The following is a 114,353-nucleotide window of genomic DNA, read 5'->3' as shown; positions in this document are numbered from 1 at the left end:
TCAGTGTGTCTTCAATTTGAAAAAAATTCGTAGAATCATGAAAAAATATAATATCGTTTGCCCAATTAGGAAAGCAAATCCTTACCGGAGAATGATGAAAGCTACTCAGGAACATCGAGTCGCTCCGAACTTACTAAATCGTCAATTCAAGCAGGAGACGCCTGGCAAAGTACTTCTTACAGACATCACTTACCTGAACTATCACGGTGGACAGAGAGCCTATTTGTCCGTCATTAAGGATGGGTCTACAGGTGAAGTTTTGGCACATTATATGTTAAGCCGTATCACCATGGAATTGGCTACCAACACTTTGACCAGGCTGAAGAAGAATAGAAACTTTAAGCAGGCTAAAGATGCCCTCATCCATTCCGATCAAGGTACTCATTACACACATCCTGATTTTCAAAAACTTGTTCGAAACCTAGGATTACGCCAATCCATGTCTAGAAGAGGGAACTGTTGGGATAACGCTCCTATCGAATCATTTTTTGGTCATCTTAAAGATGAAGTTGATATAAATACATGTAAAACAATTGAGGAGCTTCAACGGGAAATTGACCAATATATCCGTTATTATAACCAAACTAGATATCAATGGAACCTAAAAAAGATGACTCCTGTACAATACAGAAATCATCTTCTTCAAGTTGCCTAAGCCTTTTTTTTAAATGTCCTTTACAAAGGGTACATTTTAAATTTGAGCAGGCTGTTTTTTTTATTAATCTATATAGCGAGGGAATAAAATGTTATTTTCAAGATGTACGTGCATGAAGGTTAATCCTTCAAGATCCTCCAAACGCTTGTAAACTAATCGATAAGTTCCGCAGGCATCTAGTGGAAGTTCAAAATCAGCTGTTACCGCGCGAATTTGTCTTAAAATTTCCCCGGCATGGTCATGTTCTTTTTCAAGTTCGACAATCATTGCAATGGCCTTTTCACGATTTGGTGCTGTATTGTTTGCAAGCTGTCTAATTAATGGGAAAACAATTTCTTCTTCTTTTGCCATGTGTTCAATCATTTCTTTTTTAAATTCATAAAATAGTTCATTTACTTTTAACAGCTCTGGATGGTTGTCACCATGTACACGTGATACCTTTGTAACATATGGGCTAAGTTGTGTTAACTCATCTTCGGTAACACGGTGATACCCCGCTATAACATGGTCGATAATCGTATTGGAATCAGAATTAGTCCATACTTCTATATCTGTATCAGCAGGTTCACTTTTTTCATAGACCTCTTTTAATTCTTCGATTAAATTGTCCATATTTAGGTTGTTTTGTGCAGCAGCTTGAGATAGTGGGATATTACCGCCGCAGCAAAAATCAATCCGGTTCTTTTTAAACACATCACTTGTTTTAGGTAATTCGTTTACAATATCTTTAACTAATGTATCTGAAGTAAATGGAATGGACATTTTTGTTTCCTCCTAAAATTGAAAAGTATTTTTTATTTCTTACTATAAGCATAATCGAAATTGAAAAAAAAACAGGTGACATGAATCACACAATTCATATGAATTTTTTGTTTAAAATAAGAGTATGTCGTCACTGTGATAGTTGCGATGTTCATACCGTTTCGATAGTCTTATAATAAAATTATCTATATGACTTAAGAATTTGACTGATTAAAGGCAGGAGCTGATTGCTTTGTTAGAAAGAAGAAAACCGATACCAGTAGGGGATGCGGTAAAAAAAATAATGGAAAACCAACTAACTGGCGTGACTGAATATGTACCTATTGAAGTGAGTTATGGTCGTATATTAGCGGAAAATATTATTGCCACGAATGATGTCCCACACTTTGACAGGTCACCCTATGATGGCTTTGCAGTGCGTTCCATTGATACAAAGAATGCCTCGCTTGACCACTCTGTTGAGTTTGAAGTCATTGACCATATTGGAGCAGGCCATGTATCCGATCAAACCGTGAATGAATTTCAAGCAGTCAGGATTATGACCGGTGCAATGATGCCGAATGGGGCTGATACAGTTGTTATGCTTGAGTTGACAAATAGTTTCGAAAAGAATGGTAAACGCTTTATGTCGATTAAGCGCAAGCTTAATAAGGGGGATAATGTATCATTTCGAGGTGAAGATACAAAAGCTGGGGAAACTCTAGTAAAAAAAGGTACATATATTAATCCAGGTGTACAAGCCATCCTTGCAACATTTGGCTATAGTGAGGTTCCGGTCGCGAAAAAACCTGTTATTGGGTTATTTGCAACAGGAACGGAGCTTTTGGAGGTAAATGAACCGTTGGAGCCGGGGAAAATCCGCAACAGCAATTCCCATATGATTGTTGCACAAATTGAAAGAGCCGGAGGAATGGCTCATTATTATGGCAGGCTCCCTGATGATTTTGATACATGCTTTAATGCAGTGAAAAATGCTTTAGAAAAAGTTGATTTACTCATCACAACGGGTGGAGTGTCGGTTGGTGATTTTGATTATCTTCCGGAAATCTATCAAAAGTTGGGAGCCGAGGTTTTATTTAATAAGGTGGCAATGAGGCCTGGGAGTGTGACAACGGTTGCTAAATTTCAAGGTAAAATTCTTTTTGGTCTCTCGGGAAATCCTTCAGCTTGTTATGTAGGGTTTGAATTATTTACGAGGCCAATTATTCGCAGAATGTTGTTTTCAACTCAACCGCATCTAAGAAAAGAAAAGGCTGAACTCCTGGCAAATTTTCCAAAACCAAATCCATTTACCCGATTTGTTCGAAGCATTGTGCAAATTAATGAAGGCAAGCTGACAGTTTCGCCTAGCGGGACAGATAAGTCTAATATCGTGACAAGTCTTGCTGGTGCAAATTCTTTAATGGTGCTGCCTGGCGGTACAAGGGGTTTTGAGGCGGGAAATGTGGTCGATATCCTTTTATTAGAAGATCAAACCGGAAGTGAGTGGCCTTGGTAACGCCAGTTATATTTCAAATCGTTGGCTTTCAAAATAGCGGAAAAACGACTTTAATTTTACAGCTTATTGAAGCTTTAACATTACGAAACCGCAAAACCGTTACGATTAAACATCATGGCCATGGTGGAAAGCCGACTGTATTATCCGGAAAGGATTCTTCAAGGCATATTGATGCTGGAGCAGCTGCTTCCATTGTCGAAGGCGAGGGGAGATTGCTACTACATGTGGAAAACATAGTAACACCACTTGAAAAGCAAATTGAACTTTTAAGAAATTTACAGCCAGATGTCATATTAATTGAAGGGCATAAATATCAGCATTATCCAAAGCTTTTGATTATAAGGGATAAAGCGGGTCTCTCATTATTAGAAATAGTACAAAATGTAAAAATGGTGCTATATTGGGATGAAGCAATAAAACCAATTTTAGATCAACAAAATGATATAATTAGCTTTTCTATTCACGATAAGACGTCAGTAAGCAAAATTGCAGAAATACTAATAAAAAAGCTCTGGTAAACTTAGATTGTTGATTTCCGTTCCAGGCGCTTCGCTTTCCGTGGGCGGTTCGGAGAGCCTCCTCGTCGCTTCGCTCCTGCGGGGTCTCCCCTGCCCCGTACTCCCACAGGAGTCTTGGCGCCTTCCACTCCAATCAACAGTGTTCAAAAATCAAAATTTACCTTTAACCTATTAAAAAAGAGGCATAAGCCTTCTTTTTTTCTCTTTTATCAAAAAAAGGCGGTTTTCACAAGGCTTGTTGTTTGTAGAATAGATTAAAGGGCTGCTGATTCGGGCTCAATCTTCTTTGAAATCACCACCCCTGTCTGAATCAGGACTCCCATAGGTAAAGGTAAAAATTTCTTCACAATTTTCTCGGTAAAACTGTGATTTGTTTCACATATTTTCTGGTTTTTCTATCTTATATTTAGGATAAGCCAAGGGAATAGGAGTGAACGAAATGAAGCTTTTTTTACCAAAACAGCATGGTGCGTGGGCGATGGCCATCATTCCATTTTGGCTCGGAGTGATAAATGGGGGATTTTTATGGCAGGACATTCCCTTTTTTATTGGCTGGATTTTATTATATTTAGGGACCTATCCGATGCTGCTATTATTTAAAAAGAAGAAGCTCTCTTTTTATACAAAATGGACCCTTTTTTACATGATTCCTGCTATTTTATTCTTGCTGTTTCCACTTCTTAAACGACCTTCCATCTTTCATTTCGGTCTTTTGATGGTTCCGTTTTTTATCATTAATGCCATTTTTTCAACAAAGAATAAAGATCGGGCTTTAATGAATGATTTTAGCGCTATTTTTGCTTTTTCGATTGCCGGTTTAGCTTCCAGTTATCTTGGGCTGGGGATAATAACGGCTCATTCCATCTTGCTCTTTTTAGCCTGTGTATTATTTTTTATTGGTTGTACATTTTATGTAAAAACAATGATTCGGGAAAAACGAAATATGCATTTTAAATGGATATCATGGGTTTATCATATTCTAATACCTGCGGTTTGGGTCATATCCGGTTTTGGGATTTTGGCAATTGCCTATATACCGAGCCTTATTCGCTCAATTCTTTTTTATGGAAGACCATTGTCACCAAAACAAATTGGTATTTATGAAATCATCAATTCTGCAATCTTTTTTATGGTCATGACCATACAATTGGTCATCTAAAAATAAAAAATCGGTCTCCTCGACCGATTTTTTAGTCTATTTTACATATGTCTATTGGACAATCCTCACAATCAATTTCTGTCTTGATATAATTAAGGTCATGGACAGTAATTGAACCTTTATTCACCGAAATAATCCCACTTTTTCGCAGTTCGCTAAGTAAACGATTCACCACTTCACGGGATGTACCACAAAAATTGGCAAGGTCTTGATTTGTTAACGGTAATTCAATTAAAATTCCGTTATTCGTTTTTACTCCATAACTATTCGTAATCCTTATAAGGGTGGAATATAATGCACCTTTTTTTCCGTGAAGGACGAGATCGCGGAATTTAGTCTGCGTTTTCCGGTATTGCTTACTCATCCATTTCATAAATTCTAAGGAAAGCGGAAGATTTGTCGAAAGTTTTTCTTCCAGAACATCTTTCATAATTACTCCCACTTCTCCGCTCTCTATTACGCGGGAACTTAAAAGGTAGGACGGGGCTGGGGTAAATAAATCAAGTTCACCAACCAAATCTCCTTTCGAACACATTCTTAAGGTAAGTTCACGTCCATCAGGGATTATTTTCGTTAATTGTACTATTCCGCTTTGGATCATATATAGTTCATTGGCTGCAGAACCTTCTTGGAAAAGAAAAGAACCCTTTTCCATTTTACGAGTATGATGGAACAATTTTGAAAGTTCATCTAGCATAAAGGGAATTTCATTTAATGACTTCATATCCATAACCACCTTAAAGGGGGCGAAACGAATCGCAAGATTATACTATAATTATATTGATTACAAAGAAAATTTAGCAATAACTGTAGAATAAGTTCATACAATCGTCATAAACTAAAAAAAATGCCGAATATTACTTGGGAAATAATGTCGGAAAATGGTAAGTGCTTCAAAGAAATTCCTCTAATGGCTGCGTTATATTTGGAAACAATAATACTGTACTCGATAAGGAGGGATTTGGATGGGACAAAATCGCCATTTTAAATCAGGACAAAAGGCACCAAACAATGGGGTGTATATTGAGGTAGGCGAAACAGGAGATAATGTTGTAAATCCCAAAAAGATTAAGCTAAAAGCAGGAGATGCATTCCCTGAAACGTCAAATGATAACCGCCATTGGACCTATCAGCGGAAACCATAAACAGTGAAAAAGTCATCCAAAGAGGATGGCTTTTCTCTTGTGCAAAATTTGTAATTTATCAGGAATTGGATATAATATACTTAAAGGTCAAAAAAGGTCAAATGAGGTGGGAGTATGGACTTAAACCAAATGACAGAACGTTTGCAAACTGGAATACTCAATGCGCAAACAATTGCCATAAAACATCATCATCAAGAGGTTGATGAACCTCATTTATTTATAGCGCTATTGAGTCAGGAAGATAGTCTGGCAGTTTTGATAATGGAAAGAATTGGTTTGTCATCACAGCTGGTGGTAGAGAAATTTCAGGAAGAGCTTGAGAAAAAGCCTCAGGTTACTGGGGGAGGGGCAGAACAAGGAAAACTTTTCATTACGGGATTGCTCCAAAGGCTTTTTGCAGAAGCGGATGAATTTGCTGCCAAGTTTTCAGATGAATATTTATCAATAGAACATGTATTGCTCGCAGCTGCTTTTGTCAATGAAAGCTACTTCAAAAAAATAATAAAAACAATGGGGAAGACACCGGAAGAAATTATGCAGGCGATTAAAGAAATAAGGGGGAACCAAAGAGTGACTTCACAAAATCCTGAAGCAGGGTATGATGCCTTAAAGAAATATGGTAGAGACTTAGTAGCGGAAGTAAAAACAGGCAAAATGGACCCTGTAATTGGCAGAGATGCAGAAATACGTAATGTTATTCGGATTTTATCAAGAAAAACGAAAAATAATCCGGTTTTAATTGGTGAGCCCGGAGTAGGAAAAACGGCCATCGTTGAAGGGTTGGCACAAAGAATTGTAAGAAAGGATGTTCCGGAAGGTCTGAAAGATAAAACGATTTTCTCATTGGATATGAGTGCTTTAATTGCCGGTGCAAAATTCAGGGGAGAATTTGAGGAAAGACTAAAGGCAGTCTTAAATGAAGTAAAAAAAAGTGAAGGACAAATTCTCTTGTTTATTGATGAAATTCATACAATTGTCGGCGCAGGTAAAACGGAAGGAGCAATGGATGCCGGGAATATGTTAAAACCAATGCTAGCACGTGGGGAACTGCATTGTATTGGTGCGACTACACTTGATGAACATCGAAAGTATATTGAAAAAGACCCTGCACTTGAAAGAAGATTTCAACAGGTTCTTGTTCAGGAGCCAGATGTGGAAGATACCATCTCGATATTAAGAGGATTAAAAGAACGTTTTGAGGTTCATCATGGTGTAAAAATCCATGACCATGCACTTGTTGCAGCCGCAACCTTATCGGATCGCTATATAACGGACCGATTTTTACCTGATAAGGCGATTGATTTGGTAGATGAGGCGTGTGCACTGATTCGAACGGAAATCGACTCGATGCCAACGGAACTGGATGAGGTTACACGCAGGGTCATGCAGTTAGAAATTGAAGAGGCTGCTTTAAGAAAGGAACAGGATGAAGCAAGTAAACAAAGACTGGAAATTCTTTTAAAAGAGCTAGCGGAACTTAAGGAACAGGCAGATGCCATGAAAGCAAAATGGCTTCTTGAAAAGCAAAGCATCCAAAAGCTTCAAGAGAAGCGGGAGCAAATTGAAAAACTTCGCCGTGAACTCCAGCAGGCAGAGGACCGTTATGATTTAAACAGAGCTGCAGAACTTCGCCATGGGCTTATTCCATCAGCCGAAAAGGAACTAAAGGGGTTGGAAACTGCAGCTGAAAAGAGTGATAAGCTTTTAAGAGAAGAGGTAACAGGGGAAGAGATTTCAAATATTGTTTCGAGGTGGACTGGAATCCCGTTATCAAAGCTGGTAGAGGGAGAAAGGGAGAAGCTATTAAAGCTTGAATCTCTATTACATGAGCGAGTCATAGGTCAAGATGAGGCAGTACAATTGGTTTCAGATGCTGTACTTCGGGCTCGAGCAGGGATTAAAGACCCAAACCGTCCAATTGGTTCTTTCCTATTTTTAGGTCCAACCGGTGTCGGGAAAACGGAATTAGCTAAGGCCTTAGCTGAGGCTCTATTTGATAGTGAGGAGCAAATCATTCGAATTGATATGTCGGAATATATGGAGAAGTTTTCTGTTTCAAGGCTAATTGGCGCACCTCCTGGTTATGTAGGGTATGAAGAAGGCGGCCAGTTGACGGAAGCCGTTCGAAGAAGGCCTTATTCCGTCATCTTGCTTGATGAAATTGAAAAAGCACATCCGGAGGTTTTTAATATCTTATTACAAGCACTTGATGACGGGAGAATTACTGATTCGCAAGGACGGACTGTAGATTTTAAAAATACAGTCATGATTATGACATCCAATCTTGGATCACAGTATTTACTTGAGGGCAGTGAAAATGAGAGTGAAATTACTGAAACTACTAGAGAAAAAGTATTTAATCAACTAAGAATCCATTTTAGACCGGAGTTTTTGAATCGGATTGATGAAACCATTCTTTTTAAACCATTATCTTTAAGTGAAATCAAAATAATTGTAGTGAAAATGATGAATGAACTAGAAAATCGTTTAAAGGATCAACATATTGAAATTTTTGTAAGTGATGAGGCAAAAGAGTTTATTGCTGAAAATGGGTTTGATCCTGTTTTTGGAGCAAGACCGTTAAGGCGGTATATCCAGAGAAGTATTGAGACAAAGCTGGCTAGAGCGATCATTGCGGGAAAAGTACACGATCACTCGAAAGTAATTGTGGATTGTGATGATGGGGAATTAGACATATCCGTTCAATAAAACGTAAAGAGAAAAGGTCATCCTAAAAAAGGATGACCTTTTGCTACTGTTTAATGTTTTTGAGCAGGTTCGTTCGGAATCACTGCAGAAATAACATAAACTAAAATAGTTACAATTACTCCTAAGATTGCACCGAGTTGAAAATTAAATGTAGCTCCAGTCATCGAGCTGACAACGTATGTTAACATCTCAACTAATAAAAATGCCCAGAAAAAAGCCCAAAAATATCGCACAAAATTCACCTCTAAAAATTTTTCATCTCATTTAATATTACCATAGCATCTTAAATTAATAAACGCTATTTTCGCTTTTTCCGTAATGGGCTAAAAAATACGCTGAATACCTTGCTAATTGGGCAAACCCCCCTTTCAACTTATGTGAAGCAACATACAATATGGTGAGGGTTTATGTAAAAGGGGATATAACGATGGAGAACCGGAATTTTCAATTGGATACCGAGTGGAATATCATCCATTACCCTGAAAGGCCTACAGGTTTCGGGATTTTAGTAATCGGTGATGAAAGGCATTTTGTGGATGAAAGCAAAAGCTTCTGGGGTCAGAATGAAGGAAAGCTTACGATTATCAACCAATTAAAAGAATATGGGTACACCATTTTTTCCTCAAATCTGTATGGCCGAAATTGGGGCAGTGAAGAAGCGGTGGAACTAGCCGAAAGATTATATCAATATGTGATTCGCAATGAAATTTTGAATGACAAGATTCATATTTTAGCAGAAGGTATGGGGGCTCTTGTGGCAATAAAGTTAATGGAGAAAATGAAGGATCATCTCAGGTCAGTGGCTCTCCTAAATCCGATTCTTTCGTTAAAGCATCATCTTGAACAAGAGAAAGAACATAAATTTTTCTATAAAAAATTGATGAAAGAATTAGAGGCAGCTTATAAAAAGGATCATAAAATTCTTGAAGGTGAGCTTCTCCAATCGGATGGTGTGATTAAACTTGATTTTGGAATACCTATAAAAATCATCCATGTCATGTCTGGTGGAAAATCCTATCATCAATCGAAGCTTATTCAGCAAATTGTCAGCCAAACGGAAATTAGCCCCAGTTATGTTGTTCCTGAAAAAAAACAACAGCTGGGTAAAATGTTTATAAAGTTTTTCAAACGATATGAAATATTCCTTTAATTCACCTCCTCCCTAAATGAAATAATTCCTTATTATCTGCATAGGATTCAATAAGGTAATTTTAGGGAGGAAGATTTTATGGACAAGGCAGTTATTTTTAATGTATTCGATTTCGTAAGCTTTCATTTTTGCAAGGCATTACTGAATAATGGCGTAGAAGTGAATGGGGTGGTTTTGGATAAGAGTCAACAGGAACCCTATCTTGACGAGAAAAGACTGGAAGTTGGCAGAAATGCTAACTTTAATGAGTATTCATTATCAGACTGGACAGTACGAAATGACGAGCCTATATCAAAAACGAATGTTATTATTTCTCTTTATGACCTCTATATGCTTCATAAAGAGAATCTTTTGGAAAATAAATCCGTAACAAAGTCCATTCTTCAATATGTGAATGAAAGGGAAGGAAAAGATTTAATTGTAATACTTCTGCCGAGCCAATTGGCTGCAAGCTCTAAATTCTCAAATACGTTAAACATCTTTAATGACTTTCTTACGAAAATGAATATACCGGTGGACGAAACCCAATTCTTTTATTTACCTACTATTTATGGTCCTTGGCAGCCTGAAACCTTTCTCTTTCAAAGAAAAATTTTAACTAATCTGAATAGAAAAGTTCAGGGTCAAGGTGAGCGGGAAGATAGGACGGACGCATTGTTTATTGATGATGCTCTTGATGCTATGTTGGAAATCATTGAAAGCAAAAAGCCCGGCAGTTATTTCTTTGAAAGCGGTAAAAAGGCTTATTGGAAATTGTGTGCAGAATATTTACAAATCGACGGAAAACCATTAGATTCAGAATTCAGTGGAAATATTGTGGGAAATCGAAAGATTGTCAGGGTGCCTGTCAAAAGTGTTACAGCTATCGATGACTCCTTTTCAAAACAAATTGACCATATTCAACAGTTATATTCAAATATACTGTAAAACAAGGTAAACGATTATTGTTTACAGATAATGGGTCCAGAGGAAATTTATCTTTTCATTTTATTTCGTAGGGGTTAGAATATAATTGGTTAAAATGGTGTTGTGAAACGTGTTATGGGTCTGGCGCTGTAAGAAGGAGATGCATTTAATGCTAAACCGATTCGGGATCATTCTTTTATGCTTTTTTTTACTTAGTGCTTGTGGTGGAACAAAGTCCACCGGCAAATTGCAGAAAGTTGGACTGTTAGTTCCCGAAACAGTCAATGATCAAGTATGGGGGACAAAAGGCTTTAAAGGGATGCTCCGAATTCAATCCAAGTTTAATGCGGATGTTTATTATAAAGAAGGGATGAATTCAGAACCTGTTGTGAAACGAGCTGTTAAAGAATTTAGCCAAAAAGGGGTTAACTTAATTTTTGGACATGGTTCTGAATATGCCGAATACTTTAATGATATTTCCAAAGACTATCCCAAGATTCATTTTGTCAGCTTTAATGGTGATGCAAAAAACAAGAATACAACCAGCTTGAACTTTAAAGGGCATGCAATGGGTTTTTTTGGCGGGATGGTTGCTGCACATATGTCAAAAAGGCATAATGTAGGTATACTGGCAGCTTATGAATGGCAGCCTGAAGTAGAGGGCTTTTATCAGGGGGCTTTGGCTGAAAATAAAAATACAAATGTTGATATTGAATATGTCGGCAATTGGGATGACGAGAAAAAAGCGATCGAGTTGGTTGATCATATGATGAAAAAGGGAGTGGATGTTGTCTATCCGGCTGGAGATGGGTTTAATGTTCCAGTGATTGAAAATGTAAAGGAACACGGATTATATGTAATTGGGTATGTATCGGATCAATCGGATTTAGGCGAAAATACGGTACTAACCAGCACCATTCAACAAGTGGATAAATTATATGAATTAGTGGCAAAACAATACAATGAAAATCATTTAAAATCGGGTAATCTCTCATTTGACTTTAGAGATAATGTGATTACATTAGGTAAATACAGTAAGCTCGTAAACAAAAATTTTAGACAAAAAATGAACAAGGAAATTGAAAAATATAAACAAACAGGAAAATTACCACAAGAAGGAGATACATATGATTAATCAGGATAAATCTTTACAATTTATGCAAATTGCGATGAAATACTTACCAGAAGCAAAAGACCAATTAGATAAGGCAGGAGTAGAATTATCAATGGATCTGATTCAGCCTTTTATGAACCTATTTACGAAGGTAATGCATGAAGCCTATGAACTTGGCTGGGAAGAAGCTAAGAAGGAATTGGAACACGAATAAAAATTAGCTGCCAAACAAAAGGCAGCTTATTTCTTTTTCCAGAATTGTTCAATAAGAGGATAAATCTTTTGAAACAGTGGTTTTAAATTTCTGGCAGAGTCTACTAAGGTATCAAGATGGACGATTAATTCACCATAATCGATATAGTTTTGACTATAATTTGTTTCCGGTGGTTGAAGTTGTTCTTGTCTCCTTTGTTCAGGCCCAAACATGAATTGATCAAACATATTCCCAGGGTCCCTAACATCTTCCTGAAGGTTTTCATCCATTTGAAAAAACCCCCTTTAAAATTATTTATAATCTAGAATATGTTTAAATAAATAAAGGGTATGGACAATAGCGGATGATGAATGTGTAATTTCCAGTTGCTTAAATTGGGGTGTCTTTGATAAAATTAGTACCAAGTCATAATATTTGATATTAATTATTATTAAAAAGGGTTTACCTTATAAAAGGAGATGGCTGTGATGAAAGCCGGTATTATTGGAATGGGCAGATATTTGCCTGAAAAAATTGTGACAAATGCTGATCTAGAGAAGGTAATGGATACTTCAGATGAATGGATTCGGACGCGGACAGGTATTGAAGAGCGCCGAATTGCCGACGATAATACAGATACATCAGATATGGCTTTTGCTGCAGCACAAAATGCAATTAAAGATGCAGGAATTACACCGATGGACATTGATTTGATTTTAGTCGCAACGGTAACTCCTGACCATCCGTTTCCGTCAGTTGCCTGCGTGCTACAGGAACGATTAGGAGCAAAAAAGGCAGCGGCAATGGATGTAAGCGCAGCTTGCGCCGGCTTTATGTATGGAATCATAACTGGGTCGCAGTTTATTGAAACAGGGGTTTATAATAATATTCTAGTTGTCGGGGTAGAAAAACTTTCGAAGATTACCGATTGGAATGATCGAAATACGGCTGTTCTATTTGGTGATGGTGCAGGTGCTGCGATTATAGCGCCTGTATCAGATAACCGGGGGATCCTAGCATTTGAACTAGGTGCTGACGGTACTGGTGCAAAACATCTTTATCAGGATGAATATATCATTATGAACGGACGAGAAGTATTTAAATTTGCTGTACGCCAAATGGGCGAAAGTTGCGTAAATGTGCTTAATAAGGCTGGATTAACCAATGATGATGTGGATCTTCTAATTCCGCATCAAGCAAATATTCGCATCATGGAGGCTTCTAGACAGAGATTAGAGCTTCCGGTTGAAAAAATGTCGAAAACAGTCCAGAAATATGGAAATACTTCATCAGCATCGATTCCGATTTCCATTGTTGAGGAATTAGAAGCCGGAAAAATTAAAGATGATGATGTGATTGTAATGGTAGGGTTCGGCGGTGGCTTGACATGGGGAGCCATTGCGATCCGCTGGGGAAGATAACCTATAAGCAATCGGGCTAAGAATGAAATAGAACAACTTAGAATAAGTAGGGAAGAATAGTTGGAAAAGGAGCTGTAATTCATGGAAAAGCGTAGGGTTGTGGTTACAGGGGTTGGAGCGGTTACCCCTCTTGGCTTGGATGCTGAAACCACATGGAAAAATATTATTGATGGAAAATCAGGTGTTGGTCCATTAACGAGAGTAAATGCAGATGAATATCCGGCAAAAGTTGCAGCACAAATCAATGATTTTAATCCGGAAGTCTTTATGGAAAGAAAAGATGCCAGAAAAATGGATCGTTTTACTCAATATGCGGTGGCTTCGGCAATAATGGCTGCTAAGGATGCAAATTTGACCATCAATGAGGAGAATTCCCATCGAGTGGGTGTTTGGATCGGTTCAGGAATTGGTGGAATGGAAACGTTTGAAGATCAGTACGAAATTTTTCAAAAAAGAGGCTATCGAAGAGTAAGTCCATTCTTTGTGCCGATGTTGATTCCAGATATGGCTACAGGCCAAGTTTCAATCACTCTTGGTGCGAGAGGATTTAATAACTGTTCTGTCACCGCCTGTGCAACGGGTACTAACTCAATTGGAGATGCCTTTAAAGTAATCCAGCGCGGCGATGCCGATGTTATGATTTCTGGCGGTGCAGAGGCGCCAATTACGAAAATGTCTGTTGCCGGCTTCTGTGCCAATACTGCACTCTCTACAAATCCGGATCCTCAAACAGCAAGCAGACCTTTCGACAAAAATCGCGACGGTTTTGTTATTGGTGAAGGAGCAGGGATTGTTGTCCTTGAAGAATTAGAGCATGCCTTGGCCCGCGGTGCAAAAATCTATGCTGAAATTATTGGCTACGGTGCAACAGGGGACGCTTATCATATTACTGCTCCAGCTCCTGGCGGTGAAGGCGGAGCTCGCGCAATGAAAATGGCGATAAATGACAGTGGTCTTAAGCCGGAGGAAATTGATTACATTAACGCTCACGGAACGAGTACCGATTATAACGATAAATTTGAAACATTAGCGGTTAAAGAAGTGTTTGGCGACCATGCCTATAAACTGGCAATGAGTTCAACTAAATCGATGACAGGACATCTGCTTGGAGCAGCCGGAGGAGTGGAGGCAATTTTTTCTGTATTGGCGATAAGGGACAGTATTCTTCCGCCAACAATTAATTACGAAACTCCAGATCCGGAATGTGATTTGGATTATGTTGTAAATAAAGCACGTCAAAAAGAAGTAATAGCTGTAATGAGCAACTCTCTTGGTTTTGGTGGCCACAATGCAACGATTGTTTTCAAAAAGTATGAATAATGACGATTATGGGACTAGGCATTTGCTCAGTCCCTTTCTTATTTCTTTAGAACCTTTAACTTTACCCATTCATAAAATGTATTAGGGAGTTACCTGAAAAATGGAGTGAGGGAATGGGAATTGTACGAACAAATCAATGGCTCGAAGAGGAGTTTGACCGCCCAACGAAGATTTGCGAGAAACTGCTGCCCTATTTTAAGGGGTATACTGCAAATGAAATCTACCATCAATTAATCAGCTTTGGAATGTATAAGCCATCGAGAAGCTCAAAATATATTTTTGACATGATGATAAAAGAAAACATGTGGGACGAAGTGGAGAAACTTTTGCAACATTATCAAAAAAAGTGGTCGGGTCCGGACATTCCGATTTTTCTCTTTCCCATTGCCCAATCAGGAGGGTTTTTCTTTCGGGTGGAGAAAAATAAATCAGGTGTTTCTTATCCGGATAAAATGTTCCTATTTCTATCCCCTTTGGATGACTCGAAGGAATTAGAAGCGCTTTTTGTACATGAATATCACCATGTCTGCAGGCTCAGTAAACTAAACAAGAAAATGAACCAATATACCCTATTGGATTCTATCATTATTGAAGGACTTGCTGAATATGCTGTATTAAAAAATTGTGGGAGAAATTACACAGCAAGCTGGTGTCACATGTATACGGAACAAGAAATTAAGGGTTTTTGGAAAAAGTATTTAAACGATCAGCTTGATCGTAAAAAAAATGAGAGAACACACGACCAGCTATTATATGGGGGAGGAAGGATTCCTAAACTGCTGGGATATGCTGCCGGTTACCAAATAGTGAAGGAATATTACGAAAGTCATCACTATTCTACAAAACAATCTTTTACGATCCCTTCCTCCAAATTCATAGAATAGAATAAGAGAAAGAGCCTGATAAATCAGGTTTTTTTTATTTAGATTTGAGAGAAAAATAACAATTTTCCCAAAAGTATTGCAATTGAAATAATTCTGTAATAAAATTTTATTAACATACAAAATTAAACAGAATATGTTATTACTTGAAATTATGGTGATTTCAAGATAGGGATTTTTATAGAATGATATAGTTTAGGGGGTCTCAATTTTGGTCAATCATCCACTGTTACAGGTACAGAACCTTCGAACCTCGTTTCGGATTGAAAACGATTATTTCGCTGCTGTAGATAATGTCTCATTGACAGTAAATGAAAATGAAGTTTTGGCAATCGTGGGTGAATCGGGATGCGGAAAAAGCGCATTTGCTCTGTCCATCATGGGGTTACATCCAAAGGATAGAACGAAGCAAGAAGGGAATGTGAATTTTAAAGGAAAAAACCTGCTGCCCCTTCAAACTGCAGAAATAAATAAAATCCGGGGCAAAGAGATTGGAATGATCTTTCAAGATCCTCTGACAGCTCTTAATCCACTTATGACCTGCGGAAAACAAATAGAAGAAAGTATGACCTTTCACACAAATTTATCTGGCCCAGAAAGACAAAGAAAAGTTATTGAGCTCTTGAAAAAGGTAGGGATCCCTAATCCAGAGCGAACCTACAAACAATATCCTCATGAATTATCCGGCGGAATGCGGCAGCGTGTCGTAATCGCTATTGCCATTGCATGTGACCCGCAGCTAGTAATAGCGGATGAACCGACCACGGCATTAGATGTTACAATACAAGCCCAAATAATGGATTTACTAAAAGAGCTGCAAAAGCAGACGAAAGCTGGTATTATTCTCATCACCCATGACCTTGGAGTCGTTGCCGAAATGGCAGATCGTGTTGCCGTTATGTATGCAGGAGAAATTGTTGAAATCGCAGACGTAAATACATTATTTAGAAAGCCCTTACATCCCTACACAAGGTCATTATTTAATTCCATTCCATCCTCTACCACATTCAAGGGAAGATTACATGTTATTCAAGGTATTGTACCGTCCTTAAAAAATTTACCAAGAACCGGATGTCGGTTTAAAGACCGGATTGAGTGGGTTGATGTACATAATCATGAAGAGAATCCGGTGTTACGAGAAGTTGAACCAAATCATTTTGTGCGATGCACTTGCTATAAGGACTTTCACTTTCCAGAAAAAAACATGGGAGACGTGAACTATGTCATTTCTTAGGGTCAATAATCTTAAAGTATATTATCCAATTCGTGGCGGTTTTTTCAAAAGAGTGGTTGGTCATGTAAAGGCTGTGGATGATATTAGCTTTGAACTAAAACAGGGAGAAACTTATGGACTGGTGGGTGAATCAGGGTGCGGTAAAACTACAACCGGCAGAACCCTCATCGGACTCATAAAGGCCACTTCAGGGGAAATTCTTTTTGAAAATCAGGATTTAATGAGAATAAGCCGCCGTGATTTTCATCATTATCGACAAGATATTCAAATGATTTTTCAAGACCCTTATTCCTCCTTAAATCCAAGAAAACGGGTGTTGGATATCGTTGCCGAACCGCTGAGAAATTTTGAAAAGCTTTCGCCAACAGAGGAGAGACAAAAGGTACAGTTTTACATAGAAAAAGTTGGTTTAAATCCTGAATCTATCTACAAATATCCGCATGAGTTTTCAGGCGGGCAAAGACAGCGGATTGGGATTGCCCGTGCTTTAACATTAAAGCCAAAGTTAATCATTGCTGATGAGCCTGTCTCGGCTCTCGATGTTTCAGTTCAGGCACAGGTCTTAAATTTTATGCAGGATATTCAGAAGGAGTTTAATCTGACCTATTTATTTATTAGCCATGATTTAGGGATTATTCAACATATGTGTGATCGGATTGGTATTATGTATCGAGGTCAATTCGTTGAGGAAGGAACAAGTAAAGATATATATACAAATCCACAGCATATCTATACAAAGAGATTAATTTCAGCAATTCCAGAAATAAATCCGGAAAACAGAGAAAGGCAAATTAAGATTCGACAACAGATAAACAACGAATATAAAGATTCCTATAATAAATATTTTAATGCTGAGGGTAAAGTTTATACTCTTAAATCTATTTCTAAAACCCATTCAGTTGCACTACCATAGGGAGGGGTTTATATAAATGTTGAAATTTATTTTACGCAGAATCTTGGTAATGATCCCTCAATTAATTATTTTAAGTATACTTATATTTTTGTTGGCGAAAGCAATGCCCGGTGATGCATTAACGGGACAATTAGCAAGTAATCCTAAAATGGATGCCGTGACAATACATGAATTAAAACAGAAATTGGGGTTATTCGATCCCTTATATATTCAATATGGAAGATGGATTAAGGGATTGCTTCATGGGGATTTAGGCTTGTCAGTCATCCATCAAACATCGGTAACCCACCTGCTCGCAGGTAAAATGGGAAATACAATCCTGTTAGGTTTTGCCATAATGGTTTTAAGTTATCTTATTTCCATTCCTCTTGGAATTATCGGAGGCAGATGGACAGATTCTTTGGCGGATAAAATGATTGTTGGTTACAACTATTTAACATTCGCTACACCACTTTTCATTTTTGCGTTATTAGTATTATATATATTTGGTTTTGTGCTTGGATGGTTCCCTACAAGCGGAAGTGTTGATATCCGTGCGGAAGATGGGACATTTGCTTATTATATAAGTAAATTTAACCATCTCATCTTGCCAGCATTTTCAGGTGCGATTGTAAGTACGACTGTAACGATTCAATATTTGCGTAATGAAATCATTGATACAAAAATAAAGGACTTTGTTAAAACGGCGAGAGCAAAAGGGGTTAGTGAATCAAAAGTCTATACGCGTCATATTTTTAGAAATTCACTTCTTCCCATTGCGGCTTTTCTAGGCTATGAAATTGTTTATTTAATAGGCGGTTCAGTCTTTTTGGAATCTATCTATGGATATCCGGGGATTGGACAATTGTTCCTCACCTCCATCATGCAGCGAGATTTCAGTGTCGTCACCGCACTTGTTATGATATCAGGTCTAGCCACCCTAGTGGGTACTTTAGTTTCAGATATCATTTTAAGTGCTGTTGATCCACGAATCAGAATTGAATAAAGGGGAGGGAGCCAATATGAAAGCTGAAATCGTAAATCCTAAGCAGCCAAAGGCGATAAAAAGGCCGAAGAATGGAGTTTTCTTCATTTTATGGCGGGAAATTGTGAAAGATAAACTAGCACTTGGTTCTCTAATCCTATTAGGCCTGATCGTGGTAGGTGTTTATGGTGCATCTCTTTTATTAGACCAAGAAAAAATTGTAACGGTAGATTTGTTATCTATTTATTCACCTCCGTCTTCAGAGCATTGGTTAGGGACCGATTATGGTGGAAGGGATATATTTGGCCAATTAATCATTGGGGCTAAAAACTCCTTTACAATTGGCTTGTGCATTACATTATTAACAGGATGTATCGGTCTTTGTGTCGGATTATGCGCAGGTTATTTCGGAGGCAAAGTCGATAATATCCTCATGCGTATTATTGATTTTTTTCTTATCCTTCCAACCTTAATGCTAGTTATTGTTTTTGTTTCCATAGCGCCAAAATATAATGTTTTTACTTTTATCGTAATTATGAGTTTGTTTTTATGGACAGGTAAAGCTAGGTTAATAAGGTCAAAAACCCTTGCTGAAAGGGAGCTTGATTATGTAAGTGCCTCAAAAACGCTTGGGACGCCTGATTGGAAAATTATTTTCCGGGAAGTTCTGCCTAATTTAAGTTCTATTATTATCGTAAATTTAACTCTAAATCTTGCAGGAAATATTGGAATTGAATCAGGGTTAACGTATTTAGGATTTGGATTACCGGAAAGTACTCCGAGTTTGGGAACTCTTGTTAGTTATGCAACCAATCCGGATGTTCTTGAAAATAAATGGTGGATTTGGTTACCTGCGTCATTACTTATTTTAGTCATGATGTTGAGTATAAATTATATCGGTCAAGCGTTAAAACGTGCAGCCGATGCAAGGCAAAGATTAGGATAAAAAAGGGGGAAAAGAAGGATGATGAGAAAGCATTTTTTCAAGTTTTTTAGTTTACTAGTTGTCTTGGGTATGCTCCTATCAGCATGTTCCAATTCGACTGGAGGCAAAGACAGTGGAAGTAAAAAGCCAACGTCATCAAGTGACAAACCGAAAGAAGATATTAGTACATTCCCTTCAGTCATTAAAAGCGACAAGCCAGTGGTGAAGGACGGGTCACTAACATATGCATTAGTGTACGATACTCCATTCGAAGGTACATTAAACTATGCATATTATACTGGACAACCAGATGCCGAAGTTCTGCAATTCTTCGACATTCCACTATTCTCAACCAATGCAGACTATGAATTTACAAATGATGGTGCTGCTACCTATGAAATGTCCAATGACAATAAAACCATTACTGTAAAAATTAAGGACAATGTTAATTGGTCCGACGGAAAACCGGTAACATCCCAAGACTATGAATATTCATTCTTGGTAATTGGTAACAAGGATTACACAGGTGTGCGTTATGGTGATGCGATCATCCAAAGTATTGTTGGGATGAAAGAATACCACGCAGGCAAATCCAAAAATATTTCGGGGATCAAAATTATCGATGATAAAACCCTATCGATTACCTTTAAAGACGCAAATCCTTCTTTAATAACAGGTCTATGGCCATATGCGATGCCTAAGCATTATATTGGGGATATTCCAATAAAAGACCTTGCAAAGGCAGATAAAATCCATAAAACTCCAATTGGATTTGGTCCATACAAGATTAAAAAGATGGTTCCAGGTGAATCAGTAGAATTCGAGCGTAACGATGATTATTTTGGCGGAAAACCAAAATTAAAAACGATTATTGCAAAAGTTGTCAATCCAAAAGTTATTTTACAGTCACTTAAAAAAGGTGAAGTCGATGTTGCTGATTTTCCAGTAGATCAATACCCTGCAGCTAAGGGAGCTAAGAACTTCCAATTTATCGGTCAAATCGATCTAGCTTATAACTACATTGGCTTTAAATTAGGCCACTGGGATGCTAAAAAAGGCGTAAACGTTATGGATAACCCTAAATTCCAAGACAAACGCTTACGACAAGCGATGGCCTATGCTCTCGATCAGAAATCTGTGGGTGAGAAAATTTATAACGGTTTACGTTTCCCTGCTACATCCTTAATTCCGCCGTCCTTCCCAAGCTGGTATAACAAAGATGCAAATGCCATTGGATATGATCCGGAAAAAGCAAAACAACTATTAGATGAAGCAGGCTATAAAGATACTGATAATGACGGTCTTCGTGAAGATCCAAACGGTAAGAAATTCCACATTAATTTCTTATCGATGAGTGGCGGTGACACAGCTGAACCACTTGCAAAATTCTATATGCAAAGCTGGAAAAATGTTGGGCTAGATGTTTCCCTTGTAGATGGCCGCTTGGCAGAATTTAACTCTTTCTACAAAATGGTTGAAGAAGATAACAAGAAAGTTGACATTTATGCTGGTGCATGGGGAACAGGGACAGACGTTGACCCATATGGTTTATACGGTAAAGATGTTCCGTTTAACTACTCTCGCTTTGTAAGTGAGAAAAACGATCAATTATTAGCAGACGGTCATTCCGTAAAAGCATTTGACCATGACTATCGTAAAAAAGTTTACGATGAGTGGCAAGCATTTATGAATGATGAAATGCCTGTTATTCCAACACTATTCCGTTCTACAATTTCAGGAGTTAACAATCGTGTAACATCATTAACTGCCAATTATACAGCTGACCCATATGTTTGGGCTAAAGTTGGTGTTACAAGCGAAACCCCTGAAGTAGAATAATAAAGTAAAAAGAGGTAGTCACTTTGGTGATTATCTCTTTTTTTGTATTGAAATGAAAGCATCACCTGCTGCTTAAAGATTCATCAATATTAGTAATAAAAGTTAATTATGGAGCAAAACATATATAAAGGAATAATTTAACTAAGGTCTGCCCATACTGATTGACAAACAGTTTCTTGAAGTGAGGGGTTGTACAATGTTGTATCTTCATGATGTTTGGGTGAATTGGTTTGAAGGTGAAGAAAACGGGTATAATGTATGCCACTTTCATGAATGGCGCAAGGATGATGGAGTCGAACTTTTGGATCAAGTTCCACTCTTAAAGATTGAACCGATTTTATTTAACTATATTGAGAATGATTTAGCAGAATTACCTCAACAACTCCTAGATGATATTTATCAAAAAGCATATTTACGAAAAAACCATGAGCGAATTCAGCTTGATTATTGTTTTGTTGTAACGGATGGGGTAGGTATTTTAGCAATTGATACGATTGGCTATACCATTCCAATCCGAAAAAGCAGGTTAATTCCAAGGCAAGAACAGCTTGTATATGAGATGATTGAAACGAATGAGGCAAATGTTTATCACTTTTATCAGCCTAGCGAAATGAAAGATCATCATATTTTGTCGCCTGAGCCAGAATTAATGCGTGGCCTAACAAGAAAGGAACGCCAATTAAAGCAGTTATTATTTATGGCCCTTGACCAATTACACTCTTCAAATAATGAAGCAGAAGTTCGTTATTGGTATACCGAATGGTGTCCGGAACGATACGCCGCCATCCAGGAAATGAATGTTGAGGATGTATGGGAGCAATTATTTGAGGAAACAAAATACGGATGGGGCAAGAGGCATGTAACATTTTGTGAGAATATAATTAAAGGGCAGCCATTTTTTGAAAAGTTATGGGAAATGGAGCATGGTCCAAAGGTAAATTAAAAGCCTGACCCAAAAGGTAGTCACTACCTTTATGGGTCAGGCTCTTATTATTTGGGTTCTACCTTCTCTGACCTCTTCCAAGGCCCATTGCATTTTCCATTCTATTGAGTGTTTCCGAGGCAATTTTATTCGCTTTTTCTGCACCACGGTCTAAGATATCATCAAGTTCCTTTGATTCAATGAGTTGATTGTATCTTTCTTGAATCGGTTTAATAACATTGATTACTACCTGAGCTAAATCTCCTTTAAATTCACCGTACCCTTTGCCACTATACATTTCTTCAATTTCAGAAATCGATTTACCGTCTAGAATTGAGTAAATAGACAATAAATTAGATATTCCTGGTTTGTTTTCTTTATCAAATTTAACTATGCCCTCAGAATCTGTTACAGCGCTTTTAATTTTTTTCTCAATTTGCTTCAGGTCATCGAGAGGGGTGATAAAAGCTTTCTTATTCGGATCGGATTTACTCATTTTTTTGGTAGGTTCTTGAAGTGACATAATTCTCGCGCCGACTTTCGGAAGACTTATATCAGGAATAGTAAGAACCTCCCCGTATTTCTTATTAAATCTCTCTGCAAGATCACGGGTTAATTCCAGATGTTGTTTTTGATCTTCACCGACTGGGACAAGGTCTGTGTTATACAATAAAATGTCAGCAGCCATAAGTGGCGGATAGGTCAATAAACTTGCAGATACGGCTTCTTTTCCAGCAGACTTATCCTTAAATTGTGTCATTCTTTCCAATTCACCAATATAGGAAATACATTGCATCAACCACCCGGCTTGAGCATGCGCAGGAACTTCTGATTGAATAAAGAGCGTTGCTTTTTCTGGATCGATACCGACTGCGATGTACAGTGCAGCAAGACTTCTGATATTTTTTCTTAAAACTTGCGGGTCTTGAGGGACGGTTATGGCATGCTGATCAACGATACAAAAGAAGCAATTATATTCATTTTGCAGTTCTACAAATTGTTTCATTGCTCCAATATAGTTGCCAAGTGTAATAGTTCCGCTTGGTTGGATGCCAGAAAAAATGGTTTTCATGGTATTTTTTCCTCCTGCTAATAAGCATTTAAATAAAAAAACCATTCGTCACCTAATCCATATAGGGAAGAATGGTTCAACGCTTTTAGTGACTATTTATAATCATATTATAATGAAATGAATAATCGTAATCAAGTCCGTTAAACATAATAGAAGCCAAGGGCGATTAACATAAGAAAGCCGGTAATGATTCCATGGAAAACAAAAGGCTTTTGATTGATTGTCACCATTTCAGAAAGAGAGGGAATTTCGGCAAGACTTCTTTTTTCCTTTCCTCTTGTTGCAGCAAAGTTAAATGACTTAGCTATAGCGTCAAAAAAACCAGTTTTAACAGTAAATAATAATAAAGAAAACAGAAGTAAGGCAAATGAAATGTAAAAAGATATATTGATATAACTTAACAAAGAAATCTTTCGGTAAAAAATGAGTGATAGGAAAATAATTAACAACTGAAAACCCACTGAAATTATCAGAGTATTTTTAAAACGAAAGTTCATTTCTAATCCTCCAAAACCTTGATTTATAAGGAAAAGTATTTTAAATATTATACAAAAAATCAGTGCGAGAGTAAATGATAACATAGGTTCCAGTAACCCAAATGTTTAAAATGTTATGAAAATGTAAATTAATTTTCAAAAAGTAATGTACAATTAGTTGAAAAAATGTATAATAGGGAATGTAGTAATTTTTCAGAATAATAGAAAAGGGAGGTCTACTAGTGAAGAAATCAAAACTTTCACTACTTTTAGTTTTATCACTAGTTCTTAGCATGTTCTTAGCAGCTTGTTCTGGTGGAAAAGACACTGGAAAAGAAAAGGACAATGGTGGTACTTCTAATGGTAAAGCACCTGAACAAGTACTAAATGTTTTAGAGTCAGCAGAAGTTCCAACAATGGATAGTGTTATGGCTCAAGACGTTATGAGTTTCACCATGTTAAATGCAACAAACGAAGGATTATATCGTTTAGACCCAGATCAAAAGGTAATCGAGGGTGTTGCAGACGGTAAACCTGTTGCGAATGCTGATGGAACCGTTTACACGATTAAGTTGAAAAAGGATCAAAAATGGTCAAACGGTGATCCTGTAACTGCTAATGACTTTGTATTTGCATGGAGACGTGCAATTGATCCTAAAACTGCTTCTCCATATGGTCCATATTTCATGGAAGGCAAAATCAAAAATGCTAGCGATATCGTAGCTAAGAAAAAACCTGCAACTGATTTAGGAATTAAAGCTGTGGATGACTATACTCTAGAAATTTCCTTAGAGCAGCCAATTCCTTTCTTTGAGTCATATATTACGTTCCAATTATTCTATCCACAAAATGAAAAGTATGTTAAGTCTCAAGGTAAAGATTATGCGAAGGATGCTTCCCACATTCTTTATAATGGTCCATTCAAAATGACTAAATGGGATGGCCCACAGGCAACTGAATGGGTACTAGAGAAAAACGATACTTATTGGAATGCAAATACAGTTTCTTTAAAGAAAATCAACTTTAACGTACAAAAAGACGGGCAGGCATCGGCCAATGCTTTTGAAGCTGGCGAAGCAGACATTACACCAAAACTTGCACAACCAGCAATCATTCAACAATATGAAGGTTCAAAAAATCTTCTTCGTTACACTGAACCATCCATTTTCTGGTTGAAGTTTAATGAGAAAAACCCAGCATTAGCAAATGCTAATATCCGTAAAGCTATTGCTTTAGCAATTGACAAAAAAGCTTTAACTGATGATGTTTTAGCAAATGGTTCAATTCCTGCTAACTTTATCGTTGCGAAAGATTTCGCGTTCAATAATGGTAAAGACTTCCGTGCTGATACTGGCGAATATTTAAAATCAGATAAAGCAAAAGCAAAAGAATTATGGACAAAAGGTTTATCTGAAATCGGTAAGAAGGAAGTAACATTCAATTATGTTGGTCAAGATACTGCAGCTGCAAAGGATACTGATGCATTTATCAAAGACCAATTAGAGAAAACTTTACCAGGAATTAAAGTTGAACTTCACAACATTCCATTTGCTACAAAACTTGATAGAGAAGATAAACAACAATATGATATTCTTTTCAGTGGTTGGGGTCCTGACTATGCTGACCCAATGACTTACATGGATTTATGGCCATCAACTAGCGGCCAACAGCATATGAGCTATAAAAATCCAAAAGTTGATCAGTTAGTCAAAGATGCAGCAACTACTTTAGCTACTAAACCTGATGAGCGTTGGAAAGCATTACAAGAAGCTGAAAAAATTGTGTTAGAAGATGATGCTGCTCTAGCACCTCTATACCAACGTTCTGCTAACTTGTTAGTTGCTGATAAAGTTAAAGGTTTAGCACACCATGGATTTGGTCCTGATTATAGCTATCAATGGATTAAAATTGTTAAGTAGTAATTGGTAAGTAAACGTATATAAAAGAGAGTATATTAAGGTATACTCTCTTTTTACCTGTATAAGAATTGTCGAAAAATGATGAATCTTCAATCAAATAGGAGGTGGAGGCATGGCGAAGTACATTTTACAACGTGTAATATACATGATTCTTACATTGTTTATCGTTGTCTCAGTTACATTCTTCTTAATGAAGTTAGTTCCTGGTACTCCGTTTAGTAATGCTGGAAAACTCACACACGAACAATTAGCAATTATGCAAGAGAAATACCACTTAACTGACCCAGTACCTGTTCAATATGCTAATTACTTAAAGAACATGGTCCAAGGTGATTTAGGAATCTCCTTTCAATTCAATAATACCCCTGTTACCAAACTTCTAGCAATTCGTATCGGACCTTCAGCAACATTAGGTTTAGAGGCAATGGTATTTGGCTCTATTTTTGGGATTTTATTGGGAGTTATTGCCGCGTTAAAACAAAATACTTGGGTGGACTATAGTGCGACCTTTATTGCAGTTGCGGGGAAATCGATACCAAGCTTTATATTTGCCGGACTACTTCAGTATTATGTTGCGGTAAAATTAGAATGGTTTCCAGTAATGTTTTGGCGGGGAGCAGAGTATACCATTCTGCCAACCATTGCCTTGGCAATGTTTCCAATTTCGATTGCTGCCCGTTTCATGCGTACAGAGCTAATTGATGTATTAGGATCGGATTACATTACTTTAGCGAAGGCGAAGGGAGCAAGCTATTTTCAAATTAGCGTAAAGCACGCATTAAGAAATGCTTTAATCCCTGTTATCACTGTTTTAGGACCTTTGGCAGTTAGCTTAATGACAGGTTCACTTGTCATTGAGGAGATTTTTGCTATCCCAGGTCTAGGAGAACAATTTGTTAAGGCCATTACCGTAAATGATTATCCGGTTATTATGGGAACAACTATTCTTTTTGCTGCCGCATTCGTAGTGATTATTTTAGTGGTGGATATTCTGTATGGAATTATTGACCCAAGGATTCGAATTTCAGGGGGGCGATCTAAATGATTACCAATCATGAAAAAATTTCACAAGAGTTATTTGAGCCCGCCCATGTGGATGTATCTAAAAGCGAGAAAATTGCAAAGCCAAGTTTGACTTTTTGGCAGGATTCATGGTTAAGGGTCCGAAAAAATAAAGGTGCAGTGATTAGTTTAATTGTGACTGTATTATTAATTATCATGGCATTTGTTGGGCCATTAATCACACCGTATGCGTATGATTTCCAAAATACTAAACATGCTAATTTACCACCAAGGATTCAAGGTTTAGAAAATATTCACTGGCTTCCATTTGATGGTACATTGAAAAATAGACAGGGCGTAGAATTACATCCTTATGAAACAAGAAATGTTAAAGAATATTATTGGTTTGGTACGGATGGATTAGGACGAGATTTGTTTGCTAGGGTTTGGAAGGGCACTCAAATTTCTTTATTAATTGCTTTTTTTGCAGCTTTAATTGATATGCTAATCGGGGTTACCTATGGGGCGATTTCGGGTTACATCGGTGGAAAAACGGATAGTATTATGCAACGTATTGTCGAAATCATTATGGGAATTCCAAACCTTATCGTCGTTGTCCTGATGATTCTCGTTTTAAAAGCAGGGATTATCCCGATTATCTTAGCCTTAAGTATCACCGGTTGGGTAAGTATGTCGCGTGTTGTACGTGCGCAGGTTCTTAAATATAAAAATATGGAGTACGTATTGGCAGCTAAAACATTAGGGGCATCAGATTCAACTATTGTCTTTAAACATATGATTCCAAATATGTTTGGTGTCATCATCATAAATACAATGTTTTCGATTCCGAATGCGATTTTCTTTGAAGCATTTTTAAGCTTCATCGGATTAGGTTTGCAGGACCCTCACGCTTCATTAGGTACATTGATCAATGATGGATTTAGGGGAATGATAGCGTTTCCATATCAGATGATAATTCCAGCTATTATGATCTCCCTTATTATGATAGCATTTAACTTAATTGCAGACGGTCTTAGAGATGCTCTAGATCCAAAAATGCGTGATTAGAAGGCAGGTGAATGGTAGTGGAGAAAGTTTTAGAGGTAAAAGATTTAAATATATCCTTCCACACCTTTGCAGGGGAAGTTCAAGCAATACGAGGTGTGAGCTTTGATTTATATAAGGGAGAAACGCTGGCAATTGTTGGGGAATCGGGTTCCGGAAAATCTGTTACAACAAAATCAATTATGCGTCTCCTTCCTGAACATAATTCAGAAATTAAAAAAGGTGAGATCCTTTTTGGTGGTAAGGACTTAACCAAACTTAAAGATAAAGAGATGCAAAAAATCCGGGGTCATGATATTTCCATGATCTTTCAAGACCCAATGACTTCATTAAATCCGACAATGAAAATTGGCAATCAAATTATGGAACCTCTGATTAAGCATCAAAATATGAGCAAACATGATGCAAGAGCGAGAGCCATTGATTTACTAAAGCTAGTTGGGATTCCTAAGCCGGAAATCCGTATCAATCAATATCCTCACCAATTTTCCGGTGGGATGAGACAAAGGGTCGTAATTGCGATTGCCTTAGCATGTAATCCAAAAGTTTTAATTGCAGATGAACCTACAACTGCCTTGGATGTGACCATTCAAGCACAAATATTAGAATTGATGAAGGATTTGCAAAAGAAAATTGATACTTCGATCATTTTTATTACACATGACCTCGGTGTAGTTGCAAATGTAGCGGACCGTGTTGCGGTAATGTATGGTGGGAAGATTGTCGAAATTGGTACAGCAGATGAGATTTTCTATAATCCCAAACATCCTTATACATGGGGATTAATCAGTTCAATGCCGGATATGGATACGGATGATGAAGAATTGTATTCTATACCGGGAACACCACCTGATTTATTAGAGCCGCCAAAAGGGGATGCATTTGCACCGCGTAATCCTTATGCGATGAAAATCGATTTAGAGCAAGAGCCGCCATTCTTTAAGGTGTCTGACACTCATTATGCAGCAACTTGGCTATTACATCCAGATGCTCCTAAAGTTGAACCACCGGAAGCTGTAAAAAGACGTCAGCGTCAATTCCCTGAAATGAAGGAGGGAAAGTAAATGGCTCAAAATGAAAAATTACTTGAGATTAAAAACTTAAAACAATATTTTAATGTTGGAAAAGTAAATGAAGTTCGTGCAGTCGATAATGTTTCCTTTGATATTTATAAAGGGGAAGTATTAGGGTTAGTTGGGGAGTCTGGCTGTGGAAAATCTACAACCGGCCGGACCATTATCCGATTATATAATGCTACCGGCGGGGAAGTATTGTATGATGGTGAAAATGTCCATGGGAAAAAGTCGAAAAGTGAATTAAAAGCTTTTAACCGTAAAATGCAAATGATTTTCCAAGACCCACATGCATCATTAAATCCAAGATTAAAAGTTGCCGATATTATTGCCGAAGGAATTGACATCCATGGTCTTGCTAAATCAAAACAAGAGCGTATGGAACGTGTGTATCAGCTATTAGAAACAGTTGGGTTAAATAGAGAACATGCAAATAGATATCCTCATGAATTTAGCGGTGGTCAGCGTCAACGGATTGGAATAGCTCGTGCACTAGCGGTCGAGCCGGAATTCATTATTGCCGACGAACCAATTTCTGCCCTGGATGTATCCATTCAAGCACAGGTTGTAAATCTAATGAAGAAACTGCAACATGAAAAGGGCTTAACTTACCTTTTCATCGCGCATGATCTTTCCATGGTAAAATACATCAGTGATCGAATTGGAGTTATGTATTTTGGTAAAATGGTTGAGCTTGCTCCAGCTGATGAATTGTATAAAAACCCACTTCATCCTTATACTCAATCATTGTTATCAGCAATTCCTGCACCAGACCCAATTAGTGAGCGGATGAGAAAACGGAAATCCTATGATCCGGCAAGCCATCATTATAATGAAAATGATAAGATTGAATTCCGTGAAGTAACTCCAGGACATTTTGTCCTTTGCTCAGAAAAAGAGTTTGCTCAATTTAAAGCTTCAAAATAACCAATAAAAAACGATCTCATTTGAGATCGTTTTTTATTGGTTATTTATTTCCGCCAACTTGTTTCCAGTTTGTTTGATATTTTGAAACACGGTCGGTAAATTCAGTTCGTTTCTTTCCTCCGAAAACTCTTTCACCAACACCATTTGTTATGACACCCATTAATGCTGTAATGCCCACAACAAGAACGGCTACAATGGTTAAATCTGCTATGTAACCACCAATCATCGTTAACCCTCCATTTTTATTTCAAATGTCAGCATGATGAATGCTTTTGAATATCCCCTATTTATATTTTAAAAGAACTTAGGGGGAATTAAAAGACATTCTTCATTATTTCCTTAAGAATTGGGGGAATTTTTGTGACTATTTCACAGCTTGATGTATGCGTTTTCATTCTTCCTCATTTAATTGAGAATATAAATTTAATAAAAGGTTAAGAAATACTTAAGAATAATCTGCTAGAATAACAAGCAGTAAGAGAGGGAAATAATATTTTTTTAAACCTACAAAAACTGCAAAAAGTAAACGAATAATTTTACAGTAAATCTCAAAGTATTACAAAATTTTAACGAAAAAAATGGATAAACCATGAAACTTTTTACGTGAATATTCGTCTAATATATTGTAGTTTAAAAAAATTCTTTAAGTTTTGGCCCTATGAGAATTTTTGAAAAAAGGATACCTTTTTCAGAATCAGTGGTGTATAATTGGTGATATAAATTACTTGTTTATAATTATTTTAATTAGGGTATAAGTTATTAAACAGATTTTCGTTTTTCTTATAAACAGACAGTTAAATAAAGAGGAGTGTGAAGACGAATGGTAACACTATACACTTCACCAAGTTGCACATCATGCAGGAAAGCAAAATCATGGCTGGAAGAACATGAGATTCCTTACAAGGAAAGAAATATTTTCTCAGAGCCCTTATCTATTGAAGAGATTAAAGAAATACTTCGTATGACTGAAGATGGGACAGATGAAATTATTTCCACTCGCTCCAAGACATTTCAAAAATTGGATGTAAATTTAGATACCATGCCCCTTCAGAATTTATTCGAATTAATTAAGGAAAATCCAGGACTATTACGCCGTCCAATCATTATTGATGAGAAGCGTTTACAAGTCGGTTATAATGAAGATGAAATTCGCCGGTTCTTACCAAGAAGAGTGAGAACATTCCAATTGCGTGAAGCACAGCGAATGGTAAATTAAAAGTCAAGACCTTCTGAAAGCAGAAGGTCTTTTTCTTTGTTGCAAATAATATTTCTTTGAATTCGAGAATTGTCCAGCTCCAGCGCCTAGCCCCTCGTGGTTGCTTTGGTCCTGACAATGAAGTCAAAGAACGACTTCACCGTCAGGACCTCCAGCACTTGTCGGGGCTGACCACTAAGGAAAGCTCCTTTGAATAATCATCGCAGGAACAAGCTGTGCTTGTTCCGAAGGCGCTTCCGCTTTTCCGTTTCATTTGTGATTTTAAAGGCATTTTGGTACAATAAAATGAATATCTAATAATAAGTGAATCTTCCGTTTGTATATTTTAAGTGCCAACTAATGCTGGAAAATAGGCGTATTGATGGTTTTTGATTATTTGATTAATTTTATTTCCCTTATTGCTGCTTTTGTCATAAAATAAAAGTACAAGGATTTATGTCCTTTTTTTAACAAATCTCACTAATAATAGTCCTTTCTAAATTGGGTAAATGCTTTTGGCACTGTCTGCTTGGGGGTATTTAGTCCCTTCAATATGGAAAACGGAAGGGAGAGGTAAAAATGGAGATTGAAAGAATAAATGAGAATACTGTAAAGTTCTACATTTCATATGGTGATATAGAAGACAGAGGTTTTGACCGGGAGGAAATTTGGTACAATCGTGAGCGCAGTGAAGAACTTTTCTGGGAAATGATGGATGAGGTTCATCAGGAAGAAGAGTTTGTTGTGGAAGGTCCACTTTGGATCCAAGTTCAGGCATTGGAAAAAGGCTTAGAAATTCTTGTTACCAAAGCCCAGCTTTCTAAAGATGGCCAAAAATTTGAACTGCCAATTCCGGGTGATAAGGTAAAGGATATACCGGTTGATGAGAATATTGAAGATATTCTTGATCAACATTTCAATCCAAAGCATGAGGTCGAGGAAGACTATTTGCTTGATGAAGATCCCCTTGAATTTATGCTTGCCTTTAAGGATTTTGAGGATGTTATTATGTTATCGAAACGCGAGGGTCTCGATGAATTAAAAACGACTCTTTATCATTTTGAAGGAAGATATTATCTCTACACCGAATTTCTAGAGGATGTATTTGAGGAAGATGAAATAGATGATATCTTAAGTATTCTTTTGGAATACGGTACTGAAACACAAGTGACCATACATCGTGTTCAGGAATACGGAAAAGAAATAATTTCTGAAAATGTGTTTTCTGAAATTAGAAAGCATTTTCACTAAAATTAGAGCCGATTTCACTATTGAAATCGGTATTTTTTAGTATTAATTTACTTTAAAGTGCAGGTGAGGACACTGAAAAACACTGTTAGGGTCGTTCTATTTGTTATAATCATATCCGTACTTATGTTGATCTTTAAAGATCATATTAAGGGTGGTCTTTTCGGGGTATTTAGCCTATTTATTTCCTTGTCCGTTATTTTCATTGGATTTGTGATTTTCCTTGAGAATCGTCACCCCACGCAAACGATTACCTGGCTGGTTGTTTTAGGCGGGTTTCCGCTTGTTGGATTTATTTTTTATCTTCTTTTCGGGCGGAATTATCGAAAGGAGAAAATGTTCCGTAAAAAGTATTTTCTAGATAAACAAGCCTTTTTGAATGTGGAAGGTGAAAATGATCCACGAAGCAGGGAAAAGTTAAGTTTAATGAGAGAACATCAAGGGAAATTATTCAGTTTGGCGCAAAAGCTTGGGAACAGTCCCATATCTTTTGATACCTCGACCAAAATTTTAACCAATGGTGAAGAAACATTCCAACATATTTTAGAAGAACTAAAAAGAGCTAAACATCATATCCATCTTGAATATTATATTGTTCGTAATGATGCTATTGGACAAGAAATTAAAGAGATATTAGTAGAAAAAGCCATGCAGGGGGTCAAGGTTCGTTTCCTTTTTGATGCGGTCGGCTCCTGGCAATTGTCTAAGAAGTATATTGCAGATTTGAGAAATGCAGGAATTGAAACAGTTTCTTTTGGTCCGGTAAAACTTCCATTTTTAAATAATAAATTCAACTTTCGTAACCATCGAAAGATTATTGTAATAGACGGTACTATTGGGTTTGTAGGCGGCTTAAATATTGGCGATGAATATTTAGGAAGAGTGAAAAGTATCGGATTTTGGCGTGATACTCATTTAATGGTAAAGGGAGAAGCCGTAAGGACCCTTCAGTTAATTTTTTTACAGGATTGGTATTATATGACCAACCATAGTTTTTTAACTGCCGAATATTTATCCCCGCAACTTGATAATAAGAGCCACGGTGGGGTTCAACTAATTGCAGGAGGACCTGATAATGAATGGAGTGTGATTAAAAATATCTTTTTTTCAATGATTGCTTCAGCTGAAAAATCGGTTTGGATTGCATCCCCTTATTTTATTCCTGATGAAGACATTTTTTCGGCTATCAAGGTGGCTGCTTTAAGCGGGATTGATGTTCGGCTCTTGGTGCCGAACCGCCCGGATAAACGAATCGTTTTTCATGCTTCACGTTCCTATTTTCCAGAACTCTTGGAAGCAGGGGTGAAGGTGTATGAATATGAACGTGGTTTCATGCACAGCAAAATTATCATTGTAGATGAAGAACTCGCTTCGATTGGAACAGCCAATATGGATATGCGGAGTTTTCATTTGAATTTTGAAGTTAATGCCTTTTTGTTTCGAACGAAAAGTGCACAAAAGCTGGTGGATGAATATGAAAATGATTTAAAATTTGCCAAGCAGCTTGAACTTAAAACGTTCCAAAAAAGACATTTGGGCCTGCGGTTATTGGAATCAACAGCAAGGCTGATGTCCCCATTACTATAACAAAGCAATCGGCAATTGGCTGATTGCTTTTTTCTGCAAAAAAAGGACTTTTAAATAATCAATCGAATTATTATAGGTGGAGGTGAATGGCATGCTAACAGCAAGCACAAAAAATGGTCAAAAAATATGTCTGGGCTATAACTACAAAAAAGAAACGCTATTATACTTTAGAAGGAGGGAAGAATTCTTCTGTCCAGTTTGTGGTGAAAGAGTTTTACTAAAGCTGGGCGATCAGAGAATGTATCATTTCTCTCATATAAAGGGGGGAGAATGCAGGAACTCCTATGAAAATGAGTCGGTTTATCATATGGAAGGAAAACTTCAGCTCTATCATTGGCTGTTACGTCAAAAAATCCCTGCGGTCCTTGAATATTATGATAAGAAAATCCAGCAGCGGCCCGATATAAAGTTTACTTACGAAAATCAAAAATATGCTTTAGAGTTTCAATGCTCCCCAATCTCTGAAGAAATCTTTTTGAAAAGAACAAGAAGCTATGTTGATGCAGGATATGTTCCACTCTGGATTTTGGGGAACGAACAAATCCATCAAAAGAAGAAAAGTATTCTCTCACTTTCAAATTTCCACTATTTATTTATACAACAGACAGTAGAAGGTAGTTATTACTTGCCCTCCTATTGCCCCGAAAAAAAGCACTTTCACCTACTTGATTCAATTGTCTCTTATTCCATAAAAAATGCCTTTATACAAAACCGCTTTTATCCCATTAGTAATGTAGAAATTAATTGTCTTTTGAATCCGGAATGTCTGGGTCAAATTAATCTTTCAAATTGGAATTTTGAATTAGAGAAAGCCAATATGAATTGGGCGCTTCACCCAAATTCGAGGCAAAACTCCTTCCTTCATGAGATATATCAGCATAATCTTAATCTTTTTCTATTACCTCCTGAAATTGGTCTCCCAGTTCACTCTTCATTATTGATTCAAACTTCACCAATCATTTGGCAAACCTATGTGTATCTTGATATCTTGACTCAAAAACATCCAATGGACATATTTACGGTTCAAGAAGTAGAAAGGAGTTTTTATAAGAGAATAGGGAGAAAGGAAATTATCATCCGTGACCTCCCGTTAATCAAGCACATTCATCCTTTTAGTGCAGTGATGGAATATCTTTTCATGCTAGAAAAATTTGGGATTATGACTCAAAAGGGAAAAGCTGCTTTTCAACTAAACAGGAATATCCCCTTTCCACAATCAAATCGTGAAAGGGAAGATCGAAAGAAGGTATTTTTTCAAAAATATCAGCGAATGATTTCAAAACGATAAATGAAATATTAATGAAGGGCATAATAATAGAGAATGAAGGAATTTGGAAGGAAAAGGAGAAATATTATAGTGGGTTCTTTTGGTAATTTGGAAATTAGAATGGAGGATGAAAGATGGCAAATGAAACTGCAGTTAAAACGCTGCCGGCTAGAAGTGAAATCCCTGTTGAAGAAACCTGGAAATTAGAAGATATATTTGCAAATGATGAGGCATGGGAAAAGGAATTCCAGGAGGTAAAAAGCCAAGTCCCTGGGGCAAAACAATTTGAAGGAAAGCTTGGAGAGAGTGCGGAAACTCTATTTAAAGCCCTTCAGTATCAGGATCAACTTCTTGAAAGACTCGGAAAGCTCTATGCCTATTCCCATATGAGATATGATCAAGATACAACGAATTCATTTTATCAAGGCTTAGATGATCGGATGAAAAACCTTTACGCTCAAGCGGGTAGTTCACTTGCTTTTATTGTTCCAGAACTATTATTGATTGATGAAAGTAAACTTAAAGGTTTTTTAACGGAGAAGCCTGAGTTAAAGCTTTACGAGCATGCAATTGAGGAAATTAATCTGCAAAGGCCGCATGTTCTTTCAGCTGAACAAGAGGCATTGTTAGCCGAAGCGGGCGAGGTGATGGATGCTTCGAGCAATACATTTGGGATGCTAAACAATGCTGATTTGGCGTTTTCATCCATTAAAGATGAAAATGGGGAAGAGGTAGAAATTACCCATGGCCGCTACATACGATTCTTAGAGAGCACTGACCAACGCGTCCGCCGGGATGCTTTTAAAGCGGTGTATGAAACCTATGGTAATTTCCGTAATACATTCGCAAGCACTCTTAGTGGTAATGTGAAGAAGGATAATTTTAATGCAAGAATTAGAAAGTATGAATCAGCAAGGCAGGCAGCATTAGCAGCCAATAATATCCCCGAAAGTGTGTATGATAATTTGGTTAAAGCAGTAAACGAAAACTTGCATTTATTACAGCGATATATAAAGCTGCGCAAGAAGGTTCTAGGACTTAATGAACTGCATATGTACGATTTATATACACCTCTTGTAAAAGATGTAAAAATGGAGATTAAATATGAGGAAGCAAAGGATATTGTTCTAAAAGGATTAGCACCATTAGGGGAAGAATATGCTAAAGTTTTAAAAGAAGGCTTTGAAAACCGCTGGGTAGATGTTCACGAAAATAAAGGGAAACGAAGCGGCGCGTACTCTTCTGGCTCCTATGGCACCAATCCCTATATCCTCTTGAACTGGCAGGATAATGTGAACAATCTGTTCACACTTGCGCATGAGTTAGGACATTCCGTGCATAGTTACTATACACGTAAATCACAGGCCTATCCTTATGGGAACTATTCAATATTTGTTGCCGAAGTGGCATCGACCTGTAATGAAGCATTGTTAAACGATTATTTATTAAAGACCATTGATGATGAACAGAAACGGATTTACTTATTAAACCATTACTTAGAAGGATTTAGAGGAACTGTGTTCCGGCAAACCATGTTTGCAGAATTTGAACACCTTATCCATCAAAAACTTCAAAATAACGAGGCGTTAACGGCTGAATTATTGACAAAAGAATACTATGAGCTAAACAAAAAGTATTTTGGAGAAGAGGATATTGTCATTGATGAAGAAATAGGCTTAGAATGGTCAAGAATCCCTCATTTCTATTACAATTATTATGTTTATCAATATGCCACTGGATTTAGTGCGGCAACCGCATTAAGTAAGCAAATTCTAGAAGAAGGGGAGCCTGCCGTGAAGCGCTATATAGGGTTCCTTAGTGCAGGAAGCTCTGATTACCCAATTGAAGTCCTTAAAAAGGCAGGAGTAGACATGACCAGCTCCCAGCCAATTAAAGATGCCTGCAAGGTATTTGAAGAAAAGCTAAACGAGCTTGAACAGCTGTTATCATGAGAAAAGGGATGGCGCTTAAAAATGCGTCATCCCTTTTTAAAACCCGCGAAATCGTTTCCTTTCATTTACGAAGAATAAAATGGTGAAAATGGATAGGAACAACAGGGGGATGCTGATCCATAATGGGAAAATTTTAAGCAGTGCAAGCAAATGAAGAAAAAAGGCAAGGATAAAAAAAAGAATCAGGAAGAAAATAGGGAGCTTCTTCAACGGAAATTCCACCTACTTTTGCTTTATCTCACTATTAGTCTATTGTCCAATTCGAAAAAATATGACTTTTTGACAATATTGTGAAATAAAGCACAAAGTCATTGTTTAAGGTACAACACCATGATATAGTTAACTCGTGAAGTTGATCACAACAAACATAAACCCCTTTGTTTGACCGTGAAAGATTTCTCCCATCCCCTTTTGTTCGTATTAGTAAAAGACCTTGCAGAACCGGAGCTGCAAGGTCTTTTCGTTAGGTTGTTTTCGGATTGATTGTGTTTTTCGAACAAAATTAATGTTAAACGTTTCTCCCTACGGCTTCCAGTTTGGACTTGATTGCCCCATGTCTTCGCTAAAGCTGTCCGGAAATTCTCTAAATGGAACATTTTTTAGACCAAGAGCAACAAAGTTTACGAAAAGAGCTTTTCGTTAAGAAGATATCCACAAAAAAAGGGTGGATTCCTTCACCCTTTTATTCTTCAATATATCGCCAAAATGTCCCGTATTTAGCTGGTATTTGTTCAACTACCTGTTTTAAAAGTAATTTTTTCATTTCTTTTTCCACCTGGGAAATCGTCATATTGTAGACGACTGCAATTTCCTTTGAAGCGACAAATCGAAAAAACTTTAGAAACGTCTCAAGATGCGGCGGCGGTGATTGAACGGGCCGTTCTGAGAGCATTTCCTCCAAGATTTGTACATAAATCTCATATGGATAGGTTCCGGTTATTTTAATCCCTTCGTCTTCAACATTTTCATTAAAGAAAACAAGCGTTGGAATTTCATGAACATCCATTTCAGAGGTTATTTTTAAATCGCATTGAAATGCTTTGGCCGCACTCTCGGAATGGAGGTCCGTACTAAACTCCTCAATATCTAATCCTACATCCCCGGCACAATCATTTAATACTTCTAAATCAGAAATATTTTTTTTATCCAAAAATAAAACTTCCTGCAGTTTACGGAGGAAACGGATTCCTGCTCGTCTTCCTTGGAGCTCGGCTGCTTTAATGGCAATAGAGACTATATGCGGGGAGTCAACCGGGTTTTCATACCAAAGACTTGAATCGCAGGACATTCCCGATCTGCTTGCTGTCTTTTCCCATAGCTCCACGATATTTTCATAATTCTTTTTTTTACTTAAATTTAAATTGGCCAGCCTGCCGCTTAGGACATGTTTAATGGAAAAATAGCGGCCATATTCAATATGAAGCTTTTTAAGTATCGGTTCAAGCGCCCAGCAAGAGGGACATAAAGGGTCAATAAACATGTAAATTTCAACAGGCTTTTTTTCACTTTTTCCACATTGCTTTTTTGAACTTGTATGTCCAATTCTGCTCACTGTAATTCACCAGTTTCCTGCGTATCTGGTGTGTTTATCATATGTTGTGCAGTAAGATGAAGCCTAGCGTAAAATTCATCACGTAATGGTCCTTCCAAACCAACTTTATTCATCGCCTGTCTCATACAGGACAACCATGCTTCCGCCCGCGTCGGGGTTACTGGAAAGGGTAAATGGCGAGCGCGCATCATAGGATGTCCGTGTTCATCTGTATATAATGGTGGTCCACCTAAATATTGTGTAAGAAACTGCTTTTGTTTTCGAGCAATTTCAGTAAAAGAATTAGGGAAGATTGGTGCAAGGTCAGGATGTTGTGCAACCAGCCCATAAAAAGTGTCCACAAGACGGTGTAGGTTTTTTTCGCCGATGGCCTCATATGGTGTAGGCTTACTCTCAATCATGTTGACAACTCCTTTAGAATGTTTGTATGAGTTTATTTTAGCAATGGCTTTTTCATATCTCAAATAAATCGCTCAAAAGCTTAAATTAATCCTTAACTTCCTTAGTAATGTTTACAATGAAACCTTCTTTTAATTGAAAAAAAAGGATGAAAAAATATCCTTTTAATATTGGCTTTGTTACCGCTCCAGGCACAAGCGGTTCGTGGGCGGTCTGGGGAGCCTCCTCGTCGCTTTGCTCCTGCGGGGTCTCCCCTAACCCGTACTCCCACAGGACACTGAATTGCTTCCTGAATCCGCCCACGCACGAAGAAAATGCGTTAGCATTTTCGAGGAGTCTTCGTGCCTTCCGCTCCAATCACCTTGTTTAAAAAATCAACATTGTTCTTTAAAATGCGCTATTTTTTAATAAGTTTTTCTGATTGTAAAAGCGCTGGATTTTGTTTTCGGTTTTTCGGTGGGGGATGTTGTATTGATTCAATAATTCCTCGAAAATCTTTTGTCCAAGTTGTTCGTTTTCCACTTCGTATTCTAATTCATAGTCTTCTTTGTTTAAATAAAGACTGTGATCGAGAACGAGAATGCCACTTTTATAGTTCATTTCTGCTCTATTTGTTTTAAGCGACCCAAAATAACTAAGTTTCGAAAACACGATATCCATTTTTGAAATAATCTCTTTGATTGCCCCTGATGGAAGCTTTCCTTCCTGGATAGCAAGGGTTGCCTCCGCTTCCGTAAGATTTTGTGTTGTTTCTAGCAAGCCGATATTTGCCGGTTGTTTTAATGTCATTTCAAATTGCTGGCCCTTTTGGCGAATTCGTAAAGCGGACTGTTCATTCTTCAAGGCAAAATCTTTAGTATCAAAATAATGATTTTCCTGTGTAATCAATTTGCTTTCAACGGTGGTGAATTTTATTAAAAGAAGTTCATATTCTTCCTTGGTCAGCATATTTTTAAATTCTATTTCAATGTTTTGAAACATCCTCTACATTCCTTCCACGTAAGTTTCTTTTCTAATCATAACACGACTGCAATTTCTGGGAGAAATGGTTCGACTATGCTAAAATAGGGATGTGAAAATGGAGGTTAGATCATGAAAAAAAAATTAACAGCAATGAATGGAAAGATTACCGAGAATCAGATCACGTTTACCGTAGGTGAAGCCATCACTTATTTACGGCCCGCAGAACAAATTCTTGTTGACTCCGATCAGATTTCCTTTATTTATTTAATGGAAGATCAAGAGGACTACTCTTATATTGCATTCCCTGAAGAGACATGGGAGCTTTTAAAAACAGCAGTAAAGAACAAACTATCTGTATGGCTTTCCTTTAACAATGAACAGGTAGAATTATCCCAGTTTACAGAAGAGCTTGATTATATCATCAGTAATATTAGAGGAAACGGAAACTATGGGGATCAAATGGTTTCGAAGGTTGAGGAGAATTTTTAAAAGTTGTTTGGGGTGAGATCATGAACCACTGGGATAAATTTTTAGCTCCATATAAACAAGCAGTGGAAGAACTCAAGATTAAATTAAAAGGAATGCGCGGGCAGTTTGAACTTGACTCCAACCACTCGCCCATTGAATTTGTAACAGGTAGAGTAAAACCGATTGCCAGTATTTTAGATAAAGCATCCCAAAAGGGAATTGCCCTTGATCAATTAGAGGAAGAGATGCAGGATATAGCCGGTTTGCGCATGATGTGTCAGTTTGTCGATGATATACATACTGTTGTGAATTTATTAAGAAATCGAAATGATCTTGAAATTGTTGAGGAAAGAGATTATATCTCTCATAAAAAAACAAGCGGCTACCGGTCCTATCATGTGGTCATCCGTTACCCCGTGCAAACCATCCATGGGGAAAAAAAAATCCTGGCGGAAATCCAAATTAGGACATTAGCAATGAATTTTTGGGCGACGATTGAACATTCATTGAACTATAAATATAAAGGAATGTTTCCTGCTGATATTCATATGCGGCTGAAAAGAGCCGCGGAGGCTGCTTTTCGCCTTGATGAGGAAATGTCATTAATCCGAGGCGAAATACAGGAAGCACAAGCGTTTTTTACAAGAAAAAAAGAATTAAAGCAGGAAGAAAAGAATTAAAAACCGGTAAGGAGCGGGTTGAATGAAATTTGCGATTACTTCAAAAGGAGATCAAAAATCAAACATTCTGATGCACAAAATGAGAACCTATTTACTTGATTTTGATCTTGTATATGATGAAGACCAACCGGATATTGTTGTATCCATTGGCGGTGATGGTACATTGCTGTATGCTTTTCACCGGTATAGCAGCCGATTAGATAAAACTGCTTTTGTCGGAATTCATACCGGTCACCTTGGGTTTTATGCAGATTGGATTCCGGATGAAATTGAAAAGCTTGTAATTGCGATTGCTAAAACTCCTTATCAGGTGGTTGAATATCCTCTTTTAGAGGTCATCATTCGTTATAAGCATGCAGGACAGGAATCCAGATACCTTGCGTTAAACGAATCAACGGTAAAGGGCGTTGAGGGTACGCTTGTCATGGATGTTGAGATTCGTGGTGCGCATTTTGAACGATTCCGCGGGGATGGTCTATGTGTGTCCACACCTTCTGGAAGTACGGCCTATAACAAAGCACTAGGTGGGGCAATTATCCACCCATCGATTTCAGCCATTCAGGTTGCTGAGATGGCTTCCATTAATAACAAAGTTTTCCGGACAGTTGGCTCCCCACTAATTCTGCCTGCCCATCATACCTGTATGCTAAAGCCTGTAAACCATTCAGATTTTCAGGTAACGATTGATCATCTTACCCTGCTTCACAAAGATGTTAAATCGATTCAGTTTAGAGTGCCGGATGAAAAAATCCGTTTTGCCCGCTTTCGGCCGTTTCCGTTTTGGAAGAGAGTACACGATTCCTTTATTTCGGATTAATCTGCTGGAGGAAAGAAAATGTCTTCACAATTTGAACTTAATTGGGTAATTGATAAAAGAGATGCAGACAGGCAGGTTAAAGATTTTTTAAAGGATGAGGAAATTTCCCGGACTGCCTTAACAGATATTAAATTTAAGGGCGGAAGGATTCTTGTTAATCAAGTAGAAGTAAATGTGCGATACAAGTTACAAAAAGATGATGTACTTTCATTAATATTTCCTAAAGAAAAACCCGGTGAAGGTGTACTCGGGGAAGATTTACCCCTTGATATTGTGTTTGAAGATGAATACCTCCTTGTCGTAGTAAAACCTGCAGGTATGAGCACAATTCCTTCGAGAGAGCACCCAAAAGGAAGCCTTGCTAATGCCTTAGTGGGGTATTACCAGCGGATTGGATTAGAAGCAACCTCACACATTGTTACTCGGCTGGACCGGGATACATCGGGAATTGTCTTAATTGCTAAATACCGCCATGTTCATCATCTTTTTAGTAAGGATCAGCTAGTAGGCAAAGTAAGAAGAACGTATGAAGCATTTGCGGGCGGGACATTGGAGGATGATGAAGGGACGATTGAAAAACCAATTGGCAGGAAAGAGGATAGTATTATTGAAAGAGAAGTCCGTTCAGATGGCCAATATGCTTGTACCCATTATAAAGTATTGAAAAGACATAAAGCTTTTACCCATGCAGAGTTGCAGCTCGAAACGGGGAGAACGCATCAAATTAGGGTACATATGTCTTCGATTGGGCATCCCTTACTCGGAGATGATTTATACGGGGGAGAAACGACGTTGCTTAAACGGCAGGCATTGCATTGTAAAAAAGTAACATTTATTCACCCTCTTTTAAAGAAGGAAATGACGTTTACAGCTAAACTTCCAGATGATATGCAAGAACTTTTACAGGCTGACCGCTAATTCACATACTCAGTGTCAGCCTGTTTCGTTTTTAGTTATAATTACTCATTTTCAATCAAATTGCTTAAACTTTTCTTCTACATATGGCATAGTAGAATCCACAGAAATGATTTCCATTTCCGGATACCTCAGAGCAGTCAGTTTACCACCAAAAACAGCACCGGTATCAATATTATATGTATGGTTAATGATTCTTGCGTCCTTTACAGGTGTGTGGCCATAGACAATGCAGGCTTCGCCCTGATAAGCTTTTGCCCAATCTCGTCTAACTGGTGATCCATCCGGGTGCTTTTCACCGGTAATATCTCCGTAAAGAACAAATGTCTTAACCTTTGATCCGGATTTTCCTATCATTTCTTTCTTAATTCCAGCATGGGCAATAATAAGTTTTTTTTCGTCTAAAACTAAATAAAGCGGTGCATTTTCATAAAGGTCCATAAATTTTTTTCGAATTGATTTTTGAGCACGTTTGTCTAATACTTCATATTCTGCTACTGTTGTTTCTAAACCATGGGCGATTTGAACACGATTTCCAACAAAGAAACGGTACAATTTATTACAATGGTTTCCAGGAGTGTAATAAGCCTTTTGCTGCTCAATGACTAAGTTCCATACAATGTCAATCACTTTTAAGGACTCTGGGCCTCGATCGGTTAAGTCACCAACAAAACCAAGAACTCGTTTTTGGGGATGAAGCGGAATCCCGCTTTCCCAATTATAGCCAAGTTTAGTCGTCAGGTCTTCGAATTCCTTAAAGCAGCCATGAATATCACCAATAATATCTATTTTCATGGTATGAAGCCCCCTTTACCTTTCTATTTTTCGTTATTTTACTTTTTTTATTTTTGAGAGGAGGAATTAATTTGGCACAGCATGCGTCGGTTCTTTCTTTATTAATTGTTGTCACAATGGCATTTTTGACACCAATTATTCTGCATCGGCTTAAATTGAATTTTATCCCAGTAGTGGTTGCCGAAATTATTATGGGGTTAATCATCGGGAAAAGCGGCTTCAATGTCGTTCATCAAGATATGTGGCTTTCGACTTTATCCACCTTGGGATTTATCTTTCTGATGTTTTTAAGCGGTTTGGAAATTGATTTTACTGTATTTTCAAAAGGAAAGAAAAGAGAAATTCTTCCGAATGGAAAAAGAGAGCCGAATTCTTTTGCTGTCTCAACAGTTATTTTCATCGGGATTTTCATTTTTTCTTTAGTCTTATCATTTGTTTTTGTCATGCTGGACTTTATTCATAATGGATTCTTGATGACTCTAATTATTTCAACGATTTCATTAGGTGTAGTTGTGCCGACCCTAAAGGAAGGTAACATGATGAAAACGGTAATTGGCCAAATCATTCTGCTTATCGCAGTTATTGCTGATTTGGTTACGATGATTCTTCTGGCAGTCTTTGTCTCACTTTATGATAAAGGACATGGGAACACATGGCTGCTATTAATTTTATTTGCCGCAGGTGTTGGACTTTATTTTGTAGGAAAGCGATTTAAAAGCCGTTCTTTTGTCAAAGCGCTGGAAACGGGGACTTCCCAAATAGGCACAAGGGCTGTGTTTACGCTTATTATCGTCTTAGTGGGGTTATCTGAAACGGTTGGAGCGGAAAATATATTAGGAGCATTCCTTGCAGGCGTTCTTGTTTCACTATTGGCTCCGAATCAAGAGCTAGTTCATAAGCTTGATTCCTTTGGGTATGGTTTTTTAATCCCGATATTTTTCGTTGAGGTAGGGGTAAAACTTGATATTTGGTCCCTTTTTAGTGAAAAAAAGCTATTGCTGTTAATACCGCTTTTATTGATTGGACTGCTGCTATCAAAGCTTATTCCTGTTTATCTATTAAAGATTTGGTACGATACAAAGACAGTTTTGGCCTCAGGATTTCTCTTAACCTCCACCCTATCCCTAGTTATTGCAGCAGCTACAATTGGGGAGAGAATGAAGGTTATAACGGAACAAATGAGTGGAACACTAATTCTGGTGGCAGTTATTACGTCAATTTTTACTCCAATGGTTTTCAAAAAGCTTTTTCCAAAAGAAGTGGTTGCAAATCGAAAGGTCAGTGTATCTTTCCTGGGAGCCAACCAAATTACATTGCCAGTTTCAAGGGAATTAAAATCAGGTCTTTATGATCCAGTTCTGTACCATACAAAAATTGAGAAATCGGAAAAGCAGATTGCGAATTCTCTATTTGATATTGTTGAAATTCCGGACTTTTCGCTCGAAACGATTGGCCAAACGAAGATATATCAATCAGAAGTGGTAGTTATTTCCACGGGTGATGAAGAAATAAATGCCACGTTGTCAGTTGCTGTGAAGGAAAAAGGAGTTCCAAGGGTAATTGCCAGAATTGAAAGTCCTGATCTTGAAGAACACTTGAAGGAACATAATATTGAAATATTTTCGGTGTTTAAATCAACTAATGCCCTGCTTCGCTCTTTAATTGAATCACCGCGAGTGATTAACATTTTGACCAATCAAGAGATGGCACTGTATGAAATTGCCATGGTAAACGAGCAATTTGATGGGATGTCGTTAAGGAGATTTCCGTTTACAGGCGATATCATTTTTGTCAGGATTTTCAGAGGGAATGAGTCGATTGTGCCTCATGGTGACACAGAGCTGCAGGTAAACGACCGTTTAATTGTGACTGGATCCAAGGAATACGTTGACCAATTGAAAAGGGAGCTTGAATTTTGTGAGCATTGCTAAAAATCAACTAGATATGTACATACTTTCGAATATAGTGTAAAATTAGTACCAAGTGCTAATAACTTGTGTTAAATATAGGAGGAATAAATACATGTTTTCACTAAACGGAAAAACATTTGTAGTCATGGGTGTTGCCAATAAACGCAGTATTGCTTGGGGGATTGCCCGCTCTCTTCACAATGCAGGTGCAAGATTAATTTTCACCTATGTAGGGGAAAGAATCGAAAGCAGCGTCCGTGAATTAGCGGATTCTCTAGAAGCAGAAGGTACACTTGTATTACCATGTGACGTAACAAGTGATGAAGATATTGCAAAGTGCTTTGCAACGATTAAAGAAGAAGTGGGAACCATTCATGGAATCGCTCATTGTATTGCTTTTGCCAAAACAGAAGAATTAAAAGGTGAATTTGTAAATACATCCAGAGATGGATTCTTGCTTGCTCAAAATATCAGTTCTTTCTCCTTAACTGCTGTTGCCAAAGAAGCACGCGGTTTAATGACAGAAGGTGGAAGTGTTGTGACCTTAACCTATCTTGGCGGTGAACGTGCGATTCAAAACTATAATGTTATGGGTGTTGCAAAAGCCTCTCTTGATGCAAGTGTCCGTTATTTAGCTTCTGACCTAGGTAAGGATGGGATTCGCGTAAACTCCATTTCTGCAGGGCCGATCAGAACCTTATCTGCAAAAGCAATTGGTGAATTTAATTCAATCCTTAAGGAAATTGAAGAAAAGGCTCCATTGCGCAGAACGACAACTCCAGAAGAGGTTGGCGACACAGCCGTATTTTTATTTAGTGATCTTTCTCGTGGAATTACTGGTGAAAACATCCACGTTGACTCTGGTTACCACATTCTTTAATGAATAAACCCGCATTTTTGCGGGTTTTTTTATTTTGAATTTTAGATTAGAAGTGAACGAGTATGGGCATCGAGCATACATATAAAGTGAAGGACTTTGTATTGGAGGTGCTCAAGGTTTATGACAGAAAAGAAAAACCAAGGTCCATTACTTTATATTTACCAGCCTTTTTCAAAAACTCCTTCTATCAAAATGCAGGAAGTGTATTCAACTAAACAAGAAAAAACGCTTCCTATAGAAGAAAACAAACAAAAAGGCGAATCCAAAAGGAATTCTTTAAAGGAGGAATCGAACAAGGAGATTGTACCAATTGAGGTAACAATGTCAGAAAAAAAGGCTGCTGACAAAAAGGAGAAAAGTGACAAGCAAAGATATTCCTTTAAAAAGGTTAAAAGCTTTAAGGAAATGAACATGAAGGAACGTTTAAGGTATTTAGTGGATTTTCCAAAGGCTCTTCCTCCTGTACCGTGTGTATTTTATACAGTAGATAAAAATTATCAGGGGTATTTACAGGATTATCGGGGGCAGGAAATTACCATTCAATTCCATGATCAAACAACTAAAACGATTCCAGTGGCTGACTTAAAAGATGTCATCATGATTGGAATAAAAAATTAAACAATAAAAAAAGCCAGCCGTTATCGACTGGCTACTTTTATTAGTTACAAATTCCTAAGTTAACATCAGCGATACATTGTACTGCACAGAAGCATTTTAAATCAACTGTTACGCAGTCATTGCTTGCACGGAAACGGTCCACTTGGCAAACTCTTGAAAGGTCAACATTACCATTATTAACAAGGTTCACCGGAACAAAGTTTCCGCTTTCTCTGCGTCCAGGGATTAGAACACGAAGTGTTGCACAGCAGTTGTCAAATACATCTTCCACCCTGAAGAAGATTGACACACACGCATTATTTTCACCGTTAAAGAATGCATGGAATGGATTACCTTTTGCATCACTTAAAACAAACACACGTGTATCTACTGGTTCTCTTCTTGTAGGTGAAACTAATGAGCCAAGTGGTTCAGTAAAACAACTTGAACACTCCGCACACTCATTTTCAACAGCATTATCTTGTATATCTTTAATCGCACGAACTACTTCGCACACACAGCTGTCACCGTGAAAATCGTTATGATTATTTCCACAACCCATTTATTTTTCCTCCTTAAATCCGTGATATATATCTTACATTACTAACATATTTCACAGGGGCCTTTTGGGTTACGGACAATTGCCTTTTTTAAGAAAATTAGGCTAGTTCACTATATCAAGGAAAGGAAGGACAAATTTGTTTATGGATATTAGTCTTTTACAATTCACTATTTTGGGGCTAGCGGCCTTTCGGCTGACAAGATTATTGGTATTTGATAAAATTACAGAATTTCTCCGCAATCCTTTTTTTACGGAGGTGGTCGAAGAGAATGACCAGGGGGAAATGGAAGTATATTATGTGCCGAAAGAGACCCCCATCAAAAGATTCTTTGGGGAGCTTCTAAGCTGTTATTGGTGTACAGGAATTTGGTCATCCATCGCATTGGTCCTGTTACATTATGTTAATTCTGCTCTGTATGAGCCCGTGGTTTTGATTTTAGCGATTGCAGGACTGTCGTCCATTTTGGAAACCATCGTTCAAAATTGGCTTCAAAAGTAAAGGAAAAATGGTTATTTATAGAGACAAGATTTCATTTCATCACATATTCTAAAACATAATGTTACTGCAATGGGGTGGAGAGAACAGTGAATAAGCAAAATAAAAACAATCAAGGCTCAAGCCAAACCTTTAAAGAATCAAAGCGGATTAAAAAAAGTGGCTGTGGATGCGGGAAAAAGACACAGAAATAACAGAAAACACTGCTCGGGAACACCGGCAGTGTTTTTTTATCTTTAAAATAATCTTATCTGTCATAATTTTGGTTCAGGTCGAAAAAACTATAGGATAACAAGATTCTTACTAATGGACAAGGGAAGGAACTAAAAAATGATTTACTTTCAACGACTTATCCTACTTTCATGTGTATGTCTTTTAGTATCCTGCAACGGGAACCAAAAGGGAAAGGATAGCCAATTGGCTCTGATAAAAACAACCAATCCCAATCCGATTATGACCGATCGAGATAAAAAAACAACACGTGTTCAAAAAATTGAAAAGGCAGTCAGTTCTTTTCCAGAAATCTATGATGCGGCAGTCATCAAAGGAACAAAAGAAACACTTGTTGTTTATAAGGTTAAGCATATGCACCGCTTCAAAATGAAAAAAATCGAAAAAAACCTTACCGAATTCTTAGAAAAGAGATTTCCAAAAGAGGATATCACCGTTTCGAGTGATTATAAAATTTTCCTTGAAGCGGTTCGATTAAATGAGCGAATAGAAAGCAAGAAATTTTCAGAAAAAGATGCTGAAAAAAGGCTGCGTGAAATCATTAAAATGACAAAAGATATGACATAGAAGGGAGACATTGGAATGGCAAGCAAACAAAAAAATTTAACTCCACAGCAACAAAACTATCAACAACTGCAGCAAAAGCATGAGTTTAAACGGCCAGTTTTAAAAAATTGCTTGAAGGCTTTTTTCGTCGGCGGCTTGATATGTGTAATTGGTCAGGCTGTTAGTTACTTTTACATATATTTTTTCAATTTTACAGAGCAGACAGCTGGAAACCCAACTGTCGCAACAATGGTATTCTTTTCGATGCTTTTAACTGGTTTTGGAGTCTACGACCGTCTAGGTCAATTTGCTGGAGCAGGAAGCGCGGTACCGGTAACAGGATTCGGCAATGCGGTGATTTCTGCATCAATTGAGCATCGAACGGAAGGGTTTGTTTTAGGAGTCGGCGGAAATATGTTTAAACTGGCTGGGTCTGTTATTTTGTTTGGTGTCTTTTCGGCTTTTGTTGTCGCGCTCATTAAAACGTTACTGGTAATGTGGGGGGTTTTGTAATTGTTAAAAGGGCATCAATCTTGGGTATTTGCAAACCGGCCAATGATTATGGCCACGGGTGTATCAGGTGGCCCATTTGAGGCGAATGGGAATTTAGCGAATGATTTTGATCTATTACATGAAGACTTGTGGATGGGACAGGAAACATACGAAAAAGCACATCGGGTTTTGCTGGAGGAATCAATCAAGATGGCTCTGCAAAAAGCAAATGTTCATAAGGAGGAGGTTCAATTTTTATTTGCGGGTGACCTGATTAATCAAATAACACCGACAAGCTTTGCAGCAAGGTCGATGCAAATCCCTTATTTCGGTCTCTTTGGAGCCTGTTCCACATCCATGGAAGGATTAGCACTTGCTTCTTTTGTAATTAATAATCAAGGAGCGAAATATATTCTCACAGGGGCTTCGAGTCACAATTCAGCTGTTGAAAAGCAGTTCCGCTACCCAACGGAGTATGGCGGGCAAAAGCCGCCAACAGCACAATGGACGGTTACAGGGGCAGGTGTAGCATTGATGGCAGCCAATGATTCATCGAAGAATCAGCCTGTGACGATCTCCGCAACAATTGGCAAGGTAATTGACATGGGGTTAACAGATCCGTTTAATATGGGGGGAGCGATGGCCCCTGCCGCTGCGGATACGATTATGGCCCATTTTCGGGATTTACAATTGGATCCATCCTTTTATGATCTTATCATCACCGGTGATTTAGGGAGAGTCGGCCATGATACGGCTTTTGAATTAATCAATAAAAGCGGCTTAAAGCTGGAGCGAAAACAATTCCAGGACTGCGGCTTACTTATATACAAAAAAGATCAGCCTGTTCAATCCGGGGCAAGCGGTGCAGGCTGTTCAGCAACTGTTTTATATGGACATTTACTAAACCAAATGAAAAAAGGTGTTTACAAACGAATTTTAGTCGTAGCCACAGGTGCTTTGTTATCACCGTTAAGTTTCCAACAAAATGAATCTATTCCCTGCATTGCGCATGCCGTTGCTATTGAAATGAATGGGGAAAAGGGGTGATAAAATGCTTGCCATGTTTTTTTGGGCGTTCGTAGTTGGTGGAATTATTTGTGTGATTGGACAATTATTATTCGATGTGGCCAAACTAACACCGGGTCATACTTTAAGTTTACTGGTCTGCATAGGTTCTGTATTGGATGGGTTCGGCCTTTATGAGCCATTAATTGATTTTGCTGGAGCAGGGGCAACCATTCCAATCACGAGCTTCGGTAACTCTTTGGTACACGGGGCGCTTCAAGAGGCAGAAGCACATGGAATTGTAGGGGTTTTAACAGGGATGTTTGAAGTAACCAGCTCCGGAATTTCCGCTGCCATTATTTTTGGATTTATTGGAGCGCTCATATTTAGACCAAAAGGGTAGAAGCGTAGGAGCAGGACAATACTCCATTTTTTACTGCCAGTATTCGAAAAAAGGACGCTGCCTATACACTTTTTACAGTATTCTCATATGTTATAAGTGAGATTACTAAAGTGAGGTGACTAGGTCTATGTGCTTCGGATACGGATACGGCGGCTACGGCTATGGCGGCGGTTTCTACGGAGGTTCAACTTTCGTTTTAATCGTTGTATTATTTATCCTATTGATCATTGTAGGAACAAGCTTCATTGTCTAAGATTTTCTGATTTGCATTAAGGAAGAGGGCTGGCTATAAGGATGGCCAGCCTTTTCTTTGTTTTATGAACCTTTTTGACCTTCTTTCATACTATAAAGTAGTTGTTATGAAGGAGTGAGAATATAACATGGATAATGGGTTCTTTAAAAACATAGAAAAGAAAACTGGCGTGAACATGAAAGATATCTTTGAATTAGCGAATTCTTTGCAAAATGCAAATTTTAGGGATGAAAAAACAGTCCGGAATGTAATTAAAAGAGTGTCTCAAATTGCCAATAAACCAGTACCTCAGGAATTAGAAGATCAAATTGTTAAATCGATTATAAACGATGGAAAATCGCTTGATTTTAATACCATTGCAAATATGATGAATAATAAAAAATAAAGACAAAGGCCACTTTCCTATAAGGAAGTGGGCCTTTGTCTTCTTTTGATTAATGGTGCCAAAAAACGTGAGCGATTTGCTTTTTTGCCTCTACGGTTACTTGGAACAGAGATGTAAAGCTGTTCCTTTGCACGTGTCATCGCAACGTAAAATAATCTTCTTTCTTCTTCTAATGCTGAATAGTCACCGTTCCGGTAGCTCTCTAAGGCAAAATCATGCGGCAGGCTTCCATCCACAGCACCAAGAACATAAACGGTTTGATACTCGAGTCCCTTTGCTCGATGAATCGTACTTAAAGTAATGGCCTCAGTAAAATGCTTACTTAAATTTTTGATTTCCTTATTCATCGCAGACATATGTTCTGCATGAGCCAATAAGGCTTCAATTGTACTAAAATTTTTCGCTGCTACTTTCAGGTCCTTAATATCATCCGAACCTTTCTCCAACATATTTGATTCATTTCCCCGCTTCTTTAGGAAATCCAGAAATCCAATATCCTTTTCAATCATTTCAATGGCTGTAAGCGGGGCCATTTGCTTTAATGTCCGGATGGTGGGGACTGCTTTTTTTAATTTTTTTTCCTGAAAGGCATGCGCCGTTTTATAATAGGATAGGGCCTCTAAATAACTACAATCCTGGAGGATACTCATTGCTTTTAAGTCTCTTAAAACTGATTGTTTTAAGAACAAAAAGGGCAATATATCAGACAAAGCAGATTGGTCATCTTCATTCAAGCTTAATCTTAAGAAGGAGAGGAGGCTTTTTACAATCCTTCGGTCGTAAAAAGCCTCTACATCCTGCTCAATCCGAAAGGGAAGATTTGAACTGGCTAACCGTTCAAACACGGCACGTGCACCTGCGTTCGTCCGGTAAAGTATTGCAAAATCGGAAGGCTTCGCACCCTGTGTGATTTTTTCCTGTACATCTGTCACAATCATCGTTGCCTCTTCCTCTTCATCGTTAGGGAAAAATAAAGTGGGAGCTACTCCAGTCGAGTATTGGGCTTTCATTTTCTTCAGTCTTCTTATTTTATTAGCGGCAATCATTTGATTAGCTGCTGTAACAATTTCATGTGAAGAGCGATAATTTTCTTCAAGGGTAATTACTTTTGCATAAGGGAAATCTTTTTCAAATTCAAGTAAATAACTAGGATCACTGCCTCGAAAAGAATAGATCGCCTGATCGTCATCTCCGACAGCGCAGACATTTTTATGTTTTCCCGCTAGCAATTTAATCAGTTCGTATTGCACCTTGTTGATATCTTGAAATTCATCAATAAGGAAATATTGAAATCGATTTTGATATTGTTCAAGTAATTCAGGTGTGGAGCTTAACAGCTGATAACAGCCAATGAGCATATCATCAAAATCAAATAATTGTTCCCTTTCCTTATATTCCTCATATTTTTTATAAAGGAAAAGCGCCTTTTCTTCCCATTCCGATGTAGGTCTAATATCGTTTGGAAAAAGAAGTGAGTTTTTCCAGAAGCCGATTTGCTGAAGGGCTATATCATAGGCAAACTCTTTTTCCGACAATTCTATCTCTTTCCCGGCATCCTTGAGAATTCTATCCCGCTGCCAATCTTTCTTTAAAAGGCGGTCTGAAGTCCATTTATCCCTGGAATGGAACATAAGAATTCGATAAAAAATGCTGTGGAAGGTGCCGGTAACGAGTTTATTTATGGCTTCTCTTTTCATTTGCGGATAGGAAAGTAAGCGGCTTTTCATTTCACTTGCAGCTTTGGAAGTGAAGGTAACCAGCATAATGTTTCGCGGGTCAATCTTTTTGACCTCTAACATAAAGGCTGTTCTCGCTGTTAACACCCTTGTTTTACCACTCCCGGCGCCGGCAAGAACCAATAATGCCCCGTCTGTTTCTGAGACCGCTGCTGCCTGTGCCTCATCAAGAACGACATCCGATTTTGCTAACTGTTGTAAGTAAGGAGATTGGTATTCTATCGAGTTTACTGCATTTTTCTGAAAGGGAGTCTGTGCTTCAAGGACTTTTGCTGTTTTGAAGACTTGGACGGATTTAGGTGTCTCCAGGATTGTTCTGCCTTTTGGAAGACGGAAGCCATCCACTTCTTTATGGCTTTGGTTGGTTTCTTCGTTCCTTTCCTGAACGACTGGTTCCGGGCAATCCGGAATGGTTGAATGAGTATGCGAAAAATGAGGTGATTCCTGAATGCCAAGAATTAAGCGAACACTCTCACGGCAAACGGGACAAACTAACTCACCATTTTTCCCCGCTAAATATATTTTTTGATATTCATCCCGATCTAATTGATCGAGTATAATCGTTTGGTTTTGGTATAGCACAGTTTTCATAGTTTTTCCTCTGTCTCTTAAAAATAAAGCAACATGTTTAATCATAACAAAACCCTGAAGTAACAAAAAGGCTTGAAAAATAGAAAAGTGGTGTATGGTTTGCCAGTGTATATGAAAAAGAGGTGGGACGGTAAAAGGATTGGGGTTACCTTTACCGTATGCAGGAAAAAAGAGAGGTAGCGGGAACTAAGCGGGGTACATAGTGCCCGTGAAGAAGCAAAAAGAGTGGAACGGGCAATATGAAACGGATAAATTACAAAAAATAGTCGAGTGAATGGGCAAAGCTGATAAATAATAGGTAGAAAAATAGAAAAGCACCTCCAAACAAAATAAAAAACCGAGTATAAAATCTAAAAGATTTTACACCCGGTTATTTTAAATTAAATCTTTTTCACCATCGTTTTATGGGGGATTCCCGCATCCATGAATTCTTCGGAAACAACTTCATAGCCCAATCCACCATAAAAAGGAATTGCGTATGTCTGAGAATTCAGCTTTAATTTTTGAATCCCCATTTTCCGTGCATAGTCTTCGATCCCATTCATAATCGTTTTTCCTGCACCAGTACCTCTAGCCTGTTTCATTATGCAAATACGTTCAACTTTTCCAAACCCATCCACTAGGCGAAAACGGCCGGCCCCAATTGGCGAGCCTTCATGATACAGCACAAAATGAGTTGCTTCTTCCTCGTGCTGATCAATCTCTTCCGCCTCAGGGACATTTTGCTCGTCGATGAATACAGTTCTTCTTACAGAAAAAGCATCTTCTAATTCTTTTTCATTCTCAACAATCTTTACAGTCACTTTTTATTGATCCCTTCCAAGACGAAATGTTTCATATACAGTCCAAGAACCATTTTCTAATTGATAAAGAAGATGGAACCGGTCAATCTTTTCCTCATGATCAAATTTCTTCATACGCAATGAACCGTAAATATCTGAGTGCTCATCATTTGAAAGTTTTTGACCAAGCGTAATATGTGGAACAAATTTATATTCAGGGGCTTCTTGATTTAGTTCATGATTAATTTCAACATGCAAATCGTTTAATTCAACAGTTGGCTCAACCTTTAAATAGATGACATTGTTTACAGGCTGAAAAGAACTTACTTTGGTTGTTTTGATCGAGAATGGATAGTGGTTACCGGCAATTTTTCGCAATTTATCGGCAACTTGTTTAGCATCATCCTCAGTAGCTTCAAAAGCATTTTTTAATGTTATATGTGGAGTAATTAAAGAATAATGCGGGTCATAACGTTTACGATAGGAATTTACTAAATCTTGAAGAGTTTTAGATGGAAAAATAACAACACCAAATTTCATATGTATACCTCCGTTAGTCAATTTTTCCTATATAAAAATAGGATTCCAAAATGAAAATATTATTCATAAATAATTATAGCAAATTTTCAAAAAATATAAAATTACTTTGCCTCACTATGTGTAATAAGCTAAAACATCATTGTAAGAGCACGTCTTAAATCAGGTTGCCAGTATTTCCAAGTGTGGTTTCCATCAAATTCCTCATAAAAATATGAAAATGGCTTGTCTTTCATCACTTTTGAAAGTTCTCGATTTGGCTCAATGAAATTACTCACTTTTCCATCGGTAGTGGGTACCTCTGTTTCCTGGTTTCCAACCACATGATAGACCTCCAAAAGCTGCGGTTCAGAACAGCTGCGGACCCTTTCAAGGACCTGTTCGTTAACTAATGGTGATTGCAATAATACTTTCCCAAAGGTATGAGGGTATTGAAGCGCTGTCAAAAATGAGACGGTTGCACCAAGTGAGTCGCCAATCAAGGCCCTTGTGGTTCCGATTTGATATGTCGGGAATTCGTTTTCGATAAAAGGAACTAATTCATGAGCAAGGAAACGTATGTATTGTTTGTTTTGGTCACCCTCTGGATGGTATTTTCTGCGGCGGTCCTCTACATTTTTATAGGGTATCCCAATCATGATTAAATTTTCAATTTTACGCTCAAAAAGTAATTCGTCTGCCAACCGTCCAATTCTCCCCAGTTGAAAATAGTCCTTTCCATCTTGTGCAATTAAAAGGGAATATTTATAAAGGGGTGAGAAATTTGCCGGTAAATAGACAAGAAGCTGCATTTCTTCTCCAAGTTCTAAACTTTGAAAGGTAAGTTCTTTAATTGTGCCTTTTGGATAATTCATTGATGATACCTCCAATTTTAAACTGTACAAATGCATTCTAACATAAAGATAGTTGAATTGTTTATTGGAAAGAGGGGATGGCTGAGCAGAAATAGTGGGATGAAAAGTGAGATTATGTGAGAGGGGTGGTACGAAAAGTTTGGGGCCATCCTCAAGATTAAGACTAATGGAGATATCGATGCTTAGAGCGAGCATCTGGCATAATGGATAAAATATTTTCCCGGCGAAAAGTCCGAACCTGTTTGCGAAGCAGGCAATAGGCCAGAATGTATTCATCATTGATTTCCTTCACAATTAATTTTCTCTGGGATAGTTGTTGATTTTCTGAAAGATAAATCATTTCTAACGGCAGATGTTCTTCGATTGAACGATATAGAAGACCTTCCATGTAAATTCACACCTTTCTTTTTAATATAGTATTATTATATCCGAACATTCGTTCTTTATTCAATATATTTTAGAACATACGTTCTTATGAATTATTTCCAATTTGTATTCAAAAAATACAAAAAGATATTGACTTTTTTTGCTACATAATTATAATTAATATTGTACTTAACTATTATGATCTGTTAGCTCAGCTGGGAGAGCGCAACCTTGACAGGGTTGAGGTCACAGGTTCGATCCCTGTACAGGTCATCATAACAGAACCTTGATAATGTTGAATTATCAAGGTTTTTTCGTTGTTACAGGTTATTAAGATATAGTAATACAGATTAGTTGGTGGCAGATTGGTGGCAAAAAATAAACCCGCTTTAATTGCGGGCTGTTATACTTTATTCTTAATATTTGGCTGAAAAAATTGATCAAAAGTGTTTGCTGCTGCTTCATCTGCACTGTCCAATCCATGTCCGTACAAAGCCATAGTAAGACATATGGATGTGTTGGTGGATGCAGACCAACAAAAACAAAAATATAACCATTTGTTGCTATAGGGGTTCTATTTTTATTCTAAAAAAAGCAGGTGAAACCTCACCTGTCCTTTTTACCCTGTTTATATATAATTATTTCAAGTGCCTTCTACAGGTTCTATAGTAATCCTCAACTTTTTGGCTACATAACCAGTTGTACTTGCTTGGATCAGTATGGTGACTAAGATGGCAATAAACGTTATAGAAGCAATTTGGTTAGCGTAATCAACTTTTGCAGCAACAATCATCCCTGACAGAGCGGCAGGAATAACTCCTGTTTCCCGAACCCAGAACATAAACAAAATTTCATTCATTTTCCATTTTGCCTTCCGGTCTGGTAAAGTACAAAGAAGGACCGCAAGTGGTCTAGCAATAAACATAAAGACAAGCACAACCAAAATTCCTTGTATCCAATACTGGCCTAAGATCCGAAAATCTACCTGGGTTCCTAACAGCATAAAAATAAGGGTTCTCATAATTAAGGTTAGGGGACTGGAAAAGGCAAAAACCGTTGAGTTGGTTTCTTCTGCAATATGTAACCTAAAAAGTTGTGGGTTTCCTGAGATAAGACCCGCAGTGAATGTAGCCATAAAGCCGCTGGCTTGAATAAATCCTGCTGCTAAATAAGAGCTTATGGATACAAGCAAGCTAACCACAATGCTGTATTTTTTTAAAAAGCCAAAGCGTTGTTCTGAGGTTAACAGAATACCGATAAAACCAATCACTGCTCCAACTAATATTCCACCACCAGCTTCTCGAAAAAAACTCCATATGATTGAAGAAATGGATAATTCTGTATGTCCTATTATAACCCCAAGTAAGGTAAACGTTAAAATAGATCCTGTTGCATCGTTAAAAGCGGACTCACTTTCAACTGTTCGTCTTACCTTCTCTTGAATGGCTATTTGTTTAAATACCGGCATCAAAGTGGCCGGATCTGTGGATGCAATAACTGAAGCTAGAAGCAGGGCGTAAAGAATGGGTATATCTAATAAATAGAAAGCGGTAACAGCCACAACGGCAGCCGTAATGATCACTCCTAATATAGATAGAAGAGAAATCGTAACCCAAACTTTTTTAAGTACTGAAAAGTGTATTGCAATGCCTCCTTCAAACAGAATTAATATCGATCCCAATACAATGATAAATTGGTAGGAAACAGAGTCATTGGGAACTGTAATCAAATTGAAAACGGATGGTCCAATTAAAATCCCTACAATCATAAACAGGGCTACGTCGGGAATTTTAATTCTTTCGGAAAGTTTAATAGCGATTAATCCAAAAAGAAAAACCATGGTGATCATGTATAGTTCACGTTGAACAAAATGCATTACACTTGCTTCCATGTGATCTCTCCGTTCTCTTTTTGTTTTTCATGATTATAGGTTGTTCCTTATGCAGTTCATCTATGAATACATTTAATTAAATTTGAACGAATACCAAAATCATGAGTAATTTAAAGAAAATGTTGAATTTTATTAGAAAAATGAGCAAATGATAGGTTATTTAATAAAATATACCTCTTTACAGCTTTTTCAAATGGAGCTAAAATGACCTCATATTGAACATCTAATTAAATAGTTCGGCCTAATTTCGACATTTGGGAACGGAGGAACCAATTTTTGGGGGTTAATTCTAATACTGTAGAAAGGATGAGAATATTCTCTTTCGCCATCCTACCCGTCAGCTAACTTCGTCGGCTAAAGCGAAGGAGGTCTGTGACCGCCTATTCAGGGGGCTTTTTTGTTTCATTGGACAAATTGAAGCATAGGAGCAGCTTGAAGTTAAAATAGGTGTTTTTTTGTGCCTATTTTTGAGAAAGATACATGGGAGACGGAACACTAAGAGAGCAAAGTTGCTGGCTATGTGTTAAGTAGACCAATGTTACTTTTTGCCTATGTAATGGAAGAACATTTTTTTTGCTGTCTGTTAATTCAGATTTATGCCGGGAATATGGTTTTGTTCCATCTTGGGAAAAAGTAAGTATTGGTCTATTTTTTTGTGAATAAATACAAAACGGGTGATGATACGGATGTTGAATGGCTATATGATGAAAATGAATCTAGTTGTACCAAAAGCAACTATCCAGCTTGACAAAAAAGTTTATGGGGTTGGTACTAATATAAACGGTTCCATTGAGCTTAAGGGTGGTCTTATTAAAAATAAAGTGAAAAGGTATGATATTGATTTAATTAAAAAAGATCCAAATTCTCATGAAGAAGAAACTATCAATAGCCATACGGTTTTATTTTCTTATTCTAGTTTACCTGATAAATCAGAAACCATTCCTTTTACATTTTATATCCCTGAGAGTATTCGAAAAGATAGGGGATCTCTTCTTTATACTTTAATAATAAGGATTGTTTTAGCCAACTCTAAAAGTATTACACAATGCCTTCCAATTATGATCAATAATGAAAATGGTTTTAAAGAAATGGATGTGGCATATTAAATCCACCTGTGGGTGGCTTTTTTTTTGAATAATTGATTAAGAAAATATTACATGAGACATCTATAATTTTCCTTGGCTAATTTGTGAATGACAGCAGATTTTAAAGATAAATCAAGTAATAAAATTCAGAATGTACATATACAAACTGGAACCAACTTATTGAGTGGTATTTTTTATTGGATTACATTAATTAGTTTTAGGAGATACAGCAGGAGGTTTTAAGATGCAAAAACAATATGCAGTCATTGGAATGGGTAGGTTTGGCTCAAGTGTTGCTGCCGCCTTATTTAAAGAAGGAAATGAAGTACTAGCTATTGATAAAAAGGAAGAAAACATTGAGGATAATCAGGACTCCGTTACACATGCAGTTATAGGGGATACGACCGATGTATCGACCCTAAAAAATGTAGGGATACGAAATTTTGATACTGTCATTGTAGCGATTGGCGATGATCTTCAAGCAAGTATTTTATCCGTTCTCCTACTTAAAGAATTAGGAGTTAAGCATGTTGTGGCAAAGGCTATAAATAAAAGTCATGGACAAGTTTTGGATAAAGTAGGAGCGGATCGTGTAATTTATCCTGAGAAAGACATGGGAGAAAGGCTTGCACATCAGTTAATGTCATCTCCAAACGTTTTAAATTTCATTGAACTGGCAGATGACTATAGTATTGAAGAAATTAAAGTACCTGCAAGTATGAATGGACAAAACCTCCGCGAAATCAATATGAGGGCAAATTATAATATAACCGTCATCGGTATAAAAAATAAAAATAAAATTGATATCTTGCCAAATCCGGAAACCCCGCTAAAATCGGATGACATCTTGATTGTAATTGGAGAAAATGAAGACTTACAGAAATTCTCCCATATCAGTTAATTAAATTAATATCAAAACGCATAAAGCAATTTTGAAAAGGTTAGTGGAAAAATTTAATAAAGGGGGATAAAAGGTGGGTTCCTTTAAACGAAAAGGTAATCTAATTAAATTACATCCAGCCCAAATTCTTGTTATAGGGTTTGGCAGTCTTATTTTAGTAGGGACTCTGCTATTAATGCTTCCATTTTCCACTGTGGAAGAAGGAAGCGGTCTTAACTTTATTGACGCTTTGTTTGAGGCAACATCTGCTGTGTGTGTAACAGGATTAGCAGTTGTGGATACGGGAACAACATTTACATTATTTGGTCAAATCGTTCTTCTTTTCTTAATCCAGTTCGGCGGATGGGGATTCATGACAATTGGTATATTTATGTTTATCATCTTAGGAAAGAAAATAGGACTAAAAGAGAGGTTGCTATTACAGGATTCATTAAATGTATTAACGCTATCAGGGGTTGTGAAGCTTGTTTTGCGAATTATTAAAATAACATTGATTGTTGAAACAATTGGTGCTGTTATTTTAGCCATTCGCTGGTCTTTTGAAATGCCATTGGGCAAGGCCATTTATTATGGTATCTTTCATTCCATTTCTGCATTTAATAATGCTGGTTTTGGCCTCGAACCTGATAGTTTGAGTAAATGGGTGGGGGACCCAACTATAAATTTAGTCATTACTTTTTTATTTATGATTGGCGGTATTGGTTTTACTGTAATAATGGATACTTGGCAAAAGAAATCATTTCGAAAATTATCCCTGCATTCTAAAGTAGCTTTACTAATGACCTTTATTCTTATCATATTAGGTACAATGATCATTTTTGCATCTGAGTTTCACAATCCTGCAACTATTGGAAAGCTTAGCTTAGGGGATAAATTATGGGCATCTTATTTTCAAGGGGTAGTGCCTCGCACAGCAGGTTTTAATACCATTGATTATGGAGAAATGACTTTATCATCTCAGGTGTTTACAATGGTTTTAATGTTCATTGGGGCATCGTCTGGTTCCACAGGCGGAGGAATCAAAGTAACAACCTTTGCTATTATCCTTCTTGCTTTTTGGACCGTTCTTACAAATCAAGATAATGTAAATATATTTAAAAGGAGAATTCCTTGGCAATTAGTGAATAAATCATTGTCCATTGCAGTAACTGCTATGATTTTTATTTTTACCATTTTCTTTTTATTAACTTTTACGGAAAAAGCAGATATGAATAAAATCCTTTTCGAAACGATTTCCGCTTTTGGTACAGTTGGTTTATCAGAAGGATTAACAGGAAACCTTTCGCCGCTTGGTAGACTTTTGATTACCTTAATGATGTTTATTGGAAGACTTGGACCGTTAACAATGGCTTTCGCTCTTATGTTAAATAAGAAAGAAGGAAAACTAAAATATGCTGAAGAAAAAATATTAATTGGATAAGTAATTATAAATTAGGCCTTAAGGAATGAAAAATCATCATCCTTGTTGTTTTTAAAAGAAGAGAAAAGACTAATTCTAGATTTTACTCGAATTTATTATTATTAATGGGCACTCACTAAAAGTGAGTGTTTTTTATTATATGAACTATATTCTTAATCCAGGGAAAGCCACTGAGGCTCTCCCTTTATCCTTCATCCCATCCGGGACCCGAGTCTATAATTAAACTAATGCACTTTCTTGAATTTCAATTCCACTGTTCATGAACATTTCTATGTCTTCTTTGGTATTTGAAATGCCGCCTACACCAAAATTCTCAATTAAGAAGTTCGTTACGTTTGGTGATAAGAAAGCTGGTAATGTTGGTCCAACGTGAATATTTTTCACACCTAAGTAAAGTAAAGCTAAGAAAACGATAACCGCTTTTTGCTCATACCATGCGATATTGTAAGATAACGGTAATTCATTTACACTTTCTAATCCGAATGCATCTTTCAGCTTCAATGCAGTCATGACTAGTGAGTAGGAATCGTTACATTGACCGGCATCAAGCACCCTTGGAATTCCGTTGATATCACCTAAATCTAGCTTATTGTATCGATATTTAGCACAACCGGCAGTTAAAATGATCGTATCTTTCGGAAGTTCTTCGGCAAACTCTTTATAATAAGTTCTGCTCTTATGGCGGCCATCACAGCCAGCCATTACAAAGAATCGTTTAATATCACCCTTTTTCACAGCTTCTACAACTTGATCAGCTACTTGTGCTACTTGATTATGCGCAAATCCTCCAACAATTTCACCTTTTTCAATTTCTACTGGTGGTTGGCATTTCTTTGCATGCTCAATTATAACGGAGAAATCTTTAGTACCATCTTCATTTTTAGGAATATAGGTTACATCCTGGACAGCAGTTGCACCAGTTGTATACATTCTTCCTTTATAAGATTCCCTTGGTGGTACAATACAGTTTGTTGTCATTAAAATTGGACCGTTAAAGCTCTCGAATTCACGAGTTTGTTCCCACCATGCATTTCCGTAGTTACCGACAAAATGGTCATATTTTTTGAATGCTGGGTAATAGTGCGCTGGAAGCATTTCACTATGTGTATACACATCTACTCCCGTGCCTTCCGTTTGTTTTAAAAGTTCTTCCATATCTTTTAGGTCATGACCGCTAACTAAAATTCCCGGATTTTGACGTACACCAATGTTTACTTTTGTCATCTCAGGATGACCATACGTTGATGTATTTGCTGTATCTAATAGCTCCATGGCATGAACACCGTACTTTCCACATTCCATTGAAAGTTCGATCAATTGTTCCATACTTACGGAATCATCTGTAATCTTTGCTAGTGCTTTTTGCATAAACGCATTTAGCTCTTCATTTTCATAGCTTAGATTTGCTGCATGCTCTAAATATGCTGCCATTCCTTTCAAACCGTAAGTCACTAACTCTCTTAATGAACGAATATCTTCATCTCTTGTAGCTAAAATACTAACTTCTTGAGAAGCAGATTTCATTTCAAGCTCATAATTGGTTTCACGATACCAAGTGACAAAGTCGCTATTATTGTCTAATGTGTACCCTGCATTTCTGATTGCCGCTTTAATTTCTTCCCGGAGCTTTAGTCCTTCTCTTACTGTATTAAAAAATTCATTTTTATCCCAATTTGCATTTGTAATCGTCATAAAGAGGCCATTTATGATAAACTGATCAGTTTTCTTTTGATTAATCCCGATTTCACGGGCCATTGTATTCACAATCGCTAGTCCTTTAATCGTGTAAATCAATAAATCTTGCATATTTGCTAAATCATCTTTTTTTCCGCATACTCCAACAACTGTACAACCTGTTCCTTTTGAGGTTTCTTGACATTGAAAACAAAACATACTCATTTTAATTTCCTCCAGTGAATGATTGAATAAGTATCATAAGCAATTAGCGATATAATCAACGTGTTTACATCGTTATTGTAAATTCATTTATTATAAATTTGGAGTGCTTTATGGATCTGTTCACAAACAAGCCAAAAAGATTTGAACACTTCGTGACAAAAAAGACAAGTGGATGCGGTTTGCATTAAACGCCTAGTTGAATTTTTGGGCCGTTTTAAATGATGACCCCAATCAGGAAAAATATTTTCATTTTGGAGATATAGAGGCCGTCTTTGATGGTGACAAGATCCCCTTTTTAGGTGGATGGACTCAGCGAAACTGAAAGGAAATTCAAATTTAAAAGCCCAATTTCTCAGTAAATTGAGAAATTGGGCTTTTTTCGTTTCTCCATTAATGGATCTCTTTAGTAAATCTTCTGTTTATTTATTATTTCTAGTAACTGGGGAGGATGTCCAAGATTTATGGAATAATTGCAAATTGTTTAGATTTTTTACAACAGAATCGAAGGTGCAGTTCATCACGAGTCAAAATAATCAGTTGCAAACGTGCGAAATGTTTGTGCAGCAGTCGATAAGTATCGTGTTTCCACCCAATTCAACCCAATCACTCTCTCGCAGACAGGTTCTCTGATCTTCAATTTTACAGGTAAGTTGCTATTGTTTTCTTTCCACCAATGGGCAGGAATAAAAGCGGTTCCCAATCCTAATTTCACCATGTCGAAGATAACTTCAGCGTCGTTACATTCAAACGCGATATTGGGGATGAAACCGGCTCGATTACAAAATTCGATAGTTAAATCACGGAGAGCGTAGTCTGCTGTAAGACTGATGAACTTATCGCTGGCAACTTCACAGAGATTAATTTGGTCACGATTTGCGAGTGGATGTTTGGTAGGAACAGCCAGGTAAATGTCTTCCGTTAACAAGGGATTACAGCAAATGCCAGGTTGATGGAGGGGCGGTGAGGAGATACAAAAATTAATTTCTCCATTTACAAGGTGATGTTGTATCTCCTTTGTTGGGAATTGTAATAGCCTAATATTGACATGAGGGTATTGTGACAGAAACGCACTGATAAGATCCGGTAACAAGCGTGTGGTGGTCGTGCCCAAATGAACAACCCCATTTTCAAGGCCTGCCATGTCAAGTAATTCACGGTTTGCTTCTTCCAACTCAGTAAAAACACGATTAACTCGGCAAAGGAATGCTTTTCCGAATGGGTTCAGCCTGATTTGCTTCCCTTGACGATCAAATAAGGGGACGCCTAAAGACTTTTCCAACCTGGAGATTGTTTTGCTCAGTGATGGCTGAGCGATATGCAGTTGTTCTGCAGCTTTCGTCATATGCTCCATACGGGCAAGAGTTTGAAAATATCTTAACTGGAGTAGATCCATATTTATCGCCTTCCTTTATAGCTTAGAATCTATCGATATATAGAAAATTATGTATTTAACTTTATAAAAAATCAAGTGTACAATCATATAAAAGATTTAAAATGACTAAATTTTCAATCACTTTAAATTGAATCTAATGTGACTTTGATGAGTAAAGCGGGAGAAGCCACTTTTCAAACATCAGTTGAAAGAGCACTGCATGACACTGATACGTATTCAAAGGGAAATCCTGGATATGAAAGGTTCTATATATAAGCGACCTGGAATCAAAGTGTTCATAGAATTGGATGCAAAGTGGTAATAGAGATTTGTTTTTACCAATATTTCCGGATGATATGTTTTGGCAAACAACAATATAGCGCCAATAGGGGAGTTAGAAAATTAAAGTAAAAGAAAGCGGATACATCCCTGCTGTAGGTAAAGAACAACTAAGAATTTACTCATAAAAAATCTTTGAGAAATATATTTTCAGGGGCACCAACTTGATAATCCTTTCTAACAGGGAATCAAGCTATATAAAGTAATACTTACTAAAAAATGGAGGCAAGATATCAATGGAATTATCAGGGAAAGCGAAATTTAATTATTGTTCAGAAGTCGTTTGGGAAGCGATGCATGATCCAGAATTGCTGAAGAATGCCATCCCAGGATGTCAAAACTTAAACTTGGTTGGAGATGGTAAATATGACGTTGAGCTTAAGCTTGGTGTAGCAGCTGTAAAAGGGGACTACACGGGTAAGGTTAAATTAGAAGACGTCCATGTACCATCTCATTATATCTTGACTGCTGAAGGTAGTGGGAAGCCAGGATTTGTTTCCGCGAAAATGGATTGTAAAATTATACCTGAAGGAAAAGGCTGTCAATTAATTTGGGAATGCAATGCAGATATAGGAGGAATGATTGCTGGGGTTGGAAGCAGGGTCATCGGAGGTATTGCCAAATTCATGGCCGGTAAATTCTTTAAAGATATAGAAAAACAGCTAAATGTTCATCAAAACATTTAATGTATAGAAATTCAAAGTGATTTAGTATTTTATTCCGAATGGAGGGATTCCTATGAAACCAGCAAAGTTTAATTACCTTCGACCTTCGAGCATAGAAGAAGCCGTACAATATTTATCCGAATACGGGGAAGATGCGAAAATCATATCTGGTGGCCAAAGTTTGATTCCTCTATTGAATATGAGGCTTTCAACACCAAAATACTTAATCGATTTAGGAAGAGCTGAGGGGTTAGGCTATATCCGAGAAGATGGAGAATTCCTCGTTATTGGAGCTTTGACCAAACATTGCGAAATAGAAAAATCTGAATTGGTTAAAGAAAAGTGTCCATTATTGTCGGAAGCAATCCGGTGGGTAGGCCACGCACAAATTCGTAATCGGGGAACTGTTGGTGGAAGTATCGCCCATGGTGATCCATCGGCTGAATTACCATGTGTGATAACGGCTTTAAGGGGAGAAATTGTTATTGCCGATGCAAATGGTGAAGAAGTCTTTTGTCCTGAAGAATTTTTTCTTACTTATATGCTTACTTCGCTACAGCCAGATCAATTGGTTAAGGAGGTTCGTTTCCCCATTACAAAACCATCAAGCGGTTCTGCATTTGTTGAAGTAGCGAGAAGACATGGGGATTTTGGACTTGTCGAAGTGGCTGCAGTCGTTGATTTAGATGCGGATAGTCGTTTTTTAAGTGTCAATTTAGCCATTGGCGGTGTAAATTCTGTTCCTACACCATTAGAGGATGTGGAGAAACTTCTAATCGGCAAAGAGGCGTCCGAGGAAATATATGAAGAGGCGGGTAATCTAACAATGGAAATTGTTGAACCGGAATCTGATCTTCATGGGACTGCCGAATATCGAAGAGAACTTTCTGGAACTATAGTTATTCGTGCATTAAAGCAAGCAACCGAACGTGCACAGGGAGGCGGAGGATTATGATAGAAAAGGTTAAAATAAACCTAAAAGTTAACGGTCATCATATCGATAGAGAGGTAGATCCTAGACTGCTGCTGTCAGATTTTATTAGGGAGAACTTGTTACTTACTGGAACGCATGTCGGCTGTGAACATGGAGTTTGCGGGGCTTGTACAATTCATTTAGATGAGGCCCCCGTTCGCTCATGTTTAGTGCTTGCTGTTCAAGCAGATGGCTGTGATGTCAAGACAGTGGAATCACTTATGCAAGAAAATGGTGAACTTAATTACTTACAGCAAGCATTTTCAGACAATCATGCATTACAATGTGGATTTTGTACACCAGGTTTCTTGATGACCGTTTCTAGTTATTTAGAAGAAAACCCAAATCCCAGTGAAGAGGAAATAAGAGAATGTATTTCTGGGAATCTATGTCGCTGCACTGGATATTCCAATATTATAAAAGCTGTGAAGCAGGCTGCTCAAACTGTATCAAATTAGGGAGGGAAGACGGATGACAAAATACGTTGGTCAAAGTATTAGGCGAAAAGAAGACTATCGACTAGTGACAGGTACAGGACAGTTCGTAGCTGATATCAAAATGGCAAATATGGCGGAAGCAGTCTTTGTTCGCAGCACTCATGCCCATGCCATCATTAAAGAGATTGATATCACTGAAGCGAAGGCTTTAGATGGTGTCTACGCCATCATTACTGGACTTGAAATAGACGGGAAGATCAAGCCTCTTGTCCAATTTGAATCACATAGTGCTCTGCCTCCTAATGTAGAGAAGGAAATTAATCCGACAATTCGTTTTTGTTATGAAGACGTCCTAGCTAAAAAAAAGGTAATGTATGTAGGGCAGCCAATTGCAGTCATTGTCGCAGAAAATCGGTATATTGCTGAAGATGCAGCGGATTTAATAAAAGTCGAATATGAAACAATACCAATCGTTGTCGATCCATTTAAGTCATTGGAAAAAGACGCGCCGTTGATTCAAGATCATCTTGACGGAAATATTCAAGCGGAATTCCGGGTGACGACAGGAGATGCAGATCAGGCTCTTAAAGATGCAGAGCATATCCTAAAGGCAAGGATTAAAACCCCAAGGGTTTCTTCTAACCCGTTAGAGACGAGAGGGGTCGTTTCAACTTATGATGTTCGTACCAATCAATTACATGTTTACTCATCCACACAACTTCCTTTTGAAGTAAGAACCTATATGGCTAAATGTTTAGGTCTAGTTGAACAAAGCATTCGAGTAACAGCCCCAGATGTTGGGGGAGGTTTTGGTCCTAAAGGTGGAGTTCATCCTGAAGAAATTATCATTCCATATTTATCTAAATTGTTGAAGAGACCAGTCAAATGGATCGAAGATCGATTAGAACATTTAACAAGTGCCCGTCATTCAAGGGATCAAATCCATGATGTAGAAGTGGCTTATAAACAGGATGGGACAATTGTTGGAATAAAAGATCAGTTCATTATAGATTGCGGTGCTATGAATTATTTTGGTTTAACATGTGCTTACAACAGTGCCTATCATTTGCGAGGTGCTTATAAAATACCAAACTACGATATTGGTTGCCAGATTGTCCTAACGAACAAAACACCAAATGTTCCATTTAGGGGGGCGGGAAGACCAGAGGTAGTTTTCGTTATGGATCGAATTATCGATATGGTAGCTAGAAAACTAAAAAAAGACCCAGTTGAAGTTATGAGAAAAAACATGATTCAAGCGGAAGAAATGCCTTACGACCAAGGGATATTGATAAAAGATGGTGCTCAGTTAATTTATGATAGCGGCGACTATCCTGCTGCACTAGAACAAGGCTTAAAAATGGTCGATTACGAAGGCTTCCGTGTACAACAAAAAGAATGGAAGAAACAAGGTAAGCTTGTTGGAATAGGTATTTCTTCTTATGTGGAAGGAACAGGGGCAGGTCCATTTGAAAGTGCTTATGTAACTATTGACAGTACTGGTCAAGTAGTAGCCCATCTTGGGGCATCCCCGCAAGGGCAAGGGCATGAAACCGTATTCTCCCAAATATGTGCAGATGAGTTAATGCTAAGCCCAGACAACATTACTATTAGGGTCGGAGATACGACAAATCTGGCTTATGGAGCTGGAACGTATGCGAGTAGAAGTGCGGTAAATGCAGGATCAGCGATTCAAGCAGCATCAGCGAAATTACGCGAAAAAGTATTAGCTGTCGCAGCTGTCATGCTGGAAGTGGATCCTTCGGATTTACAAATGGTGGATGGCAAAGTTTTTGTTGAATCTGCACCTAAAAAATATGTGACCTATAAGGAAGTTGCGAATGCAGCACGTCCAGGGTCCAGATGCAAGGTGCCTGATGGAATGGAACCTGGCCTACAAGTCACACATTACTTTGTTCCGCCAACTGTTACGTTTGCATCGTCTGTCCATATTGCCATGGTAGAAGTGGATAAGAAAACGGGTTTTGTTGACTTGAAAGGTTATAGCGTGGTTCATGATGCAGGAAAGGTCATCAACCCAATGATTGTAGACGGACAAGTTCAAGGGGGGATTGCTCAGGGAATTGGTGCAGCTTTATATGAGGAAGTCATATACGATGAAAAAGGCCAACTCTTGACTGGTTCTTATATGGATTATTTATTGCCAACATCGATGGAGATCCCGAATGTAGAAAAAGGCCATCAAGAATTCCTATCAACCAGAAATCCGCTAGGTATTAAGGGAGTTGGAGAAGGTGGAGCCATTTCGCCGCCTGCTGCTATTGCGAATGCTGTTGTAGATGCACTTTATCCTTTAGACATTGCAATTAATCAACTGCCTATTAGCCCTAGTAACCTTCGTCAATGGATTAAGGAAGCAGAACGTAAACAGGATAAAGTTGAAATAGGTTGAGATGTGTTGTGTAAAAAAATTAAGTATTCATTGTCATTAGAATATACCCTATGCGAAAACAGAATAGTAGACAATCATGAAAGCAGAAGGTTTAAAAAGATTTATATCTAGATACTGTAAGTACTGATTATAAAACAATTCATGATGATAGGGGAAAATATATTGAATAACTTTAATGCTCAAACAATCATGCCGACTAAAAAAATGACAAAAATTCGCTGGTTTTATATCGCTTTTCCATTACTCTTGCTTTTTACCGTTTCCATGATGGATAAAGCAAACATCAATATTCTGCTTGCCAATAAGCCTTTTTTGCAAGACTTAGGCATTGATGGAAATCTTGTAAAAGGGACACTTAGCAGTATATTTTTAGTAACCTATGCATTTGGTCAATTAGCCTGGGGTTTCATTATTGACAAGATTGGTGCGCAACGCAGTGGACTTATTGGAATCAGCCTCTGGGCATTTGCCATGGTTTTGGGGGGAATAGCTGATTCTATTAGTATGATTTTATGGTCTAGGGCTTTATTAGGAATAGGTGAAGGCGTCCTTTATCCAATGGCTCTCAAATTAACTTCAAACTGGTTCCCGTATAATGAACAAGCTAAAGCGCAAACCACCTGGTATAGTGGGAATGCATTTGGCCCAGTCCTCGGACTTCCTCTCATTGCGATCATAGCGTCTGCATATGGTTGGAGGGAAAGTTACTTTATACTTGCAGCGATTTCAATCGTATGTTTAATTTTATTTTGGATTATGGCAAGAGATAATCCAGCTAAGCATTATGCAGTTAATCAAACAGAGTTTAACTATATTCAAAGCAATCAAAAAGTGGAGGTAACTATTACTGGTAATAAAGGAAGCATCAAAACTGTACTTATAAGTCCTTTGTTTTGGATTTTAACGATTGTTTATTCTTGTTTTTCTATTGGATATTATGGAATTTCAACCTTTTTACCTAGTTACTTGACAGAAGAAAAAGGAATAGACTTTGTAAATTCAGCGGTCATCAATGCTGGGGGGTTCGCTTTAGCTATTGTTGTACAAATGGTTACTGGGTATTTCTCCGATCGGTTCATGAAGAGGGCTGTTTTTGTTGGTGGAGCAGGCGCACTTATCATTGTATTTATGCTTTTATCCCTTTTTACGACAAACAGTACAGTTGCGGCCATCCTGAGTATTTTACTAATAGGTCTTTTGTTTATGCCAGCAGCTTTGACGATGACAATGCTTCACCGTGTAGCGTCGCCAGAAGTAATGGGAAGTATCAGTGGTATATTCGGATGTTTATCGTATTTAATCGCAGCATTGGGGCCGATGATTGTTGGTATATTCAGTCAAATGAGTGGTTCATATAATGGTGGTTTTATCGCTATTTTATGTTTCATTGCCCTTTCACTTTTCTTAAGTGTTTTCTTAGTTAGAAAAGGATTTTAAAAGATAAGCGAAAAGAGGAGAGAGACAAAAAGGAAATCTGATTTTTTGTCTCCCTCTATCTTCATAATATTAGGGATTATCATTTTTTAGCAGGTGGGAGGAGTAATGTGTGTCAAGGTTACAAGAAATGAAAGATGTATTAAGAAATATCAGATTAGCATGGAATCGTAACCAAAAAGCAGCCATAGTCATTCAAATTGGCGTAAAGGGTTCTGCATACAGACTTCCAGGAACAAAAATGATGATGGCATCGGACGGACAAATGTTCGGAACAATAAGCGGTGGGTGTTTGGAAAGCGATTTATACGGCTGGGCAGAAAAAGCTATGGAAATGAATTCTCCTTTAACACACAAATACGACTTAAGCGAAAATGAAATTTGGGGTTTAGGAATAGGATGTAAAGGTAATCTTGAAATGCTGATCCTGCCCGTTGATCGAAATGATGAATTCTGGGTTAAAACCGACCAAGTCGTACAGAAAGGACAACACTTTACACTTGTATTGGAAATCCCTACGGGAAACAGGTTGTTAGTTGATAAAGACGGCCATTTCATTGGAAATCACGAGAGTGTGCCTCTTGAAGTTATTGAAAAAGCAAAAACTGTGATGGATACGCAAACTCGTGCAGAAATAGTAGCTTGTGACGGAAGTAGATATCTAATTGATGCCGTTAAACATAGTGAACACTTGATTGTAGCAGGAGCAGGAAAGGATGCAGTACCCGTTGCAGATTTGGCAGCTAAAGTTGGCTTTTCTGTCACAGTCTTGGATTCACGTGAAGATTTCAATAATTCTCGTTTATTTCCTTTAGCTTCGCATTTGAAAAAGAGCCCTGAGGAAATCGACCCTAATGATGTCACTGATTCATGGTGGGTGATTATGAATCATAACCAGGCTTTGGATGAAAAAACCCTACAACTTGCTTTAAAAAGTGACCCGCGATACATTGGTGTTCTTGGTCCAATCTCTCGTACAGAAGAAATGCTGATCAATATTGGACAAAATTTTTCCAGCGGACCAATTCGCTCACCACTTGGTTTGGATATAGGAGCTGAAACGATGGAAGAAGTGTCTTTAAGTATTGTATCGGAACTAATGACAGTTAGAAACGGGAGAAATCCTAGGCCTTTGCATGGTAAAGTGAAAATTCATGCATAAAATTGGTGCAATCATACTCGCTGCAGGTATGTCTAAACGAATGGGAGAACCTAAACTATTACTATCCATACAAGGCAAACCTCTTTTTCGTTACGTCCTTGGACCAGTCGTTGAAAGCTCTTTGGAGCCGATCATCTTGGTTGCCGGTAAATATATAGAAGAAATCAATCAACATACTGTGGACTATCCAGAAATAAAGATAATTTTTAACCAGAATTATGCTGCGGGGATGTCCACATCTTTAAAGCTGGGAATCCAATCTATCAAAGAACATGTGGATGCCGTTATGATTTTCCTTGCGGATCAGCCTCTTGTTTCTAGTACCGTCATACAATCTTTAATGGAAAAATATGAAGCAAATAGAAAAGAAGGAATTCGGATTGTCCGCCCAGAATATCAAGGCAAATTAGGCCATCCGGTATTAATGGATGCGGAATTATTTAACGAATTCCATACAATTGAGGGGGATAGTGGCGGTCAAAGCATTATAAAAAAATATAAGCACGTAATGAAGATTGTTTCATTTGACAATCCAATGTGGGGAGTGGATGTTGACACACCTGAAGACCTCATGAAGATGAAACAGTATTTTGATTCAGAACATAATGAGGAGTGAGAAATGGGATTAAATCGTTACAACGTCGTCATTATTTCACTCATAATCATGAAGTTTCTAAACAACGTATTCTATTCGAATGCAATCGAAGTTATAAGACTAATTAGGAGAACAACATTTATAGAAGAAACTCGTGAAAAATAGCCTTTACTCATAAAGAGCAAAGGCTATTTTTCAATGGAAAAGTGAATTTTGCAGAAATGAAGCTTAAAGGGAAATATCCACTACGAGGCCGACATTTTGTTAAACTATCAGGAAGTATTCTACGAAATAAAATCATTTATTTAAAACTTTGTGGAAGGTATATTCAGAAAGTATTTATTATATTGGAGACTTTAAGAATTGAATTGGTAAAATATAAGAATTCATCTATTTCCGGGGTGGAGCTATAAACTTAACCTTTTTGCTTTTTGTTTTGAAAAATCGTTTAGGTCCGAGGCCAAGGGCGGATAAAAGGATTAGGGACACCAGTTTTTTTATAAAACTATCATAAAAATATTAAATGTCATGATCACTCCGCTTCTGAGTTTGTTGTGTCTCTGCACTCCCAGCATTCCGCTCGATTCCTCTCCATAATAGATAATTCCTCTCCGCAAGAAATACAAAAATCCATTAACAATCCCCCTTTCCGTGTTATTTATTGAAAACCCACAACTTAATATAGTAAATAAGTTTGTAGGGTAATTATAACACTTAGTTTTCTGAAAAAAAAGAAAATAAACATATAAATTAAGTTTCATAAATTGCAATCAGATTACTGTGCCATCTCGAAGGAAAGTAAAATCTAAAAAATACAACTTTAGATTTTTAGGAGATAACTAGGGGGGAGGGATATAAATAAAAGTGATAGAGCTAATAACATGTGAGTTCTTTCTTTAGAAAAGATAAGATATTTGAAATTGGAAAAGCGCATAATATATTCATTGAACTTAGTCCGAAAGTGATTGCCCAGTTCAAAAAATACAAGACTTTAAAAGTTTTCATTTCTTATGCTAATCCTCACTAAAACACAACAATTTTAAAGACTTTTATTAATGTAAATGATTCAGAAGAATTGACTGTAATAACAAATTGGCTACTTTTTCTAGGTGGGGATATCAAGATTAGGGAAGTGACAGAAGAAATCTTGGAAGGTATACAAGAGAGATTATGCTTAGTCTGCCCATAGGCAGTGTCAGTTAAAACCAAAAAAAAGTCTTATATTCTTTTATTTCTTTTGCTAAAGCATCTATCTATTCCTCAAACGTTAGATAGGTGCTTTTGGTGTTCTATAAGCATTTTACTGTACATTTCTAAGGTTAAAATATGACTATGACGATATAAGGTTCCCTGAAAAGGATTCCGTACGGCTGCTACTATAAGTTTTTTGCTGTTGTTTCAGCCCACTTATGAGAATCACTTTTACATAACTCATTGATTTTTGATAAGTTATTTTCGGTAGATGCCAGTACATCGTTAGATATATGGTACTTTAATAAAGTTTTAAAGAACCTCATTCCATTTTGATGCTTACCGCGTTGATTATTAGCAGTAAGCCAAAAGAAGAATCAGTAAATTTAGATCCTACAATAAACGCTAAATAAGAAAAACGGAAAAATTTAATGCAAACCATATGGTTCTAATAGTAACCGGGTAGCATTTTTAAACGGCTTAACTATTTCAATTATTCTATTAACGAAAAAGTAAAAAAGCGTAAATTACAGGTTGGTGCGAGTAATAGAGAATTTAATCTTTTGATGAAACCGTGTCAATCAATGCTCCAATAACTTCCTTCCAAATTAAACCTTTTGCGGAGGCATTTATTTTTTTCTGGGTGGAAAGAGTAAAAATTTTTGCAATATTTTTGATAAATGGTTAAAATAAAATGAAACACCGTTGTTTATTAAGTAACAAATTTGGTGTGAAAGAAATAAGTTACACCGTTTAAAAAAGAGTTAAAATCTAAAACTTGTGTATTTCAAACAGAAAGGTGGTAAGAAATGAATGGAAACAAATTTAAAAGCAAATAATGTTTGTTCGTTAACTAAAGTCCTTGCATTGGCTAAGCAAAATCAATTTGCTGTCGGTTCATTTACTCCTAGAGCTACAAAAATGATAGCTCCTATTCTTAGAGCGGCCAAAGAAATGAATTCTGCAGTTATTGTTCAGACTTCTGAGAGGGAGCAAGAACGATATGGAATTAATTTAGAGGAATTTAGTAGAGAGTTTTATCGTGTTATTCAAGAGGAGAATATTAAAATCCCTGCTGTATTACATTTAGATCATACGAAGGACTTCAATGTAATTTCGGAAGCTATCGAAGTTGGTTTTACATCCGTTATGATTGATGCATCAGAGCAACCATTTAAGAAAAATATCGAGATAACAAAAAGGGTTGTTGAGTATGCACATTCAAAAGGCGTAACAGTTGAAGCTGAATTAGGCAAAATTGGGACAACTGACTTTATTGAAACAGACGTTGATGAAGAGCTATTTACAGAACCTGAAGAAGCAAAACAGTTTGTTGAAGAGACAGGAGTTGATGCATTAGCGGTTTCTGTAGGGACTTCACATGGGGTCTATCTTGTTAAAGATCCAAAAATTGATATTGAGCGTTTAATTGAAATTCGTGCGTTAACATCTGTACCATTAGTGTTACATGGCGGTTCGGGCATTCCATCAGAAATAATTAAGAATGCAATTCAAATTCCTAGCGGTGGAATTAGTAAAGTGAATATTGCAACAGATTTAGAACATGCGATGATAAAAGCTCTAAATAGAGAAAATTATGTTACTGAAAAGGAGTGGTCTGAACTACCTACAGTAACATTAAATTTAGTTCAAAAGGTTGTTCAAAACGTAGTAGAAGATAAAATTGAAAACTTTTTAATTAGTAACGGTAGTGCTTCATACTATGTTTAAGAAGTCACATTACATGAAAATAGTAACCTACTTTAAACTGTAACTCCCCATATTTCCGGGACATTTCAATTTAATTTTTTTGTAGTCCCCTGGGTGTGATGAGTGGGGGCTATTTTTTAACCATAAAATAGATCTACTTTCCATTTTGCTCCATACTGGCGTCCGTGATATTAAGCTCATCGCATAGCTTCTTTAACTTTAACTTAGAGTGGATGTCTTTTTATCGTCCACTACTTAATGAAGGTTGACTTAAAAGGGCATGAAAGGTGTTCTTTATGGGGTCATACCTTCTTTTTAATTTATCGGAAAATATAAATTTTGAATGGTTTTATGCCTATGATAATTAATTTTAAATCAAACCCTTGATTCAAAAAGTAATTTTAAAATATTTGAATAGTTACGACCTTATGGTAAAATTTCTAATTAAAGATAATTGAGTAAGGTATTATTGCTTTATACGCAACGTCTTTTCTGATAAAATGGAAGAAAATAAAAATTACAGTGGTGTCATTTTATATAAATAAGGTCGTATTACTCTTGTGGTAAGTAAACGGGATCAGTAATTTAGGCCTGAATCGGGGGTTTAATATAAATGGTTAAGTCAGTAGATAGGGCATTAACAATTATTTCATTAGTAAGCAAGCGTAAAGAAGGGATGGGTGTTACTGAGCTGGCCGCCAATCTAGATTTAAATAAAAGCTCTATATTCAGATTATTAAGTACTCTTGCAGATCATGGATTCATCGAACAAAATCCTGAAACTAAAAAATATAGATTAGGCTATAAATATTTAGAATTAAGTTCGATGCTACTTGAATCTATTGACCTGAGAACTCAAGCTAAACCTTTTTTGGAAGAGTTAGAATCACAATTTAATGAAGTAATCCACTTGACGGTATATGATCAAGGAGAGGTAATTTATATTGAAAAACTTGAAGGAAGTGAAACCCTTAGAACGCATTCTCAAGTAGGAAGAAGGGCCCCGATGCATTGTACGGCAGTTGGGAAGGTCATCTTAGCACATCTGCCGCTTAATGAGATTGTAGATATAATTGACAAGTATGGTTTACCAAAACATACTGAAAAAACGATTACAGATAAAGACTCTTTTTTTAAGGAATTGGGAAAAATAAGGAACGAAGGCATTGGTAAAGAAGTTGAAGAAAATGAACCTGGAGTCTCCTGTATTGCAGCACCAATTTTTGATAATCGGAAGAAAATTACCGCTGCTATTAGTATTTCAGGACCAAGCTTCCGAATGACTGAAGAAAGATTAGCTGAAATTAAACCAATTATAATGGATATAGGTATAAAGATTTCCAAGCGGCTTGGTTACACAGACAATTGATTGGTATGAAGTAAGAATTGGTTATAAGACCAGTTCTTTTTTTATGCAAAAAATTATTGATTGTCTGTTCACCGACGAATTTTTATAAAAAAATTTAATTACAAACACTTGAAATATTCAAAAAACGGTGATATTATCAAAATATGAAACATGGTTAGTTGATAAGCAACAACGAATGTCTTATTTTTTTAATTATAAAATGAAACGATGTTGCTTATTATGAGATGAAGGAGGAGTAATAATGGTTTTTTCTAAAGAGAAAAGCGAACTTTATAATGATTTAACCAAAAGAATTCGTCGGCACATAGTTAAAATGACAAATCATGCCGGAAGTGGGCATCCCGGTGGTTCTTTATCTGCTACTGAACTTTTGTCAGTACTTTTTTTTGAACACATGAATGTAGATACCAACAATCCAGAATGGCAAGACCGTGATTGTTTCTTCCTATCAAAAGGACATTGTACACCTGTGTTTTACTCGGTTTTAGCTGAAAAAGGATTCTTCCCTATTGAAGAGTTAATGACATTCAGGGATGTAGACGGTAGATTACATGGACATCCATGTGGAGAGCATATCCCAGGTGTAGACATATCATCAGGATCACTTGGTCAAGGATTATCAGCTGCTAATGGTATTGGATTAATTGCAAAACTAGATGGTAGCAATAGAAGATCATATTGCATGATCGGTGATGGAGAGTTACAAGAAGGTCAAATATGGGAAGCGGCGATGACAAGTGCACATTACAATCTTGATAACGTTTGTGCAATAATCGACTGGAATAAAATCCAACTTGATGATTTCGTTGAAAATGTGAAAGGTGTTAAAAATCTTGGAGATAAATTTAGAGCTTTCGGTTGGCACGTTGTTGAAATCGATGGCCATGATATCAATGCAGTAAATGATGCGTTTAAAGAAGCTAAACGCACAAAGGGTAAACCTACTGCAATTCTAGCTCATACCGTTAAGGGCAAGGGAGTTTCATTTATGGAAGATACACATGAGTGGCATGGAATGGCACCGAATGATGAGCAGTTAGAAATCGCTTTAAAGGAGTTGGCTTAAGATGGCAAATCTAGAAGCACCACGTAAAGGTTTTGCTGATGCACTAATTAGACTTGGCGAAAGACATGATAATTTAGTAGTTCTTGATGCGGACTGCGCAAAATCAAATATGACAAATCTTTTTAAAAATAGATTTCCAGAACGCTTTTTTAACATCGGTATTTCTGAATGTGATTTAGTTGGAACTGCGGCTGGCATGGCGATAGCAGGTAAAGTACCATTTGCAAATGCTTATGCAAACTTCCTTACTGGACGCGCATTTGATCAGATGAGAATTTCGGTATGTTACTCAAATAACAATGTGAAAATTGTCGGTCATAACGCTGGTACATCAGCTGCTCAAGAAGGAGCAACACATTTGCCGCTTGAAGATATATCTTTAATGCGCTCTCTTCCACGTATGACAGTAATTGTTCCAGCAGATGCTGTTGAAATGGAAAAAGCAGTAGAAGCAGCTTATTACCATGAAGGACCTATTTATCTGCGTGTTGGAAAATTACCAGTACCGATCGTTACAAAGAAAGAAGAACCTTTTGAAATCGGTAAAGCAATTAAATACCGTGAAGGATCTGATATTACAATCATCAGTACTGGTATTATGCTTGATGAATCACTAAAAGCAGTAGAGGAGTTAGAAAAACAAGGTGTAAGCGCTGAACTTTTGCACATTCATACAATTAAACCTATTGATAGAGAAGCAATTGTAGCATCAGCTGCGAAAACAAAAAATGTTATCTCAGTTGAAGAGCATTCAATTATCGGAGGTTTAGGTAGTGCAGTTGCTGAAGTACTATCAGAAAACCAACCTGCTAAATTAAGAAGAATCGGTACAAATGACCGTTTCGGAGTTTCTGGGAAAATGGATGAACTCCTCGACCTCTTTGAATTAAGAGCACACCGGATTGTTTCAACAGCAAATGAATTATTAGGTGAAAAAGTAAATAGCTGGTAACCTATTTAGATCATGAAAGGGGGATGGGTTTTGTCAAACGTGACCCAATATCCAAATTTAACGGATACATTAGAAAATCCTCTCTTCTCTAAATCAGATGATAGTCTCCGTGCAAAAATAAAAGATCATTTAAAACAAACAAAACATAAGTTTATTGTTCTAGATGATGATCCAACTGGTGTCCAAACTGTCCATGATATTTTTGTCATTACAAACTGGAGCAAAGATTGGATTAAAAAAGGTTTATCTGATCAGAGAAGTGTACTTTACATTTTAACAAATACAAGAAGTTACAATGCCGAAAAAGCTGAAAACATCAATAGAGAGATTGTTCAAAACATTGTTGAAGTAACGAAAGAAATGGGTATTAACTTCTCAATTATTAGTAGAAGTGACTCAACATTAAGAGGACATTATCCACTGGAAATTGATGTACTACAAGATGAACTTTTTAAAGTGGGTAATGGTGAGACTTCAGGACACTTAATTATACCTGCCTTCTTTGAAGGGTATCGTTATACATTAGATAATACTCATTATTTAGCTGTAGATGGCCAGCTTGTCCCTGTATGTGAAACGGAATTTGCGAAAGATTCGGTATTCGGCTTCCAAACAGCTAATTTGCCAAAATGGATTGAGGAGAAGACAAATGGAAGAGTATCTTCAGAGTCCGCATTGATCATTTCACTCGAAGATATTCATATCGGTGGTATTGATAAAATTTACGAGATTTTACTCTCTGCCAACAATAATACTCCTATTATAGTGAATGCTAAATCTTATTATGATTTAGACATTCTATCATTAGCAGTCCTAAAAGCAATTGATTCTGGTAAACAATTCTTATTTAGAACTGCGGCATCTTTTGTAAAATCGATTACTGGAATAAAAGATCGTCCATATTTGTCAGCAGATGAGATTGTTTCAAAAGATGAAAGCCGTAACAATGGTGGATTTATCGTTGTAGGTTCTCACACGAAAAAAACAACGGAACAAATTAACGAACTAATGAAGAAATACCCGATTGAACAAATCCAACTTAATGTTGTGAAAATAATAGATGAAGAAACAAGAGCTGAAGAGCTAACACGAGTATGTCAATTAGTAGATTATAATATTTCTTCTAATCGAGATACGCTTGTTTATACAAGTAGAGATGTAATTATTGCAAAAGATAAAGAAGAAAATTTAAAAATTAGTCAAACCGTTTCACGTGCTTTGGTCGAAGTGGTTCGTTCACTAAAAGTTAAGCCGAAATTTATCATAGCTAAAGGCGGTATAACCTCTAGTGATGTGGCAACTAAGGGCTTGGAAATCAAACATGCAAAAATTTTAGGGCAAGCAATCGCGGGTGTTCCAGTATGGTTAACTGGAAGTGAAGCTAAGTTTAAAGATACACCTTATATCGTATTTCCGGGTAATGTAGGGGAAAAAGAATCGATTGCTCAAATCTTTGAAAATATTAAAAACGATCAAAAGGGAGAGTTTTAAATGGCTAAACAAAAAATGACAGCAGCTGAGTTAATTGCATTGTATTTAGAAAAAAGAGGAGTAAAACATCTTTATGGTGTACCAGGAGCTGCAATCCTACCATTTTATGATGCAGTAAAAGAATTAACGAAAATCGAGTCATATGTTGTTCGTCACGAGCAAACGGGTGCTTTCATGGCTGACGGTTATTCAAGAGCAACTGGTGAGGTTGGTGTTTGTGCTGCAACTTCAGGTCCAGGAGGAACGAACTTCTTAACAGGCCTTTACAGTGCATGGATGGATTCAATTCCAATGATTGCTATTACTGGCCAACAAAAAAATAGTTTAATTGGAACAATGCAATTCCAAGAAGCTCCTATAGTTGAAATGGCTAAACCTGTAACGAAAGCTGCATATCGTTTAACAGACGGTTCGATAGCTGCTCAATTTATCCATGAAGCATGGATAACAGCTACAACTGGTAGAAAAGGTCCAGTTCTACTTGACTTACCAGTTGACCAACAAAAAGTTGAAATCGAAGTTGATATCGATGAACTGATTGCATCTACTCCAGTAGATAACTTACCACAAGCTACTGATGCGGATATCCAGAAAACTTTTGAATTATTAAAAGATGCTAAAAGACCAGTATTGCTTTCTGGTGGCGGGGTTAACCTTGCAAACGCTACTGCTGAACTAAAAGCATTAGCTGAAGAACTTCAAATCCCTGTTGTAACTACTGGTATGGGTATGGATACATTCCCTAACGATCACCCATTATTCGCTGGACGTATGGGTACAATGCTTGATACTCCATTCGGTAACAAAACAATTGTTGAAGCTGACTTAGTAATTAACCTTGCTGGACGTTTTGCTGACCGTTCTACTGGTAATGTTGGCGTATTTACACAAAACGGTAAGAAAATTATCCACGTAAACCTTGATAACAAAGAAATTGGTAAAGTTGTACCAACTACTTTAGGTATCGTTTCTGATGTTAAAACATTCATGGTTAAACTTACAGAAGCGTATAAAGACCTTGGGGCTACTGTAGCTGCAACTGCCGAAGCAGATACTAAAATTGACTTAACGGAAGAGCGTAAAAAATGGGCTCGTAAAACGGATTACAAAACACTTCCGATCAGACAAGAGCGTGCATTACGCGAACTTCGTGAATTCTTAGATCGCGATGCATTCGTATCACATGACTGCGGTATCAGCCAAATCTGGTCTTGCCAATTATTTGAAACGTATGAACCAAGAACATACCTATTAACTGGTGGTGCAGGTACAATGGGCTGGGGGCTTGGTGCAGCAATGGCAGCAAAACTTGCTTTTCCTGAAAGACAAAGTGTTAACATCCTTGGTGACGGAAGCTTAGGAATGTCATTACAAGATATCGCGACAGCTGCAAAGCATGATATCCCAGTCATCATTTTCTGTATGAACAACTCATTACTTGGATTAATTCGTCAACAACAAAACTGGTTCTATGATAACCGTCGTATTTCGACTGACTTAGAATACAAGAACGAATTAACTGATGGTGAACATAGTGAACGGGGAATTGACTTCGTTAAAACTGCAGCAGGCATGGGTGTTCGTGGTGAGCTCGTTACTCATTATGACGATATCAAACCAGCATTACAACGTGCAGTTGACTCAGGTAAACCATATATAATCGAAGTACTAGTAGATGGTGATCCTGAAAAAGCATGTGAGTTCTCTAATAACGGGGCACTTAACGGATTTAAATATTCCGATAAAATCAACTATTCCAAATAGTTATTACTTTGTAAATCTCTGAGAACCTAATGAAGCAATTGGTGATTTTCCGATTGCTTCAGAGATAATCTTGTCAAAATAACGGTTATGTAAATGGAATCAAGTTAACGAAAAAGTTTCAATATTAAAGGAGGGAAGCCGAAAAATCGGCGAAAACATGTCAGCAAATCTTCATAATTCAATGAAAGTCGGAATTGTCCATTTTATGGCTTATCCTGAAACAATGGGTGGAGAAGGTCCAACTGTTGAAACAGTTAAGAAAATTGTTCAAGATGATTTTTTCTCTGGAATTGAGATTACATCTATTAACAACCTTGAAGATCGTAAAGAGGTTGCGCAAATTTTAGAATCTGGCCGAATGACTGTCGGATTTGGTGCACAACCAATTCTTTTAAGAAACAAAGGAAATCTTAACTCTTTTGATGAGGCTGAGCGAAGAAGAGCGATCGAATTAGTGAAGGGTGGAATTGACCAGGCATACGAATTAAATGCTTCTAAATTTGGTTTCTTAAGCGGTGCAAAACCAGATGCTGATCAAGATACTGCGTTACAATTATTATCAGAATCGATTAAAGAATTATGTCAATATGCAAGATCTAAAGGTGATCTTATTCTTTCACTTGAAACATTTGATGATGAGACAGATAAAAAATGTTTAATCGGTTCTAATAAACTTGCTGTTGAAGTGGCAAAAGAGGTTCGTAAAGTAGATCCTACTTTTGGATTAATGCTTGATTTAAGTCATTTACCAATGCAGCGGGAAACGTCAATTGATGCATTAACGGTTGCTCGTGACTATATTAATCATGCACATATCGGAAATTGCTACATTAAAGATACTTCTAATCCTGCCTATGGTGATCAGCATCCCCGTTTCGGCTATCCAGGAAGTGAAGTAGATGTTCCAGAATTAGCAGAGTACTTACGAGCTCTATTAGAAATTGGCTATATCGGCAAAGGGAATAAGAATGTTGTTGCCTTTGAGGTAAAACCAGTTGGTACAGAGTCATCAGATATTGTTATTGCCCAGTCAAAACGTACGCTTATTGATGCATGGTCATTAGTGCATTCAACAAAAGGCCGCCTCGTAAGTCTTTCTATATAAATTGCAATTGCTTTACTGAGCGACAAGTATTTGTACTTGTCGCTCAGTAATATCATGAAAAATACACCAATAACTAAACAAATGAATCAATCGTTTAACTCGCTTATGATACAAAATGACTTATTGTCTATCATCTGCCTAGGATGTTATGATTCTATTAAAAATTACGTTTTGTAATAAACAATACTATGATCTTATATTGATTATATAGGAAGGGGAGTTATTGTTTGGTTAAACTGCAGCAGGACATTGACGCGAAAAGAATCAGTACTAGAATTGAAGAACTTGCTCGTTGTTCATCTACTACTGTCGGTGTCACAAGATTACCATTCACCATCGAAAGTACGAAAGCCGAAAGACTTGTTGAAGAGTGGATGAAAGCAGCAGGGATGTCTGTAAGAAAAGATGGTCTTAATAATATGATCGGCCGTTATGAAGGAAAAAATCCAACAGCACCCGTTTTAATGATTGGTTCCCATTTAGATAGTGTCATTGAAGCAGGTAAGTATGATGGGATTTTAGGTGTTATTTCGGGAATAGAAGTTGTTCAATACCTTTACGATAATAAAATTGTTTTAGACAATCCAATTGAGGTAGTTGGTTTCTGTGATGAGGAAGGAGTAAGATTTCATTCAACTTTCCTTGGAAGTAAAGCAATCGCTGGAACTTTTACTCCAGAAGATTTGGAAAGAACAGATGAAAATGGAATCACTATTGCTGAAGCTTTAAAAGCAATTGGAATTTCTGACCCAGATGCATATAAACACGCTAGTCGTACTCCTGAGGAACTTCTCGCTTATTTAGAACTTCATATCGAACAGGGACCTGTTCTTGAGAAGGTAAATGAGGCAGTTGGAGTCGTTACTGGGATTGCCGGTGCGACAAGATTTTCTTTTGACATTATTGGAAAACCGGGTCATGCAGGGACAGTTCCTGTTGCTATTAGACAAGATGCCCTTTTAGGTGCAAGTGAACTTATTTCTTTTATCGAGAAAATTGCACTCGAAAACGTACCATTAGTTGCAACAGTTGGTAAACTTACAGTTAGTCCTGGTGCGAGTAATGTCATACCAGGTTTCGTTACAGGAACGCTCGATATTCGGGATTTAAATGTCGAACGTAAACAAAAAGCGATTGATGCTATTTTAATAGCAAGTGAAAGAATAGCTGAGACTAGAGGATTGCAAATTACATTTGAAAAAGTAATGGAAGCTGACCCGGTATACTGTAGCGAAGAAATCATGACCTTAATTGAACAATCAATTAGTGAACAGGGGGGAAGCGTTATTAAGCTAGTGAGTGGTGCTGGTCATGATGCAATGGCGATGGCCGATGTGACGGATGTTGCGATGATTTTCGTTCGTTGTAAAGATGGTCTTAGTCATCACCCTGATGAATTCGTGACAGATGAAGATATGGGTGCCGGAGCTAAAGTGCTTCTATCTACAGTTATGAAAATAGCTGGAAAACAGTCTAATAATATAGATGATTAATTAAAAAGACTTACTAAAAAACTTGTGATCCGGCTATATAGGATCACAAGTTTTTTCTTTAAGAATAATAGAAAAACAACAAGCAGAAACTATTCACTTATATCGATGATAGAATGAGAAAAACTAAGGCTTTTGCCATTCGATAGGCAGCGAGCCTTAGTTTTTTGATTTGGTTCTTTTCTATAAGAGATTGTTTTTTTAAAAGAAAAATCTCCTACCCCTCATTACTAAGTAAATAGCAATTAAGTTTGCTAAAACAGCCTTTTAATTTCATTGAAAGGTCTGATTAACTCCCTCTCATTTAAGTAAAATTTGATCGTAAAAGTAACGCGATTCGTAATTGCAGCGATTCTTGAGAATCATGGATGGAATAATTTAAAATTTCTTCACATTTGGCAATTCGATATTTTACTGTATTTCTGTGTACATACAATTTTCTAGAGGTAATCGCAATTTCACAATTATTATCTAAATAGACAAATAAAGTATTAACTAAGTCTTCTTCATCCTTATTTTTCGGATACGCCAGAGAGCGCAACGTATTTTCGTAAAATTTCCGCAGATCCTTCTCAGGAATTAATCGAATCAGTTCCTTTAATTGCTTCGTTTCATAAAAATTTATAAATTTGTATTGAAACAATTCTTCTCCTTGTTTCCATGCCTTCACCGCTTCTTCATACGTTACAGGAATATTGGTAAGATCATTAAAAAAGTTACCGATTCCAAACGAGAGTGAAATTTTCAAATTTGTATAGGCCTCATTCTGAAATTCTATAAGTCTTTCTTCAATTGAGCTTTTATTTGGCTCATCAATATTTGAAGGAAACTGCATTAAAATCACAAAATATGAATCCTTCATGAAAACGATATTTTTATTATCGATTTTTAAAAATGATTGTTTAAAAAATTTATATAAATAATCGTATAATCTATTCATGATATCTGTGCTTTGTTTATTATCATCTATCTTACATACAATGCAAACGTATTTCTGATTGTCTAATAAGCCATACTGTTTTCCCATGTGAATAATTTCTTGTTTAGTCGATACGTTCCCATCAACAAGCGAAGCAAAAAAGTGATTTTCTAACATACGGCTGTTCTCTCTAATCGCCTCATTTTTAAGCAAGGTGAATGATATGACAGTTGATGCTTGCTCGATGGTTAATTGTGAAGAAGGATATGGCAGCTTCTCCGGATTTAAAATAATTAATAAATATGGATATGGGTTCATCGTTTTTACTTTAAACATTTTTAACGAAATTACTGGATGATGTTGACGAGTGATACCGATTGTAAGGTCATTTTTTTCTCGGTAGTTATCAAGATTACGTTTAAAATGATCCTCCACATTTTCCATGACGATTTTCATATTTCCCGTTTGAAAATGGTGGGAAAATGATGTTACATCACCGATAGGGTCTAGAAGTAGAACAGGACATTTTAATAAAGAACCAAGGTTTTCGATTAAAGAATGCAAACTATAGCCTTTCATCATCATATTGGTAAATTTCTTGTGTACATGAATCGCGTAAAATAATTCTTCAATTTGGTTATCCCAAATAAAGCTTATTAATTGATGGGCTACCGTACCTAATGTTAATGATTCCGGAATTTGAATGATTGGAAATTGTAATGAGTCAGCTAAATCGATTACCTCTTGTGGAATGACATCAATGAATCGTTTAAGTTTAATCGCAATTCCAGCACAGGGACGCTTATTTATTTGCGAAATGAGATCACCTAACTGGTGCGGGGCATCTTTAAAGGCGTAGCCTGTCGTCAATAATAAGGAATTCTCGGCCAAAAAATGGATGACGTCAGGAGTTTCTGATATCTCAATTGAATCAACTTTCCTTTTGAGTCCGGCATGTCCAGCAAGAATTTTTGCTTCTTGTAATACATCTACGATGAATAAATCTTCGACAATTTTCATTCTAATCCCTCTTTTCTCCTTCTTTTGCCAAGTATATTTTTAATGATTGAACGAGAATAGACATTTTTTAATGTTTTGTTTAAACAAATATCTCTAACTAAATTGTTTAAAGTGAATAATGATTTTGAAAATTAAATCATTTAAAATTAATTGTACAAAGAATTGATTTGGAATGAAACTGTTTTCAAAAAAATTTGCAAAAAGGCAGCTTAATATAAAAGTCATTTATTATCTTGTGGTTTTTACCATTGAGGAGGGAAATTATGGGTACATATGATTTAATTATTCGAAATGGAAATATTGTAATAGACACGATTGTTCAAGGGGATATTGCCATTAAAGACGGGAAAATTAAAGAAGTGTCTGTCGGAAAAAGTTTAGCAGCAACTGCAGAGAGGGAGATTGATGCAAGTGGACAGCACATCGTACCTGGATTAATTGATACCCATGTCCACTTTAATGAGCCAGGCAGGACTGAATGGGAAGGCGTACGAACAGGTAGTAGAAGTTTAGCGGCAGGTGGGGTAACAACCTATTTTGATATGCCATTAAATAGTACACCTCCAACAATTAATAAAGAGAATTTGGAATTAAAAAGAGTCTTGTCCGAAGAAAAGTCGGTTGTCAATTGCCGCTTTTGGGGTGGACTTGTACCAGAAAATATTGAGAATATTAAGGAACTATATGAAAATGGGGTAATTGGTTTTAAGGCTTTTATGTCGCCGAGTGGAATTGCCGATTTCAATCATGTAGATGATCGGGCGATTTTTAAAGGAATGAGTGAAATCGCTTCAATTGGTTCTTTATTAGCAGTACATGCCGAAAGTACGGTTATTTGTGATCAACTCGCTGAAGAAAAACAAAGGCAAAATAAAACATCTGCCAAAGACTTTGTTGAATCAAGACCGATTATTTCCGAAATTGAAGCGGTAAGACGGATTATTTCGTATGCTGAAGCGACAGGTTGTAAACTGCATATCGTTCATGCGAGCAGCCGAAAAGTCGTCGAAGTCATTAATGAGGCTAAGCAGAGAGGTGTAGATATTACTGTGGAAACATGTCCTCATTATTTATCATTGACTTTGAAAGACTTAGAGGAAAAAGGCGGGGTGGCAAAATGTTGCCCACCACTGCGAGATAATCAAGAAGTAGAACAGCTATGGCTGGCTGTAGCAAATGGTGAAATTGATGTCATAGCTTCTGACCATTCTCCTGCACCGCCAAGCATGAAAAAAGTAACAAATGGAGACTTTTTTAAGGCTTGGGGCGGTATTTCAGGTGCTCAATCTACCCTGAATATTATGTTGACTGAAGGGTATTTTAATCGTAATCTGCCTTTAGAAAAGGTTGTTGAGTTAACGGCTGCGAATCCTGCTAAGCTGTTCGGACTTTATCCGCAAAAAGGAATCATTGCCGTTGATAGTGATGCCGATCTGGCAATAGTAAATCTAAACGAAAGCTTCGAGCTGAAACAGGAAGATTTGTTCTACCGCCATCAGCAATCCCCATATGTTGGCAAAACCTTTAAAGGAAAAGTGACAACAACGATCGTAAATGGAAAGGTTGTCTTTGAAAATGGCAATATTACAATTGGGGAAAAAACCGAAATCAACTCCTATTAATACCATATGTTAGGAAACAAAAAGCTAATAACAGGACTAGATCACTGTCTCATGTCCTATTATTAGCTTTTTTAGATGTCTAAAGAAAAGTGGGAGATACAAATCGGTTTGAAGGACTAAGAAAATTGTAGAAGTAAAAGTCTTAATTTATCCAAAGTATACAAAAATAAAAAGTGTTTTTATTCATTAGTGATAATGACGAATAAAGTGAAAACGATTAACATTTAATTAGAAACGAATAATTCAAAGAATAAAACATAAGGGGAGTTTAAATAAGATGGGTTATCCTAAAGACTTATTATCAAGCAGATCAATCATTGAGCACGGTAAATATGCATTAATCGCACCTGAAGGCTTGGTTAACAATGTGATTCCAGGATTTGAAAATTGCATTATTTCGATTTTAGGTTCACCAAAACTTGGAGCAAGCTTTGTTGATTACGTTGTAACCATGAAACAAGATGGTAAAAATAGTGAGGGATTCGGCGGGCAAGAAAATATCGAGACGTTCGTCTATGTTCTTGAAGGCAAAATTAAAGCTGCTGCAGGTGAGCAAGAATTTATTCTTGAAGAAAGCGGATATTTATACTGTCCTCCAGGAACAAAAATGTATGTAGAAAACCAATTTGGCGGAGAATCAAAACTATTTCTTTACAAACAAAAATATCGTCCGCTTGAAGGACGGAAACCATGGGTTTATTCAGACCATGCGAACAAGATTGAATATAGAAATTATGATGATATGCATAATGTTAATATTAAAGATCTTTTACCTACAGACCTAGATTTTGATATGAATTTTCACATTCTTTCTTTTGACCCTGCTGCATGCCATCCGTTTATCGAAACACATGTACAAGAGCATGGTGCCTACTTACTTTCAGGAGAAGGTATGTATAATCTAGACAATCAATGGATTCCAGTGAAAAAAGGAGATTACATTTTTATGGGACCATATGTACATCAGGCAGCTTATGCTGTAGGCAGAGAAAATTTAACATACGTTTATTCTAAAGATTGCAATCGTGACGCTGCATTGTAAAAGGTAAGCAGAATGATAGCTTAAATGAAGAATAGAAAGGAAGTATATTCTTCATTGTAATGATCATATAAAAAATAACAACAAAGTATGCAAAAATAGCTAAAAAAATAAGAAAAATGAGGTGTTGGGAAGTGGAAGGGGAAGCGACTTTGACAAAAATCGAAGCGATAAAAGCAGAAAGAGTTTTCGAAATTGATAAGATCGCAAAATTTGATCCAGATGAAGCGCAAAAAAACTATTTCTATGAAACAGATAAAACAGTTGGAGCCGTTTGGTGTCTTGAGCCTGGCCAGGAATTATATTTACATTCCCATTCGAATGTTGATGATATTTGGGTGTGCATGGAGGGAGAAGGAATTTATTTCCCAGACTTAGAGAATGAAATTCCGATTAAAAAAGGCATGGTATTATTAGCTAAACCAAATCAAATTCATGGAATGAGAAATACAGGGACAGAGCGATTCATGTTTGTAGGCTTTGCTGCTGGTTCATTGCCAATGGATATTACGAGATATTAATAGTAATAATGAATTTATAAACTATAAATTTGTTAAACTAAATAATGTAAATATCCGTCTTTAAAAAGTCGATTGATGCTTTAAACATTCATATAATAAGTGATTGAAGAGGAGCGATTGTAATGAAGACAGTCGCTTCTCTTCATTTTATATAAATAAATCCAATTTATTTCAATCAATAGGATTCATAAAGTAATCATTGTTTTTGGAAGAGGTGTCGATTCATGATAAAGCAAGGAGCTGTTGTAGCATTCTTGTCTCCTGTACAGTGGCTTTTTTTTATGTTTGCTAATACGGTAGTTGTTCCAATTTCTATTGGAGCTGCGTTTCAGCTTCCTCCCGAAACGATTGAAATGACAATAAGATGCTCTTTTATCTTTACAGGCATTTCTAGTATCTTGCAGGCCTGGGTTGGCCATCGTTATCCATTATTGGATAGTCACTCTGGATTAATGTGGGGCTTAATGCTAAATATGGGGATTTCGGCTTCCGCACTTGGTATAGACTATGCAACAGTTGGGGGAGGAATTACAACAGGTTTTCTGCTCGCAGGAGCTGTAACTGTTCTAATTGCTGCGTTCAATTTTATTTCGATTATACAAAAAATCATTAATCCGATGGTAATAAGCGTATATATTTTTTTGTTAACCTTTCAGCTCATCTTTATTTTCTTCAAAGGAATGTTCAAAATAACTGAAAATGGGACAATTGATCTTCCTGTCAGTTTTGTTTCAATTGGGGTTGTTATTTTTGTAGCTCTATTAAAGATTAAAGGCGGAAGAGTTTTTGGCAATTTTTCAATTCTGATAGGAATGGTTGCAGGATGGTTAGTGTATCGACTTATTTTCCCGTCAGTTCATCCGGTAGAAGGCTCTTCTAGTATGGAATTCACCATATTCCCTCTTGGGGCTCCGAACTTAGAGCTAGGGATTGTTTTCGTCTCTTTTTTTGCATCCCTTCTGACTTTGACGAATTCTTTTGCCTCCATTCAAGCTGCTGCAGATGTATATAAGGTAAAGGTAGAAAAAAAACAATACAAAAGCTCAATTTTTTTAACGGGGATTTTTGGGGTTATCACTGCCATTTTTGGCTTAGTTCCTTTTACACCCTTTACATCCACAATCGGATTCTTACAAAGTACAAAATTATATAGGAGAAAGCCGTTTATGATTAGCGGTTTTGTGTTTATCCTGCTTGGAATTATCCCGCCTTTAGCTGAATTTTTAGGTACCATGCCACTAACAATAGGTAATGCGGTTTTATTTGTTGCTTATCTTCAATTGTTTGGGACAGCTTTAAACAGCTTAAAGGGTATATTCTTTAACTCGGAAACGATATTCCGTTTAGCAGGTCCGGTACTAATTGGAGTCAGTCTAATGAATATCCCTCCGGCCCTATTCGGCAGTTTTCCAGTTCTATTGCAGCCATTAATTACAAATGGTCTCATTATGGGTGTAATCATATCGATCATTTTAGAGAAAATGGTAGATTGGAATAAGTTAACAACGAAATTAGCCGGATAGGCATTACGACAAATAAAGAAAATTGGATTGAAAACTTTTCTTTATTTGTCGTCACTTTAAAATTTGGGGTCATTTTTATGCTGGATTTAATCTATTAAATGATATGACGGATGTGCATGATCGTTCCGATTGCCTTCTGGATAACCCGGCTTAATCTTTTTCGACAAATGATTTACCAGCGATTTAGCTGGAAGGGAAAATTAATTATGATATGGCACCCCTTAATTTCGGTAAAAAATATTCCGAATATTCTTGAATCAATTTCTTGCATGTGATAAAATTCATTTCAACAAAAGATTTAAAAGAAACTGTATCTCTTAATAAGCAACAGATAATAGAAAGGCGTGATATTTATGAAATAAAAAAAGAAAGGTGGATACAATAACTGGCCCCTAAACGATTTCCTTAAATTCTTTATAAGCTTAATTACCTATATTAGCTTTGTCCTTAAGTGCAGCAAGCATAGGGAGGTAATATTGGTGGTTATTAGAATGGTTGTTATATTTATAACGACAAAAAAAATAACTTGGTAATACAGGTCTTTTTTATTAGAATAAAATAGAAACAGCGTTGTTCAATAGCGAACGTAATTAGTGCCTTCTAATTATCAATAAAGACGGTATTAATGAAATTTATGCTTATATACCAATGGGTTAGACTGAATTTTCATTCAAGATTAATTAACTAGATTAAGAGGAGGATTTTTATGTGCGCAAATATTACAATTGAACGGAAAGACACTGATTACCTAGGGTTTTATAAAAATCTACCTTCAAAAATTTGTTCTGATTGCGGCTATGATATTATCGAACAGCATGAATTGTACCTGAATAAATGTGAACAGTGCATAAAGAAGGAGTATGATTGGGATAAAAAATGAGTATTGAAAAACGGTGTTACAAAAGAGCTTTTGAATTTCTCATTTTCGATAAGTATCTTGAGAATCAAAAAAGAAAGTGAGGAATTACTAGAAGAGCTCAAATAGCACCCATCGCTTTATAACTTAATAGTAAGTAAGTGCTGAGGAGGAAAATAAAAACTCTCTTAGCACTTTTTTATTTAATTTTCATCTCCATTTGAATCCTTAAGTGAGAAACATTCCATTATGATCGAAATGTTCCATCATATGTGTTATATGATCCCTGGATACCATGAGAATCAAAAAGGGTACCGGGAATTGGAAATGCCTAGTTAAAAGTTTGTGAAGAAGTAAAAGAGGGGTCTAGCGTAAAGAGCTTAAGGTATATGAAATTGCCAATATGGATGAAGCTAGACGGTATAAGAAGCAAGTGAGAGAAGATTTAGACCGCAGCATAGGCCTTTTAAATAAGGCAGTAAAGTTCAAAACTTATAATTTATAATTATTGCCCTTGTGGGAAAAATCACCACTAAAAACAGTAGTAATAAGTAAATCATTATGTATCCACCCTTGTCTCCATCTAATGCTGGATTATAAGAAGGGTGACCATTGTGGAATTTGTAGTGATATTTACTGTGGACTATGTCTTAACTTATTACGTTCAGTAAGATCCGTAGGTATCAAAACAGGCAGTTTTTAAATAAAGGATGACGGCCTTAATACACAAGTGCATTCTTCGTTAGAATTATTTATGAATTATACGGATTAGATGGAATAATAGGAATAGGGCAGAGAGAGGTTACGATATTGTACTGGGGTTTTAGATGAATTTGCATATATACTCCGGCAGTCGCAAGGTCACCTATTATCCCGCTGAAGGTGTTTGGGATGTTATCTGGTGGGTTCGTTGGACCAAAAGTAACCGGACCCTCGGTCATCTCAATCAGTGCGTTCCAACGCGTTATGATTGGAAGCATTTGATCGTTAGGAAGGAACCGATTTAGCTGCGCACGATGCGGTTTTGTCATCGAAACGACGATTGATGTTTGCATAAGTCCTTCAACGCTGTAGGTAAGCGTGCCCGTAGTTGGGTTCCATGCGATGAGTGAAGTATTAAGATTCATATTTATCCCTCCTTTAAAAATAAGATGTAATTTATCATATGCTTGTCCTCAAAATCAGTTCGGATACTTTTTTCAGCATATATGAGATTTTTATATAACCCGCAGGAAACAGTAGGTTATTATGGCGACCACTTGGTATCAGATACTCACCAATATCAAGATTATGGAGCAAAGCACTTAGAAGGTGTTGGTTATACTCTGTCTTGAGTTACCATGAAATTTATACTTGGGAAAAAAGGCAAGAATAAATAGAGGAAGCTCAGTCATTTAAAAATTGCGAGGGACAGCTTATCATGGCCCTATAGGCAAAACTGCTAAAACATATTCCTCTTCAGTGCCATTGAACACATCTAATATAAGAGAGTACTCCCTATTTGTAGATCACGAAAATCAGTTTGATTAAATTAATAAACACTATGAACATTATTATTAACTCCTTATATTTCCCCATATAGCAGCCTATGTCTTTTTTAAAAATTCCCCATAGTATATTACATATCTCAAAACTATTGTGAAAGGGGTTATGTATTGAAAAAGACGGAGCTATCTGGACGAATCGTGACACCTGATGATCCTGAATATAGACAGGCAAGAATTAATAATAATTTAAGCATCCCAATATTCCCAAGGGTTATTGTATTTTGTCAGAATGTTCAAGATGTCTTAAATGCAGTGAGATGGGTGAGGGAGAATAATATACCGTTTCGAGTGAGGAGCGGCCGGCATAGCTATGAAAATTAATTAAAAAGAGTAGTAGTACAAAAAGAGATTCATAAATTTTGAATTTCTTTTTATTTATGGATGAATTGGGAGGTAGTTATTGAAGCTTTTAATAATGATGTGAACGAGTTACCTTCCGTTGTAAAGAGACAGAAAAGTGGGAAGGGAAGGTTACGATCTGAAGAAGTATTTCGAGTCAATAATAGACATGTTTTTTACAATTGATGAAGGATTGAGAGTCATATTTCTTAAACATGGCTTTTATTACATGCAACCCAGATTTATAAAAAATAAGAGCCTAGAAATCGTAATCGATTCAGGTCTTCCAAGCAATTACATTAAGGCTTATTTGTCGATATCACTCACCGAAGTTTGATATATACGAGTTATAATTGGATATAAAAAATTTTAAGAAAATTTTAAAAATTAATATTGAATTTACAAAAACGTGATGGTATTCTTTATTTATAAGTTTTAGAAACGTTGTTTTGTAATAAGCAACAACAGGTCGATAAGTATGACTAAAAGTGTTAATAACACTAAATAAACTGTCGACAGACGACATTAAGGAGTGGAGTTTGAGTGCTCATATATTGAATTTTTTCTGAAAGCGGCTAACGATTTATTTAGGGGGTGTTCTCCAGAAAATAAGGTTACTACTATTAGTAAATCTTTGATAAGAAAGGGGAGTTAGAAAGGGAAATACACATAAACTATATTGTCTGGAGATACATACCTACACAGGAAGTATGACTCAATAATAATTTGCGGAAAAATATTGTTTTTAAAAGGGGACTAAAATGCGATTTGTATCTTTTGAAACAAGACCACATGCCAAATATAGCTACGGAATAAGATAAGTCTCTGCATTCTGGGGATTAAGACTAAAAAATTGTATACGTTTTATTACTTACTTAATTTTATATTTTACTAGAAAGGAAAAGCTTTTTTTGCTCTTAGGGAGGAAAACATGAGTACCATTCAAAAGACATTTAAGGTATTGGAAAAGACAATTGAAGAATTACAGGAAGCTTTGACGACGGGAGAAATTACATCCGTTGAGTTAGTACAAATTTATCTAGATCGTATTAATGCTTATGATAAATCTGGACCAAATTTAAAAAGCATAATTAGCATTAACGAAAGTGGACTCACGGAAGCCGCACGTCTTGATAAAGAAAGAATTGAAGGAAATTTACGGGGACCCCTACATGGTATACCCATTATATTAAAGGATAACTTTGATACAGTTGATAAGCCAACAACAGGTGGAGCCACGATACTTAAAGATTTCATTCCAACAAAGGATGCATTTGTGGTAAATAAACTACGAGAAGCAGGAGCAATAATAATTGCGAAATCAAATCTTGGTGAACTAGCAATGTTACCTCAGAACTATAGTTCATTAGGAGGGCAGACGCTAAATCCATACGATTTAACAAGGACTCCAGGAAGTTCAAGCGGCGGGACAGGGGCTTCCATTGCGAGTAATTTTGCAGCTGCTGGAATGGGAACTGATGGCGTAAATTCTATTCGTTCTCCTGGTTCCGCAAATAGTCTTGTGGGGTTTAGACCTACAAAGGGACTTTTAAGCCGTGAGGGAATTATGCCTGCAACAATTACTCAGGAAACAGTTGGCCCGATAACCAGAACAGTACAGGATGCTGCTGTATTGTTGGACGTATTGGCCGGGTATAATCCCTATGATTCAACTACAGCCTGGAATGTTAGTCATATACCCAAAACCTATACTGAATTTCTACAAAAAGATGGGTTAAAAGGGAAAAGGTTAGGTGTCCTAAAGACTTTATTTGGTAGTGATTCAGAGCATCAGGAAGTAAATAATATTATGGAAAAGGCAATTGAGGATTTAAAAAATAACGGTGCTGAGATTGTTTATTTGGATATTCCAGAACTTGATACCAATCGTGTTCTAGAAAAAGATGTTACTGTTTTTGAATTTAAAACTCTATTTAATTCTTATTTGGAAGGTCATGCCACTAATGCTTCAATAAAATCATTAAAGGAACTTATCGATTCGAAAACTTATGACAATAGAATTGAAAACTTCTTATTGGATACACAGGCATTAGAAAATCCATTGGAAGAAACAGAGTATAAGAAACGCTTGCTTTATGGTTTGGAGCTAAAGAATATCGTAATCAAATCTATGGCAGACAACAATCTTCATGCTATTGTATATCCCCATCAAAAACAGCTTGTTGCGAAAGTTGGGGAGCCGCAGACGGGGAGAAATGGGATTATAGGAGCCATATCAGGTTTTCCAGCTATAACGGTTCCAGCAGGGTTTTCAAGTCCTGAAATATCAGCTCCTATTGGGGTTCCAGTTGGAATTGAATTTCTAGGACGTCCCTGGAGTGAACCTATTCTATTTGAAATAGCTTATTCATATGAACAAGCTACTCACCATAGACAGCCCCCAATTGTAACACCAGAATTATAGAGCATGGCGGTTCCGAAAGAGTCATTTAAATTATAAGTTGATTTAGAATTGAATTTAATTAAGAAATCATATAAACCCGGCACATGAACAATAGGCTGGGGGTGTTTGACCTTTTTGTTAAAATGAATGACATGGTAACAGCAATGGTATAACGTTTAATATGTAGGTGTTGCTGTGGTTTTATCAACTCCTATAGAAATATTGCTGGTGTTATTAACCATTTTACATTGGGCTTATCGCTAAATTCACCGGCTCTTTTACTGTAGGTCTAATGATTTTTTTCCTTCACAAGGTATTTTTAACTATTGCAGCTGCAATGATTAACTGCGTAAAGAAGGTTAGAGCTTAATCTTAAAGTTATGATTTAAACAAGAACTTTCAGATTGAAGTAAATTATTCTCATATTTTTTTACAAAAGAAAAAGGAGATCAAACTTGTGCGAATCTTAGTTATTAATCCGAATATTTCAGAGAGTGTTACAGAACTTATAGCAAATGAGTCTCGACGTGTTGCATCCCCAGGAACAGAATTAACGTTTGCTACAGCTTCTTTTGGGGTTGCTTATATTGAAACGAGAATGGAAGCCCTAATTGGCGGATACGCAGCGGCATGCATTGCGGCTGAACGCCACGGTGAATATGATGGGGTAATTATTGATGCTTTTGGAGATCCCGGACTTTTGGGTATCAAAGAAATGCTTGACGTTCCTGTAGTAGGAATGACAGAAGCCGCTCTGGCCTCGGCATGTCTCCTGGGAAAACGCTTTTCGATTATTGCAATTTCATCACGTATCAAGGCATGGTATTTAGAGACTGTTCATAGTGGCCATTTAACAACACGTCTAGCTAGCATCAGATCATTAGATGATCCTTTGCGTGATATTGGTTCTGTACAGGAAGATCATTCCAAGCGGTTAAAAGAGCTTGCAAAAGAGGCGGTTGAGAAGGATGGCGCTGACGTTATTATTCTGGCTGGAGCTCCTCTTGCAGGGTTAGCTCGCACCCTTGAAGGTCAATTATCTGTGCCAGTAGTTGATGGTGTGTCTAGTGCTGTACGTCATTGTGAGTCACTAATAGCTCTTAATCCCGGAAGAGCAGTAGCGGGCAGTTTCGCTAAACCACCAATAAAGCCTAATAAGGGTTTACCTCCAGCTCTAGCGGCCATTCTTGATCGTACTTGCTAATTTATTAATATTTTTTAGGGAGGGAATCCTTAAGTTCAATCTTATTGACAATGATACAGTCTAAATAAATCTACGTTCTTTTTTATAAACTATACTTAAATGTCTTTTTTGCTATAATTGTTTAAATCAAAAAAAGGTAGATTCCCTAGTATATATGAGAAATCTACCTTTGAATAAAAAAAGATGAAAGGCATTAAATTATCATAATATAATTTTTGAGTTTTCAGAAAACGCTTGCAAATAAAAACAATTTAGAGTATTCTATTTATAGAAATTGTATACAATCTAGTATTCTAAAAGAGATACAATAAATACCATTTTATTGGAACTTTTTTATTTCTCAATCTGGAATTCTTTGAGGATGCTTATCATATTGAATTTTAGAAGAAAGGAAAATGTGAAATGAATTCCAAGGAATTAGAGATTTATAAAAAGATTAAGCAAGCTATTCTCCATCGAAAACTCTTTCCAAATATGCAATTAGTTGAAAAGGAAATAGCTGATTCTTTTGGAGTTAGCCGAACTCCAGTCCGTAATGTGCTTCGTAGATTGTCCTATGAGAGGTTGGTAAAAATTATTGAGAATAAAGGTGCGTTCGTTACTTGTTCCTCAATAGAAGAATCAAAAGAAGTATTTGAAATGAGAAGAATTCTTGAGGCAGAGGCAGTTCGAAAATCATGTAGATTATACAACCAGGAACAGATTCAAGAACTTGAAAATATGGTTCATGAAGAATTAAGAGAAATTGGACAAGGAAACTACATTGAAGCATTGCAAATGTCTGGAGATTTCCATTTGAAAATAGCTGAAATGGCTGGTAATTCTTATTTTTATCAGTATCTTGAAGATTTAATTTCGTTAACGTATGTTATTGTTTCCATTTATGGAAGGGGAGATGAGAGGAATGGTACATGTTCTCACCATCTTGAAATCTTCCATGCAATAAAAGAAAGAGATGAAGATTTAGCTGAGAAATTGACTGTCGATCATTTGAAAGAAATAGAATCGAATCTTCACTTTAATGAAAACCTTCAGATCTCCACTTCTCTTTTGGAACTTCTTTCCTAAAAATATAAAATTTTTCGAATAATTGAAAACGCTTACCCATCGTGGAGTATGCATATGAAAATACGGATATAGTAAATGGTAGATGTTCATTCTTCTCCTATTTAATAAGAGCATGTACTTTAGTTGGAGAGGATTTTACATAAAAAAGTATATAGGTGGTGATAGAACAAAATAAGAAAGTAATTAGAGTTTGTTTATTTTTTTACACCATAGTAGAAACGTAGTTGCCTGATAAACAACAATATATTTCACCAGAAAAAATTATTAGTAGTAAAATTTTTTAAGATTGAATTAATGTCTATTGGTAAACATCTAAGACCTAACTTGGAGAGCATTGTATTTTAAAATACCGTATTACAATGAATTAAGGGAGTTGGGTATATAATGTCAACAAATTTAAAAAAAGAAGATGTTTATGAAGAGCCACAGATCCAATTTGCTGCTAATATCGATGAATCATTAAGGCCAAAAAGTGCAAAGGATAGGACGGTAAGTCCGCAAAACTATGTTTTTATGTGGATGGGTGACGGCGTTAATTTAGGCAATATGACGCTTGGAGCGAGTTTGTTCATAGCTGGTGTCGCAACGCTAAACATCTTTCAGACATTTGTCGCTGCTTTCATATCGATTGCTATAACTTCTACAATTTTTGCTTTAAATGACAGGCTAGGATACAAAACGGGAATTCCATATGTTGTCCATCTGAGAATGTCCTTCGGGGAGAAAGGTGCCATCATATCATCCCTTTTGCGGGGAATCCCCGCCATCATTTGGTACGGTTTTCAAAGTTGGATCGGAGGTACTGCTTTAAATGAAATTGCGAAGATTGCTACAAGTGGAACCTTTGATAATGTTGCCATTTGCTTTGTTGTAATTCAATTAATACAAATTGTACTTTCGATGTACGGTTTTCATGCCATTAAATGGGTGGAAACATTAGTATCGGTAGTAATTATCGGAGCACTTCTTTATGTATTTGTTATTCTACTAAAAGACCATAGCACTGTCATTGCAGAAAAATGGGTTCGTACAAAGGGTACGTGGGGATTACCGTTCTTTGGGTTCATCATGGTGTTTATGGGAAATTATGCAGCAATTTTTTTAAGTGCTGCAGATTACTCACGAGAACTCAAAGCTGGTATTAGTGACTCAAAACGAGGATTATTGTACTTTTCGCCAATTTTAGTTGTGTATAGCGTTACACTTGCCATCGGAGCAATGCTTGCTTCAGTTACTGGCATCACTAATCCTGTAAAGGCATTTGCCATCGTAGTAGATAATTCTTATATTACATTTTTTGTTTCCGTATTTATTGTACTGGGTACGATTGCTGTAAATATGGTTGCCAATATTATTCCACCGACCTATGTAATTACATTACTTACAAAAGCTAAATTTAAAGTTTCTGTTACAATTACTGGACTTCTTGCTTTAGGCTCATTCCCTTGGCTGCTTGTTCAAGATTCTAATGCAGAAGGTCTTAATTTATTCATTCTCACTTATTCAGCATTTTTAGGACCGATCGTTTCCATTTTATTAGTAGAATACTATATTCTTAGAAAGCAAAAAATCAATATAGAAGAATTGTACCAGGAAAACGGAACATTTTCAGGTCTTAATCCTGCCGCAGTACTTGCAATGTGTATTGGTGCAACAGGAGCCTTTTTAGTTGTAAAGCTTGCATGGATTATTGGTCTTATCACTTCAGGTATTGCTTATTATCTCCTTACGAAGTACGCATTTAAGGATTCAAAGTTCAAAAGAGGCACAATATTCGAAAAAAATAGTTGACTCAATTAAAACTTTATTTTAAAGATAAATAAATGAATATTTTTCTGAATATTCATAAAACTGGAGGATCAAAAGGTATGAAGTATGATTTGCTCATAAAAAATGGAAATGTTGTGTTAAAGAATTTTGTGGAACAAGTAGATATTGGGATTAAAAATGGAAAAATTGCTGAAATATCTAAAAATATAACCGATCCTTCAAAAGAAGTTGTTGATGCTTCCAATCAGTATGTTATGCCAGGGATGATCGATACTCATGTTCATATTTGTGAACCTGGAAGATCGGAATGGGAAGGCTTTGAAACAGGGACAAAGGCTTTGGCTGCGGGTGGAACGACCGCTTTTGTCGATATGCCTTTAAATGCTCTTCCAGCTACCACAGATAAAGAGGCATTAAGAAAAAAATTAAAATCTGCGGAAAATAAAGCCTATGTCGATTATGCACTATATGGGGGACTAGTACCAGGAAACATCGATGATTTAAAAGATCTCTCAGATGAAGGTGTAGTCGCTTATAAATGTTTTATGGCAACATGCGGTACTGATGAGATTGGCGATTTCAAAAACGCCGATGACTACACTCTTTATCATGGAATGAAGAAATTGGCAGAATTAGGGCATGTCTTATCCATACATGCTGAAAATGCCGAATTTACTGATAATTACGCACTTAATAAAATAAAGCAGGGAAAGGTAGCTATTAGGGATTATGTGGAATCCAGACCGGTTATCGCAGAAGTTGATGCCGTAAGGCGAGCTTTATTTTTAGCAAAAGAAACAGGATGTAAATTGCATTTTGTTCATATCAGCAGTAAACGAGCGGTGGAGGAAATTCAAAAGGCACGTGAAGAGGGCCAAGATGTCACATTAGAGTCATGTCCACATTATTTTACAATTGATTTAGAAGCTTTTGAAAAAATTGGTCCTGTTGCAAAGTGTGCTCCTCCATTACGTGAAAAAGCTGAACAGGATCAATTATGGGAAGCTCTTTTGGAAGGGAAAATTGATATGCTGACTTCTGATCACTCCCCATGCACGCCTGAAATGAAGCAAAGCGATACAAACAGTATTTTTGATATCTGGGGGGGAATCAGCGGCTGCCAAAATAATGTTGATTTAATGTTTGATGAAGCGGTTAAAAAACGCGGGTTATCTATTAATCGTTTTGCCAAGATGATTGCAACCACCCCTTCAGAGAGATTCAATTTACCTCAAAAAGGTAGTATCGAATTAGGTAAAGATGCAGACATCATCTTCATCGACCCGAATCAGTACTATACAGTACAAAAGGAAGACTTATATTATCGTCATCAGCACAGCCCTTATATTGGCCGGACAATAAATAGTCGTGTAACGAAAACTTTTGTTAGAGGGCAGCTAGTATTTGATCTTGAAGAAGGAATAGTTGGTAAACCAATAGGAAAGTATATTTCTGCAAAAAGTAGTTTGGTAGAAATTTAAATTTTCATTGAAATGATCAAAACCGTCCAATAACAAGGAGTTACCCATTTGGTTCTCTCTTTGTTATTGGATGGGGTTAGGCTAAGGAAGATGTTGTTGGACCTCAATGGAAAACTCAACGTTCAGAGAATATATCAAAGAATTGATGAGTTAGGAAGGATTTCTGATTTTTGTCCGTTGTAAGGGGTGGAATTAGCCATAATCTAAAGGAATCCATTTATTTACGAGATACAAAAATAGGTACGATGGTTTTATTGGAATCTTTTATTCAGTTAACTAGCAAAAAACAAGATTAAAGAGAGTATAAGCTGACAACCGAAACATTAAGTACAGAAAAACAACAAATTATTAATTTTATTGAGGACCAACAAGAAAATTTAAGTGGTTTTTTAAAAGAGCTTGTATCGATTCCGTCTGATAACCCTCCAGGTAACTGTCAAAAAATTGCTGAACATATTTTTAAGCGACTTGGAGAATATGAATTTGAAAATGTTTCATTGAATGAAGTAGAAGAAGAAAGAGTTAAAGCAGTTGGAAGGATTAAGGTTTCCAATGTTATTGGGTTTCAAACCTTTGGAAATACCCAAGGTCCAGAAATTACTTTGAATTCGCATGGAGATGTTGTACCTCCTGGGCTTGGATGGACACAAAATCCTTATGGAGGCAATATTGTTGATGGAAAACTTTATGGCGGTGCAGCTGTATCAAAATCTGATATCGCCTCTTTTACATTCGCTACATTAGCATTAAGACAATTGAAAGAAACATTAAACGGAAAAATTTCATTGGCTTTCACATTTGATGAAGAAACGGGTGGAGACATCGGACCAAAATGGCTGCTCGAGAAAGGGCTTATAAACCCTGATATGGCGATTTGTCCTGGATTTACATATTCCCTTGCCAATGCTCATAATGGTTGCCTTCATTTAGAAGTAAAATTGAAAGGAAAGTCTGCCCATGCTGCGGAGCCGCAATATGGACATGATGCCTTGGAGGCAATGACAGGTGTTTTAAGTGCATTATACGAATACAGAAAAGGCTTCTCGGAGATAAAATCTAATATTCCTAATGTTGGTTCTCCTAATCTAGTAGTTGGATTGATTTCAGGTGGTATTAATACGAACGTTGTTCCAGATACAGCCACCATTCGAATTGATAGAAGATTAATTCCTGAAGAAAATCCAAAGTTTGCAGAAGCAGAAATTCGTAATGTCATTGTAGAAGCACTTTAAAATTATCCAGGGGTGGAAGCAGAAGTTAATCGAATTATATTGGCACACAGCATGGGCCCTGTTCCAGTTCATTCTCCTTTGGTACAATCTTTCGCAGCAAATTGGTCAAAAATTATGGGTGGAGAAGAGCTTCCTATAGTTGGATCTCCTTTATATACTGATGCTCGTCACTTTTATGAAGCTGATATTCCTGTCGTTTTATTTGGTGCTGGTCCTAGAACATTATTGGAGGCAAATGGACACCGTGCAGACGAACACGTAAAAGTAGATGATCTAATAAAAGCAACAAAAATTGTTGCTCTCACATTATATGATCTTTTGCAGGGACAAAATAATTAATATAAATTTCGATATTTCCCTGGACGTTTAATTCCAGATGATGAATTAATAATTCCTAAAAAAGGTCGAATTAATTTCTGACCTCAAAAGTATCCAAAAAACAAGGATTCGGAATTGAAAGAGAAGAAAAATGAACCGGAAATCACTAGTATAGCGGTTTCCGATCTTTAATTATCTTAGTGATGTTACTGGTGTGGAAAGTATATCACCATTTCCTTGAGGAAGAATAAGAGAAAATTGATTGGTTAAAGGAAAATCTTATGGATGCCGGGAAGAATGTCTCTGAGTGTCTGGGATATAAAAGTAACTGAAATATAATTTGGGAGAATAATTATGAAGACTTAATGAATGTGTTATGTCTTTTTTATCGTTAAGATGTATCTTATTAATTTTTGACGGAATATTGATTTAAAAAATAGTAATTATGAGAAAATTTAAAATAAATATTGAAAATGTCTATTAAAGATGTTATTTTTAGTATAGAAAACGAATAGGAAACTATGTTTTGTAATAAGCAACAAATAATGAAGATAGTTGTGTTATTTTTATTACTATTAAAACCGGATCAAAGTGTCTATAAACGACAAGATAGGAGAACACTATGAATTCTTTCTCTATAGAAAAACCAGTGAGATATTATGATCAGGTCTATAATTCGATTAAAGAAAAAATTGTTAAAGGAGTTATAAAGCCTGGTGATAGCATTTTTGAATCTAGAATAGCAAAAGAATTAAATATTAGCCGCAGTCCGGTAAGGGAAGCGGTCCGAGCATTGGAAAAAGAAGGATTATTGGTTATTGATGAAAAATCAAGAATAACAGTTTATAAACCAACATTAAAGGATATTTTCGATATATATGAATGCCGTATTGCACTTGAATCATTAGCGACGAGATTGACAACAAGGTACGCTACAAACCAGGAAATAAAAGATATTGAAAATACCGTTCTAAATGTAAAACAGAACCTTAATCCTGAAGGTGAACAAAATAGGGACGTGCTAATTGAGGAAAATGGCCGTTTTCATGATCTGATTACAAAATATAGTCAAAATAGAAGGTTACAGAAACAACTTAGGGAGCTAAAATCACTAAGTCAATATTATCGAGTATTAAATTTTCAGGGTGAAAATAGAGAGTGGATTGTTTTTAACGAACATCAAGAAATTCTTGATCAAATTAAACGAAGAAATGAAGAAAATGCTTCGTTACAAATGAAAAAACATCTAGAAACTGATTTGCAACATTTAAAGGAAATTTTTAATAACCAGCTAAAACCTGGCAAAACGGAATAGGACCTGTTTTTCTATGTTGTTTACATAATGATAAATATAGAGGGGGGATAAATAAAGTGTCGACAGACGACAATAAAATGCTGCTTGATATGGAGAAATCTGATTTGATCTACCAAAGTAACAGGAACTGCAGATAATTTTGTAAGCGATACCATTGTAAGGGTGTTTACATTGTTCAATTAAACGTTAGTTGCTAAATGAAAACATCTTGTAAAGTCCCCAGGTGTGTTTCCCAGTTATTGAAGGGGGTGATTCCTAAACATTATCTAATTTTTGGAGTAAAACACACCGAACATCTTTATCTTAAAAAGGGGGATTTTTATGGCAAGAGGTAACGTAAATCTAAATGTGCAAGAATCGCTTATTGATTTAGCGGCAAAACCAACTAATATCCGTTGGCGAGTATTTTTTATGCTGCTTATGCTCGTGACAATTAACTATGTTGACCGAGCAGTATTGTCTATTGCAATGCCTGCAATCCAAAAGGATTTAAATTTAGATCCTGCTATCGTAGGACTTATTCTTAGTTCTTTCTTTTGGGGATATGCCTTAATGCAAATTCCATCAGGTTGGATTGCCGACAAATACCGCCCAGAAAAAGTAGTGTATGGTGCTGCACTTGGATGGGGGATTGTCCAAGCATTAACAGGTTTTATATCAGGTGCAAAAACACTTTTGTTTCTTCGAGTTTTGCTTGGAATAACAGAGGCACCTGTTATGCCGGGATGTTCGAAATTACAGTCGATTTGGCTTAGTTCAAAGGAAAGGGGCCGCGGAGCCACGATCATTGATAGCGGTGCACCATTAGGTACAGCAATTGGTGGACCTATTATTGTTGGATTTATGGCATGGTTTGGCGGCTGGCGCGGCGCTTTAATTGGGGCTGGTATCCTTACCATTGTTGTCGCATTTTTGGTATGGAGAGTTATTAAAGGCGGACCAGAAGGAAATTCAAAAGTCAACGAGGCAGAACGTGAATATATTCGTAAAGCTCTCGAAGAGGAGTACGAAGAGCATAAGCGTAATGCTACTGGAATTAAAATCGGTGCAAAGGATTATCTGACAGCTCGTAATTTCTGGTGTATGTGTCTTGGATGGTTTTCATTTAACACTGTATTCTATGGATTAATGACATGGGGTCCATCATATCTTGCTGCAACACAAAATCTGGACATTAAGTCGATTGGCGGCTCTATTCTAATTATTTTCGGTTCAGGATTTATCGGTGAACTCATTGGTGGGTGGATTACAGACAAGTGGCGCGAAAAAGGCGGTAATTATAACACGGTGATGAGAACGATGTTATCCATAGCCGGAATCATGACTGCACTATCCATCTTTTTGTTAAGTAAGTCAACTTCTGTAACTATGGCGATAACAACACTGTCATTTGCGTTATTCTTCCTTCGTTGGGGCGGCTTGTATTGGAGTGTTCCTGCTGCAATTTCACAACGTGAACATATTGGTACAGTGGGTGGATGTATGAACTTCGCTGGGAATATTGCAGGTGTTATAACTCCAATTTATATTGGTCTTATTGTATCGACAACAGGATCTTATTTCTTGGCATTAATGGTGTTTGTCTTCGCTGGTCTTCTTTTGGCGACGGTTTCAAGTTTAATAAATTACAATAAAAAAATTGGCAGTTCAAGTAGCAGTGTAAAATAAAACATTAAATTTAATAGGAGGAATTATCATGAAAGAACCTAAAAAAATTGGAATGCTTACTCCTTCTTCTAACACAACCTTAGAGCCAATTTGTTCCAGAATGCTTTATAATGTTCCAGAAGTAACTTGCCACTATGGACGCTTTGAGGTTACTAAAATTTCACTTGAACAAGACGCTTTAAGTCAATTTAATTTTGAGCCAATGCTCCAGGCTGCAGAATTGTTAGCACATGCTGAAGTAGATGTGATTGCATGGAACGGGACCTCTGGTGGATGGCTTGGTTTTGAAGCAGACCGTGAACTTTGTGAAGCTATTACCAAAAGAACAGGTATTCCAGCAACTACTTCCATGTTGTCTCAAGTAAGAGCGTTTAAAGAGCACAATATTAAATCGGTTCACCTTGTAACTCCATACATTCCTGAAATTAATAAACTAATTGCAGAACAATATAAAAAGCATTGTAATGTTGATACGATTAATATTTCAGGACTTGCTCAAACACACAATCGTTCTTTCGCTCTCGTATCACAAGAAAGAATTGAAGAGCAAATTAAATCGGTATCTGTTTTGCCTGCAGATGCAATAAGTGTAGTATGTACGAACTTTCCTGCAGTAAATAAAGTAGAATACTATGAAAAAACATATAAATTACCAATGTATGACACTATTAATGTACTAATGTGGGAATGTTTAAAAATGGTAGATATAGATCCTAATATACTTAAAGAATGGGGAAAAGTATTTTCAAAGGTAACAGTAAATAACTAAGTCAAAAACAGAGCATTCAACCTGTGGGGGGTTGTACTGCTCACGACATTTTTATTCTTGACATATAAAAATACAGGTATCTGCATGGTTGATTACGTAATCTTTACCGACTCCATACATTTTACGGGACAGAAGGTTTGCTGTCCCAACCCTTTACGTATGCAATTTTCAATGTGCAGATACCATTTATTATAACATACATGTATGTATTTTTTAACCTGTATACATAACGGCTATCTCGAGTCAATTTTCGTTAATTTATTTAGGAGGATTCGAAGATGATTACTGTTACTTTTTATAAAAATAATCGGCTAGTTTTAGGAGTTAAAACAAATAGGGGAGTATTAGATATTGAAGCTGCATATGCCAAGTTTCCCTATATAAATAATATACCTAAAACAGTATTTGAATTAGTTACTCTAGGAGAAAGTGCAAAACTGGGACTTCAAAGGCTGATCGAGCATTCACTAATGGAGGATGACTTATTTTATAAGGAAGATTCACTTAACTACGGACCATGTGTACCTAAGCCCCAGAAAATAATCTGCATCGGATTAAATTACAAAAAGCATGCAATTGAGTGTAATATGCCTTTCCCTTTAGCTCCAATTTTATTTAGTAAATTTAATAACGCGATAAATGCACATGGAAAAGATATTTTCATTCCAATTACATCTTCACAAGTTGATTATGAAGCAGAATTAGCTATTGTTATCGGCCAAAAGGCAAAAAATGTAAAGGTGGAAAATGCACTTTCTATCGTTTATGGTTATTGCGCTGCGAATGATGTATCCGCCCGTGATTTACAAAATAAATCTTCACAGTGGATGCTAGGGAAAACAAGTGATGGATTTTGTCCAATTGGTCCCAATTTGGTTAGCAAAGAGGAAGTCGAAAATCCCAATAACTTAAAGATTACCTTATCCCTTAATGGAGAATTACGACAAGATTCAAATACTTCAGATATGATTTTTAGTTGTGAAGAACTAGTAAGTTATGTTTCCAAGCATTTAACACTTCAACCAGGTGACATCATTTTAACCGGAACGCCGGAAGGGGTAATTTTGGGATATTCTAAGGACAAAAGGGTTTGGTTAAAAGATGGCGATGCAGTAACAGTTGAAATTGAAAAGCTCGGTAAATTAACAAATATATTCAGATGGGAACAAACCGATGAATCAGTTAGAAGTGATATTTATGAAGTGAGTGGAACGATTTGAGGAAGATTAGAATTATGAATTGAATAAATTTTCTAAAAATATATTGAAAGTGATTAGATAGAATGGTAAGATTTCCGTAAACAAAACAATTATGGAACTTTGTTTCACAATAGGCAACTTAATGGAGGTATCGAAGTGAAAATGTATGGTTTTGGATCTATAAAATGAGTTTCAGAATTTCTTCATTGTAAAAAGTAATCTGTAAATCGTTGCTTTTTTTTAAGAAATTATAGAAACACAGTTCCTTAATAAGCAACGAAAAGAAAGGAAAGGTGGTGTTAGCACCAGATAGAGGGGGAATTTAATTAGGTTTATCAAAAGAAATTCGCGGCACATTGTAAACCATGCAGGAAGCGGACATCTATGAGGTTCATTTTCTGCCCCAGGAGAATTGGAGATAGTAGCAACAACAAATAGTGCAACCATTAAGAAATGGAAAGAGGGATTGTATGTCAACGTTACGTGAAGAAGCATTAAAGATACACAAAAAGTATCAAGGAAAACTGGGGGTTCATTCAAAAATTCCTGTGCAAGATGCAAATGATTTAAGTCTTGCCTACTCTCCAGGTGTAGCGGAGCCTTGCCTGGACATTCATGAGGATGAAAGCAAAGTCTATGATTACACCATGAAAGGGAATCTCGTTGCTGTTATCTCGGACGGAACTGCCGTACTTGGTCTTGGTAATATAGGCCCGAAAGCTGCTATGCCTGTTATGGAAGGAAAAGCATTATTATTCAAATCATTTGCAGGCGTAGATGCATTCCCGATTTGCCTGGATACAACGGATCCGGATAAAATCGTGGAGGTCGTCAAATTATTGGAACCGACTTTTGGTGGAGTTAATTTAGAAGATATCGCGGCACCGCAATGCTTTGAAATTGAAGATCGCTTACGAAAGGTGTGTGATATTCCTATTTTCCATGATGACCAGCATGGGACGGCCATCGTAACGGCTGCAGGGTTAATCAACGCTCTTAAATTGGCTGACAAAAAAATCGAGGATATTCGTGTCGTGACCAACGGCGCTGGAGCAGCCGGTGTAGCGATTGTGAAGCTCTTACTTCATATAGGGGTAAATGATGTTATTTTATGTGACACAAAAGGGATCCTTTATGAAGGACGTCCTTTCGGGATGAATCCGTTCAAAGAGGAAATGGCTCGAATCACCAATAAAGGACAAAGGCAAGGGACACTGGCAGATGCACTTGAGGGAGCTGATGTATTTATTGGTGTGTCAGCCGCTGGTGCTGTAACGAAAGAAATGATTCGTACCATGAACCATCATCCGATTATTTTTGCTATGGCCAATCCGGTTCCGGAAATCATGCCGGAAGATGCAAAAGAAGCCGGAGTGCTAGTTATTGGAACAGGCCGTTCTGATTTTCCGAATCAGGTCAACAACGTATTGGCGTTCCCAGGAATTTTCCGTGGTGCATTAGATGTTTACGCAAGAGAAATCAATGAAGAAATGAAGATGGCAGCTGTTTATGCCATTGCGGGATTGATCTCAGATAAGGAGCTGAATGTGGATTATGTTATTCCAGATCCATTCGACCGAAGAGTTGCAGCACATGTAGCAGCAGCTGTTGCCAGCGCAGCGATGGAAACTGGTGTTTCACAAAAACATGTTAATGTAGAAGAAATCAAAAAGAATCTTTTATTAGTAGAAGAAAAACAGCCAATTTTTTTATAAAGAAAGCCTATTCACTGATATAGTTGTCTAGGAAAACAAACTACACGCAAAGTTATGAGCAGACATACAGTATTTTTTTTGAAAACTTGGACATACGGACACAACAATATAAACACAGATTGGCGTTAGTATGTCCAAGGATAATTTATTTTAATTAATCTGTGCTAATTTTATTATTAGATTTTGATGGATGATATAACTGTAGTTGTTCCAGTAATATTTCACGTTAGTAACGTTGAAGTTAATTAATTGTTACCCCTTTTGGTTTACTCTCCCCGGTTAGTTCCTCGTTCAAGCTCTTCAAATACTCAAAAAGTAGTGAAATACACTCCTGTTTAATAAGTCGTTTTCTATTTAACCTCAAAACCGCCTCTCATTTATTTCCGTGAAGGATTATTGTTTTTAAAAACTAGGATTCTTTTATCTTAGTATGAACTAGACAGAAGGAAGAATATATTTTTACCATTTCAAGATGTGTTTTTTGGAACTGAACGGCCCAAAATCTACGTTAATTAGACAAGAAAGATTAGTGCCGTAAGTAATGAACAAATTAAGCAGATGTAATATTTATCCCCAATTTCATTCAATAAAGTTTGGTTACACTTTGTCTGAGATTTACATAAAAATCAATAATAAATGAAGTAATAAAATATTTATTTTAAAATTTACAATTTTGAAATAAATATTTTGAAAAATATTGAAATAAAATAGATTATCATGCTATGCTATTTTAAACAAATAATGAAACGTTGTGGCGTAATAACAAACGACGAAGTGAAAACACAAATTGTATTTCAATTAATTTGGGGGGAATCGTATCATGGTAAATTATATTAAAAAAGGAAAACTTCAAGTAGCTCAAGAACTCTATGAATTTATTAATTCAGAAGCCCTTCCAGGTAGTGGATTGGATACAAATCAGTTTTGGTCTGGTTTTGAAGGGTTAATCCATGACTTAACACCTCTTAACAAGAAGTTATTAATGACACGTGAAGTTATTCAAAGCAAACTAAATACATGGTATCGCGAAAACAAAGGAAACTTTGACCTCGATACATATAAGTCGTTTTTGGGGGAAATTGGTTATCTCGAACCGGAAGTAGAAGATTTTGAGATTGTTACAGCTGGAGTGGATGATGAAATCACTCTACAGGCAGGCCCGCAATTAGTTGTACCGGTAAATAATGCGCGTTATGCGATTAATGCAGCCAATGCTCGTTGGGGTAGCCTTTATGATGCTTTATACGGTACAGATGCAATCAGTGAGGAGGATGGAGCCCAACATCAAGGCGGTTATAACCCTGTCCGCGGCAAAAAAGTAATCGAATTTGCTAGAAATTTTCTAGACCAAGCGGCGCCCTTAAAAGATTTCTCTCACAAGGAAGTAGTTCGCTACGGGTTGGCAGATGGAAAACTTACCGTTTCTTTAAGCAATGGTATCAAGACTGGTCTAAAGAATGAAGCAAAATTTGTCGGCTACCAGGGTGATCAGGAAAACCCTTCTGCTATCTTGCTGAAAAATAACGGACTTCATTTTGAAATTCAAATCGACCGAAATCATCCGATCGGCAAAACGGATAATGCTGGTATTAAAGATGTCCTCTTAGAAGCAGCTGTTACAACGATTATCGATTGCGAGGACTCTGTCGCTGCGGTAGATGCCGAGGACAAGGTGTTAGTCTATCGAAACTGGTTGGGCCTTATGAAAGGAAACTTATCATCAACTTTCAAAAAAGGCGATAAAGTCATGACACGGATGCTCAACCCGGATCGTAGGTACGTATCGGCCAAGGGAAAAGAAATTACGTTAAAAGGCCGTTCCCTACTATTTGTCCGTAATGTAGGACATTTGATGACAAATAGTGCAATCCTCGATCAAAACGGGGATGAGATACAAGAAGGGATAATGGATGCTGTCATCACGAGCCTTGTCGCGAAACATACGCTGCTTGGAAATGGCCAATACCAAAACACGGAAAAGGGATCTATCTATATTGTAAAGCCGAAAATGCATGGGTCAGAAGAGGTCGCTTTTGCTAATCAGCTTTTTAGCAGGGTTGAAGATTTACTTGGACTTGAACGAAACACTCTTAAAATAGGTGTAATGGATGAAGAACGAAGAACGACATTGAATTTGAAAGCATGTATTAAACAAGTTAAAGACCGGGTAGTATTTATAAATACCGGGTTCCTCGACCGAACAGGAGATGAAATTCATACCTCTATGGAAGCTGGCCCAATGATTCGGAAGAATGATATGAAATCATCCAAATGGCTGCAGGGGTATGAACAATCAAATGTAATTGCAGGACTCTCATGCGGCTTAATCGACCGTGCCCAGATTGGAAAAGGAATGTGGGCAATGCCAGATTTAATGTCTGATATGCTTAAGCAAAAGATTGGTCAATTAAAAACCGGAGCAAATACCGCTTGGGTACCATCTCCAACAGCTGCAACATTGCATGCTTTACACTACCATGAAGTAGATGTAAAAGCAGTGCAGAATGAAAAACTAAATCAGTCAGCAGACTTACTTGAAGATATTTTAGAAATTCCAGTTGTTAAAAACCTTAACTGGACTACTGAGGAAATTCAGGAAGAACTAAATAATAATTGCCAAACTCTTCTTGGCTATGTTGTCCGCTGGGTTGACCAAGGAGTTGGCTGTTCAAAAGTATTGGATATCAATAATGTGGGATTAATGGAAGATCGTGCAACATTAAGAATTTCTAGTCAGCATTTGACTAACTGGCTTCACCATGGTATTTGTACAAAAGAGCAGGTCCTTGATACATTGCAGCGCATGGCAAAAGTAGTAGACCAGCAAAATCTAGGAGATTCTTATTATCGATCAATTGCTCCCAATTTTGACGACTCTGTGGCTTTCCAGGCTGCTTGCGACCTGATTTTCGAAGGTTATGACCAGCCAAATGGCTATACTGAACCAATTCTTCATCGAAGACGTATTGAAGCAAAAGCAAAGTTTGCAGTAGATCAATAATTATTCATATGGATATGATAAGAGGCATTCTAGTGATAAGAATGCCTTGTTTTATACCGTCTAGGTGCAGCCACTAATGTCTTTGAGGGAGCTTTAACAATAATGGAGTTACTCTTAAGAATATGAACCTCAGTTGAAACAATGAAATTTACAAGGTTACACATTGGTCTTCAACTATGCTTTAAAACTTGAATATATATTTCATTGCCGGAGATTACTGTTTTTTTCTTTAAATAAATCCATTTTGACCAATCAAAATGGATTCTTATTATTTTAAAAAAATACAGGTAAGTGGGGTATTTTAAATCAAATCAACTTTATTTAAATGCTACATCTGACATTTTCTGAATTAAATCTGGTACCTTCTTTAATGTTCTTCTCAAAAAATTCTGTTGCAAGTTTACACCCACGGTGTTATATTATTAAAGTCGCTCCCAGAAAGAGTGGATAAGCAAACAAGATCAGAAAAAACTTCCTCTTGTTTTAGTAGATACAACGTGATAAAATATAAAAGTTGCTCTTGAAAAGAGTGCAAAAATCAATCGAAATTGGAAATAATTGATGATTGATAGAATTTAAGAAGTTTGATAAAATATTATTCCTGTCACTTTTTATAAGTGCTATTGTTCTTTGAAAACTAAACAAACAAAAACGTCAACAAACAATAATAATCGTGTTTCTTCTATTATATAGAGGACATGAGCCAACGTAACAAATGAGCTAAATCAACTTTCTTGGAGAGTTTGATCCTGGCTCAGGACGAACGCTGGCGGCGTGCCTAATACATGCAAGTCGAGCGAATCAATAGGAGCTTGCTCCTGTTGATTAGCGGCGGACGGGTGAGTAACACGTGGGCAACCTGCCTGTAAGACT

Annotated in this window: 101 protein-coding genes, 1 tRNA gene, 1 rRNA gene, 3 pseudogenes and 1 riboswitch; of the genes and pseudogenes, 84 read left to right on the top strand and 22 right to left on the bottom strand. The window is 36.9% G+C overall.

Going from position 1 to position 114,353, the window contains the following annotated elements:
* On the top strand, positions 1-655 hold a 655-nt coding region (locus E2K98_RS23235), incomplete at its 5' end, for an IS3 family transposase (protein WP_133338420.1).
* A gap of 63 nt (positions 656-718) precedes the next feature.
* Here the strand turns inward: E2K98_RS23235 and ric are convergent.
* Positions 719-1,417, bottom strand: a complete 699-nt coding sequence (gene ric, locus E2K98_RS23230) for an iron-sulfur cluster repair di-iron protein (protein WP_133338418.1) — start codon at positions 1,415-1,417, stop codon at positions 719-721.
* 232 nt (positions 1,418-1,649) lie between these two features.
* Here ric and E2K98_RS23225 point away from each other — a divergent pair, with 232 nt between their 5' ends.
* From E2K98_RS23225 to E2K98_RS23215, 3 genes are all read left to right on the top strand, one after another.
* Entirely contained in the window at positions 1,650-2,915 is a 1,266-nt protein-coding gene (locus tag E2K98_RS23225; protein ID WP_133338416.1) for a molybdopterin molybdotransferase MoeA, read from the top strand.
* Positions 2,903-3,433 (top strand): molybdopterin-guanine dinucleotide biosynthesis protein B, encoded by a 531-nt coding sequence (gene mobB, locus E2K98_RS23220; RefSeq protein WP_133338414.1) that lies wholly within the window; start codon positions 2,903-2,905, stop codon positions 3,431-3,433. The genes E2K98_RS23225 and mobB overlap by 13 nt, the downstream gene beginning before the upstream one ends.
* Positions 3,434-3,872: 439 nt before the next feature.
* Entirely contained in the window at positions 3,873-4,592 is a 720-nt protein-coding gene (locus E2K98_RS23215; protein ID WP_133338412.1) for a YwiC-like family protein, read from the top strand.
* 31 nt (positions 4,593-4,623) lie between these two features.
* On the opposite strand, the gene E2K98_RS23210 is transcribed toward E2K98_RS23215, so the two are convergent.
* The gene (locus E2K98_RS23210; RefSeq protein WP_235824915.1) at positions 4,624-5,289 is read right to left on the bottom strand and encodes a Crp/Fnr family transcriptional regulator; all 666 of its coding nucleotides are present in this window, start codon (positions 5,287-5,289) and stop codon (positions 4,624-4,626) included.
* A 268-nt stretch (positions 5,290-5,557) separates the two neighbouring features.
* Here E2K98_RS23210 and E2K98_RS23205 point away from each other — a divergent pair, with 268 nt between their 5' ends.
* Together E2K98_RS23205 and clpB are read left to right on the top strand one after the other, a co-directional pair.
* The gene (locus tag E2K98_RS23205; protein ID WP_133338408.1) at positions 5,558-5,737 is read left to right on the top strand and encodes a YjzC family protein; all 180 of its coding nucleotides are present in this window, start codon (positions 5,558-5,560) and stop codon (positions 5,735-5,737) included.
* A 114-nt stretch (positions 5,738-5,851) separates the two neighbouring features.
* Positions 5,852-8,446 carry an ATP-dependent chaperone ClpB gene (gene clpB / locus E2K98_RS23200; RefSeq protein WP_133338406.1) on the top strand — a complete coding sequence of 865 codons (2,595 nt, stop codon included), beginning with the start codon at positions 5,852-5,854 and terminating at the stop codon, positions 8,444-8,446.
* A gap of 50 nt (positions 8,447-8,496) precedes the next feature.
* On the opposite strand, the gene E2K98_RS23195 is transcribed toward clpB, so the two are convergent.
* Positions 8,497-8,679, bottom strand: a complete 183-nt coding sequence (locus E2K98_RS23195) for a YjzD family protein (protein WP_026574517.1) — start codon at positions 8,677-8,679, stop codon at positions 8,497-8,499.
* 194 nt (positions 8,680-8,873) lie between these two features.
* Here E2K98_RS23195 and E2K98_RS23190 point away from each other — a divergent pair, with 194 nt between their 5' ends.
* The 4 genes from E2K98_RS23190 (at position 8,874) to E2K98_RS23175 (ending at position 11,830) form a co-directional block, all read left to right on the top strand.
* Entirely contained in the window at positions 8,874-9,596 is a 723-nt protein-coding gene (locus E2K98_RS23190; protein ID WP_133338404.1) for a lipase family protein, read from the top strand.
* 78 nt (positions 9,597-9,674) lie between these two features.
* The gene (locus E2K98_RS23185) at positions 9,675-10,523 is read left to right on the top strand and encodes a hypothetical protein (RefSeq protein ID WP_133338402.1); all 849 of its coding nucleotides are present in this window, start codon (positions 9,675-9,677) and stop codon (positions 10,521-10,523) included.
* Positions 10,524-10,671: 148 nt separating this feature from the next.
* On the top strand, positions 10,672-11,637 hold the full coding sequence (locus tag E2K98_RS23180) for a BMP family ABC transporter substrate-binding protein (RefSeq protein ID WP_133338400.1): 966 nt from the start codon (positions 10,672-10,674) through the stop codon (positions 11,635-11,637).
* Positions 11,633-11,830, top strand: a complete 198-nt coding sequence (locus tag E2K98_RS23175) for a ComZ family protein (RefSeq protein ID WP_197031442.1) — start codon at positions 11,633-11,635, stop codon at positions 11,828-11,830. The genes E2K98_RS23180 and E2K98_RS23175 overlap by 5 nt, the downstream gene beginning before the upstream one ends.
* A gap of 26 nt (positions 11,831-11,856) precedes the next feature.
* Here the strand turns inward: E2K98_RS23175 and E2K98_RS23170 are convergent, their stop codons facing one another.
* Positions 11,857-12,099, bottom strand: coding sequence for a hypothetical protein (locus E2K98_RS23170; RefSeq protein ID WP_133338398.1), 243 nt, complete (start codon positions 12,097-12,099; stop codon positions 11,857-11,859).
* A gap of 198 nt (positions 12,100-12,297) precedes the next feature.
* On the opposite strand from E2K98_RS23170, the gene E2K98_RS23165 reads away from it, so the two are divergent.
* From E2K98_RS23165 to E2K98_RS23125, 9 genes are all read left to right on the top strand, one after another.
* The gene (locus E2K98_RS23165; protein ID WP_133338396.1) at positions 12,298-13,230 is read left to right on the top strand and encodes a beta-ketoacyl-ACP synthase III; all 933 of its coding nucleotides are present in this window, start codon (positions 12,298-12,300) and stop codon (positions 13,228-13,230) included.
* An 81-nt stretch (positions 13,231-13,311) separates the two neighbouring features.
* Positions 13,312-14,550, top strand: coding sequence for a beta-ketoacyl-ACP synthase II (gene fabF / locus E2K98_RS23160; protein ID WP_133338394.1), 1,239 nt, complete (start codon positions 13,312-13,314; stop codon positions 14,548-14,550).
* Between the two features lie 113 nt (positions 14,551-14,663).
* Positions 14,664-15,434, top strand: a complete 771-nt coding sequence (locus tag E2K98_RS23155; protein ID WP_133338392.1) for a DUF2268 domain-containing protein — start codon at positions 14,664-14,666, stop codon at positions 15,432-15,434.
* A gap of 208 nt (positions 15,435-15,642) precedes the next feature.
* Positions 15,643-16,665, top strand: coding sequence for an ABC transporter ATP-binding protein (locus E2K98_RS23150; protein ID WP_133338390.1), 1,023 nt, complete (start codon positions 15,643-15,645; stop codon positions 16,663-16,665).
* Positions 16,652-17,578 carry an ABC transporter ATP-binding protein gene (locus E2K98_RS23145; protein ID WP_133338388.1) on the top strand — a complete coding sequence of 309 codons (927 nt, stop codon included), beginning with the start codon at positions 16,652-16,654 and terminating at the stop codon, positions 17,576-17,578. The genes E2K98_RS23150 and E2K98_RS23145 overlap by 14 nt, the downstream gene beginning before the upstream one ends.
* A gap of 16 nt (positions 17,579-17,594) precedes the next feature.
* Positions 17,595-18,563 carry an oligopeptide ABC transporter permease gene (gene opp4B / locus E2K98_RS23140; protein WP_133338386.1) on the top strand — a complete coding sequence of 323 codons (969 nt, stop codon included), beginning with the start codon at positions 17,595-17,597 and terminating at the stop codon, positions 18,561-18,563.
* Between the two features lie 16 nt (positions 18,564-18,579).
* Positions 18,580-19,488, top strand: coding sequence for an ABC transporter permease (locus E2K98_RS23135; RefSeq protein WP_133338384.1), 909 nt, complete (start codon positions 18,580-18,582; stop codon positions 19,486-19,488).
* A gap of 18 nt (positions 19,489-19,506) precedes the next feature.
* Positions 19,507-21,306, top strand: coding sequence for an oligopeptide ABC transporter substrate-binding protein (opp4A, locus tag E2K98_RS23130; protein ID WP_372512612.1), 1,800 nt, complete (start codon positions 19,507-19,509; stop codon positions 21,304-21,306).
* Positions 21,307-21,502: 196 nt separating this feature from the next.
* Positions 21,503-22,249: a YjbA family protein gene (locus tag E2K98_RS23125; protein ID WP_133338382.1), complete on the top strand. Its 747-nt coding sequence runs from the start codon at positions 21,503-21,505 to the stop codon at positions 22,247-22,249.
* A 58-nt stretch (positions 22,250-22,307) separates the two neighbouring features.
* Here E2K98_RS23125 and trpS read toward each other — a convergent pair whose 3' ends face one another.
* On the bottom strand, positions 22,308-23,300 hold the full coding sequence (trpS, locus tag E2K98_RS23120; protein WP_133338380.1) for a tryptophan--tRNA ligase: 993 nt from the start codon (positions 23,298-23,300) through the stop codon (positions 22,308-22,310).
* 140 nt (positions 23,301-23,440) lie between these two features.
* A complete protein-coding gene (locus E2K98_RS23115; RefSeq protein WP_165976354.1) occupies positions 23,441-23,797 on the bottom strand; it encodes a DUF3899 domain-containing protein in 357 nt (118 codons plus the stop codon).
* A 221-nt stretch (positions 23,798-24,018) separates the two neighbouring features.
* Here E2K98_RS23115 and E2K98_RS23110 point away from each other — a divergent pair, with 221 nt between their 5' ends.
* The 5 genes from E2K98_RS23110 to E2K98_RS23090 all read left to right on the top strand — a co-directional run bounded on the left by E2K98_RS23110 (position 24,019) and on the right by E2K98_RS23090 (position 29,762).
* Positions 24,019-25,695 (top strand): peptide ABC transporter substrate-binding protein, encoded by a 1,677-nt coding sequence (locus E2K98_RS23110; RefSeq protein WP_133338376.1) that lies wholly within the window; start codon positions 24,019-24,021, stop codon positions 25,693-25,695.
* A gap of 112 nt (positions 25,696-25,807) precedes the next feature.
* Positions 25,808-26,740 (top strand): oligopeptide ABC transporter permease, encoded by a 933-nt coding sequence (opp3b, locus tag E2K98_RS23105; protein WP_133338374.1) that lies wholly within the window; start codon positions 25,808-25,810, stop codon positions 26,738-26,740.
* On the top strand, positions 26,737-27,765 hold the full coding sequence (gene opp3C, locus E2K98_RS23100; RefSeq protein ID WP_026574535.1) for an oligopeptide ABC transporter permease: 1,029 nt from the start codon (positions 26,737-26,739) through the stop codon (positions 27,763-27,765). The genes opp3b and opp3C overlap by 4 nt, the downstream gene beginning before the upstream one ends.
* 17 nt (positions 27,766-27,782) lie before the next feature.
* Positions 27,783-28,826 carry an ABC transporter ATP-binding protein gene (locus E2K98_RS23095; protein ID WP_133338430.1) on the top strand — a complete coding sequence of 348 codons (1,044 nt, stop codon included), beginning with the start codon at positions 27,783-27,785 and terminating at the stop codon, positions 28,824-28,826.
* The gene (locus E2K98_RS23090; RefSeq protein ID WP_133338372.1) at positions 28,827-29,762 is read left to right on the top strand and encodes an ABC transporter ATP-binding protein; all 936 of its coding nucleotides are present in this window, start codon (positions 28,827-28,829) and stop codon (positions 29,760-29,762) included.
* A gap of 40 nt (positions 29,763-29,802) precedes the next feature.
* On the opposite strand, the gene E2K98_RS23085 is transcribed toward E2K98_RS23090, so the two are convergent.
* Positions 29,803-29,985 (bottom strand): hypothetical protein, encoded by a 183-nt coding sequence (locus tag E2K98_RS23085; protein ID WP_133338428.1) that lies wholly within the window; start codon positions 29,983-29,985, stop codon positions 29,803-29,805.
* 597 nt (positions 29,986-30,582) lie between these two features.
* Between E2K98_RS23085 and spxA the strand changes: the two genes are divergently transcribed.
* From spxA to pepF, 5 genes are all read left to right on the top strand, one after another.
* Positions 30,583-30,978 carry a transcriptional regulator SpxA gene (gene spxA, locus E2K98_RS23080; protein WP_026574539.1) on the top strand — a complete coding sequence of 132 codons (396 nt, stop codon included), beginning with the start codon at positions 30,583-30,585 and terminating at the stop codon, positions 30,976-30,978.
* A 558-nt stretch (positions 30,979-31,536) separates the two neighbouring features.
* A complete protein-coding gene (mecA, locus tag E2K98_RS23075) occupies positions 31,537-32,208 on the top strand; it encodes an adaptor protein MecA (protein ID WP_026574540.1) in 672 nt (223 codons plus the stop codon).
* Positions 32,209-32,280: 72 nt separating this feature from the next.
* Positions 32,281-33,792, top strand: a complete 1,512-nt coding sequence (cls, locus tag E2K98_RS23070) for a cardiolipin synthase (RefSeq protein WP_133338426.1) — start codon at positions 32,281-32,283, stop codon at positions 33,790-33,792.
* Positions 33,793-33,883: 91 nt separating this feature from the next.
* Positions 33,884-35,080 carry a competence protein CoiA gene (locus E2K98_RS23065; RefSeq protein ID WP_133338370.1) on the top strand — a complete coding sequence of 399 codons (1,197 nt, stop codon included), beginning with the start codon at positions 33,884-33,886 and terminating at the stop codon, positions 35,078-35,080.
* A 113-nt stretch (positions 35,081-35,193) separates the two neighbouring features.
* Positions 35,194-37,011 carry an oligoendopeptidase F gene (gene pepF, locus E2K98_RS23060; protein ID WP_133338368.1) on the top strand — a complete coding sequence of 606 codons (1,818 nt, stop codon included), beginning with the start codon at positions 35,194-35,196 and terminating at the stop codon, positions 37,009-37,011.
* A gap of 682 nt (positions 37,012-37,693) precedes the next feature.
* On the opposite strand, the gene E2K98_RS23055 is transcribed toward pepF, so the two are convergent.
* The 3 genes from E2K98_RS23055 to E2K98_RS23045 form a co-directional block, all read right to left on the bottom strand.
* Complete coding sequence (locus E2K98_RS23055; protein WP_235824913.1) at positions 37,694-38,563, bottom strand: ClpXP adapter SpxH family protein; 870 nt, start codon at positions 38,561-38,563, stop codon at positions 37,694-37,696.
* On the bottom strand, positions 38,560-38,964 hold the full coding sequence (locus tag E2K98_RS23050; protein ID WP_133338366.1) for a globin domain-containing protein: 405 nt from the start codon (positions 38,962-38,964) through the stop codon (positions 38,560-38,562). The genes E2K98_RS23055 and E2K98_RS23050 overlap by 4 nt, the downstream gene beginning before the upstream one ends.
* A 385-nt stretch (positions 38,965-39,349) precedes the next feature.
* Positions 39,350-39,943 carry a CYTH domain-containing protein gene (locus tag E2K98_RS23045; RefSeq protein WP_133338364.1) on the bottom strand — a complete coding sequence of 198 codons (594 nt, stop codon included), beginning with the start codon at positions 39,941-39,943 and terminating at the stop codon, positions 39,350-39,352.
* A gap of 111 nt (positions 39,944-40,054) precedes the next feature.
* Between E2K98_RS23045 and E2K98_RS23040 the strand changes: the two genes are divergently transcribed.
* Genes E2K98_RS23040 through E2K98_RS23025 form a run of 4 tightly spaced genes read left to right on the top strand, consistent with a single transcriptional unit; the run spans position 40,055 to position 42,808 of the window.
* Entirely contained in the window at positions 40,055-40,414 is a 360-nt protein-coding gene (locus E2K98_RS23040) for a UPF0738 family protein (protein ID WP_133338362.1), read from the top strand.
* Between the two features lie 20 nt (positions 40,415-40,434).
* Positions 40,435-41,073 carry a GTP pyrophosphokinase gene (locus tag E2K98_RS23035; protein ID WP_133338360.1) on the top strand — a complete coding sequence of 213 codons (639 nt, stop codon included), beginning with the start codon at positions 40,435-40,437 and terminating at the stop codon, positions 41,071-41,073.
* A gap of 22 nt (positions 41,074-41,095) precedes the next feature.
* On the top strand, positions 41,096-41,890 hold the full coding sequence (locus tag E2K98_RS23030; RefSeq protein WP_133338358.1) for an NAD kinase: 795 nt from the start codon (positions 41,096-41,098) through the stop codon (positions 41,888-41,890).
* An 18-nt stretch (positions 41,891-41,908) separates the two neighbouring features.
* Complete coding sequence (locus E2K98_RS23025; protein WP_133338356.1) at positions 41,909-42,808, top strand: RluA family pseudouridine synthase; 900 nt, start codon at positions 41,909-41,911, stop codon at positions 42,806-42,808.
* A gap of 51 nt (positions 42,809-42,859) precedes the next feature.
* Here the strand turns inward: E2K98_RS23025 and prpE are convergent, their stop codons facing one another.
* Positions 42,860-43,600, bottom strand: coding sequence for a bis(5'-nucleosyl)-tetraphosphatase PrpE (prpE, locus tag E2K98_RS23020; protein WP_133338354.1), 741 nt, complete (start codon positions 43,598-43,600; stop codon positions 42,860-42,862).
* Positions 43,601-43,671: 71 nt separating this feature from the next.
* Between prpE and E2K98_RS23015 the strand changes: the two genes are divergently transcribed.
* The 3 genes from E2K98_RS23015 (at position 43,672) to E2K98_RS23005 (ending at position 47,008) form a co-directional block, all read left to right on the top strand.
* Positions 43,672-45,531, top strand: a complete 1,860-nt coding sequence (locus E2K98_RS23015) for a monovalent cation:proton antiporter family protein (protein ID WP_133338352.1) — start codon at positions 43,672-43,674, stop codon at positions 45,529-45,531.
* Between the two features lie 91 nt (positions 45,532-45,622).
* Entirely contained in the window at positions 45,623-46,390 is a 768-nt protein-coding gene (fabI, locus tag E2K98_RS23010; protein WP_133338350.1) for an enoyl-ACP reductase FabI, read from the top strand.
* Positions 46,391-46,510: 120 nt separating this feature from the next.
* Entirely contained in the window at positions 46,511-47,008 is a 498-nt protein-coding gene (locus E2K98_RS23005) for a CotO family spore coat protein (RefSeq protein ID WP_133338348.1), read from the top strand.
* A 40-nt stretch (positions 47,009-47,048) separates the two neighbouring features.
* Here E2K98_RS23005 and E2K98_RS23000 read toward each other — a convergent pair whose 3' ends face one another.
* Positions 47,049-47,549 (bottom strand): CotY/CotZ family spore coat protein, encoded by a 501-nt coding sequence (locus tag E2K98_RS23000; protein WP_026574556.1) that lies wholly within the window; start codon positions 47,547-47,549, stop codon positions 47,049-47,051.
* A gap of 142 nt (positions 47,550-47,691) precedes the next feature.
* On the opposite strand from E2K98_RS23000, the gene E2K98_RS22995 reads away from it, so the two are divergent.
* The 7 genes from E2K98_RS22995 (at position 47,692) to E2K98_RS22965 (ending at position 51,360) form a co-directional block, all read left to right on the top strand.
* A complete protein-coding gene (locus E2K98_RS22995; RefSeq protein WP_133338422.1) occupies positions 47,692-48,048 on the top strand; it encodes a DUF1360 domain-containing protein in 357 nt (118 codons plus the stop codon).
* A gap of 414 nt (positions 48,049-48,462) precedes the next feature.
* Positions 48,463-48,843, top strand: coding sequence for a YhcN/YlaJ family sporulation lipoprotein (locus E2K98_RS22990; protein WP_235824912.1), 381 nt, complete (start codon positions 48,463-48,465; stop codon positions 48,841-48,843).
* A gap of 15 nt (positions 48,844-48,858) precedes the next feature.
* Positions 48,859-49,335 (top strand): stage V sporulation protein AC, encoded by a 477-nt coding sequence (gene spoVAC, locus E2K98_RS22985; RefSeq protein WP_133338344.1) that lies wholly within the window; start codon positions 48,859-48,861, stop codon positions 49,333-49,335.
* A complete protein-coding gene (gene spoVAD / locus E2K98_RS22980; RefSeq protein ID WP_133338342.1) occupies positions 49,336-50,361 on the top strand; it encodes a stage V sporulation protein AD in 1,026 nt (341 codons plus the stop codon).
* Positions 50,362-50,365: 4 nt separating this feature from the next.
* Positions 50,366-50,722, top strand: a complete 357-nt coding sequence (spoVAE, locus tag E2K98_RS22975; protein ID WP_133338340.1) for a stage V sporulation protein AE — start codon at positions 50,366-50,368, stop codon at positions 50,720-50,722.
* 127 nt (positions 50,723-50,849) lie between these two features.
* Positions 50,850-50,975 carry a YjcZ family sporulation protein gene (locus tag E2K98_RS22970; RefSeq protein ID WP_133338338.1) on the top strand — a complete coding sequence of 42 codons (126 nt, stop codon included), beginning with the start codon at positions 50,850-50,852 and terminating at the stop codon, positions 50,973-50,975.
* A gap of 127 nt (positions 50,976-51,102) precedes the next feature.
* Positions 51,103-51,360, top strand: a complete 258-nt coding sequence (locus E2K98_RS22965; protein ID WP_026574562.1) for a stage VI sporulation protein F — start codon at positions 51,103-51,105, stop codon at positions 51,358-51,360.
* 17 nt (positions 51,361-51,377) lie between these two features.
* Here the strand turns inward: E2K98_RS22965 and E2K98_RS22960 are convergent, their stop codons facing one another.
* The 5 genes from E2K98_RS22960 to E2K98_RS22940 form a co-directional block, all read right to left on the bottom strand.
* Positions 51,378-53,687 carry a UvrD-helicase domain-containing protein gene (locus E2K98_RS22960; RefSeq protein ID WP_133338336.1) on the bottom strand — a complete coding sequence of 770 codons (2,310 nt, stop codon included), beginning with the start codon at positions 53,685-53,687 and terminating at the stop codon, positions 51,378-51,380.
* A gap of 380 nt (positions 53,688-54,067) precedes the next feature.
* Positions 54,068-54,490 (bottom strand): GNAT family N-acetyltransferase, encoded by a 423-nt coding sequence (locus E2K98_RS22955; RefSeq protein ID WP_133338334.1) that lies wholly within the window; start codon positions 54,488-54,490, stop codon positions 54,068-54,070.
* Positions 54,491-54,493: 3 nt separating this feature from the next.
* Positions 54,494-55,009, bottom strand: a complete 516-nt coding sequence (locus E2K98_RS22950; protein ID WP_133338332.1) for a YjcG family protein — start codon at positions 55,007-55,009, stop codon at positions 54,494-54,496.
* A gap of 128 nt (positions 55,010-55,137) precedes the next feature.
* Positions 55,138-55,860, bottom strand: a complete 723-nt coding sequence (locus E2K98_RS22945) for an alpha/beta hydrolase (RefSeq protein WP_133338330.1) — start codon at positions 55,858-55,860, stop codon at positions 55,138-55,140.
* 163 nt (positions 55,861-56,023) lie between these two features.
* The gene (locus tag E2K98_RS22940) at positions 56,024-56,248 is read right to left on the bottom strand and encodes a WYL domain-containing protein (RefSeq protein WP_133338328.1); all 225 of its coding nucleotides are present in this window, start codon (positions 56,246-56,248) and stop codon (positions 56,024-56,026) included.
* Between the two features lie 178 nt (positions 56,249-56,426).
* On the opposite strand from E2K98_RS22940, the gene E2K98_RS22935 reads away from it, so the two are divergent.
* Positions 56,427-56,499, top strand: a tRNA-Val gene (locus E2K98_RS22935).
* Between the two features lie 370 nt (positions 56,500-56,869).
* Here E2K98_RS22935 and E2K98_RS22930 read toward each other — a convergent pair.
* Complete coding sequence (locus E2K98_RS22930; RefSeq protein WP_133338326.1) at positions 56,870-58,117, bottom strand: cation:proton antiporter; 1,248 nt, start codon at positions 58,115-58,117, stop codon at positions 56,870-56,872.
* Between the two features lie 228 nt (positions 58,118-58,345).
* A riboswitch (cyclic di-AMP (ydaO/yuaA leader) is annotated at positions 58,346-58,488 on the top strand.
* Between the two features lie 315 nt (positions 58,489-58,803).
* Here E2K98_RS22930 and E2K98_RS22925 point away from each other — a divergent pair.
* The 3 genes from E2K98_RS22925 to E2K98_RS22915 all read left to right on the top strand — a co-directional run bounded on the left by E2K98_RS22925 (position 58,804) and on the right by E2K98_RS22915 (position 61,523).
* Positions 58,804-59,223: a hypothetical protein gene (locus E2K98_RS22925; protein ID WP_133338324.1), complete on the top strand. Its 420-nt coding sequence runs from the start codon at positions 58,804-58,806 to the stop codon at positions 59,221-59,223.
* A 223-nt stretch (positions 59,224-59,446) separates the two neighbouring features.
* Positions 59,447-60,103 carry a potassium channel family protein gene (locus tag E2K98_RS22920; RefSeq protein ID WP_133338322.1) on the top strand — a complete coding sequence of 219 codons (657 nt, stop codon included), beginning with the start codon at positions 59,447-59,449 and terminating at the stop codon, positions 60,101-60,103.
* A 73-nt stretch (positions 60,104-60,176) separates the two neighbouring features.
* Positions 60,177-61,523, top strand: a complete 1,347-nt coding sequence (locus E2K98_RS22915) for a TrkH family potassium uptake protein (protein WP_133338320.1) — start codon at positions 60,177-60,179, stop codon at positions 61,521-61,523.
* 219 nt (positions 61,524-61,742) lie between these two features.
* Here E2K98_RS22915 and hcp read toward each other — a convergent pair whose 3' ends face one another.
* Entirely contained in the window at positions 61,743-63,416 is a 1,674-nt protein-coding gene (gene hcp / locus E2K98_RS22910) for a hydroxylamine reductase (RefSeq protein ID WP_208025411.1), read from the bottom strand.
* Positions 63,417-63,939: 523 nt separating this feature from the next.
* Positions 63,940-64,815, bottom strand: coding sequence for a LysR family transcriptional regulator (locus tag E2K98_RS22905; RefSeq protein ID WP_133338316.1), 876 nt, complete (start codon positions 64,813-64,815; stop codon positions 63,940-63,942).
* Between the two features lie 554 nt (positions 64,816-65,369).
* Between E2K98_RS22905 and E2K98_RS22900 the strand changes: the two genes are divergently transcribed.
* From E2K98_RS22900 to E2K98_RS22825, 16 genes and pseudogenes are all read left to right on the top strand, one after another.
* Positions 65,370-65,819 (top strand): SRPBCC family protein, encoded by a 450-nt coding sequence (locus E2K98_RS22900; protein WP_133338314.1) that lies wholly within the window; start codon positions 65,370-65,372, stop codon positions 65,817-65,819.
* A 52-nt stretch (positions 65,820-65,871) separates the two neighbouring features.
* Positions 65,872-66,753, top strand: a complete 882-nt coding sequence (locus E2K98_RS22895) for an FAD binding domain-containing protein (RefSeq protein ID WP_133338312.1) — start codon at positions 65,872-65,874, stop codon at positions 66,751-66,753.
* Complete coding sequence (locus E2K98_RS22890) at positions 66,750-67,229, top strand: (2Fe-2S)-binding protein (RefSeq protein WP_133338310.1); 480 nt, start codon at positions 66,750-66,752, stop codon at positions 67,227-67,229. The genes E2K98_RS22895 and E2K98_RS22890 overlap by 4 nt, the downstream gene beginning before the upstream one ends.
* A gap of 13 nt (positions 67,230-67,242) precedes the next feature.
* Positions 67,243-69,621: a xanthine dehydrogenase family protein molybdopterin-binding subunit gene (locus E2K98_RS22885; protein ID WP_133338308.1), complete on the top strand. Its 2,379-nt coding sequence runs from the start codon at positions 67,243-67,245 to the stop codon at positions 69,619-69,621.
* 162 nt (positions 69,622-69,783) lie between these two features.
* On the top strand, positions 69,784-71,058 hold the full coding sequence (locus E2K98_RS22880) for an MFS transporter (RefSeq protein ID WP_165976353.1): 1,275 nt from the start codon (positions 69,784-69,786) through the stop codon (positions 71,056-71,058).
* Between the two features lie 109 nt (positions 71,059-71,167).
* The gene (locus E2K98_RS22875) at positions 71,168-72,217 is read left to right on the top strand and encodes an XdhC family protein (RefSeq protein ID WP_133338305.1); all 1,050 of its coding nucleotides are present in this window, start codon (positions 71,168-71,170) and stop codon (positions 72,215-72,217) included.
* Positions 72,210-72,833, top strand: a complete 624-nt coding sequence (locus tag E2K98_RS22870; RefSeq protein ID WP_133338303.1) for a nucleotidyltransferase family protein — start codon at positions 72,210-72,212, stop codon at positions 72,831-72,833. The genes E2K98_RS22875 and E2K98_RS22870 overlap by 8 nt, the downstream gene beginning before the upstream one ends.
* Before the next feature lie 913 nt (positions 72,834-73,746).
* A pseudogene (locus E2K98_RS31800) lies at positions 73,747-74,001 on the top strand (helix-turn-helix transcriptional regulator); the annotation flags it as partial.
* Positions 74,002-74,816: 815 nt separating this feature from the next.
* Positions 74,817-75,734, top strand: a complete 918-nt coding sequence (locus E2K98_RS22860; protein ID WP_133338301.1) for a class II fructose-bisphosphate aldolase — start codon at positions 74,817-74,819, stop codon at positions 75,732-75,734.
* A gap of 592 nt (positions 75,735-76,326) precedes the next feature.
* Entirely contained in the window at positions 76,327-77,082 is a 756-nt protein-coding gene (locus E2K98_RS22855) for an IclR family transcriptional regulator (protein ID WP_133338299.1), read from the top strand.
* 241 nt (positions 77,083-77,323) lie between these two features.
* On the top strand, positions 77,324-78,148 hold the full coding sequence (locus tag E2K98_RS22850) for a transketolase (RefSeq protein WP_133338297.1): 825 nt from the start codon (positions 77,324-77,326) through the stop codon (positions 78,146-78,148).
* A 1-nt stretch (position 78,149) separates the two neighbouring features.
* Positions 78,150-79,100, top strand: a complete 951-nt coding sequence (locus E2K98_RS22845) for a transketolase family protein (RefSeq protein WP_133338295.1) — start codon at positions 78,150-78,152, stop codon at positions 79,098-79,100.
* A 39-nt stretch (positions 79,101-79,139) separates the two neighbouring features.
* On the top strand, positions 79,140-80,591 hold the full coding sequence (locus E2K98_RS22840; protein WP_235824914.1) for a four-carbon acid sugar kinase family protein: 1,452 nt from the start codon (positions 79,140-79,142) through the stop codon (positions 80,589-80,591).
* Positions 80,592-82,355 (top strand): thiamine pyrophosphate-binding protein, encoded by a 1,764-nt coding sequence (locus E2K98_RS22835; protein WP_133338291.1) that lies wholly within the window; start codon positions 80,592-80,594, stop codon positions 82,353-82,355.
* Between the two features lie 157 nt (positions 82,356-82,512).
* Positions 82,513-83,460 carry a sugar phosphate isomerase/epimerase family protein gene (locus E2K98_RS22830; RefSeq protein ID WP_133338288.1) on the top strand — a complete coding sequence of 316 codons (948 nt, stop codon included), beginning with the start codon at positions 82,513-82,515 and terminating at the stop codon, positions 83,458-83,460.
* A gap of 227 nt (positions 83,461-83,687) precedes the next feature.
* A complete protein-coding gene (locus E2K98_RS22825; RefSeq protein WP_133338286.1) occupies positions 83,688-84,953 on the top strand; it encodes an allantoate amidohydrolase in 1,266 nt (421 codons plus the stop codon).
* A 301-nt stretch (positions 84,954-85,254) separates the two neighbouring features.
* Here the strand turns inward: E2K98_RS22825 and E2K98_RS22820 are convergent, their stop codons facing one another.
* Positions 85,255-86,889: a PucR family transcriptional regulator gene (locus E2K98_RS22820; protein ID WP_133338284.1), complete on the bottom strand. Its 1,635-nt coding sequence runs from the start codon at positions 86,887-86,889 to the stop codon at positions 85,255-85,257.
* Between the two features lie 263 nt (positions 86,890-87,152).
* Here E2K98_RS22820 and E2K98_RS22815 point away from each other — a divergent pair, with 263 nt between their 5' ends.
* The 6 genes and pseudogenes from E2K98_RS22815 to E2K98_RS32370 all read left to right on the top strand — a co-directional run.
* On the top strand, positions 87,153-88,511 hold the full coding sequence (locus E2K98_RS22815) for an allantoinase (RefSeq protein WP_133338282.1): 1,359 nt from the start codon (positions 87,153-87,155) through the stop codon (positions 88,509-88,511).
* 277 nt (positions 88,512-88,788) lie between these two features.
* Entirely contained in the window at positions 88,789-89,553 is a 765-nt protein-coding gene (gene allE / locus E2K98_RS22810) for a (S)-ureidoglycine aminohydrolase (RefSeq protein WP_133338280.1), read from the top strand.
* A 149-nt stretch (positions 89,554-89,702) separates the two neighbouring features.
* Complete coding sequence (locus tag E2K98_RS22805) at positions 89,703-90,071, top strand: cupin domain-containing protein (RefSeq protein ID WP_235824911.1); 369 nt, start codon at positions 89,703-89,705, stop codon at positions 90,069-90,071.
* Between the two features lie 224 nt (positions 90,072-90,295).
* On the top strand, positions 90,296-91,594 hold the full coding sequence (locus E2K98_RS22800; protein ID WP_133338276.1) for a uracil/xanthine transporter: 1,299 nt from the start codon (positions 90,296-90,298) through the stop codon (positions 91,592-91,594).
* Positions 91,595-92,300: 706 nt separating this feature from the next.
* On the top strand, positions 92,301-92,474 hold the full coding sequence (yhfH, locus tag E2K98_RS22795) for a protein YhfH (protein WP_133338274.1): 174 nt from the start codon (positions 92,301-92,303) through the stop codon (positions 92,472-92,474).
* A 361-nt stretch (positions 92,475-92,835) separates the two neighbouring features.
* Positions 92,836-92,955 (top strand): annotated as a pseudogene (locus E2K98_RS32370) (hypothetical protein); the annotation flags it as partial.
* 247 nt (positions 92,956-93,202) lie between these two features.
* Here E2K98_RS32370 and E2K98_RS22790 read toward each other — a convergent pair.
* Positions 93,203-93,577, bottom strand: a complete 375-nt coding sequence (locus E2K98_RS22790) for a hypothetical protein (RefSeq protein ID WP_133338272.1) — start codon at positions 93,575-93,577, stop codon at positions 93,203-93,205.
* A gap of 528 nt (positions 93,578-94,105) precedes the next feature.
* Between E2K98_RS22790 and E2K98_RS22785 the strand changes: the two are divergent.
* From E2K98_RS22785 to E2K98_RS22720, 15 genes and pseudogenes are all read left to right on the top strand, one after another.
* A pseudogene (locus tag E2K98_RS22785) lies at positions 94,106-94,315 on the top strand (FAD-binding protein); the annotation flags it as partial.
* 952 nt (positions 94,316-95,267) lie between these two features.
* Positions 95,268-96,761 carry an amidase family protein gene (locus tag E2K98_RS22780; RefSeq protein ID WP_133338268.1) on the top strand — a complete coding sequence of 498 codons (1,494 nt, stop codon included), beginning with the start codon at positions 95,268-95,270 and terminating at the stop codon, positions 96,759-96,761.
* Between the two features lie 436 nt (positions 96,762-97,197).
* Positions 97,198-97,944 carry an aspartate/glutamate racemase family protein gene (locus tag E2K98_RS22775; RefSeq protein ID WP_133338266.1) on the top strand — a complete coding sequence of 249 codons (747 nt, stop codon included), beginning with the start codon at positions 97,198-97,200 and terminating at the stop codon, positions 97,942-97,944.
* 402 nt (positions 97,945-98,346) lie between these two features.
* A complete protein-coding gene (locus E2K98_RS22770) occupies positions 98,347-99,012 on the top strand; it encodes a GntR family transcriptional regulator (protein ID WP_133338264.1) in 666 nt (221 codons plus the stop codon).
* A 384-nt stretch (positions 99,013-99,396) separates the two neighbouring features.
* Positions 99,397-100,803: an NCS1 family transporter gene (locus tag E2K98_RS22765; RefSeq protein WP_133338262.1), complete on the top strand. Its 1,407-nt coding sequence runs from the start codon at positions 99,397-99,399 to the stop codon at positions 100,801-100,803.
* Between the two features lie 77 nt (positions 100,804-100,880).
* A complete protein-coding gene (allB, locus tag E2K98_RS22760) occupies positions 100,881-102,263 on the top strand; it encodes an allantoinase AllB (RefSeq protein ID WP_133338260.1) in 1,383 nt (460 codons plus the stop codon).
* A gap of 497 nt (positions 102,264-102,760) precedes the next feature.
* Positions 102,761-103,495, top strand: a complete 735-nt coding sequence (locus E2K98_RS31795) for a M20/M25/M40 family metallo-hydrolase (protein ID WP_235824910.1) — start codon at positions 102,761-102,763, stop codon at positions 103,493-103,495.
* Positions 103,496-103,507: 12 nt separating this feature from the next.
* On the top strand, positions 103,508-103,834 hold the full coding sequence (locus tag E2K98_RS31790; protein WP_235824909.1) for a M20/M25/M40 family metallo-hydrolase: 327 nt from the start codon (positions 103,508-103,510) through the stop codon (positions 103,832-103,834).
* A 601-nt stretch (positions 103,835-104,435) separates the two neighbouring features.
* Positions 104,436-105,128 (top strand): GntR family transcriptional regulator, encoded by a 693-nt coding sequence (locus E2K98_RS22750; RefSeq protein ID WP_133338258.1) that lies wholly within the window; start codon positions 104,436-104,438, stop codon positions 105,126-105,128.
* Positions 105,129-105,449: 321 nt separating this feature from the next.
* A complete protein-coding gene (locus E2K98_RS22745) occupies positions 105,450-106,796 on the top strand; it encodes an MFS transporter (RefSeq protein ID WP_133338256.1) in 1,347 nt (448 codons plus the stop codon).
* A 28-nt stretch (positions 106,797-106,824) separates the two neighbouring features.
* Positions 106,825-107,565, top strand: coding sequence for a maleate cis-trans isomerase family protein (locus E2K98_RS22740; protein WP_133338254.1), 741 nt, complete (start codon positions 106,825-106,827; stop codon positions 107,563-107,565).
* 278 nt (positions 107,566-107,843) lie between these two features.
* A complete protein-coding gene (locus E2K98_RS22735; RefSeq protein ID WP_133338252.1) occupies positions 107,844-108,785 on the top strand; it encodes a fumarylacetoacetate hydrolase family protein in 942 nt (313 codons plus the stop codon).
* A gap of 449 nt (positions 108,786-109,234) precedes the next feature.
* A complete protein-coding gene (locus E2K98_RS22730) occupies positions 109,235-110,479 on the top strand; it encodes an NAD(P)-dependent malic enzyme (RefSeq protein ID WP_133338250.1) in 1,245 nt (414 codons plus the stop codon).
* 820 nt (positions 110,480-111,299) lie between these two features.
* Entirely contained in the window at positions 111,300-113,480 is a 2,181-nt protein-coding gene (locus tag E2K98_RS22725; RefSeq protein ID WP_133338248.1) for a malate synthase G, read from the top strand.
* Positions 113,481-114,211: 731 nt separating this feature from the next.
* A 16S ribosomal RNA gene (locus E2K98_RS22720) occupies positions 114,212-114,353 on the top strand; the annotation flags it as partial.

This window comes from Bacillus salipaludis, assembly GCF_004358205.1.
This window is presented reverse-complemented; position numbering and strand designations above follow the sequence as displayed.

Coding starts and splice junctions, on each gene's coding strand:
- ric (WP_133338418.1), bottom strand. CDS start 1,417: ATGTCCATTCCATTTACTTCAGATACATTAGTTAAAGATATTGTAAAC.
- E2K98_RS23215 (WP_133338412.1), top strand. CDS start 3,873: ATGAAGCTTTTTTTACCAAAACAGCATGGTGCGTGGGCGATGGCCATC.
- E2K98_RS23210 (WP_235824915.1), bottom strand. CDS start 5,289: ATGCTAGATGAACTTTCAAAATTGTTCCATCATACTCGTAAAATGGAA.
- E2K98_RS23205 (WP_133338408.1), top strand. CDS start 5,558: ATGGGACAAAATCGCCATTTTAAATCAGGACAAAAGGCACCAAACAAT.
- clpB (WP_133338406.1), top strand. CDS start 5,852: ATGGACTTAAACCAAATGACAGAACGTTTGCAAACTGGAATACTCAAT.
- E2K98_RS23190 (WP_133338404.1), top strand. CDS start 8,874: ATGGAGAACCGGAATTTTCAATTGGATACCGAGTGGAATATCATCCAT.
- E2K98_RS23185 (WP_133338402.1), top strand. CDS start 9,675: ATGGACAAGGCAGTTATTTTTAATGTATTCGATTTCGTAAGCTTTCAT.
- E2K98_RS23180 (WP_133338400.1), top strand. CDS start 10,672: ATGCTAAACCGATTCGGGATCATTCTTTTATGCTTTTTTTTACTTAGT.
- E2K98_RS23170 (WP_133338398.1), bottom strand. CDS start 12,099: ATGGATGAAAACCTTCAGGAAGATGTTAGGGACCCTGGGAATATGTTT.
- E2K98_RS23165 (WP_133338396.1), top strand. CDS start 12,298: ATGAAAGCCGGTATTATTGGAATGGGCAGATATTTGCCTGAAAAAATT.
- fabF (WP_133338394.1), top strand. CDS start 13,312: ATGGAAAAGCGTAGGGTTGTGGTTACAGGGGTTGGAGCGGTTACCCCT.
- E2K98_RS23155 (WP_133338392.1), top strand. CDS start 14,664: ATGGGAATTGTACGAACAAATCAATGGCTCGAAGAGGAGTTTGACCGC.
- E2K98_RS23145 (WP_133338388.1), top strand. CDS start 16,652: ATGTCATTTCTTAGGGTCAATAATCTTAAAGTATATTATCCAATTCGT.
- opp4B (WP_133338386.1), top strand. CDS start 17,595: ATGTTGAAATTTATTTTACGCAGAATCTTGGTAATGATCCCTCAATTA.
- E2K98_RS23135 (WP_133338384.1), top strand. CDS start 18,580: ATGAAAGCTGAAATCGTAAATCCTAAGCAGCCAAAGGCGATAAAAAGG.
- opp4A (WP_372512612.1), top strand. CDS start 19,507: ATGATGAGAAAGCATTTTTTCAAGTTTTTTAGTTTACTAGTTGTCTTG.
- E2K98_RS23125 (WP_133338382.1), top strand. CDS start 21,503: ATGTTGTATCTTCATGATGTTTGGGTGAATTGGTTTGAAGGTGAAGAA.
- trpS (WP_133338380.1), bottom strand. CDS start 23,300: ATGAAAACCATTTTTTCTGGCATCCAACCAAGCGGAACTATTACACTT.
- E2K98_RS23115 (WP_165976354.1), bottom strand. CDS start 23,797: ATGAACTTTCGTTTTAAAAATACTCTGATAATTTCAGTGGGTTTTCAG.
- opp3b (WP_133338374.1), top strand. CDS start 25,808: ATGGCGAAGTACATTTTACAACGTGTAATATACATGATTCTTACATTG.
- opp3C (WP_026574535.1), top strand. CDS start 26,737: ATGATTACCAATCATGAAAAAATTTCACAAGAGTTATTTGAGCCCGCC.
- E2K98_RS23090 (WP_133338372.1), top strand. CDS start 28,827: ATGGCTCAAAATGAAAAATTACTTGAGATTAAAAACTTAAAACAATAT.
- spxA (WP_026574539.1), top strand. CDS start 30,583: ATGGTAACACTATACACTTCACCAAGTTGCACATCATGCAGGAAAGCA.
- mecA (WP_026574540.1), top strand. CDS start 31,537: ATGGAGATTGAAAGAATAAATGAGAATACTGTAAAGTTCTACATTTCA.
- E2K98_RS23065 (WP_133338370.1), top strand. CDS start 33,884: ATGCTAACAGCAAGCACAAAAAATGGTCAAAAAATATGTCTGGGCTAT.
- pepF (WP_133338368.1), top strand. CDS start 35,194: ATGGCAAATGAAACTGCAGTTAAAACGCTGCCGGCTAGAAGTGAAATC.
- E2K98_RS23050 (WP_133338366.1), bottom strand. CDS start 38,964: ATGATTGAGAGTAAGCCTACACCATATGAGGCCATCGGCGAAAAAAAC.
- E2K98_RS23045 (WP_133338364.1), bottom strand. CDS start 39,943: ATGTTTCAAAACATTGAAATAGAATTTAAAAATATGCTGACCAAGGAA.
- E2K98_RS23040 (WP_133338362.1), top strand. CDS start 40,055: ATGAAAAAAAAATTAACAGCAATGAATGGAAAGATTACCGAGAATCAG.
- E2K98_RS23035 (WP_133338360.1), top strand. CDS start 40,435: ATGAACCACTGGGATAAATTTTTAGCTCCATATAAACAAGCAGTGGAA.
- E2K98_RS23030 (WP_133338358.1), top strand. CDS start 41,096: ATGAAATTTGCGATTACTTCAAAAGGAGATCAAAAATCAAACATTCTG.
- E2K98_RS23025 (WP_133338356.1), top strand. CDS start 41,909: ATGTCTTCACAATTTGAACTTAATTGGGTAATTGATAAAAGAGATGCA.
- prpE (WP_133338354.1), bottom strand. CDS start 43,600: ATGAAAATAGATATTATTGGTGATATTCATGGCTGCTTTAAGGAATTC.
- fabI (WP_133338350.1), top strand. CDS start 45,623: ATGTTTTCACTAAACGGAAAAACATTTGTAGTCATGGGTGTTGCCAAT.
- E2K98_RS23005 (WP_133338348.1), top strand. CDS start 46,511: ATGACAGAAAAGAAAAACCAAGGTCCATTACTTTATATTTACCAGCCT.
- E2K98_RS23000 (WP_026574556.1), bottom strand. CDS start 47,549: ATGGGTTGTGGAAATAATCATAACGATTTTCACGGTGACAGCTGTGTG.
- E2K98_RS22995 (WP_133338422.1), top strand. CDS start 47,692: ATGGATATTAGTCTTTTACAATTCACTATTTTGGGGCTAGCGGCCTTT.
- spoVAC (WP_133338344.1), top strand. CDS start 48,859: ATGGCAAGCAAACAAAAAAATTTAACTCCACAGCAACAAAACTATCAA.
- spoVAE (WP_133338340.1), top strand. CDS start 50,366: ATGCTTGCCATGTTTTTTTGGGCGTTCGTAGTTGGTGGAATTATTTGT.
- E2K98_RS22970 (WP_133338338.1), top strand. CDS start 50,850: ATGTGCTTCGGATACGGATACGGCGGCTACGGCTATGGCGGCGGTTTC.
- E2K98_RS22965 (WP_026574562.1), top strand. CDS start 51,103: ATGGATAATGGGTTCTTTAAAAACATAGAAAAGAAAACTGGCGTGAAC.
- E2K98_RS22960 (WP_133338336.1), bottom strand. CDS start 53,687: ATGAAAACTGTGCTATACCAAAACCAAACGATTATACTCGATCAATTA.
- E2K98_RS22950 (WP_133338332.1), bottom strand. CDS start 55,009: ATGAAATTTGGTGTTGTTATTTTTCCATCTAAAACTCTTCAAGATTTA.
- E2K98_RS22945 (WP_133338330.1), bottom strand. CDS start 55,860: ATGAATTATCCAAAAGGCACAATTAAAGAACTTACCTTTCAAAGTTTA.
- E2K98_RS22940 (WP_133338328.1), bottom strand. CDS start 56,248: ATGGAAGGTCTTCTATATCGTTCAATCGAAGAACATCTGCCGTTAGAA.
- E2K98_RS22930 (WP_133338326.1), bottom strand. CDS start 58,117: ATGGAAGCAAGTGTAATGCATTTTGTTCAACGTGAACTATACATGATC.
- E2K98_RS22925 (WP_133338324.1), top strand. CDS start 58,804: ATGTTGAATGGCTATATGATGAAAATGAATCTAGTTGTACCAAAAGCA.
- E2K98_RS22920 (WP_133338322.1), top strand. CDS start 59,447: ATGCAAAAACAATATGCAGTCATTGGAATGGGTAGGTTTGGCTCAAGT.
- hcp (WP_208025411.1), bottom strand. CDS start 63,416: ATGTTTTGTTTTCAATGTCAAGAAACCTCAAAAGGAACAGGTTGTACA.
- E2K98_RS22905 (WP_133338316.1), bottom strand. CDS start 64,815: ATGGATCTACTCCAGTTAAGATATTTTCAAACTCTTGCCCGTATGGAG.
- E2K98_RS22900 (WP_133338314.1), top strand. CDS start 65,370: ATGGAATTATCAGGGAAAGCGAAATTTAATTATTGTTCAGAAGTCGTT.
- E2K98_RS22895 (WP_133338312.1), top strand. CDS start 65,872: ATGAAACCAGCAAAGTTTAATTACCTTCGACCTTCGAGCATAGAAGAA.
- E2K98_RS22890 (WP_133338310.1), top strand. CDS start 66,750: ATGATAGAAAAGGTTAAAATAAACCTAAAAGTTAACGGTCATCATATC.
- E2K98_RS22885 (WP_133338308.1), top strand. CDS start 67,243: ATGACAAAATACGTTGGTCAAAGTATTAGGCGAAAAGAAGACTATCGA.
- E2K98_RS22870 (WP_133338303.1), top strand. CDS start 72,210: ATGCATAAAATTGGTGCAATCATACTCGCTGCAGGTATGTCTAAACGA.
- E2K98_RS22860 (WP_133338301.1), top strand. CDS start 74,817: ATGGAAACAAATTTAAAAGCAAATAATGTTTGTTCGTTAACTAAAGTC.
- E2K98_RS22855 (WP_133338299.1), top strand. CDS start 76,327: ATGGTTAAGTCAGTAGATAGGGCATTAACAATTATTTCATTAGTAAGC.
- E2K98_RS22850 (WP_133338297.1), top strand. CDS start 77,324: ATGGTTTTTTCTAAAGAGAAAAGCGAACTTTATAATGATTTAACCAAA.
- E2K98_RS22845 (WP_133338295.1), top strand. CDS start 78,150: ATGGCAAATCTAGAAGCACCACGTAAAGGTTTTGCTGATGCACTAATT.
- E2K98_RS22835 (WP_133338291.1), top strand. CDS start 80,592: ATGGCTAAACAAAAAATGACAGCAGCTGAGTTAATTGCATTGTATTTA.
- E2K98_RS22830 (WP_133338288.1), top strand. CDS start 82,513: ATGTCAGCAAATCTTCATAATTCAATGAAAGTCGGAATTGTCCATTTT.
- E2K98_RS22820 (WP_133338284.1), bottom strand. CDS start 86,889: ATGAAAATTGTCGAAGATTTATTCATCGTAGATGTATTACAAGAAGCA.
- E2K98_RS22815 (WP_133338282.1), top strand. CDS start 87,153: ATGGGTACATATGATTTAATTATTCGAAATGGAAATATTGTAATAGAC.
- allE (WP_133338280.1), top strand. CDS start 88,789: ATGGGTTATCCTAAAGACTTATTATCAAGCAGATCAATCATTGAGCAC.
- E2K98_RS22800 (WP_133338276.1), top strand. CDS start 90,296: ATGATAAAGCAAGGAGCTGTTGTAGCATTCTTGTCTCCTGTACAGTGG.
- yhfH (WP_133338274.1), top strand. CDS start 92,301: ATGTGCGCAAATATTACAATTGAACGGAAAGACACTGATTACCTAGGG.
- E2K98_RS22790 (WP_133338272.1), bottom strand. CDS start 93,577: ATGAATCTTAATACTTCACTCATCGCATGGAACCCAACTACGGGCACG.
- E2K98_RS22780 (WP_133338268.1), top strand. CDS start 95,268: ATGAGTACCATTCAAAAGACATTTAAGGTATTGGAAAAGACAATTGAA.
- E2K98_RS22770 (WP_133338264.1), top strand. CDS start 98,347: ATGAATTCCAAGGAATTAGAGATTTATAAAAAGATTAAGCAAGCTATT.
- E2K98_RS22765 (WP_133338262.1), top strand. CDS start 99,397: ATGTCAACAAATTTAAAAAAAGAAGATGTTTATGAAGAGCCACAGATC.
- allB (WP_133338260.1), top strand. CDS start 100,881: ATGAAGTATGATTTGCTCATAAAAAATGGAAATGTTGTGTTAAAGAAT.
- E2K98_RS22750 (WP_133338258.1), top strand. CDS start 104,436: ATGAATTCTTTCTCTATAGAAAAACCAGTGAGATATTATGATCAGGTC.
- E2K98_RS22745 (WP_133338256.1), top strand. CDS start 105,450: ATGGCAAGAGGTAACGTAAATCTAAATGTGCAAGAATCGCTTATTGAT.
- E2K98_RS22740 (WP_133338254.1), top strand. CDS start 106,825: ATGAAAGAACCTAAAAAAATTGGAATGCTTACTCCTTCTTCTAACACA.
- E2K98_RS22735 (WP_133338252.1), top strand. CDS start 107,844: ATGATTACTGTTACTTTTTATAAAAATAATCGGCTAGTTTTAGGAGTT.
- E2K98_RS22730 (WP_133338250.1), top strand. CDS start 109,235: ATGTCAACGTTACGTGAAGAAGCATTAAAGATACACAAAAAGTATCAA.
- E2K98_RS22725 (WP_133338248.1), top strand. CDS start 111,300: ATGGTAAATTATATTAAAAAAGGAAAACTTCAAGTAGCTCAAGAACTC.